The organism is Bacillus sp. ATD, assembly GCF_050585765.1.
Classification (GTDB): domain Bacteria; phylum Bacillota; class Bacilli; order Bacillales; family Bacillaceae; genus Bacillus; species Bacillus stercoris.
On the sequence record NZ_JBOBQH010000006.1, the window covers coordinates 57672 to 173014 of the forward strand.

110 protein-coding genes and 5 pseudogenes (2 of these 115 cut by a window edge) are annotated in these 115343 nt (G+C 43.5%); 40 read left to right on the top strand and 75 right to left on the bottom strand.

The features are described from left to right. From hutU to ACQXR1_RS14615, 4 genes are all read left to right on the top strand, one after another. Positions 1 to 601: the end of a urocanate hydratase gene (hutU, locus tag ACQXR1_RS14600; protein WP_069838378.1), read on the top strand. 1058 nt of this gene lie to the left of the window's left edge; 601 of the gene's 1659 nt are visible here — the last part of the coding sequence; its start codon lies off the left edge, out of view; its stop codon occupies positions 599 to 601. Between the two features lie 12 nt (positions 602 to 613). Further along, positions 614 to 1879 carry an imidazolonepropionase gene (gene hutI / locus ACQXR1_RS14605; protein WP_430772389.1) on the top strand — a complete coding sequence of 422 codons (1266 nt, stop codon included), beginning with the start codon at positions 614 to 616 and terminating at the stop codon, positions 1877 to 1879. Continuing rightward, a complete protein-coding gene (gene hutG / locus ACQXR1_RS14610) occupies positions 1872 to 2831 on the top strand; it encodes a formimidoylglutamase (protein ID WP_069838376.1) in 960 nt (319 codons plus the stop codon). Before hutI ends, hutG begins: the two co-directional genes overlap by 8 nt. A gap of 75 nt (positions 2832 to 2906) precedes the next feature. Then, positions 2907 to 4334, top strand: coding sequence for an amino acid permease (locus ACQXR1_RS14615; protein ID WP_430772390.1), 1428 nt, complete (start codon positions 2907 to 2909; stop codon positions 4332 to 4334). 44 nt (positions 4335 to 4378) lie between these two features. Here ACQXR1_RS14615 and ACQXR1_RS14620 read toward each other — a convergent pair whose 3' ends face one another. The 17 genes from ACQXR1_RS14620 to ACQXR1_RS14700 all read right to left on the bottom strand — a co-directional run bounded on the left by ACQXR1_RS14620 (position 4379) and on the right by ACQXR1_RS14700 (position 21106). Further along, on the bottom strand, positions 4379 to 5680 hold the full coding sequence (locus ACQXR1_RS14620) for a pyrimidine-nucleoside phosphorylase (protein ID WP_014665986.1): 1302 nt from the start codon (positions 5678 to 5680) through the stop codon (positions 4379 to 4381). Between the two features lie 29 nt (positions 5681 to 5709). Continuing rightward, positions 5710 to 6891, bottom strand: a complete 1182-nt coding sequence (gene nupC, locus ACQXR1_RS14625) for a nucleoside permease NupC (protein WP_003244143.1) — start codon at positions 6889 to 6891, stop codon at positions 5710 to 5712. 81 nt (positions 6892 to 6972) lie between these two features. Then, on the bottom strand, positions 6973 to 7644 hold the full coding sequence (gene deoC, locus ACQXR1_RS14630; protein WP_040081299.1) for a deoxyribose-phosphate aldolase: 672 nt from the start codon (positions 7642 to 7644) through the stop codon (positions 6973 to 6975). A 105-nt stretch (positions 7645 to 7749) separates the two neighbouring features. Continuing rightward, on the bottom strand, positions 7750 to 8691 hold the full coding sequence (gene deoR / locus ACQXR1_RS14635; RefSeq protein ID WP_227099130.1) for a DNA-binding transcriptional repressor DeoR: 942 nt from the start codon (positions 8689 to 8691) through the stop codon (positions 7750 to 7752). Positions 8692 to 8824: 133 nt separating this feature from the next. Further along, positions 8825 to 9652 carry a DUF1206 domain-containing protein gene (locus ACQXR1_RS14640; RefSeq protein WP_430772391.1) on the bottom strand — a complete coding sequence of 276 codons (828 nt, stop codon included), beginning with the start codon at positions 9650 to 9652 and terminating at the stop codon, positions 8825 to 8827. Between the two features lie 72 nt (positions 9653 to 9724). Next, positions 9725 to 10837, bottom strand: coding sequence for an ethanolamine utilization protein EutH (eutH, locus tag ACQXR1_RS14645; protein ID WP_430772392.1), 1113 nt, complete (start codon positions 10835 to 10837; stop codon positions 9725 to 9727). 70 nt (positions 10838 to 10907) lie between these two features. Further along, positions 10908 to 12245, bottom strand: coding sequence for an MmgE/PrpD family protein (locus ACQXR1_RS14650; RefSeq protein ID WP_430772393.1), 1338 nt, complete (start codon positions 12243 to 12245; stop codon positions 10908 to 10910). Next, positions 12242 to 13384, bottom strand: coding sequence for an N-acetyl-sulfur-metabolite deacetylase SndB (sndB, locus tag ACQXR1_RS14655; protein ID WP_430772394.1), 1143 nt, complete (start codon positions 13382 to 13384; stop codon positions 12242 to 12244). Before sndB ends, ACQXR1_RS14650 begins: the two co-directional genes overlap by 4 nt. A gap of 16 nt (positions 13385 to 13400) precedes the next feature. Further along, positions 13401 to 14150: an amino acid ABC transporter ATP-binding protein gene (locus ACQXR1_RS14660; protein WP_040081292.1), complete on the bottom strand. Its 750-nt coding sequence runs from the start codon at positions 14148 to 14150 to the stop codon at positions 13401 to 13403. A 12-nt stretch (positions 14151 to 14162) separates the two neighbouring features. Next, positions 14163 to 14837 (bottom strand): amino acid ABC transporter permease, encoded by a 675-nt coding sequence (locus tag ACQXR1_RS14665; RefSeq protein WP_015385098.1) that lies wholly within the window; start codon positions 14835 to 14837, stop codon positions 14163 to 14165. A gap of 22 nt (positions 14838 to 14859) precedes the next feature. After that, the gene (locus ACQXR1_RS14670; protein ID WP_003227109.1) at positions 14860 to 15654 is read right to left on the bottom strand and encodes an amino acid ABC transporter substrate-binding protein; all 795 of its coding nucleotides are present in this window, start codon (positions 15652 to 15654) and stop codon (positions 14860 to 14862) included. 24 nt (positions 15655 to 15678) lie between these two features. Continuing rightward, positions 15679 to 16176: a sulfur-containing aminoacid acetyltransferase SnaB gene (gene snaB, locus ACQXR1_RS14675; protein WP_430772395.1), complete on the bottom strand. Its 498-nt coding sequence runs from the start codon at positions 16174 to 16176 to the stop codon at positions 15679 to 15681. 13 nt (positions 16177 to 16189) lie between these two features. Further along, on the bottom strand, positions 16190 to 17515 hold the full coding sequence (locus ACQXR1_RS14680) for an LLM class flavin-dependent oxidoreductase (protein WP_430772396.1): 1326 nt from the start codon (positions 17513 to 17515) through the stop codon (positions 16190 to 16192). A gap of 421 nt (positions 17516 to 17936) precedes the next feature. Next, a complete protein-coding gene (locus tag ACQXR1_RS14685; RefSeq protein WP_134976128.1) occupies positions 17937 to 18923 on the bottom strand; it encodes a choloylglycine hydrolase family protein in 987 nt (328 codons plus the stop codon). Between the two features lie 364 nt (positions 18924 to 19287). Continuing rightward, positions 19288 to 20100, bottom strand: coding sequence for a sugar-phosphatase (yidA, locus tag ACQXR1_RS14690; RefSeq protein WP_103749163.1), 813 nt, complete (start codon positions 20098 to 20100; stop codon positions 19288 to 19290). Between the two features lie 39 nt (positions 20101 to 20139). Then, positions 20140 to 20691, bottom strand: a complete 552-nt coding sequence (locus ACQXR1_RS14695) for a hypothetical protein (protein ID WP_306289310.1) — start codon at positions 20689 to 20691, stop codon at positions 20140 to 20142. After that, positions 20681 to 21106: a DUF3255 family protein gene (locus ACQXR1_RS14700; RefSeq protein ID WP_014666004.1), complete on the bottom strand. Its 426-nt coding sequence runs from the start codon at positions 21104 to 21106 to the stop codon at positions 20681 to 20683. The genes ACQXR1_RS14695 and ACQXR1_RS14700 overlap by 11 nt, the downstream gene beginning before the upstream one ends. Before the next feature lie 90 nt (positions 21107 to 21196). Between ACQXR1_RS14700 and cotNE the strand changes: the two genes are divergently transcribed. Continuing rightward, positions 21197 to 21562 carry an inner spore coat protein CotNE gene (gene cotNE, locus ACQXR1_RS14705; RefSeq protein ID WP_014666005.1) on the top strand — a complete coding sequence of 122 codons (366 nt, stop codon included), beginning with the start codon at positions 21197 to 21199 and terminating at the stop codon, positions 21560 to 21562. 247 nt (positions 21563 to 21809) lie between these two features. Next, complete coding sequence (locus ACQXR1_RS14710) at positions 21810 to 22163, top strand: hypothetical protein (RefSeq protein WP_014666007.1); 354 nt, start codon at positions 21810 to 21812, stop codon at positions 22161 to 22163. Positions 22164 to 22205: 42 nt separating this feature from the next. Here ACQXR1_RS14710 and ACQXR1_RS14715 read toward each other — a convergent pair whose 3' ends face one another. Then, complete coding sequence (locus ACQXR1_RS14715) at positions 22206 to 22604, bottom strand: hypothetical protein (RefSeq protein WP_069150640.1); 399 nt, start codon at positions 22602 to 22604, stop codon at positions 22206 to 22208. Between the two features lie 176 nt (positions 22605 to 22780). Here ACQXR1_RS14715 and ACQXR1_RS14720 point away from each other — a divergent pair, with 176 nt between their 5' ends. Next, complete coding sequence (locus ACQXR1_RS14720) at positions 22781 to 23743, top strand: iron-hydroxamate ABC transporter substrate-binding protein (RefSeq protein WP_430772397.1); 963 nt, start codon at positions 22781 to 22783, stop codon at positions 23741 to 23743. 45 nt (positions 23744 to 23788) lie between these two features. Here ACQXR1_RS14720 and ACQXR1_RS14725 read toward each other — a convergent pair whose 3' ends face one another. From ACQXR1_RS14725 to iolA, 15 genes are all read right to left on the bottom strand, one after another. Next, entirely contained in the window at positions 23789 to 24136 is a 348-nt protein-coding gene (locus ACQXR1_RS14725; protein WP_069838362.1) for a YxeA family protein, read from the bottom strand. Between the two features lie 13 nt (positions 24137 to 24149). Then, positions 24150 to 26018, bottom strand: coding sequence for an ABC transporter permease YxdM (gene yxdM, locus ACQXR1_RS14730; RefSeq protein WP_430772398.1), 1869 nt, complete (start codon positions 26016 to 26018; stop codon positions 24150 to 24152). After that, the gene (gene yxdL / locus ACQXR1_RS14735; RefSeq protein WP_430772399.1) at positions 25993 to 26766 is read right to left on the bottom strand and encodes an ABC transporter ATP-binding protein YxdL; all 774 of its coding nucleotides are present in this window, start codon (positions 26764 to 26766) and stop codon (positions 25993 to 25995) included. The genes yxdM and yxdL overlap by 26 nt, the downstream gene beginning before the upstream one ends. A 143-nt stretch (positions 26767 to 26909) precedes the next feature. Continuing rightward, positions 26910 to 27887: a two-component system sensor histidine kinase YxdK gene (gene yxdK, locus ACQXR1_RS14740; protein WP_430772400.1), complete on the bottom strand. Its 978-nt coding sequence runs from the start codon at positions 27885 to 27887 to the stop codon at positions 26910 to 26912. Continuing rightward, positions 27884 to 28573 carry a two-component system response regulator YxdJ gene (gene yxdJ, locus ACQXR1_RS14745; RefSeq protein WP_003243527.1) on the bottom strand — a complete coding sequence of 230 codons (690 nt, stop codon included), beginning with the start codon at positions 28571 to 28573 and terminating at the stop codon, positions 27884 to 27886. Before yxdJ ends, yxdK begins: the two co-directional genes overlap by 4 nt. A gap of 107 nt (positions 28574 to 28680) precedes the next feature. Then, a complete protein-coding gene (iolJ, locus tag ACQXR1_RS14750; protein WP_129092822.1) occupies positions 28681 to 29553 on the bottom strand; it encodes a 6-phospho-5-dehydro-2-deoxy-D-gluconate aldolase in 873 nt (290 codons plus the stop codon). Between the two features lie 20 nt (positions 29554 to 29573). After that, on the bottom strand, positions 29574 to 30410 hold the full coding sequence (gene iolI, locus ACQXR1_RS14755; RefSeq protein WP_430772401.1) for a 2-keto-myo-inositol isomerase: 837 nt from the start codon (positions 30408 to 30410) through the stop codon (positions 29574 to 29576). A gap of 86 nt (positions 30411 to 30496) precedes the next feature. Beyond that, complete coding sequence (locus ACQXR1_RS14760; protein ID WP_430772402.1) at positions 30497 to 31366, bottom strand: sugar phosphate isomerase/epimerase family protein; 870 nt, start codon at positions 31364 to 31366, stop codon at positions 30497 to 30499. An 18-nt stretch (positions 31367 to 31384) separates the two neighbouring features. Next, positions 31385 to 32419, bottom strand: a complete 1035-nt coding sequence (gene iolG / locus ACQXR1_RS14765) for a bifunctional inositol 2-dehydrogenase/D-chiro-inositol 1-dehydrogenase (RefSeq protein WP_430772403.1) — start codon at positions 32417 to 32419, stop codon at positions 31385 to 31387. A 22-nt stretch (positions 32420 to 32441) separates the two neighbouring features. Beyond that, positions 32442 to 33758: a myo-inositol transporter IolF gene (gene iolF, locus ACQXR1_RS14770; protein WP_430772404.1), complete on the bottom strand. Its 1317-nt coding sequence runs from the start codon at positions 33756 to 33758 to the stop codon at positions 32442 to 32444. Positions 33759 to 33772: 14 nt separating this feature from the next. Continuing rightward, positions 33773 to 34666: a myo-inosose-2 dehydratase gene (iolE, locus tag ACQXR1_RS14775; protein WP_430772405.1), complete on the bottom strand. Its 894-nt coding sequence runs from the start codon at positions 34664 to 34666 to the stop codon at positions 33773 to 33775. A gap of 16 nt (positions 34667 to 34682) precedes the next feature. After that, positions 34683 to 36596, bottom strand: a complete 1914-nt coding sequence (gene iolD, locus ACQXR1_RS14780) for a 3D-(3,5/4)-trihydroxycyclohexane-1,2-dione acylhydrolase (decyclizing) (protein WP_069838352.1) — start codon at positions 36594 to 36596, stop codon at positions 34683 to 34685. Between the two features lie 32 nt (positions 36597 to 36628). Then, the gene (gene iolC / locus ACQXR1_RS14785) at positions 36629 to 37606 is read right to left on the bottom strand and encodes a 5-dehydro-2-deoxygluconokinase (protein WP_134976152.1); all 978 of its coding nucleotides are present in this window, start codon (positions 37604 to 37606) and stop codon (positions 36629 to 36631) included. 23 nt (positions 37607 to 37629) lie between these two features. After that, a complete protein-coding gene (gene iolB, locus ACQXR1_RS14790) occupies positions 37630 to 38445 on the bottom strand; it encodes a 5-deoxy-glucuronate isomerase (RefSeq protein WP_134976154.1) in 816 nt (271 codons plus the stop codon). 73 nt (positions 38446 to 38518) lie between these two features. After that, on the bottom strand, positions 38519 to 39982 hold the full coding sequence (gene iolA, locus ACQXR1_RS14795) for a methylmalonate-semialdehyde dehydrogenase (RefSeq protein WP_040081255.1): 1464 nt from the start codon (positions 39980 to 39982) through the stop codon (positions 38519 to 38521). Positions 39983 to 40398: 416 nt separating this feature from the next. On the opposite strand from iolA, the gene iolR reads away from it, so the two are divergent. The 3 genes from iolR to ACQXR1_RS14810 all read left to right on the top strand — a co-directional run bounded on the left by iolR (position 40399) and on the right by ACQXR1_RS14810 (position 42684). Next, a complete protein-coding gene (gene iolR / locus ACQXR1_RS14800) occupies positions 40399 to 41154 on the top strand; it encodes a myo-inositol utilization transcriptional regulator IolR (protein ID WP_003227050.1) in 756 nt (251 codons plus the stop codon). A gap of 52 nt (positions 41155 to 41206) precedes the next feature. Next, positions 41207 to 42139, top strand: a complete 933-nt coding sequence (locus ACQXR1_RS14805) for an aldo/keto reductase (RefSeq protein WP_430772406.1) — start codon at positions 41207 to 41209, stop codon at positions 42137 to 42139. A 230-nt stretch (positions 42140 to 42369) separates the two neighbouring features. Continuing rightward, positions 42370 to 42684, top strand: a complete 315-nt coding sequence (locus tag ACQXR1_RS14810) for a hypothetical protein (protein WP_014481421.1) — start codon at positions 42370 to 42372, stop codon at positions 42682 to 42684. Positions 42685 to 42787: 103 nt separating this feature from the next. Here the strand turns inward: ACQXR1_RS14810 and ACQXR1_RS14815 are convergent, their stop codons facing one another. Further along, complete coding sequence (locus ACQXR1_RS14815; RefSeq protein ID WP_014666029.1) at positions 42788 to 43258, bottom strand: hypothetical protein; 471 nt, start codon at positions 43256 to 43258, stop codon at positions 42788 to 42790. 69 nt (positions 43259 to 43327) lie between these two features. Between ACQXR1_RS14815 and ACQXR1_RS14820 the strand changes: the two genes are divergently transcribed. The 3 genes from ACQXR1_RS14820 (at position 43328) to ACQXR1_RS14830 (ending at position 46030) form a co-directional block, all read left to right on the top strand. Further along, on the top strand, positions 43328 to 43903 hold the full coding sequence (locus tag ACQXR1_RS14820) for a CGNR zinc finger domain-containing protein (protein ID WP_069150811.1): 576 nt from the start codon (positions 43328 to 43330) through the stop codon (positions 43901 to 43903). 135 nt (positions 43904 to 44038) lie between these two features. Beyond that, positions 44039 to 44527 carry an HPP family protein gene (locus ACQXR1_RS14825; protein ID WP_430772446.1) on the top strand — a complete coding sequence of 163 codons (489 nt, stop codon included), beginning with the start codon at positions 44039 to 44041 and terminating at the stop codon, positions 44525 to 44527. Positions 44528 to 44644: 117 nt separating this feature from the next. Then, positions 44645 to 46030: a sugar porter family MFS transporter gene (locus tag ACQXR1_RS14830; RefSeq protein ID WP_064671725.1), complete on the top strand. Its 1386-nt coding sequence runs from the start codon at positions 44645 to 44647 to the stop codon at positions 46028 to 46030. 41 nt (positions 46031 to 46071) lie between these two features. Here the strand turns inward: ACQXR1_RS14830 and htpG are convergent, their stop codons facing one another. Together htpG and ACQXR1_RS14840 are read right to left on the bottom strand one after the other, a co-directional pair. Then, positions 46072 to 47952, bottom strand: coding sequence for a molecular chaperone HtpG (gene htpG, locus ACQXR1_RS14835; RefSeq protein ID WP_040081245.1), 1881 nt, complete (start codon positions 47950 to 47952; stop codon positions 46072 to 46074). A gap of 183 nt (positions 47953 to 48135) precedes the next feature. Then, positions 48136 to 48372 carry a hypothetical protein gene (locus ACQXR1_RS14840; protein ID WP_430772407.1) on the bottom strand — a complete coding sequence of 79 codons (237 nt, stop codon included), beginning with the start codon at positions 48370 to 48372 and terminating at the stop codon, positions 48136 to 48138. Between the two features lie 117 nt (positions 48373 to 48489). Here ACQXR1_RS14840 and ACQXR1_RS14845 point away from each other — a divergent pair, with 117 nt between their 5' ends. Beyond that, a complete protein-coding gene (locus tag ACQXR1_RS14845) occupies positions 48490 to 49311 on the top strand; it encodes an SDR family oxidoreductase (RefSeq protein ID WP_430772408.1) in 822 nt (273 codons plus the stop codon). 29 nt (positions 49312 to 49340) lie between these two features. Here ACQXR1_RS14845 and ACQXR1_RS14850 read toward each other — a convergent pair whose 3' ends face one another. Beyond that, positions 49341 to 50483: a TetR/AcrR family transcriptional regulator gene (locus tag ACQXR1_RS14850; RefSeq protein WP_430772409.1), complete on the bottom strand. Its 1143-nt coding sequence runs from the start codon at positions 50481 to 50483 to the stop codon at positions 49341 to 49343. Positions 50484 to 50625: 142 nt separating this feature from the next. Between ACQXR1_RS14850 and ACQXR1_RS14855 the strand changes: the two genes are divergently transcribed. Both ACQXR1_RS14855 and ACQXR1_RS14860 read left to right on the top strand, forming a co-directional pair. Continuing rightward, a complete protein-coding gene (locus tag ACQXR1_RS14855; protein ID WP_430772410.1) occupies positions 50626 to 51963 on the top strand; it encodes an aldehyde dehydrogenase family protein in 1338 nt (445 codons plus the stop codon). A 197-nt stretch (positions 51964 to 52160) separates the two neighbouring features. Beyond that, positions 52161 to 52628 carry an RDD family protein gene (locus ACQXR1_RS14860; RefSeq protein ID WP_040081231.1) on the top strand — a complete coding sequence of 156 codons (468 nt, stop codon included), beginning with the start codon at positions 52161 to 52163 and terminating at the stop codon, positions 52626 to 52628. A 43-nt stretch (positions 52629 to 52671) separates the two neighbouring features. Here ACQXR1_RS14860 and ACQXR1_RS14865 read toward each other — a convergent pair whose 3' ends face one another. Continuing rightward, on the bottom strand, positions 52672 to 53904 hold the full coding sequence (locus ACQXR1_RS14865; protein ID WP_430772411.1) for a PQQ-binding-like beta-propeller repeat protein: 1233 nt from the start codon (positions 53902 to 53904) through the stop codon (positions 52672 to 52674). 100 nt (positions 53905 to 54004) lie between these two features. Next, positions 54005 to 54430, bottom strand: coding sequence for a DUF5391 family protein (locus ACQXR1_RS14870; RefSeq protein WP_227099104.1), 426 nt, complete (start codon positions 54428 to 54430; stop codon positions 54005 to 54007). A gap of 254 nt (positions 54431 to 54684) precedes the next feature. Here ACQXR1_RS14870 and ACQXR1_RS14875 point away from each other — a divergent pair, with 254 nt between their 5' ends. Beyond that, on the top strand, positions 54685 to 55140 hold the full coding sequence (locus tag ACQXR1_RS14875) for an RDD family protein (RefSeq protein ID WP_069150661.1): 456 nt from the start codon (positions 54685 to 54687) through the stop codon (positions 55138 to 55140). Positions 55141 to 55168: 28 nt separating this feature from the next. On the opposite strand, the pseudogene ACQXR1_RS14880 reads toward ACQXR1_RS14875, so the two are convergent. The 3 genes and pseudogenes from ACQXR1_RS14880 to yxaF all read right to left on the bottom strand — a co-directional run. After that, positions 55169 to 55318 (bottom strand): annotated as a pseudogene (locus ACQXR1_RS14880) (DUF418 domain-containing protein); the annotation flags it as partial. A gap of 146 nt (positions 55319 to 55464) precedes the next feature. Then, positions 55465 to 56478, bottom strand: coding sequence for a quercetin 2,3-dioxygenase (locus tag ACQXR1_RS14885; protein ID WP_430772412.1), 1014 nt, complete (start codon positions 56476 to 56478; stop codon positions 55465 to 55467). A 91-nt stretch (positions 56479 to 56569) separates the two neighbouring features. Then, positions 56570 to 57145 (bottom strand): transcriptional regulator YxaF, encoded by a 576-nt coding sequence (gene yxaF, locus ACQXR1_RS14890; protein WP_069150664.1) that lies wholly within the window; start codon positions 57143 to 57145, stop codon positions 56570 to 56572. Positions 57146 to 57274: 129 nt separating this feature from the next. Between yxaF and ACQXR1_RS14895 the strand changes: the two genes are divergently transcribed. After that, positions 57275 to 58345, top strand: coding sequence for an SDR family oxidoreductase (locus ACQXR1_RS14895; RefSeq protein WP_430772413.1), 1071 nt, complete (start codon positions 57275 to 57277; stop codon positions 58343 to 58345). A gap of 55 nt (positions 58346 to 58400) precedes the next feature. Here the strand turns inward: ACQXR1_RS14895 and ACQXR1_RS14900 are convergent, their stop codons facing one another. Beyond that, positions 58401 to 58832, bottom strand: a complete 432-nt coding sequence (locus ACQXR1_RS14900) for a MarR family winged helix-turn-helix transcriptional regulator (protein WP_430772414.1) — start codon at positions 58830 to 58832, stop codon at positions 58401 to 58403. A 227-nt stretch (positions 58833 to 59059) separates the two neighbouring features. On the opposite strand from ACQXR1_RS14900, the gene ACQXR1_RS14905 reads away from it, so the two are divergent. Next, positions 59060 to 59461, top strand: coding sequence for a CidA/LrgA family holin-like protein (locus ACQXR1_RS14905; RefSeq protein ID WP_041521462.1), 402 nt, complete (start codon positions 59060 to 59062; stop codon positions 59459 to 59461). After that, on the top strand, positions 59434 to 60126 hold the full coding sequence (locus ACQXR1_RS14910; RefSeq protein WP_040081217.1) for an LrgB family protein: 693 nt from the start codon (positions 59434 to 59436) through the stop codon (positions 60124 to 60126). Before ACQXR1_RS14905 ends, ACQXR1_RS14910 begins: the two co-directional genes overlap by 28 nt. Before the next feature lie 96 nt (positions 60127 to 60222). Here the strand turns inward: ACQXR1_RS14910 and ACQXR1_RS14915 are convergent, their stop codons facing one another. Beyond that, positions 60223 to 60741 carry a DUF1433 domain-containing protein gene (locus tag ACQXR1_RS14915; RefSeq protein WP_148343389.1) on the bottom strand — a complete coding sequence of 173 codons (519 nt, stop codon included), beginning with the start codon at positions 60739 to 60741 and terminating at the stop codon, positions 60223 to 60225. 60 nt (positions 60742 to 60801) lie between these two features. Between ACQXR1_RS14915 and ACQXR1_RS14920 the strand changes: the two genes are divergently transcribed. From ACQXR1_RS14920 to ACQXR1_RS14930, 3 genes are all read left to right on the top strand, one after another. Then, positions 60802 to 62262, top strand: a complete 1461-nt coding sequence (locus ACQXR1_RS14920) for a lipase (RefSeq protein WP_430772415.1) — start codon at positions 60802 to 60804, stop codon at positions 62260 to 62262. 14 nt (positions 62263 to 62276) lie between these two features. Then, positions 62277 to 62687 (top strand): hypothetical protein, encoded by a 411-nt coding sequence (locus ACQXR1_RS14925; protein ID WP_326246114.1) that lies wholly within the window; start codon positions 62277 to 62279, stop codon positions 62685 to 62687. Between the two features lie 142 nt (positions 62688 to 62829). Continuing rightward, a complete protein-coding gene (locus tag ACQXR1_RS14930) occupies positions 62830 to 64407 on the top strand; it encodes a Na+/H+ antiporter (RefSeq protein WP_279473467.1) in 1578 nt (525 codons plus the stop codon). Between the two features lie 39 nt (positions 64408 to 64446). Here the strand turns inward: ACQXR1_RS14930 and ACQXR1_RS14935 are convergent, their stop codons facing one another. Both ACQXR1_RS14935 and ACQXR1_RS14940 read right to left on the bottom strand, forming a co-directional pair. After that, entirely contained in the window at positions 64447 to 65478 is a 1032-nt protein-coding gene (locus ACQXR1_RS14935; protein WP_279473466.1) for a polysaccharide pyruvyl transferase family protein, read from the bottom strand. A gap of 92 nt (positions 65479 to 65570) precedes the next feature. After that, entirely contained in the window at positions 65571 to 66719 is a 1149-nt protein-coding gene (locus ACQXR1_RS14940; RefSeq protein ID WP_430772447.1) for a glycerate kinase, read from the bottom strand. Between the two features lie 194 nt (positions 66720 to 66913). Here ACQXR1_RS14940 and gntR point away from each other — a divergent pair, with 194 nt between their 5' ends. From gntR to ahpF, 6 genes are all read left to right on the top strand, one after another. Then, positions 66914 to 67645: a gluconate operon transcriptional repressor GntR gene (gene gntR / locus ACQXR1_RS14945; protein WP_069838328.1), complete on the top strand. Its 732-nt coding sequence runs from the start codon at positions 66914 to 66916 to the stop codon at positions 67643 to 67645. Beyond that, a complete protein-coding gene (gene gntK / locus ACQXR1_RS14950) occupies positions 67638 to 69179 on the top strand; it encodes a gluconokinase (RefSeq protein ID WP_306289288.1) in 1542 nt (513 codons plus the stop codon). Before gntR ends, gntK begins: the two co-directional genes overlap by 8 nt. 28 nt (positions 69180 to 69207) lie before the next feature. Next, on the top strand, positions 69208 to 70554 hold the full coding sequence (gntP, locus tag ACQXR1_RS14955) for a gluconate permease GntP (protein WP_014666059.1): 1347 nt from the start codon (positions 69208 to 69210) through the stop codon (positions 70552 to 70554). A gap of 22 nt (positions 70555 to 70576) precedes the next feature. Beyond that, on the top strand, positions 70577 to 71983 hold the full coding sequence (gene gnd / locus ACQXR1_RS14960; protein WP_418656742.1) for a decarboxylating NADP(+)-dependent phosphogluconate dehydrogenase: 1407 nt from the start codon (positions 70577 to 70579) through the stop codon (positions 71981 to 71983). A 474-nt stretch (positions 71984 to 72457) separates the two neighbouring features. Further along, positions 72458 to 73021: an alkyl hydroperoxide reductase subunit C gene (ahpC, locus tag ACQXR1_RS14965; protein ID WP_014666061.1), complete on the top strand. Its 564-nt coding sequence runs from the start codon at positions 72458 to 72460 to the stop codon at positions 73019 to 73021. A 13-nt stretch (positions 73022 to 73034) separates the two neighbouring features. Beyond that, the gene (gene ahpF, locus ACQXR1_RS14970; RefSeq protein ID WP_014666062.1) at positions 73035 to 74564 is read left to right on the top strand and encodes an alkyl hydroperoxide reductase subunit F; all 1530 of its coding nucleotides are present in this window, start codon (positions 73035 to 73037) and stop codon (positions 74562 to 74564) included. A gap of 102 nt (positions 74565 to 74666) precedes the next feature. On the opposite strand, the pseudogene bglA reads toward ahpF, so the two are convergent. Continuing rightward, positions 74667 to 75151, bottom strand: a pseudogene (bglA, locus tag ACQXR1_RS14975) (6-phospho-beta-glucosidase BglA); the annotation flags it as partial. Here bglA and ACQXR1_RS14980 point away from each other — a divergent pair. Then, positions 75148 to 75690, top strand: a pseudogene (locus tag ACQXR1_RS14980) (GntR family transcriptional regulator); the annotation flags it as partial. The pseudogenes bglA and ACQXR1_RS14980 sit on opposite strands and share 4 nt — an antisense overlap. 86 nt (positions 75691 to 75776) lie before the next feature. Here the strand turns inward: ACQXR1_RS14980 and ACQXR1_RS14985 are convergent. The 3 genes from ACQXR1_RS14985 to ACQXR1_RS14995 form a co-directional block, all read right to left on the bottom strand. After that, positions 75777 to 77693, bottom strand: a complete 1917-nt coding sequence (locus ACQXR1_RS14985) for a 3'-5' exonuclease (protein ID WP_430772416.1) — start codon at positions 77691 to 77693, stop codon at positions 75777 to 75779. 115 nt (positions 77694 to 77808) lie between these two features. Then, complete coding sequence (locus ACQXR1_RS14990) at positions 77809 to 78702, bottom strand: M48 family metalloprotease (RefSeq protein WP_251233182.1); 894 nt, start codon at positions 78700 to 78702, stop codon at positions 77809 to 77811. 256 nt (positions 78703 to 78958) lie between these two features. Beyond that, on the bottom strand, positions 78959 to 79972 hold the full coding sequence (locus ACQXR1_RS14995) for a hypothetical protein (RefSeq protein WP_430772417.1): 1014 nt from the start codon (positions 79970 to 79972) through the stop codon (positions 78959 to 78961). Positions 79973 to 80236: 264 nt separating this feature from the next. Between ACQXR1_RS14995 and ACQXR1_RS15000 the strand changes: the two genes are divergently transcribed. The 3 genes from ACQXR1_RS15000 to fbp all read left to right on the top strand — a co-directional run bounded on the left by ACQXR1_RS15000 (position 80237) and on the right by fbp (position 83107). Further along, positions 80237 to 80776, top strand: a complete 540-nt coding sequence (locus tag ACQXR1_RS15000; protein ID WP_430772418.1) for a Pathogenicity island protein — start codon at positions 80237 to 80239, stop codon at positions 80774 to 80776. Between the two features lie 40 nt (positions 80777 to 80816). Next, positions 80817 to 80975 carry a hypothetical protein gene (locus ACQXR1_RS15005; protein ID WP_282373863.1) on the top strand — a complete coding sequence of 53 codons (159 nt, stop codon included), beginning with the start codon at positions 80817 to 80819 and terminating at the stop codon, positions 80973 to 80975. 206 nt (positions 80976 to 81181) lie between these two features. After that, positions 81182 to 83107 (top strand): fructose-1,6-bisphosphatase, encoded by a 1926-nt coding sequence (gene fbp / locus ACQXR1_RS15010; RefSeq protein ID WP_430772419.1) that lies wholly within the window; start codon positions 81182 to 81184, stop codon positions 83105 to 83107. Positions 83108 to 83207: 100 nt separating this feature from the next. Here fbp and ACQXR1_RS15015 read toward each other — a convergent pair whose 3' ends face one another. Continuing rightward, complete coding sequence (locus ACQXR1_RS15015) at positions 83208 to 86231, bottom strand: AAA domain-containing protein (protein ID WP_430772420.1); 3024 nt, start codon at positions 86229 to 86231, stop codon at positions 83208 to 83210. Positions 86232 to 86506: 275 nt separating this feature from the next. Between ACQXR1_RS15015 and ACQXR1_RS15020 the strand changes: the two genes are divergently transcribed. Further along, positions 86507 to 88153: a DUF2075 domain-containing protein gene (locus tag ACQXR1_RS15020; RefSeq protein WP_430772421.1), complete on the top strand. Its 1647-nt coding sequence runs from the start codon at positions 86507 to 86509 to the stop codon at positions 88151 to 88153. Further along, positions 88150 to 88455 (top strand): nucleotide pyrophosphohydrolase, encoded by a 306-nt coding sequence (locus ACQXR1_RS15025; RefSeq protein WP_430772422.1) that lies wholly within the window; start codon positions 88150 to 88152, stop codon positions 88453 to 88455. The genes ACQXR1_RS15020 and ACQXR1_RS15025 overlap by 4 nt, the downstream gene beginning before the upstream one ends. 385 nt (positions 88456 to 88840) lie before the next feature. Here the strand turns inward: ACQXR1_RS15025 and ACQXR1_RS15030 are convergent, their stop codons facing one another. After that, positions 88841 to 91330, bottom strand: a complete 2490-nt coding sequence (locus ACQXR1_RS15030; RefSeq protein WP_430772423.1) for a DEAD/DEAH box helicase family protein — start codon at positions 91328 to 91330, stop codon at positions 88841 to 88843. Between the two features lie 408 nt (positions 91331 to 91738). Then, positions 91739 to 92056 (bottom strand): hypothetical protein, encoded by a 318-nt coding sequence (locus ACQXR1_RS15035; protein WP_286236573.1) that lies wholly within the window; start codon positions 92054 to 92056, stop codon positions 91739 to 91741. Positions 92057 to 92278: 222 nt separating this feature from the next. On the opposite strand from ACQXR1_RS15035, the gene ACQXR1_RS15040 reads away from it, so the two are divergent. Next, positions 92279 to 92464 (top strand): zinc ribbon domain-containing protein, encoded by a 186-nt coding sequence (locus ACQXR1_RS15040; RefSeq protein WP_350229845.1) that lies wholly within the window; start codon positions 92279 to 92281, stop codon positions 92462 to 92464. Positions 92465 to 93066: 602 nt separating this feature from the next. Here the strand turns inward: ACQXR1_RS15040 and ACQXR1_RS15045 are convergent. The 4 genes from ACQXR1_RS15045 to ACQXR1_RS15060 form a co-directional block, all read right to left on the bottom strand. After that, complete coding sequence (locus tag ACQXR1_RS15045; RefSeq protein WP_430772424.1) at positions 93067 to 94587, bottom strand: LA2681 family HEPN domain-containing protein; 1521 nt, start codon at positions 94585 to 94587, stop codon at positions 93067 to 93069. Between the two features lie 462 nt (positions 94588 to 95049). Continuing rightward, complete coding sequence (locus ACQXR1_RS15050; protein WP_286236571.1) at positions 95050 to 96639, bottom strand: DUF262 domain-containing protein; 1590 nt, start codon at positions 96637 to 96639, stop codon at positions 95050 to 95052. Positions 96640 to 96768: 129 nt separating this feature from the next. Continuing rightward, a complete protein-coding gene (gene rlmH, locus ACQXR1_RS15055) occupies positions 96769 to 97248 on the bottom strand; it encodes a 23S rRNA (pseudouridine(1915)-N(3))-methyltransferase RlmH (RefSeq protein WP_430772425.1) in 480 nt (159 codons plus the stop codon). A gap of 80 nt (positions 97249 to 97328) precedes the next feature. Next, a complete protein-coding gene (locus ACQXR1_RS15060) occupies positions 97329 to 97499 on the bottom strand; it encodes a CxxH/CxxC protein (RefSeq protein ID WP_003219122.1) in 171 nt (56 codons plus the stop codon). Positions 97500 to 97682: 183 nt separating this feature from the next. Here ACQXR1_RS15060 and ACQXR1_RS15065 point away from each other — a divergent pair, with 183 nt between their 5' ends. After that, complete coding sequence (locus ACQXR1_RS15065; protein WP_430772426.1) at positions 97683 to 98093, top strand: hypothetical protein; 411 nt, start codon at positions 97683 to 97685, stop codon at positions 98091 to 98093. A gap of 34 nt (positions 98094 to 98127) precedes the next feature. Here ACQXR1_RS15065 and fdhA read toward each other — a convergent pair whose 3' ends face one another. From fdhA to ACQXR1_RS15095, 6 genes are all read right to left on the bottom strand, one after another. Beyond that, a complete protein-coding gene (gene fdhA, locus ACQXR1_RS15070) occupies positions 98128 to 99354 on the bottom strand; it encodes a formaldehyde dehydrogenase, glutathione-independent (protein ID WP_430772427.1) in 1227 nt (408 codons plus the stop codon). Between the two features lie 62 nt (positions 99355 to 99416). Continuing rightward, positions 99417 to 99587, bottom strand: a complete 171-nt coding sequence (locus ACQXR1_RS15075) for a hypothetical protein (RefSeq protein WP_430772428.1) — start codon at positions 99585 to 99587, stop codon at positions 99417 to 99419. 103 nt (positions 99588 to 99690) lie between these two features. Next, positions 99691 to 99939 carry a DUF2651 family protein gene (locus tag ACQXR1_RS15080; protein ID WP_014478530.1) on the bottom strand — a complete coding sequence of 83 codons (249 nt, stop codon included), beginning with the start codon at positions 99937 to 99939 and terminating at the stop codon, positions 99691 to 99693. 15 nt (positions 99940 to 99954) lie between these two features. Continuing rightward, positions 99955 to 101118, bottom strand: coding sequence for a hypothetical protein (locus tag ACQXR1_RS15085; RefSeq protein WP_430772429.1), 1164 nt, complete (start codon positions 101116 to 101118; stop codon positions 99955 to 99957). A 10-nt stretch (positions 101119 to 101128) separates the two neighbouring features. Then, the gene (locus ACQXR1_RS15090; protein ID WP_306645835.1) at positions 101129 to 101866 is read right to left on the bottom strand and encodes a YiiX/YebB-like N1pC/P60 family cysteine hydrolase; all 738 of its coding nucleotides are present in this window, start codon (positions 101864 to 101866) and stop codon (positions 101129 to 101131) included. A 147-nt stretch (positions 101867 to 102013) separates the two neighbouring features. Further along, positions 102014 to 102484, bottom strand: a complete 471-nt coding sequence (locus tag ACQXR1_RS15095) for a GNAT family N-acetyltransferase (protein ID WP_168781450.1) — start codon at positions 102482 to 102484, stop codon at positions 102014 to 102016. Between the two features lie 110 nt (positions 102485 to 102594). Between ACQXR1_RS15095 and rapG the strand changes: the two genes are divergently transcribed. Then, positions 102595 to 103692, top strand: coding sequence for a response regulator aspartate phosphatase RapG (rapG, locus tag ACQXR1_RS15100; RefSeq protein WP_040081184.1), 1098 nt, complete (start codon positions 102595 to 102597; stop codon positions 103690 to 103692). Beyond that, on the top strand, positions 103693 to 103809 hold the full coding sequence (locus ACQXR1_RS15105) for a Phr family secreted Rap phosphatase inhibitor (protein WP_014666080.1): 117 nt from the start codon (positions 103693 to 103695) through the stop codon (positions 103807 to 103809). It abuts the gene before it with no gap. A gap of 236 nt (positions 103810 to 104045) precedes the next feature. Here the strand turns inward: ACQXR1_RS15105 and rocF are convergent, their stop codons facing one another. The 5 genes from rocF to ACQXR1_RS15130 all read right to left on the bottom strand — a co-directional run bounded on the left by rocF (position 104046) and on the right by ACQXR1_RS15130 (position 108993). Further along, entirely contained in the window at positions 104046 to 104936 is an 891-nt protein-coding gene (gene rocF, locus ACQXR1_RS15110) for an arginase (protein WP_003226959.1), read from the bottom strand. Positions 104937 to 105009: 73 nt separating this feature from the next. After that, positions 105010 to 106413, bottom strand: a complete 1404-nt coding sequence (locus ACQXR1_RS15115; RefSeq protein ID WP_014666081.1) for an amino acid permease — start codon at positions 106411 to 106413, stop codon at positions 105010 to 105012. Positions 106414 to 106635: 222 nt separating this feature from the next. Continuing rightward, positions 106636 to 107841: an ornithine aminotransferase gene (gene rocD / locus ACQXR1_RS15120; protein WP_205440442.1), complete on the bottom strand. Its 1206-nt coding sequence runs from the start codon at positions 107839 to 107841 to the stop codon at positions 106636 to 106638. A gap of 235 nt (positions 107842 to 108076) precedes the next feature. Continuing rightward, on the bottom strand, positions 108077 to 108709 hold the full coding sequence (locus tag ACQXR1_RS15125) for an SdpI family protein (RefSeq protein WP_085185985.1): 633 nt from the start codon (positions 108707 to 108709) through the stop codon (positions 108077 to 108079). After that, entirely contained in the window at positions 108709 to 108993 is a 285-nt protein-coding gene (locus tag ACQXR1_RS15130) for an autorepressor SdpR family transcription factor (RefSeq protein ID WP_015715052.1), read from the bottom strand. Before ACQXR1_RS15130 ends, ACQXR1_RS15125 begins: the two co-directional genes overlap by 1 nt. Before the next feature lie 230 nt (positions 108994 to 109223). On the opposite strand from ACQXR1_RS15130, the gene rocR reads away from it, so the two are divergent. Then, positions 109224 to 110609, top strand: a complete 1386-nt coding sequence (rocR, locus tag ACQXR1_RS15135) for an arginine utilization regulatory protein RocR (RefSeq protein ID WP_430772430.1) — start codon at positions 109224 to 109226, stop codon at positions 110607 to 110609. Here the strand turns inward: rocR and ACQXR1_RS15140 are convergent. From ACQXR1_RS15140 to walK, 7 genes and pseudogenes are all read right to left on the bottom strand, one after another. Further along, positions 110591 to 110752: pseudogene (locus ACQXR1_RS15140) on the bottom strand (ATP-binding protein); the annotation flags it as partial. The gene rocR and the pseudogene ACQXR1_RS15140 overlap by 19 nt on opposite strands. 18 nt (positions 110753 to 110770) lie before the next feature. Further along, positions 110771 to 110900 (bottom strand): annotated as a pseudogene (locus tag ACQXR1_RS15145) (hypothetical protein). Between the two features lie 19 nt (positions 110901 to 110919). After that, the gene (htrC, locus tag ACQXR1_RS15150) at positions 110920 to 112122 is read right to left on the bottom strand and encodes a serine protease HtrC (protein ID WP_430772431.1); all 1203 of its coding nucleotides are present in this window, start codon (positions 112120 to 112122) and stop codon (positions 110920 to 110922) included. A gap of 81 nt (positions 112123 to 112203) precedes the next feature. Then, the gene (locus ACQXR1_RS15155) at positions 112204 to 112998 is read right to left on the bottom strand and encodes an MBL fold metallo-hydrolase (RefSeq protein ID WP_003226939.1); all 795 of its coding nucleotides are present in this window, start codon (positions 112996 to 112998) and stop codon (positions 112204 to 112206) included. Between the two features lie 21 nt (positions 112999 to 113019). Beyond that, positions 113020 to 113862 (bottom strand): WalRK two-component regulatory system regulator WalI, encoded by an 843-nt coding sequence (walI, locus tag ACQXR1_RS15160; protein WP_014666090.1) that lies wholly within the window; start codon positions 113860 to 113862, stop codon positions 113020 to 113022. Then, complete coding sequence (walH, locus tag ACQXR1_RS15165; RefSeq protein ID WP_014666091.1) at positions 113849 to 115216, bottom strand: WalRK two-component regulatory system regulator WalH; 1368 nt, start codon at positions 115214 to 115216, stop codon at positions 113849 to 113851. Before walH ends, walI begins: the two co-directional genes overlap by 14 nt. After that, positions 115206 to 115343, bottom strand: partial view of a cell wall metabolism sensor histidine kinase WalK gene (gene walK / locus ACQXR1_RS15170; RefSeq protein WP_014666092.1) — the 3' end only. It continues 1698 nt past the right edge of the window; 138 of the gene's 1836 nt are visible here — the last part of the coding sequence; its start codon lies beyond the right edge, outside the window — the gene reads right to left on this strand; the stop codon is at positions 115206 to 115208. The genes walH and walK overlap by 11 nt, the downstream gene beginning before the upstream one ends.

The window sequence follows — 115343 nt, forward strand, 5'->3', positions numbered from 1 at the left end:
AAAAGGGCCGTTCCGTTGGGCGGCGCTTTCCGGAGATCCGGCAGATATTTACCGTACGGATGCGTTATTAAAAGAGCTGTTCCCGACAAATAAAGCCCTTCACCGCTGGATTGATATGGCACAGGAAAAAGTCACCTTCCAAGGCTTGCCGTCCCGTATCTGCTGGCTTGGATATGGAGAACGAAAAAAGATGGGCCTCGCCATTAACGAGCTGGTTAGAACCGGGGAGCTAAAAGCGCCTGTCGTTATTGGGAGAGATCATTTGGACTGCGGGTCTGTCGCCTCTCCAAACCGGGAAACAGAAGCGATGAAGGACGGAAGTGACGCTGTCGGTGATTGGGCTGTGCTAAATGCGCTTGTCAACACGGCGGCGGGTGCAAGCTGGGTTTCCTTCCACCATGGCGGCGGCGTCGGAATGGGCTATTCCCTTCATGCCGGCATGGTTGCAGTGGCCGATGGAAGTGAGCTGGCTGACGAGCGGCTCGCGCGGGTCTTAACGAGCGACCCAGGAATGGGCATTATCCGTCATGCGGATGCGGGTTATGAACGTGCCGTTGAAGTAGCGAAGGAACAGGACATTATCGTGCCGATGCAAAAATAAAGGAGTGATGACATGCCAAAGCAAATTGATACGATTCTCATCAACATCGGTCAGCTTTTGACGATGGAAAGCAGCGGTCCGCGGGCAGGCAAAAGCATGCAGGATCTTCATGTGATCGAAGACGCTGTTGTCGGCATCCATGAACAGAAAATTGTGTTCGCCGGACAAAAAGGGGCTGAAGCCGGTTACGAGGCAGACGAAATCATTGACTGTTCGGGACGCCTTGTAACGCCTGGCCTCGTTGATCCGCACACCCATCTTGTATTTGGCGGATCTCGTGAAAAGGAGATGAACCTTAAGCTTCAGGGCATTTCATATTTGGATATTCTGGCGCAGGGCGGCGGGATTCTGTCTACAGTCAAGGATACCAGGGCGGCTTCAGAAGAAGAGCTGCTGCAAAAAGCCCATTTTCATCTGCAAAGAATGCTGTCCTACGGCACAACCACAGCAGAAGTGAAAAGTGGCTACGGCTTGGAAAAAGAGACAGAGCTCAAACAGTTGCGTGTCGCAAAGAAACTGCATGAAAGCCAGCCTGTTGACCTTGTCTCCACATTTATGGGAGCCCATGCGATTCCTCCCGAATATCAAAACGATCCAGATCAATTTCTGGATCAAATGCTTTCCCTTTTGCCGGAAATCAAAGAGCTGGAACTCGCCAGCTTCGCTGATATCTTTACAGAAACAGGCGTTTTTACAGTCAGCCAATCCCGCCGTTATTTACAAAAAGCAGCTGAGGCAGGCTTCGGATTAAAAATACACGCAGATGAAATCGATCCGCTTGGAGGTGCTGAATTAGCAGGTGAGCTAAAGGCCGTCTCAGCCGACCATTTGGTAGGTGCATCGGACGAAGGCATAAAGAAATTGGCTGAGGCAGGAACGATCGCCGTCCTCTTGCCGGGCACGACATTTTATCTTGGCAAAAGCACATACGCCAGGGCAAGAGCTATGATTGATGAAGGGGTATGTATCAGCTTGGCAACGGATTTTAACCCTGGCAGCTCGCCGACTGAAAATATCCAGCTGATCATGTCGATTGCCGCGCTTCATTTGAAGATGACAGCAGAAGAAATATGGCACGCGGTCACTGTCAATGCCGCATATGCCATAGGAAAAGGAGAAGAAGCCGGTCAGCTCAAAGCTGGCCGCTCAGCTGATCTTGTCATTTGGCAAGCCTCGAACTATATGTATATTCCGTATCACTACGGAGTCAACCATGTACATCAAGTCATGAAAAACGGAACAATTGTTGTCAACAGGGAGGGAGCCATTCTTGGATAAGTACCCTTTTCTTAGAGAAGCCGGGTATTCGTTTAAGGACCGGGATGTCACAAAAATGAGTGACCTCATCGCAGCATGGGACGGCCAAGACATTAAGGGACCGGCATTGATAGGTGTCCCCCTATCAAAATCATCCATCAGTCATTCCGGCGCTTCCTTTGCACCCGGAACAATACGTCAGGCTCTGAAACATTCATCAGCCTATTCTGCTGAGCTTGGAGAGCACGTCGTATCAGATCTTCTATATGATCTGGGGGATATCGATATTCATGTCACTGATATCGTAAAGTCGCATCATCACATTTTCCAAACCATGCACGCTCTGCTTTCGGACCATCCGGATTGGGTGCCGCTCGTACTCGGGGGAGATAACTCGATCAGCTACTCCACCATAAAAGCGATAGCACAAACAAAAGGAACGACAGCTGTGATTCAATTTGATGCCCATCATGATGTCCGCAATACGGAGGACGGGGGGCCGACAAACGGCACTCCCTTCCGCCGCCTTTTGGATGAAGAGATTATTGAGGGCCAACATTTGATCCAGCTGGGTATCAGAGAATTCAGCAACAGTCAGGCCTATGAAGCTTATGCCAAAAAACATAACGTGAACATTCACACGATGGGCATGATCCGGGAAAAAGGACTACTCCCAACGATAAAAGAGATTTTGCCTGCCGTTCAAAAAAGAACAGATTTCATTTTTATATCTGTTGACATGGATGTCTTAGACCAGTCCCATGCACCCGGCTGTCCAGCGATTGGGCCGGGCGGTCTCTATACAGATGAGTTGCTTGAAGCCGTCAAGTTCATCGCACAACAGCCCAATGTCGCCGGGATTGAAATCGTTGAAGTTGATCCTACCCTTGATTTTCGAGATATGACAAGCAGAGCTGCAGCCCATGTTCTGTTACACGCATTAAAAGGAATGAAACTCTCCCCATTCAAGTGATCTTCTGGCAGGTTGTATTTTGGGTATGAGAAACTCATCTGCCTAATGAATGGCAGCTAAAAGGAGGGCGAGACAGTGAATCTTCAGGAGAACAGCGGCCAACAGCTAAAACGCACAATGAAAAGCAGGCACTTATTTATGATCTCATTGGGAGGCGTCATAGGCACAGGACTTTTTCTCAGTACAGGCTATACGCTTCATCAAGCCGGACCCGGCGGTACGATACTCGCTTATGTAATCGGCGGGTTGATGATGTACCTCGTCATGCAATGTCTCGGCGAATTGTCGGTTGCCATGCCGGTAACCGGCTCTTTTCAAAAATATGCGACAACATTCATCGGCCCATCAACCGGGTTTATGGTCGGCATTATGTACTGGATCAATTGGGTGGTGACGGTAGGTTCTGAGTTTACCGCATCCGGTATTCTCATGCAGCGCTGGTTCCCGGACAGCAGTGTGTGGATGTGGAGTGCGATTTTTGCGGCTCTTCTTTTCGTATGCAACGCATTTTCAGTTAAGTTATTTGCGGAAACTGAATTCTGGTTTTCCAGCGTAAAGATTGTCACTATTATTTTATTTATCATTTTAGGAGGAGCCGCCATGTTTGGCCTGATCTCTTTAAACGGGATGGCGGATGCTCCTATGCTGTCGAATTTCACAGACCATGGCGGGCTGTTTCCGAATGGCTTTCTCGCCGTTTTTATCGCGATGATATCTGTGAGCTTCGCCTTTTCCGGTACAGAGTTAATCGGCGTTACAGCAGGAGAATCAGCAAATCCTCAAAAGGATATTCCGCGATCCATCCGTAATGTCGCATGGAGAACAGTCATTTTTTTCATTGGCGCTGTCTTCGTCTTATCCGGGCTAATTTCGTGGCAGGACGCAGGCGTGATTGAAAGCCCGTTTGTCGCCGTATTTGCGGAGATCGGAATCCCTTACGCCGCGGACATTATGAATTTCGTGATATTAACAGCCTTGCTGTCTGTCGCCAACTCAGGCTTATATGCTTCGACCCGTATGATGTGGTCGTTAGCAAATGAAAATATGATCAGCTCCCGTTTTAAGAAAGTCACATCGAAAGGTATTCCTTTAAATGCCTTAATGATCAGTATGGCTGTATCTTGTTTATCTCTCATTTCCAGTATCGCGGCCCCCGGAACTGTCTATGTGGTGATGGTTGCAATTGCTGGATTTGCAGGAGTCGTGGTCTGGATGAGCATTGCCTTGTCCCAGCTCTTGTTTCGAAAGAGGTTTCTGAAAAAAGGGGGAAATGTAAAAGACCTGACATTTCGCACGCCGCTTTATCCTCTTATGCCTATAGCCGCTCTCTTATTATGTTCAGCTTCTTGTATCGGTCTTGCTTTTGATCCTAATCAAAGAATCGCACTTTTCTGCGGAATTCCTTGTATCATCCTTTGCTATCTCATCTACCATTTCAAAAGAAATGTTTCAAAAATGAAAAAAATCAGCCAAGAGGAATATCCGGCTGATCACATCCTATAATCAAAAAAGCACACCCCCGCTCAGCATGGGATGTGCTTTATTTTTTACTCTGTAATCAACGTATGGATCAGCTTCGGCGCCTTCGCTTCCGCGGCGAGGCGGATGTTGTCATAGACTTTTGCGATGACTTCATCGACGTTTTCGCGGTTGGCGTAAAGCGTCACGAGCGGTTCGCCTTTTTCTACTTTGTCGCCGACCTTTTTGCGGAGCATGATGCCGACGGCTAAATCAATTTCGTCTTCTTTCGTGGCGCGTCCGGCACCTAGCAGCATTGCTGCGACGCCAATTTCGTCCGCGACGATTTCGGAGACGACACCCGCTTCTTTCGCAGGTACATCAATTTGATATGCCGCTTGCGGAAGCTTAGACGGATCGTCAACAATTGAGCTGTCGCCGCCTTGGTTTTTCAGGAAATCCTTGAACTTCTCAAGCGCTTTGCCGTTTTTCATGACTTCTTCCAGCTTCGCTCTCGCTTCGTCCAATGTGTCGGCTTTTTTCGCAAGCACAACCATCTGGCTGCCGAGCGTTAAGACAAGCTCATGAAGATCCTCAGGCCCCTCACCTTTGAGCGTGTCGATCGCTTCTTTGACTTCAAGCGCGTTTCCGATCGCAAAGCCAAGCGGCTGGGACATGTCTGAAATAACAGCCATTGTTTGGCGGCCGACGTTATTTCCGATGCGTACCATGGCTTTGGCAAGTTCAGCTGCGTCTTCTTCTGTTTTCATGAAGGCCCCCGCTCCCGTTTTTACGTCAAGCACGATGGCGTCCGCCCCGGCAGCGATTTTTTTACTCATAATCGAACTTGCAATGAGCGGAATGGAATTGACCGTTCCCGTTACGTCACGAAGCGCGTACAGTTTTTTATCAGCCGGCGTTAAATTGCCGCTTTGGCCGATGACCGCAACCTTGTCGCGGTTCACAAGCTTAATAAATTCATCCTTCGTCAGCTCCACGTGGAAGCCGGCGATTGCCTCTAACTTATCAATCGTGCCGCCCGTATGGCCGAGGCCGCGGCCAGACATTTTGGCAACCGGCACATCAAGAGCCGCAACTAGCGGGGCGAGAACGAGCGTTGTCGTGTCGCCGACGCCGCCGGTGGAGTGTTTATCCACTTTAATTCCTTCAATGGCAGAAAGATCAATCGTTTCACCGGAGTTCACCATAGCCATCGTCAAGTCCGCGCGTTCACGGTCACTCATATCCTGGAAGAAAATCGCCATAGCAAGCGCGCTTGCCTGATAATCAGGAATGCTTCCGTCCGTATAGCCGTTCACGAAAAATTGAATTTCTTCAGTGGTGAGTTCTTTTCCGTTTTGTTTTTTGATGATGATATCTACCATTCTCATGTTTGGTCACCGATCCTTTTCGATTAAGTTCAGTAAATCAAGCCCACAATTGCTGCTGATAAAAAGCTGACAAGCGTAGCACCGTATAATAATTTCAAGCCGAAACGAGCGACGACATTTCCTTGCTTTTCATTCAGTCCTTTTACGGCACCGGCAATGATTCCGATTGAGGAGAAGTTCGCAAATGACACAAGGAATACCGATACGATTGCTGTTGTACGGCCACTGAAATGGAAACCATTTTGCGTAAGCGACGTCATGGCGACAAATTCATTCGACACCATTTTTGTTGCCATAATGCTTCCCGCATTAACAGCTTCATTCCATGGGATACCCACAAGAAAAGCGAATGGAGCAAACACATATCCAAGAATGCCTTGGAACGAAATACCGAATACTGCATTAAAAATGCCATTGATCAAGGCGATAATCGCGACAAATCCAATCAGCATCGCAGCGACGACAACCGCTACTTTGAAACCGTCAAGGATGTATTCTCCGAGCACTTCGAAGAAGGATTGTTTTTCTTCTTCCTCAACACGAAGCATATCCTCTTCTTTTGCAACCTCGTACGGATTGATAATAGAAGCGATAATGAAACCGCCGAATAAGTTCAAAACAAGCGCTGTTACAACATATTCCGGTTTCAGCATTGTCATATACGCGCCGACAATCGACATTGATACAGTGGACATCGCAGATGCACAAAGCGTGTACAAGCGCTGCTGATTTAAAAGACCGAGTTCTTTCTTCAAGGAGATAAATACTTCCGACTGACCTAAAATCGCAGAAGCCACTGCGTTATACGATTCCAATCTTCCCATACCGTTTACCTTGCTGAGGGCAAGGCCGATATATCTAATAATAAACGGGAGGACTTTCCACTTTTGCAGAATCCCGATCAGAGCGGAAATAAACACGATCGGCAAGAGAACATTCATAAAGAATGTCGTTTGGTCCGCATTCACCAAACCGCCAAACACAAAGTTGATTCCCTCTGCCGCGTATTCAAGCAGGTAACCGAATCCTTTTGCAAATCCTCCTACGAGGAAATTCCCTATCCCGGTATTGAGGAGAATGTAGCCAAGGATAAATTGCAAGATGAGCATAACAACAATTGGGCGGATCTTAATTCTTTTTTTGCCGCTGCTCGCGATCCACGCGAGGCCTAAAAACACGATTAAACCGATAATCCCAATCAAATACTTCATATGTGTTTCTCCTTTATTTGTATTCGCTTACAATCACTGTTTCCTCAGAAAACGGAAAGCAGTCTGCCTTCCGTCAGCTTTTTAATAGTTGTCCCCGCTTGATGCGTTTTCTCCTTTTACGATGGAAACGCCTGCGCTGGCGCCGATTCGGCTTGCTCCAGCCTCAACCATTGTGTCTACATCTTCTTTCGTTCTGATTCCGCCAGATGCTTTCACGCCGATATCAGGACCTACTGTTTTGCGCATTAAGGCGATATCTTCCTTCGTTGCGCCGCCTGTAGAGAAGCCTGTTGATGTTTTCACGAAGTCCGCTCCCGCAGACACCGCTAAACGGCACGCACGTTCTTTTTCTTCATCGGTCAGAAGGCATGTTTCGATAATGACTTTGACAAGCGCTTTTCCGGCAGCAGCTTCCACTACACCGCGGATATCCGCTTCCACCACATCGTCTTCTTTGTCTTTCAAAGCGGCAATGTTAATGACCATGTCCACTTCAGTGGCGCCTTTTGAAATCGCGTCTTTTGTTTCGAACGCTTTTGTTTCAGTTGTATTGGCACCGAGCGGGAAGCCGATGACCGTACAAACGTCGACTCCAGTTCCCTTGAGCTCTTTCGCAGCAAGCGCCACCCATGTCGGATTGACACATACTGAAGCAAACTTGTATGTTTTCGCTTCTTCAATAAGTTTTAGAATTTCCGCTTTTTGTGTATGCGGTTTCAAAGCTGTATGATCAATTATGTTAGCTAATGACATCCTTCGCACACTTCCTTTTTTGTTAAGATATTTTTTAGCATAACCGACTTTTGAACATATGTAAATTGGTAATTGAAATTTTGTTCAGCGAACGGTTTGAACGTGTCACAAATCATTAACAAGCACCCTTGCAGTATGCTGGTCAATGATTAAAACATTGGCATATTTTCCGTTTAATGCTCCGTGAATGGAAGATACTTTTCTGCTTCCGCCGGCCACTAAAATCGAGCGTTCCTTCAGTCTGAGGTCTTCAAGCTCAACACCGATGGTCCGGTCATTAATAGCACTGCTGCAAATATTCCCTTTCGCATCAAAAAAGCGTGAACAAATATCCCCAACGGCCTGTTTTTTCAGCAGGGCTTTCTCTTCTTCGTTAAAATATCCGAGCCGAAACAACAGCGCTTCGTCACGGACAGTGCCCACCGTGAAGAGAGCGATATTCGCCTGCTTGCCCATTTCAATGATCCGCTCAATATGACGGTCTTTCTCTACCATTCGCTTCACATCCGCATTATCAAATACGACGGGAAGCGGGAGATAGCGCGGCATCGTTTGAAAAGCCTCCGCAAACAGCTGAATTGTTTCAGCGGAATACGTGTTCACCCGCGAGTGGCTGATACCGCCTTTCAGCTGGACGACCTCGACGCCTTTTACCTGCTTCGGCTGCATGTTTTGCGCGATTTGATACATGGTGGTTCCCCAGCTGACGCCGACAATGTCGCCGTCTTTTACCGTTTCATGCATATATTCTGCACCATAGCGGCTTAGGTCATGTGTAATTCCTGCATAATCGGGTGTCGGGGAAAACACAACATGAGCCTCGAGGAGACCATATTTCTCTTCAAGCATGGAACCGAGCGCATCCAAATCCTCAAAAGGGTCCATGACGCGAATCTGGACATAGCCTTTTTCCTTTGCATATTGCAGCAGCCGGGAAACGGTTGGCCTTGAAATGTTGAGCTGCTCAGCAATTTGCTGCTGACTGTAGTCAGACTGATAGTAAAGCCTTGCCGCTTCTATGCTTAATTGTTGTTTTTCCCGATCCATTCCGCACCTCCTTGTGGATCAGTCCTGATGAAAACTGCTTTTATTTGCTTTTATTATACAGGCTGGCGCCAGCTTTCATCCACCTGATTTCTGAGAAACTGAAAAACGCCCTTGGCGCGGACCTGCCCAGAGCTCACTCCTCCCATGTCATGTGCTGATAAATGCCTTTCATAATGGCATACATTCCATATAAGATCAGGCCTAAAGCCAATATAGACAGAATCAATTTGCCATGCGGCTGCTGCGCGAGTTCGGCGAGCGCGCCGTCAAAGCCTCTTGTGTCGTCGGGATCAGCGGTCATGGCTGTTTTGATGAGAAAATAGCCGATAGCCGAGAAAATAATGGCCCGGGCGATATTGCCTGCGCGTCCAGTGTTTTTCGTAATGCATATCATCTGTTTGTTCATTTTTGATGTATCGAATTCTTTCATAAAAGCAGCCCGAACGCCTTTCATAAATTGAACAATCGCAAATACGATAAAACCCGCACCCGTAAGCCCTGTGAGCCATTGGCCGAATGGCTGCGCCAATACATAAGCGGACCACGTCTGTTCTGAAGTGCCGCCGTCCCCTTGGCCAAACACAAATCGCAAGGCATTCCAAGCGATGGATGTATAAACGGCGGCACTGAAAAAGTTTCCTATTCTCCGTGACAGGCCTCGCCTGCTGTTTCCGTGCCCCTCCGTGTCCTTGATCGCACTTAACACCATCCAGATTACATAGCCGATAAGGCCGATGCCTATTAAAAAAAGCAATAGTGACCCATACGGCATGCGTGATAGCGTTTGGAGAGCTCCGCTCGAATCTTTGGCGCGGCCTGCCCCGGCAGCCGTCATAAAAGCCAAAACCCCAAGCAGAATAAAAACGCCGCCGAATGCAAAATAACCAAGCCTCCCGAATCGTTTGATCCAAGGCTTGGTTTCCTGTTTTATTTTTGACATGTACCGGTCTTTCACCGCCATGTGTCCAACCCTCTTTCACAGAAATCTTTACTGTAACATTCCCGATTGGACAAAGTTGAAACAGCTTCTGCCTCAGCTATGGCTGGCTGAGATACGTTTTTGCTGTTTAGTTGATTGTGCAGGTGTCATCCAAGCAGCCGCTGCGGCAGCTGTGACTCCGCCTGCTAATTTCCCAATGATCATGGCCGCCGCCATTTCTTTTTTCATTCCGGCTACAAAACCGAGATGGCTGCCGAGTACAAAGGCGCCGCTGACCGCAAACGCAACATTGATGACCTTTCCTCTCGGCGTCATATCCTTTAATGAAGCCAGCATCAGGATATGATGCGCCAAAGAGGTCACCAAGCCTGCTGTTGCTGTCTCATCTAAATGAAGGCATTTACCCAGAGCCTGAAGCGGTTTTTTAAAGGTTTTTGTAATAAAAGCCGCCATCGGAAACGCCCCTGCCAGAGCAATGGCGATGGTCCCTGTCGTTTGTATCCCTGTCTCGACATTCTCCATTCCCGGAATCAGCACAATGCCTGTCAGCGTTTCAACGGAGACAGCCGCAAGCCCGATAATCGCAACCACACTGACCGCTTTCCCGAAGAGATGAAACAACTGAATCATACTGTCGGTATACCTCCATAACCCAAAAGCGGTCACAGCAGATAACAGACTCGGGATCAGAAGGTTTTTACCTATCATGCCGATGTCAAAGCCCGCGCATAATCCGCCGGTGAAACAACCGATCGGCACTGTGCACAGCCCGATTAATATGCCTTTCGCAAAATACGGATGGTCCTCTTTTTCGATGATGCCAAGAGCGACGGGAATCGTGAAGACGATTGCCGGTCCCATCATTGTTCCTAAAAACACCCATGAAAACAGCCCGGCCTGCGGATCTTTCGCCATTTCTCCGGCCAGCGCATATCCTCCCATATCAATCGCCAAAATGGTGTTCGCAAAGGAAGAAGGATCCGCGCCAATCGCTGTGTAAACCGGAGAAACAATGGGAATCAGGATTGCCGCCAGCACGGGCGCCAGTGACACAATACCGATCATGGACAGCGCCAGCGGCCCCATAGCCTTGAAGCCGTCCGCAAACCGCTCGCCTAGCCCCCATCTGTTTCCCAAACAATAATCCGCCGCTCCCCATAGTAAAAAGGCAGCCAAAATGAATACAACCGCGTCATTCACCGTCATGGTTTTCTCCTTTTTCAAACGTATGATTGGTTTTATCATATCATCTGAAATCATCGAATAGAGCTGAATCTTATTCAATATGAGCTAAAAATTCTTTGATATCGGCTTTTTCAACGGCTGTTATAATGCGTCGCGCTTTTTCCTGCGGAACCGTTACTCTCAATTTTTCTTTTATGTCTTCTTCCGACAGCTCATTTCCCGGAGCCCCTTTTGGACAGTCCACACGCGCTTCGCAAATCCGGCCGTCTGATAAATAGGCCCGGACAATCGTGAAACGGCCTTTCGGAACGGCATGTGGAGCCGGCTGAATAGCATTGTCATATACTCGCTGAATTCGCCCAATTGTCGTTTGAACTCCGCTTGGGATCGGCTGGCTGTTGAAATGTTCAACGGTCAGCTCGTGTCCATGTAAAGCAAGAGCAATCACATATTCAACGCTGAAACGGCCTTCCTCTCCAGTTTTCGGAGATCGTTCCGTCAATGCAGCATCTCCGCCTGGCGGAAAAACTACTTCAATCCGCTCGGTATTGGCAGCAGAAATGGATTCTTCAGAGATAAGCTTTCGTACCGCGTCTGCAGCATGGTGTGCCGCGGAACAAAATGGATAGATTTTAAACCATAGGCCCGGCTTTACGATTCTCCACGGTGCGCCCCAATCGTATAGCAAAGTGTGTTGTGCTTTTTCCAAATCACCGTACAGATTGAAAAAACCAGTTTCTCCATCAAGTGCAGTACGGGACCCGCCAAATTCTGATTGGGCCAGCTTAACGGCCATCAAGCCAGCCTGAGCCGCCAGACCGGCGTGCAGCGGTTTCATTTCTGTTCCAAATTGTACCCTCATCCCAGCAGATTGCGTAGCCGCAAAACCAATCGCTTTTTCCAACTCTTTCTGAGGCAGTCCCTCAGCATAACCTACGGCGCAGGCGGCAGCAATCGCACCAAGCGTTCCTGTATTATGCCAGCCCTTTTCATAGTGGCGGCTGCCAATTGATTCGCCCAGCCGTGCCATTACTTCAACACCAACAACATAAGCGCCAAGAAGCCGCTCGTCATGTCCGCGAGCGGCAGAAGCAATAAGAGCAGGCACGATGACCGCACTGGGATGCCCTCTTACATCGGAGTGGACATCATCAAAATCCAATGCATGAGCGATAAACCCATTGAGCATCGCGGATTGTAATGGCGCGGCCTTTTTGCCTTGTCCGATAAGAGGAACAAGGGGCAGGCCTCCTTCATCCTCTATCAGACGGAGGAGCTTTTGAATGCCTTTATCTTCTCTTCCTGCAAATGAAGCGGCAGTAAAATCAAGTAATCCTTTTTTTGCTTCGCGAATCGCGTCAACTGAATGCTCCGGCTGTGACGTTCTCACAGCCTCTGCAAGACCTGCTGTCAGCCCTTGTTTGCTCATTTGATGGTCTCCAATACAATAACTGCCAGCTCCGCAAAGTAGTGAGAGGCAACCGTAAGGGCTTCTTCATCCAGGGTAAAGGCCGGATGGTGCCACTCCTCCGTTCCGTTCGTTCCCATCCAGACAAAAAATCCCGGGATCTTCTCTTGATACAGAGCGAAGTCTTCTCCGCCCGGAGACTGCTCAGCGTGAACGGTTTGATAGCCAAGCCGTGCCGCAGCTTCGGATGCTGCATTGAAAAAGGTGCCGTCATTCTGAACGGAAGGCAAATAAGGAAACCATTTGATTTCGGCTTGTGCCCCATAGCCCGCTGCAATTCCTTCAGCCACCCGTTTCATATGCTCCGGAACAGCCTGCCTTGCTTCTTTTTGAAAGGTTCGAACCGTTCCCTCCATTTCAGCTTGATCTGGAATCACGTTCCACGACGTCCCCGCCTGTACTCTTGTGATACTGACGACTGCGTTTTGCAGTGAGCTGATGTTGCGGCTGACCACAGATTGCAACCCGCTGATGATTTGTCCTGCGGCAGCGATTGGATCAATACTGTTATTCGGGATGCCGGCGTGACCGCCTTTTCCTTTGATGACGATCTCAAACCGGTCAACACTTGCCATTAACGGACCTTCCTTTACACCAATGGTCCCAACAGGCAGATCCGGCTTATTGTGCATGCCGAAAATGGCGGAAACACCATCAAGCACGCCAGCTTCTATGACCTTTCTTGCTCCCGCGGCAATTTCTTCGGCCGGCTGAAAGATAAAGCGGACTGTACCTTTCAGCTCTGCCCTTCTTTGATTCAGCAAAATCGCTGTGCCAATAATAGAAGCAGTATGAAAATCGTGCCCGCACGCATGCATTGTGCCATCAACCTTAGATGCAAATGGGAGATTCGTCTGTTCTTGGATCGGGAGCGCGTCAATGTCCGCCCGTATCGCTATCACGGGGCCGTCTTCCCGTCCTTTGATTTCCGCAATCACACCAGTCTCCAATTGAGGAACGTCCAGTATTTCGATTTGCTCCTCCTCAAGCCAGCGGCGGATTTTTTTCGTCGTTTCAATCTCTTGAAATGACAGTTCAGGATGTTCATGAAGATCACGCCGCATATTGATTAAACGGGTATGAAACGTTTTGTCGGCCATTGTTCTTCTCCCCTTCTTATATAATCTCTGCAGGCTCTCCCACCTGCTTGATAAACCGTTTTGTCCGTTCGTTCTTTGGATGGTCAAACAGTTCTTCTGGCGTTCCCTGTTCGATAATATGGCCGTCTGCCATAAAAATCACTTGATCAGCGACCTCTTTTGCAAACGCCATTTCGTGTGTCACGATGATCATCGTTGTTTGTTTTTCCGCAATGGATTTGATGACCTGAAGCACCCCTGCGACGAGCTCAGGGTCAAGTGCTGACGTTGGTTCATCCAGCAAGATCGCATGCGGATTGACCGCAAGCGCCCGAGCGATGCCAATTCGCTGCTGCTGGCCGCCTGACATTGTGATCGGATAGCTGTCAGCCTTATGCTCCAGACCGACTTGTTTCAGAATCTCCATTCCAATACGTTTCGCTTCGTCGCGTGATTTGTGTTGAGCCACAATTAAAGCTTCTGTAATGTTTTGCAAAGCCGTTTTATTTTTAAACAGATTGTAGTTTTGAAAAACCATGGCCGTTTGCTGGCGAAGCCGGTGTGCTTCTTTGCGTGTAAATTTTTCCGCGTTCAGTTTGGCTTCTCCGATTTCAATGAGGCCTTGATCCGGACGTTCTAATAGATTCAAGCACCGGAGAAGCGTTGATTTTCCGGAACCGGACGGACCGATGATCGCCACCACTTCTCCGCGCTTCACTTCTAGATCGATTCCATCTAGCACGACGAGATCTTTAAACGCTTTGCGAATATTTTTTACTGTTATCAACTGATTTCACCTCTAAGTCCGGTATGGCTTGCTCATGGCGCGTTCAAACAAGTCCTGCAACATGCTGTAGATAATGGTAAGAACCCAATAGACGATCGCAACCGCCAAATACGTCTCAAAATATTTGAGGTTTCCTGAAGCGTACATCTTCCCTTGGGCGAACATCTCCATGACCCCTAATGTAAAGGCCAGTGACGTTTCTTTTAGCAGTCCGATAAATGTATTACCCGTTGCCGGAATCGCATTTCGGATCGCTTGCGGCAAAATAATCCGTCTGTATGCCTGAAGTTTTGTCATGCCGACAGACAGACACGCCTCCAGCTGCCCGTCATCAACAGAATTGAGGGCCGCCCGGAAGATTTCTGCCAAATAAGCGGCGTTTTTTAAGCTTAACCCGATGATGGCAGCTGTGAGAGCTGTCATTTTGCTCATCTCTGGAAATAGCTGCGGCAGCCCGTAATAGATTAAGAACAGCTGCACAAGTGTCGGCACGCCCCGGAAAAAGGATATATACAGCTTTGACAGCTGATGAAGCACTGGAATTTTGTTCTTTGTAATGAGTGCGAGAATAAGTCCTCCGATAATGGCAAAAATCATAGCCGCTATAGCCATAAACAAGGTGATCGGAAGGGCCTGAATTAAAGTCGGGAACGCTGATATCATGAATTCCCAATCAATCGTGTTCATTCTGGTGATTCACCGCCGTTTCTTAATGCTTCTGTTCTACTGTGATATCTTCATTAAAGTATTTTTCAGAGAGTTTTTTCAGTGTTCCGTCTTTACGCAATTCATCAAGCGCCTTATTGACTTTTTTGCGGAGCTTGTCGTGCGCATCGTCCTTGGCGAATGGGAATGCAACCTGTTCGTAAACAATCGGATCTCCGGCAAGCTTTAACGGCAAACCGGTTTTCTTGATTTGCGCGATCAATACAGTTCGGCTGTTAACATAAGCGTCAACACGGCCGTACGCAACATCCTTCAGCGTGCCCTCTTGTGTTTCGTACGTTTTGATATTGATTTTTTTATCAGGATCTTTGCTTTCAAGGTTTTTCGCGTGGTTTGAACCGAGAACGGCCGCGACTGTCTTCCCTTTTAAATCGTCTACTGATTTGATATCTGTATTGTCTTTTTTGACGACAATCTGTGTTCCCGCATAAGCGTATGGTTTCGTAAAGTTATACGTTTCCTTGCGTTCGTCTGTCACAGCTACCTGGTTGGAAATGGTGTCAAGCTTGCCTGTTTGAAGCTCTCCCATCAGCCCGCTGAATTCAAGCAGCTTCCAGTCCAGCTTCATGTCAATTTTCTTAGCGACCGCTTCCATCACTTCCACATCAAAACCTGTCAGCTTTCCGTTTTCTTTATATGCAAATGGGTAACTTTGTCCTGTCGCACCGACATGAAGCACATTGTCATCCTCTTTACTGCTGCTGTTTCCATTGCCGCAAGCTGAGAGCACCGCTAATAATGCAGCAACGACCAGCACAGTCCATTTTTTCATTTTCATTTGATTTTCCCGCCTTTTCTATTTTTATAGATCATGTCGCAATTGTTTTTTCATATAGACTGTGATATGCCCTTTTCCAAGGTCTTGTTCACCTGAGCGGACATACCCTTTTCGTTCGTACATCTCAATCAGCCACGGATGCTTATCCGCTGTTCCGAGTGAAACAAACGGAACCTTTAACGTATCGCGGAGGATTGTTTCCTCCAGCCATTGAAGCAGCTTTGTTCCGATTCCTTTTTTACCGGTGTCAGGGTCCACAGCGAACCACCAGATATGCGGAACGCCATACGGTCCCGGCTGCTGTCCCCATGGCATTCTTAAGGAGATGGTCGCGATGATCCGCCCGTCTTCTTCCATGACGTAGCAGGCGTTTTTCCGGATATTTTTCAGCACCAAATCCAAATCCGCATGAGCGGCGGCAAAACGAATGCCGAGCTTTCGAATCGGTTCATAAGCCCGCAATGTCAGCTCGAGAAGCTGTTCAGCATCACGTTCAACTGCAAGGCGATATTGTGCCTTCATCTAACGTTCCTCCTTACTTTGCATAACGGTTGACCGGCTTTTCCAAACCGAAGTGATCTCTTAATGTTGTGCCTTCATATTCTTTTCTGAACACGCCGCGCTCCTGTAAAATCGGAACCACTTGATCAACAAACACTTCAATTCCTTCTGGTAGAAGCGGAGGCATGATATTAAATCCGTCACACGCTTTCTTATCCACCCATTCCTGCATCTTGTCGGCGAGCTGCTCCGGCGTGCCGACGAAGATATGGTGGCCTCTGGAGCCTGCAACATATTTGTAAAGCTCGCGTATCGTCATATTGTCCCGTTCAGCCATTTCCTGAACAAGCTTGAAGCGGCTCTTCACCGCATTGGAAGCATCTGCGTCAAGCTTCGGCAGCGGCCCATCAAGCGGATACGCAGACAAATCAATTCCGCCTAAATAATTTTGGAGAATTTGCAGACCGACGGATGGAATAATCAGGTCTTGAAGCTCCTTGTATTTGGCTTTCGCTGCTTCTTCGGTATCAGCAATGATCGGGAAAATACCCGGCATGATGGCGATTTTCTCTGGATCACGTCCGAATTCCGCAGCCTGTTCTTTAATGGATTGATAAAATTCTTGAGCGGATTCCAGGTGGTTTTGCGCTGTGAAGATCACTTCTGCTGTTCTGGCAGCCAGCGCTTTTCCGTCTCCTGATGATCCTGCCTGGATAATGACTGGCTGGCCCTGCGGCGTTCTTGAAACGTTCAGTGGCCCGCGAACCGAGAAATATTCTCCTTTATGGTTCAGCTCATGCATTTTTTCCTTCTCAAAGAATTCACCTGTTTCTTTATTGCGGATAAAGGCGCCCTCTTCCCATGAATCCCAAAGCCCCTTTACAACCTCGACAAATTCCTCTGCCCGCTTGTAGCGCAAATGGTGTTCAAGGTGCTTTTCACCGCTGAAATTCAGCGCTGTTGATTCAATCGATGAAGTGACGACGTTCCATCCGGCACGGCCGTTGGACAGATGATCCAATGACGCGAATTGTCTGGCGATGTGAAACGGCTCGCTGTATGTAGTGGAGGCTGTTGCTGTCAGTCCGATTCTTGATGTGACCTGCGCCAAGGCAGAGAGCAAGGTGAATGGCTCAAACCTTGTTAATACATTTGGATGTGATTTACTGTCAATTGATAGGCTATCTGCTAAAAACAGCATATCCAGCTTGCCCCGCTCCGCTGTTTTCGCAAGTTCTTTAAAATAATCCAAATTCATGCTCGCATCTGAAGGCGCGTCGGGGTGCCGCCAAGACGCGACGTGATGGCCTGTGCCTGCTAAAAATACCCCTAATTTGATTTGTTTCTTTTTGCTTGTCATGACGATACTCCTTTTATCATGTTTTAGGCTGAATAATCCGAAAAATAAACTCCTATATTCCTAGTCGTTTAATATGAATAAATCAAAATGTACCTTTGTCTTGGACGTTTGTCAATGAGTTAAGATCAAATTTTTCTTTTTAAGCTGAAAAGAATCTCGCAGCATCATGGATCGGCATTTGTGCAACCTGTATCCTTACAAAACAGCCTGATGATGCTGAGACTCGTTTTGATTCAAAGTTTTATATAAATGCATATCTGTACTTCCGACCATACGCGTTTTGCCGCCGCTTTTGCTCTTTGCTAATAAACGCACGTGATCGCCGTCGCAGATCGGTCCATTTTGACTCATTCAGAAGCTGAGACATCGCATAAAAAAATGAGCTGATCCCGGATTCATACCGAAATCAGCTCATTGTCTCTTAATTAAGTTCTAGAATACTTTCTTCCGCTTTAGCAGAAAACACTTTAGGCTCAAGGCGGTCTAGGTCTTCATGAAATAAACTTACTTTTTGGATTTGCCGATTGTCGTAGTGGTGAAAGTAGTAGTTTCCCGTGTCGCTGCACATCACAGAAGTGTATTGCGTATAATCAATTTCGTCTTCTTCCGTTATTACAACACCCTTGGGTATCGCCATGTTTGCCAAAAGCTGAAAAGCTGCTGATACACCTTTCGTTTCATCTGCCGCAGGCTCTAGATGTTCTTTCAGAAAACAAGCTCTGACAAACCGTGAAGGCGGTGTATAATCTCCCGGCAGCCCCACTGTACCCGAGCCCTGGCCAAAAGCGGACAGCATCAATCCGCCCAACTCCTTGCTCTCGAATTGTTTCGGCCGTAATCCTATATATTGCCGAAGATTGGCCACATGCCATAAAAAGTCGGGGCTGTTCGTCATGACACCTGGTTGATTGTCATAGATTTTGATGCCGTCTGCTCTCGGTTCGATCGTCAGGCTGCGTCCCGTCCGGTCTGACAATATCCAGTGCAGCGGTAAAACGGTATCCAATAGATCTAATTTCTTCTCCACAATCGTTAAAGAGTGGATCTTTTCTTTTACGTCATCCAAAGACTTACAAACTGATAGCGCCCATGTTACAAATTCATGCGGGGCAATATGAACGCCGTCTCCCCGAAGTGTTTTTTCGTACTCCGCATATCCCATAAAATAAAGCGCCGCACAAGATAAACCGCTTTCATTAACACCGTCGGCAAATAATATATTTCCAAGTTTTCTCCCCATACCGATAAACGCGTACTGTGTTTGATGCACCCTTCCGTCAGCTTCACTCTTCCAGCTGTAACGGCGCGGATAGAGAATGACCTCCGTCCCCAGCTGAAATGCGAAATCCATTGTTCTCGCTAATAAATGATTCCGGTCAGCAGTTTCCAATGTAAGACTTGTGCACATCTGATTCAGTCCCCTTTCCATTTCAGGCTAAAATTATACATTTTGTGAACAACTTGTTTTATCAGCATAACGAAAGACAAAGAGATTCGTCAAAAGATTGACATCACCTTCCAACATAAAGACGAAGAGATTCTTGCAATGTACTATGCTGATGTTTATGGTGAAAGCTTCCTTTTTATTTTTACTAGCCCCTGCTGTATCAGAGCCAATCAGAAAAGTTGCAGTTTCATGATCAATCGCTGATATTATAAGGCAGCAGGAAAAGAAGTTGTAGCGTCCATTCCGCAAAAAGGCTTCATGGCGCTTACAGACCGGCCGGGCACAACATAACAAAAAATCCAGCCTTAAAGGCTGGATTTCATTATTATTTCGCCAAAACAAGCTCGTGAATCGCATGCGCAACACCATGTTCATTATTGGAGCGTGTTTGAAAGTTCGCGGCTTCCAATACTTCTGGGATGGCGTTTGCCATGGCAACCCCGCAGCCCGCCCATTCGATCATTGTCAGGTCGTTCCCGTTGTCGCCTATGCTCATGACTTCAGCCTGCTCGATTCCAAGCAGCTGTGCCAGCTGGCGTACAGCATTTCCTTTGCTGGCTTCCGGGTGCAGAATTTCGTAAAAGAACGGCGCGCTTCTGACCATTGTATATTTTTCTCTCACGTCTTTCGGAATCGATGTAATGACGCGGCTTAAGTTCTCCGGTTGATCAATAAACATCACTTTCGGGATGAGGATATCTTTTGGCACCTCGTCAATCTTGCGGAAATGAAGCGGCACCTGTGTCACATAGGATTCGTATACGGTAAATTCGCTAATATCCCGGTTAGGCGTATACAAATGAGATGAGTCAAAGAAATGCATCGGCGTCTTCAGCTCTAAGCTCAGGTCATATAATGAAGCCAAATCATCATAGCCGAGAGACAGCTCTGAGACCACTTCATTTGTATGCGTATTTTGAACAAGCGCTCCATTGTACGCGATAACATAGTCGCCTTCTTCAATTAAATTCAGTTCATCTAAGTATCTCCGCACACCCCCGATAGGCCGGCCGGTGCAAAGCACGATTTTGACACCTTCCGCTTTTGCCGCGTGAAGCGCGTCGCGGACCTCCTCTGTTACTTCATGATGATCATTTAAAAGTGTTCCATCCATATCAATTGCAATGAGTTTGTACATCCTGCATCTCCTTCATGTCGTTTTCAGTCTATAGTCCCATCATATCGTTTTTTCTTTTTGATATTCAACCGGAAGAGATGGTTTTCTCCGGATTAGACGCCGCCCTTGTCTTCGGATACGTTTTCGCGGTTCCCGCTTTCTTTCTGTTTTCACGACGTTTTCTGCTTTTTTCTGTTTCATCAGCATAAAGCCGGCAGCTAAAAACGGAATGCCGGTTATATTCAAGATGGCAAGCTTCACACCCGCCGCGATGAAAAAGAACCCCCATGAAGATGCAGGATTCCGTCTGATCATAACGTAAGCCGCCATTTCCAGAACGATCAGGATGGCATGAAGCACGATGCCATAAATAAGCAATACAAGGGCAAAAAACAACACATAATTCACGATTGCCCCTGAGTACACCATAGCGCGCATCATTTGGATAAACGATAAGGACTGCATGGAGCCGCTGATGACATTAGGGTTATAGATCGTATAGTCACTAAATAAATGTTTGACCTTGAGAAAAGCCCATAATATAAATATCCACTGAATGATATGTAAAACAAGTCCCGCTGCCACCAGTCTTTCAGCTTTTTTATTTCTCATCTTTTTCCTCCCTGCCGGTCTTTGATTCGATTCTTGTCATCGTTTTTGTCTGTCCATTTTGCTCCCATATCAACGTCCCGTTTTCTCCTCTTTTCAGCGTGCTTTTGAGCGGATAATAGGGGCCGAGATACTGAATCTCGATAGACCCGTCAGCGCTTTGGGAAATCACCTTGTATGCCATAAAAGGCAGCTGAACCTCTCCTCTTCCTTCCATCACTTCCGTTTCCACAACCTCGTCTTTGGTAAATGTGACCGTTGCTGATTTCACACCGTCCGTTGGCCCGGGAGCAATTCCCTCATCCCACGTTCCGTAATAAAACGGCGTCTCTTCTTTTTGCTGCTGGCAGCCGGATACCATCATGCATACAGCAATAAATAACAAAATGCCATATTTGTTTTTCAAGGAGATCCCCATCCTTTCCTCCTTTTTTTAGGCGAATGCCGTGGCACTGTGCCAATGACTACATAAGTTATAAGGAATTCACCCACAAGGAGATTGATCATAATGAACCCTTATCAATATTACAGCCCACAGCTGCCTCAGCAGGAACCTTACTATAGCCACTATGAATACAGCCCTTATCCACAGCAGGATATATACGAGCCATACCAAATGGAAAGACAGCCTGCATTGGAAAGAAGAATCGCGGCACTTGAACGGCAAAATGAACAGCAGTCGAGAGAATTAACCCGTCTGACAAACGAAGACCGCCGTCAAAATCGGGAAATTGCACGAATTGCCGAACAGGTCAATCAGCTAAGCCAGGCTGTTGAACGCCATACACGCCGCTTAAATCGGCTCAATCAGCGCCTCCGCACAGTAGAAAACAGACTGAATATCCCATTTACTGCAGGGGAAGGCGGTTTCTGAGCAAACAAAGAAAAAAAGCGGAATACGATTCTCCCAATTCAGGGTTTCGTTTTCCGCCATTCTTATATGTTAAAACGGAACATTTACATAAAAAGGGTTTGTACCCAGTATACAATCTTTACCGTTTTCATTCAAAGACAGAGGGGCCGAGGAAAATAATTGTAGTTCCTCTTTGACAGAATTTCTTTTCATGCCAGTTGCATGATAATACCGACTCACGTCAATCGATCACATGGAGGAATGATTTATGCATCATACACAACACGGCTTGCAGCAGCTGAACCAATGCCGCCAGACTGCTCAGCAGCTCATTCAGCAAACACAGCAAAGCAGCCAGCAATACCGCCAAATGCTTCACCAGGAGCAGCAAAACATCCAAATGCTGCAGCAGATTCTAAATCACGAACAACAAGCTGCACATACAATTCAACAAGCGCTGCACGGACATGACATGGCGATTCAAAAATGCCAGCAGGTTGTCAACATGTGCAACCAAATGCAGCAGGAACTTACTGGACAATCCAGCGTGATGAATACGAATGTGTCTACACTTCCATTCGGCCAAAATACGCCATTTCAACAGCAATCCTACCAGCAGTAGGATAGAAAAAGCTCAACACAATGCGAGTGTTGAGCTTTTTTCTTACTGTTCTTTTCGAATATGTATATCCTGAATAGACTGTTTCGGCGCATGAAATCTGCTTTCGGCTTCACTTCTTGCCTCGGCAAAAGCCCGTGCCTCCACATGATCCTTGTAGACATCCAGCTGAATCAAATACAGCGGGCGCACTTTAAAGCCGTGAATAATGGTCACAGCCCACAACGGGAGCACAACAAAAACGCCAGGCAGATCGGGCAAAACAAAACCAAACGCAAAAATGAAAAAATAAATGATGCCGTACATTATCCACTTTCTATTTCTAACCTTGATGCCAATAAATAAAAAGGCAAAAAAACTGGTAATGGCAAAAGGCATGAAAATAAACAGCATCCACCAGCTATGCAGCCATTCCCAAGCGGCACCTCTTTTTGTAATTCCCATATTTTTCTCCTCCTATTTACCTATAATAATCGATTAGGCATACCGCGTCACCTATAAATGAAAAAACGTTCTTCCTTGAAAATAGTGATAGACGGAGAATGGGTTTCTTGCTATATTATTAATTGATAATGATAATCATTACTAATCTATTTACATACATATTGGGAGGGTTTTTGATGAAAAAGAACACATTGCTCGTGGGCATGCTTGTGCTGCTTCTCATGTTTGTCAGCGCTTGCAGCGGCACGGCTTCTAAAGGGAGCTCAAGCGATTCTGCTTCCGAAAAGACAGAAATGAGGACATACAAATCACCTAAAGGGAACGTCAACATTCCTGCACATCCAAAACGCATCGTCACTGATTTTTATGCCGGTGAATTGCTTTCTGTCGGGGCCAATGTAGTCGGCTCAGGCTCGTGGTCATTTGATAATCCGTTTTTAAAATCAAAGCTGAAAAATGTGAAGGATGTCGGTGATCCAATCAGCGTTGAAAAAGTGATGGAGCTTCAGCCTGACCTCATTGTTGTCATGAATGAAGAGAATGTTGATAAATTAAAGAAAATCGCTCCGACTGTTGTCATACCTTATAACACAGCGAAAAACGTAGAAGACACAGTCAGCATGTTCGGAGATATCGCCGGAGCGAAAGACAAAGCAACCTCATTTATGGCTGACTTTAACAAAAAAGCGGACGCGGCTAAAAAGAGAATTGCCGGCGTCATCGACAAAGATGCGACCTTCGGCATTTATGAAAACACAGACAAGGGCGAATTCTGGGTGTTCAATGACAATGACGGACGCGGCGGCCAAGCTGTATACAATGCGCTCGGGTTAAAAGCGCCTGAAAAAATTGAACAAGATGTCATCAAAAAAGGAGAGATGAAACAGCTCTCTCAAGAGGTGATTCCTGAGTATGCCGCAGATTATATGTTCATTACGGACTACAACCCGAAAGGCGAAAGCAAAACACTCGACAAGTTGGAGAACTCCTCTATTTGGAAGAACCTTGACGCTGTTAAACATAATCGCGTGTTTATCAATGACTTCGACACGTTCTACCCGTACGATCCGATTTCTGTCAGCAAACAGGTGGATATCATCGCCGACATGCTGATCAAACGGGCAAAAGAAAATAAATAGTAAAGAAAAAGGCACAGTCATGAGGGACTGTGCCTTTTTTATGATTCATTTTAATGCTGACTGTGCGGAGTCCGGCATATCTTCAAACCTGACTTCTTCCCAAGTCTCGACATACTTTCCTTTCGCCTTCACCTTCAAATACGCGTTCTTCCGAAGCTCTTTGCCGGCGAAAAAGGTCACTTCTTCTTTTTTCCCGGATGCATTGTATCCGTCTAATGTATATTCAGTACCGCCCGGGCTAAGATGTCTGCCATCTCGATCAATCTGCACATAGACATCTTGCTGGTGAATAAACGGATTAAATCGGTCTGTAACATCATTATGAAAAAAGAGAAGACCGCATATTACGGCAGCAGCCGCCAAGACGGCCAGGATCGCCAATGCTTTTTTCATCTTTGCACTCCCCTTACTTGTTCATTTTTTTCAAATAGTTTGATCGCACCACGAGGAAGAACAAAAGCTGAAAAATGAAAAACCCTCCGATCGTGAGACTGAGCGGTCCCGCTACATCGGAATAGCCTTCGACGGCCAATGTTCTCAGGGCAAACAGCGTATGCATGACGGCAATGACAAATGGAAAGAAAAAGAGAATCGCCAATTGTATCGTCACGCTTTGTGACATTTCACGCTCACTCAGGCCGATTTTGGCCAGTGAACGGTAGCGCTCCCGATCTTCATCTAAATCGGTGAACAGCCTGAAATATAAGAAACTTGCTGCCGCAACAAAGAAGACGATCGCGATAAACAGCCCGATGAATAAACTCAAGCTCGGCAGCTGCACCGTATCATAGTAAGTACCGGCTTTTGCCATAAAATCAGAATGCACGTCGATATAGTTGCCGTAAATCTCATTTTTCAAGGATTGGCTGATCCCAAGACTGTCTTTCCAATGATCATAGCTGTAGCCGTATAATGACGCTTTATCACCTAGTGATTTAAGCTGATCAAAGGTTTGATCGTTCACCGCGATGATGGCATTCAATGAAATCAGCGGTTTTTGGACTTCTTTTACCGACAGTTTTTGATCAGACGGCTTGCCTTTTTGGTTCAGCAGCTTCAGCTGATCCGGCGCTTCGTTTTTGAAATTGCGATCATACGTGCCCGGGAAATAGACAGCCTCATCACTTTTCAGGCCGTTCAGCTTAACATGGAAGTATTTTGATACATCCGATTCGCTGATCATGTAAACAGGGGGAACAGTTTCTCCTTCCTGATAGCGAACATAGGAAACATCTATTTTGTCTTTCTTATACGTAAAGCCGTGTGTTTTCAGTTCATGGTCAATATCTTTCAAATGAGTCTGTTCTTTTGGATTGTTGCTGAAAGATATATATTCCATCTCATAAGCGGACTCTTCAGCCCCGACGGTCGATTTGTACATGGCGAGCACGCCTGTCGCCGTAAACGCAACCGCGGAAATAATGCTGACGATAAAGAACAGGCGGGCGTTGTCTTTTAAACGATAGACAAGATCAGAAACCCAAATGACATTTTTCCCGCGCAAATAAAAGGTTTTCCACTTCTTCAGCGCGCGCAGAATCCAGATGCTGCTTTGGCTGAAAAAGAAATACGTACCGATGACGGTGAGCAGTAAAATGATAAACGGTTGAGTCCCGTGGACATTGCCTTTCAGAACCATTCCGTACCCGCCGCAAAGGCAGGCGATGCCGAATAAGGACAGAAGCACGGACGGCTTCGGCTCCGGCTTAATCTTGTCTGTGCCCTTTATTAATTTGATAACGGTATTTGATCTGACAAAAAGGATTGTGAACTGCGATAAAAGGAAAAATAAGAGCAGAAATCCGCCGGCCGTAATGCCTAGCGCTTTCCAAGGCATATAAAGAGACAGCGCGTCCATTTCTAAAATATAAGCGCCGACCGTAAAGAACGTCTTTGAAAAAATGAATCCTCCGATAATTCCGGCTGCAATCGACATGACGCCAATGATCATGTTTTCCGCCGTAATGAGCTTTCTCAGCTGCACCGGCGTAATACCCTGCATAAGCAAAATGCCGAATTCTTTATTTCTCGATTTCAAAAATGCATTAACCGAATACAGAACAAATAAGAAAGAAAAAACAAAGATCATCCATTCCGCAGCGGTTAAGCCTTTTTTGGCGATGTTATTCAGGTAGCCTTCCTTTAATGCCGGATGAAACAGGAACATCGCAAATGTAAAGAAAATCAAAACCGAAAAGGCGCTGCTTAAAAAGAATGCAAGATAGGCCCTTTTGTTTCTCGTGACGTTTTTATAAGCGAACTGAAGAAAGGTCATTTGCGTTTCCTCCCAGCATAGACAGCACATCAAGAATTTGTTCATAAAAGACTTGGCGGTTTTCCCCGCGGTAAATCTCATTAAACAATTCGCCGTCTTTTATAAAGATGACGCGGCGGCAGTAGCTTGCCGCAACCGGATCGTGGGTCACCATCAAAGCCGTGACATGATCATCCTGATTCAGGCTCTGCATCGTTTCCATGACGTCTTTTGACGCTTTGGAATCAAGGTTTCCCGTCGGTTCATCGGCCAGAATGAGTGACGGCTTATGAATGACCGCTCTTGCGATGGCGGCCCGCTGGCGCTGGCCTCCGGATACTTCAAACGTCCGCTTGTTAAGCAGGTCTTCGATTCCAAGCTTTGCCGCGATGCCGTGCAGTTTTTCTTCCATGACAGACGGCGCTTCTTTTTCAAGCGTTAACGGCAGCATGATATTTTCACCGATCGTCAGCGTGTCCAGGAGGTTGAAATCCTGAAACACAAATCCGAGCTGCTTGCGGCGGAAATGAGCAAGCTTTGTCCGCTTCAGGCGATGCGGGTTTTCTCCGTGAATCAGGATATCGCCTGAATCCGGACGGTCGATCGTTGAAATGATATTCAAAAGCGTTGTTTTTCCGGAGCCGGATGGCCCCATCACCGCCGTGAACTCGCCTTCTTCTATTGAAAATGAAATTTGCTTTAAGGCTTGATAGGACACTTGTCCTTTATAGGTTTTATTTATATGTTTGACTTCAAGCATATTCGCCATGAAAATCCTCCTTATAGTTTTATTCTTGTTGGTCTGGGCTGCTTTCATGTAGTGCCGGGGCATTTAACATAAAAATCCCCTTGACGTAAATCCATGTTATCAAGGGGAAACAAAACGAGCTATGTTGTTTTCTTAACGCAGCCTTACATTTTTGTAAGAAATGAAAATCGAACCGATGTCCCTTCACCGGGAGACGAGCTGATGTCCACCGTATGATTGAGCTTGTCCGTAATTTCTTTGACGAGATGGAGGCCGATTCCCGTAGATTCTTGGTACCGCCGCCCGTTTTCGCCGGTATAATAAGGGTCAAACACCCGCTTGATGTCTTGCGAGGGAATGCCGACACCGTAATCTTTAACTTCAAGCACCGTCCTGTCTTCATCGCGGAAGACATTCAGCTCCAGTCTGTCACTCTTGCCTGCCGAGTACTTGACCGCATTTGTAACCACTTGGCCGATCGCAAATTTGAGCCATTTTGCATCAGTGTAAATCTGATGGTCATCGCGAATGTCCATTTTCGGATAAACGCGGTATTGAATAAAAAATCGTTTATAGCTTTGAATGACTGATTGGAGAAGCTCTGATAAGGAAACCGCTTCGACTTTAAAATCCCGCTCAAACAGGTCGAGCCTTGATGAATAAAGAAGCGTCTCCAGCCCGAATTCAATCTGCCGAACCTCTTTTTTGATTTGTTCAAAAAAGGGTTCATCCTCTTCCTGAATGATTAAATTAATGACCGACAGCGGCGTCTTCACTTGGTGCACCCATTGATTCATATACGTCACCCGCGCTTCCAGCTTAGCTTCGGTCTCATGGAGCTTCTGGTGCTGCAGCCGGATTAGCTCCATCTGCTTTTCATATAGCTCTGAACAAAACACTGAAGAACCGAGATACGGGATGTCCGTCCCTTCCTGCTCCGAGCTGAGCCAATGATACACGCCGCGGTCTTTGTACCAGCGATAGGCAAGATAGCCCGCCAAAATAAGAAGCTGGACGCCCAATATGTAAAACAGGTGAGAAAAAGAATGAAGACCTGCAAACCAGTAATAAAAGAAGACAAACAGCCCTTGAAGGAGAAAAAGCAGAATCAGCACTGCATGAGACCGGAGAAACAGCTTCATGACTGCGCCCTCAGCTGGTAGCCTTCGCCCCGCACCGCTTCAATAGAAACAGGCGCATTCAGCTCCCGCAGTTTTTTTCTGAGCCGCGTGATATACACGTTAAGTGTATTATCATCGATGAATATGTCGGTGTCCCACGTCTTTTCCATGAGACGGTCCCGACTCGTCACCTTTTCTCCCCGCTCCAGCAGCACTTCCAAAAGCTTGCTTTCTTTTTTAGAAAGCTCGCTTTTTTCATCCTGAAAACGCAGTTCAAACCGTTCCACAAAGAGCTGGACGCCGGCATATTCAACCACTTTCTCTCCCTGCTTTGCGGCGTACTCCCCGTACGCCCTCCGGATCTGGCTTTTGATTTTCGCCAGCACAATATCATAAGAAAACGGTTTTTCGATATAATCGTCTCCCCCGTTTTCAATCGCCATCACCTGATCCATTTCCCCGCTTCTGGCAGAAATAAAGATGATCGGGCTTGTGGAGTGCTGGCGGATCTGCCGGCACCAATAATATCCGTCATATGCCGGCAAATTGATATCAAGCAGCACCACATCGGGCTTTTCCCGCAAAAAGACATCAAGAACAGCTGTAAAATCCGCGGCGACCACTGTTTGATATCCGTATTTTTCAAGGTAATTCTGCAATAGTCCGCGAATGTCTTCACTGTCTTCCACAATCATAATTTTATTCAAACTGAACCACTCCCGTTTCTTACACTGCTGCCATCATCATAATCGTTTTGGGCGTATGGACGCAACACCGCACAAAAAAACCGCCATCTCGGCGGTTTCTGGTCTCTTTAGCCGACCTGCTGCTTAGCTGCTTTACCGGCTGATCCGAACTCTCTCATTTTGCTTCGCACTGTCTCTTCCACGGCTTCAATGCCGGGTGTCAAATAGCCGCGCGGTTCGTACAGATCGCTGTTTTCCTGAAACATGCGGCGTGTTTCGTCTGTCCACGCTACCATACATTCCGTATTGATATTGATCTTCGCGTGGCCGAGTGTGATGGCTTTTTTGATCTGATCCTGCGGAATCCCGGATGCCCCATGAAGAACGAGGGGAATATCAGTCATGCGAGAGATAGCCTCCATTTCCTTAAATCCGAGATTCGGCTCACCCTGATATTTGCCGTGTACAGAGCCGAGGGCGGCGGCCAGCGCGTCGATATTGGTTTCTTTGACGATCCGCTCACATTCCGTGATATCGGCATAGCGGACCCCGCCGACCAGGCCGTCTTCCATTCCGCCGACCGTGCCGACTTCGGCTTCTACTGACACGCCGTGTTTTGCGGCATAATCGGTGACTTCTTTTGTCATCGCGATATTCTCGTCAATCGGCTGATGGGAGCCGTCAATCATCACTGAGCTGAATCCGGCATCAATGGCCTGTCTGCAGCGTTCCGCACTGCTTCCGTGATCGAGATGAAGCACCACGGGAACGGTAATCGCCATGTCCTCCATTAACGCGCCGGCCATGGCGGCAATCGTTTTAAATCCGCCTAAATAGTCGACCAGGCGATCGGAAGCCGCGGCGATGACCGGTGATTGCTCCTTTTGCGCCGCCTGCAAAATCGCCTTCGTCCACTGCAAACCATTGATATTAAACTGGCCGATCGCATACTGCTCCCGCTTTGCATCTTCAAGAAGCTCTTTCATCGATACAAAAGCCATATTCACCCCTCCTTTATCCATTACATGTTGAAGTATTTTGATACGACGTCCACTGTTGTTTTTTTCGCTGTTTGAATGGCTTCCTCAGCAGTCAGCTTATAGTATTCAGGCCGGAAGAGCTCAACCGATACAACATCAGAGAAGCCGATTTCCTTCAGTGCTGATAAGTGGGCATCTAAGTCAATTGCCCCTTGTCCCGGCCATACACGATCCTCATCTGTTAAAAAGCCGATTGGGAAATCTTCTGTATCATCAATATGATAGATGAAGATTTTCTTTCCGTCCGCCTGCTTTAAGCTCTCAATATTTGAACCCATTGCATGGAAGTGAAAACTGTCAAGGACAAGTCCGACATTGTCACGGTTAACTGTGTTTACGATCTCATACGCCTGTTCAAACGTATTGACTGTACATTGCGGGTGGCCGACAAATTCAAGCGCGATTTTTACGCCGTACGGCTCCGCGATATCTGAAAGCTCAGTCAGCACCTCTACACTGCTCTTTTTGATCTCTTCTTTTACAATCTTCTGCTCTGTCACAAGCGGAACGGCTACCACATATTTCACACCGAGTGTTTTGCACGTTTCCATCATGCCTTTAAACTCAGTGATGATCTCATTATGGCCCTTTTCATCACGATTGTTGAAGAAAACGAGTGCGTTTAAGGCAAGCGGCTTGATGTGATGAGTTTGAAAATACTCCGCAAGGTCATCCAATGAATGGTCTTTTAAGTACTCCGGCAGCTTATCCATTGTGCGGATTTCAATATAATCATAGCCGTGCTTTTCGCATAGTTCTAAATCCTGTTTAAGGTTTGAGTTTTCCAATGTTGTTGCTTCATTAAAACAAAGTTTCATGTCAGACTCCCCCATCTTCGTGTTAGATATGAAGGGAGTTCGGCAGGAAGGCTGTTCGCCATATCCCGCCGAACTCCATGCTCAGCTTATGCCATCCCTAATTCTTCTTTCATTTTCTTAAGCATAAATCGGCTTGATTCATCCGCTCTTTCGTCGACCCAAGCAAATACGGCGTTCGTCGCAATTCCGTCGAACTTCATCTCTCTCAGCTTTCTGAAAATCGTCTCAAAATCAACCTCGCCTTGGCCAATGTCCAAATGCTGGTGAACCGTTACTTTCGCGTCAGGCGGATTGACGATGTAGCGCAGGCCATGAGCCGCTTTATGATTATAGGTGTCTGCAAATAAAACATGTGTGAGGCGGTCCCCGGCTTCGTCAAACATGGTCTCAATGTCGCCTTTTCCGTCATCATAGAAGAACGTATGCGCAGTCGAGTAGACAAGATTGATCCAATCCTTGTCAAGCGCGCGGATCATATCCATCGCACCTTTGTGCGTTTCGATAAAATCGTATGGGTGGGCTTGAAGATTGAGTTTCATGCCTTCTTTTTCAAAGACTGGGAGAAGCTCATCCATGGATTTGATAAATTTTTCTTCACTTGTTAAAGGATCATATTTTGATCCGCTGAATTCGCTGTTCATCAAATCCACTTCAAGTTCAACCGCAATTTCGATCGCCCGCTTCCAATTGCGCACCGCTGCCTGCCGGCGGTCTTCATCAGGACCCGCCCAGTGGTAAAGCGGAAGAAGCGATGAAAGCTTAACACCTGTATCCCTTAAAAGCCGCTTTAATTGTTTGATCTTTGCTGAATCGACTTTCGGATATTTATAAAACGGGCAAAAATCCTCACGCGGAGACAATTCGATATATTCATAGCCAAGCTCTGCCGTTTTATAGACCGTTTCCTCCAAAGTTAAATCATCACGATACATGGATGGATCTAATGCTAACTTCATATTTTCACTCCTCTGTTTTTAGTTTTGAACTGTTGTATAAGATTGATAGAATTCCGGTTTTTCCTTCAATTCAACCTTTTCTTTTTGTCCAGATTCTTGGGCATTTACACACGCGTCAGTCGTAACAGCAGCAATATAGCCGTCCCATGCCGTCGGTCCGCTGACCTCGCCTTTCTTTTGAATCGAATCAATAAAGTCTTGGATTTCCACATCGTACGCAGCCACAAAGCGTCTCTGCCAATCCATCAAAATATCTGTGCTGAATCTGCCTTCTTTTCTCAAGCTGATGCTTGATGGTTCAGGAAGCTTGATGACGCCGTCTTCTCCGACGATTTCGCATTGAATGTCATAGCCGTATTTACAGTTCACATAGATTTCAGCGTTGATGACGATGCCGCCTTTCGTTTCAATCACAACGATTTGCGGATCTTTTAAATGCGGAAGCGCGTTTTTCGATTTTTTAGGATAGATGACTTGAACGGACTCGTAGTCATCATTGACGAGCCAGTGGAGCACATCAATTTCATGAACAAGCGTGTCGACTACAGCCATATCCGTTGTATAGTTATCCCCTACAGTCGGGTTGCGGTGCGCGCAGTGAATCATAAGCGGCTCGCCGATCACATGGTTGTCGAGAGCTTCTTTCAGCTGTACGTAACCGCTGTCATAACGGCGCATGAAGCCGACTTGAACAAGGCGTTTGCCCACTTTGATTTCTTCTTCGACGATGCGCATGCAACCTTCAGCCGTTGTCGCGAGCGGTTTTTCACAGAATACATATTTCTGGGCTTTAATCGCTTTCAGCACGCTTGACTCATGCGCAGGCCCCCAGCTTGTCACTAAGACAGCGTCTACATTTTCGTCTGCAAGCAGGCTGTCATCATTCGGGTACACCGTCGCGTTTAATTGGTATTGCTCAACGACCTTTTGTGCAGCTTCTTGATTAACATCCGTTACAGCTACGATTTCTGCGCCGGACAGCTTATTCGTGATGCGGTTAATATGTTCTTTTCCGATTGCTCCAGTTCCAATTACGCCAATACGTAAACTCATTGACAGCCACTCCTTCTGTTGGTTACATGATTTTGCTTTCTGTTCCTTGCTTTACTTGGCTCCGAGGAGATCCGTAGAGTTCCTCTTGAATTTGTTCAAGCGACTTGCCAGACGTATTCGGCGCAAAGAGCAGCCCGATGATCATACTGGCCGTCACACATCCGAGTAGAATTGCAGCCATCGTTCCAATGCCTAAATTGGTGATAATCATTGGGACAAACAGACTCCAAATCCCTATTGAAATACGAACAAGGAAAAACATCAGTCCCTGTGCGGAAGCACGATATTGCGTAGGGAAGATTTCACTCGCCCATAACTGATAGTTCGCTTGCTGCCCGGCCCCGTTATTAATGCCGATCACGACAATAAACAGGAGCAGAATCGGCAGGCCTTCAACCGGCAGCAGAAACAGTGTCCAGCCGATCACCGCCATAAAAGCGGCGATTCCAAATACGGTTTTTCTATGTTTGTCGGCAAAGGGCATGAAGATCAAGGCGACCCCCAATCCTGTGAAAATAAACAGCCCCATTTGCAAAAGATTGGCCATGTTGGCAGATACACCGCCGACCTGCTGATAAATGTATGGCATAAAGAAGCCCATGACTCCGGCGGCTAAGTTCCAAATCAAGTACACACCCATCAAAAACAGGATGCTTTTTAGATACATAGGCTTGAGCAAATCAAAATACGATGTCTTATTCAATACAGCCGCCTTCTCTGCCTGAGCATCCTCCGGCTGATTTTTTAACTGCCAGGCATCTGACTCCGGAAGCCTGATTCTCAGGATGTACGTAATCAGCGCAATCACAAGCAGATGGGCAAATACGATTTTATTCCCCAAGAGTCCCAAGTCACCGGCCAGTACGGAGAGAAGCAGTACAACAACTGCCCCCGCGGCCCAAGCGACTTGTGCCACGCCGCAATGACGGGCCCGACTCTTCTTTGGCGCATTTTCCGCAATAATGGTCCATGATGCGGTAATATCAGCTCCTACCGATAAACCGATAATCATGTAACCGCTTAACAACATGGGGAAATTAACCCCAAATAAAACCAAACAAATCCCTAGTGCATAAACCAGCATACTATTGGTGTAAACAGCCTTCCGTCCGACTTTATCAGCCAGAAATCCGCCGAGCAGCGCGCCGACAGCGGCAGAAATCGCGTTTGCGCTCAGCGCGCCGAGCAGCCCGATCTGCGCATCGGACAGGTTAAGGTAACTGACCCATAACGATAAACCGGCAGAGCCCGCCACAATTGAACCGGCATCAATATAGTTGGCCAACGCTGCAGCGATTGTCCGTTTATTGAAGGCTGAATCTCCATTGGTATTGCCCATATGTTCAGTCCCCATTAAGCCAAATCCAACAACTGCTGATCAATATAGTTTCTCGCGATCAATGCATATTCAAGCGGGTTTGCCACATCGGGGTCCTGTTCAGCTTCAATGACAATCCATCCGGAATAACTGTGCTTTAACAGCAGCTGATATACTTCTCTAAAATCAATGCATCCGTCACCGGGAACTGTAAACATGCCCTTTAAAAATGATTGCCGGAACGATTGCCCTTCGAGCCTGCATTGTTCCATGACATTCAGGCGGGCATCCTTAAAGTGCACATGCTTAATGCGGCCGATATGCTTCTCAAGCATCCCCATGTAATCGCCGTCAGAAATATACGCATGGCCTGTATCATAGAGGAGGTGCACATGCGCAGGGTCTGTTCCTGCCATCAGGCGGTCCACTTCGTCCGCTGTTTGGACACCAGTGCCGAGATGGTGATGATAGACGAGCTTCAAGCCATGCTGGTCAGCAATGTTGCCAAGGTGATTCAGCCCTTCGCAAAGCCGCTCCCATTCATCATCTGTAAAGTGCGGCTTCTCTGTGAACACGTTTTTCTCTAAGCTTTGCACGCTGTACGTTTGTTCAGAGACAACTGCGACATCCGCGTTTACTTGCTGCAAATACTCACAATGCAGGGTAAATGCCTTTGCCGCTTCACCAAGTCCGTCACGCAAAATAAAACTGCTGAACCATTTGCCTGCAATGCGTAAATTCCGAAGCTTCAGCTCCTTGTTCAGGATGGCAGGTTCGGGGAAAAAGCCCCCGACCTCCGTGCCTTGAAAACGTGCGACAACGATATCACTTAACAAATGCTGAAGTGTATTTCCCGCTCCAATTTCAGGCATGTCATCATTCCGCCACCCAATGGGAGCGATCCCCCACAGGATTTCATTTTTGCCCATCTATGGTGCCTCCCCTCTAATACTGCTTCGCAGATTCCAGCTTTTTCTCTTTTGCTTCGTATGCCTTCTGAACGCTTTCTTGTTCAGATACCTCTGCCACCCCGACATGCCACCAGCTGTCATATCCGTCCGTCATTGTTTTTGGCAGAACCTTCATTTCTATTAATGTTGATACTTCCTGTTTCTTCGCATCCTCTAACGCCGCTTTTAATTCTTCTACTGTGTTCGCGCGGTAGGTTTTCGCGCCGTATCCCTCAGCGACTTTCGCGTAATCGACATTCAGGATTTGGTTGTCGTCTGTGCGGAACTCGCAATAGTAGCTGCCGCTGCCGTGATCCATTTGCAAGTTGTTGATGCATCCGAATCCCGAGTTGTCAAAGAGCAGCACATTGATTTTCTTGTTGTACTGAATCGCCGTAATCAGCTCGGAGTGAAGCATCAGGAAGCTGCCGTCTCCGACAATGGAATACACTTCTCTGTCAGGATGGGCCAGTTTAAGACCGAGTGTCCCGGACACTTCATAGCCCATACAAGAATATCCGTACTCCAGGTGATACGTATTCGGAACATTAGAATGCCACAGACGCTGCAAATCTCCTGGAAGTGAGCCTGCTGAACAGATGATGACGCTGTCTTCAGGAATCGTCTCATTGATTGTCAGCAATGCCGTTGTTTGCGGAAGCTCAGTATTCAAGGCGTCGGCATATTCATTCAGAACCTCTTGAGAGAAATGATGTTTGATTTCCGGATCAAACGCTTCCCGCTTAAACGTCACTTTGCTGAGGCGTTCGCGTTCAGCGAGCCATTCGTCCTTCAGCTCCCGGATCGTTGTGCCGAACTCGCTCTCATAGCCTTCAAGCAAGCCGTGCAGTTTGCCAAGCGTCACTTTCGCATCCGCTACCACTTGGAATGCATCAAGTTTATACGCCTGCATTCGGCTAACGTTAATGTTCAAAAACTTCGCTTTATCAAAATCAAAAGCGGTCTTAGAGGATGTCGCAAAATCTGTATACCTTGTGCCGATGCCGATAATCAAATCAGCTTGGCGGGCCGCTTTGTTTGCTGCAAGTGTACCTGTAATGCCCATTCCGCCAAGGTTGTTCGCAAAATCAGCCTCAACAGTAGACTTTCCTGCCTGTGTTTCAACTAACGGAATGTTATAGGCTTCAGAAATGGCAACCAATTCATCCCGCGCGCCTGAATATTTTGCGCCTCCGCCGACGAGGATCACAGGTTTCTTGCTGGATTTAATCAGCTCGGCCGCACCTTGAAGCTCGCGCTCGCTCGGCTGCATGCGATCAATATAGTGAACCCGTTTGACGAAGAAACTTTCATCAAAATCGTATGCTTCCCCTTCAACATCCTGAGAAATACAAATCGTTGCCGGTCCTGCTTTTGCCGGGTCAGTCATGACTTCAAACGCGCGCAGCAAACTGCTCATGAGCTGTTCAGGGCGCGTAATGCGGTCCCAATATCTCGAAACAGGTTTCAATGCATCGTTTGTTGTAATCGCCGCACTGTATTCTTGCTCCATTTGCTGCAGTACAGGGTCTGGCTGTCTTGTCGCAAATGTGTCTGCCGGAATCAAGAGAACTGGGATATTGTTTGCCAATGCAGTACCGGCTGCTGCCACTAAGTTAGCCGCTCCCGGTCCGACGGATGTAGACACCGCATATATTTTTCTTCTCAGCATTTGCTTGCTGTACGCCATGGCCGCATGCGCCATTCCTTGTTCATTTTTCCCTTGATAGACTTTCAAATGGCCTGCATCCTGCTCAAGCGCCTGCCCGATCCCCAATACGTTTCCATGGCCGAAAATCGTGAAAATCCCTTCGACAAAAGGCTCTTCCTTTCCATCAACATGGATGTACTGCTGGTTTAAGAATTTAATCAGCGCCTGTGCTGTTGTTAAGCGAATTTTCTTACCCACAAACGATCCCACCTTTACTCGATCTTTTTCAATTATGACTGTGCTTCAATAAGCTGTACGATTTCATCCGCAGTCGGCATCGCTTCTGACGAACTGTGCTTGCTCACCACAATGGAAGCTGAAGCACTGCCGTATTTCAATGCCGTTTCGATGTCTTTTCCGGTGACAAGGCCATAGATAAAGGCTGACGCATAGGAGTCACCGGCTCCAAAGGTTTTCAGCACTTTTGTCTTGTACGCTTGGGCGCGGAATACCTCGCCGGATTTGCTGTATGCGTAAGAGCCTTCGACGCCGTGTTTGATGACAACGAGGTCGGCTGAATGGCCAAATAAATGATTGACGGATTCTTCATTGCTTCCGCCTGTGCGGTTTTCCATCACATCAAATTCATCGCGTGTGCCGATGACGATATCAGACTGCTCGGCAACCAAAGTGTAGTAAACGGCTGTTTCATCCGCTGACTGCCACGTATATGGCCGGTAATCCAGTTCGAACACCACTTTAACCTGATGCTTCTTCGCGTATTGAACAGCTTTTAACACCGCTTCCCGTGACGGACTTTTGGCGAGCGCTGTCCCGGAGACAAGCAGCATTTTCGCATTTGCGATATAGTCCTCGCTTACCTCTGAAGGCTCAAGATAAAGATCAGCCACATCATCGCGATACATTAAGATGCTGCATTCTTCAGGGCTGAGGATTTCTGTAAATGCAAGGCCTGCTTTGTGTCCATCTTGATCAACAATCATCTGTGTAGTATCCACGCCGGTCTTTCTCATATAGGACTCTATGAATCTTCCATGCTGGTCATCTGGAATTTTGCCGATGAAGCCCGCTTTTAAGCCAAGCTTCGCGCTGCCGATCGCGATATTCGCCGGTGAACCGCCGACATATTTCGAAAATGTCATCGTTTCTTCCATTGGGCGGTTGTATTCGACTGCGTTCAGATCAATACATGCCCGGCCGATGGCAACAATATCAAAAGCCTTCTCTTCATTGAATGTATACTTCATCGTAAACAGCCACTCCTCACTTGTTAACGTTCTAAAATCCATTCATGCGCCGGGTCATTATGAAATTTCCATTTCCGCGTCGGCCCTGCCATGACATTTAAATAGTAGGATGTGTATCCGTCCGGCACACCTACCGGGTGGTATCCCGCAGGAACGATGACAACGTTTTCATTTTCTACAGTCATTGTCTCATCAATAGAACGGTCATCTGTGTATACGCGCTGAAACACAAAGCCCTGCCCCGGGTCTAACTCATGGTAGTACGTTTCTTCTAAGAAAGATTCTTCCGGCAAATTGTCTTGATCATGTTTGTGAGGCGGGTAGCTGGACCAGTTGCCGCTGTCTGTATAGACTTCAACCACTAATAGGCTGTTAGCTGAAGGGTCTGAATCCGGAAGAATGTTATGAACAGTACGTTTGTTTGAAAACTTCCCGCGATGCTCAATTCCGTTGTCTTCCGCTTTGATTAGCTTTGTCGGCAGCTGCTTTTCCGATGGAGAATAGCAAAGCGCCACTCTTGCGTCGCTGACCGCTGTAATCTCAAATGCACGGTCATTTGACATATAGACGCTGTCTGTCGGTTTTCGTTCAAATACGCTTTCACGCGTACCGATATTCTCAAAAGTCGACTCATGGTCCGTCACTGTAATTTTTCCCGTTACCGCCACAATACAGATTTCTTGTTTATTCAATTCTTCTGCATAGCTGGAACCGGAAGCTAGATCTAACACCTTAAACTCTACATAATTGAGATCAGAGTTGGATTTCGTTACTTCGTGCACCAGTTTGACTCCATTAGACACTTTATGCGACTGCGGCTTACGCAACAAATAACTCATAGTGAAGCCCTCCTCTTTCTATTGGCAGAATGAGTCCGAACAGCGCCATGGACGCCGTTCGGCTTTTCGTCGTTTAGTTGAAATCAGGTTCCGGATATCTCGCCGTAACCACTTTTTTACGCGTATAGAAGTCGACGCTGTCTTTTCCGTTCGCATGCAGCGTCCCAAAGAATGAAGACTTCCAGCCTGAGAATGGGAAGAATGCCATTGGAGCCGGCACACCAAGGTTGATGCCGAGCATTCCCGCATCAATGTTTTCACGGAAATAGCGGATTGCGTTTGCGTTGGATGTAAACAGGCAGGCGCCGTTCGCAAACTCAGACTTATTGGCAATTTCAATCGCTTCTTTCAGGTTTTTCACACGGATGATAGATAAAACCGGAGCGAAAATTTCATCTTTCCAGATCGTCATCTCTGTTGTGACATTGTCAAAAATCGTCGGGCCGACAAAGTAGCCGTCGTCAGACACATTTTCACGGCCGTCACATACGAGTCTTGCGCCTTCTTCAAGGCCTTTTTCGATATAGCTGAGCGTGCGTTTCTTGTTGTCTTCGCGAATCACCGGTCCTAAGAACACACCGTCATCAAGGCCATTGCCGATTTTAATGTCCGCCACTTTTTCCTGCAGTTTCGCCATAAATTCATCAGCGATTCCTTCTTCAACCGTCACAACCGCACAAGCCATGCAGCGTTCACCGGCAGAACCGAAGGCAGCACCGACGATGTTTGTGACCGTGTCTTCAAGATGCGCGTCGTTCAAGACAATCGTATGGTTTTTCGCGCCGGTCAGAGATTGAACGCGTTTTAAGTGTTCGCTTCCTTTTTTGTAGACGTATTCGCCGACCGGCTTGGAGCCTACGAATGAAATCGCTTTAATTTCAGGATGCTCGAGGATGCCGTTCACAACGTCATGCGCACCGTATACGACGTTGAATACCCCTTTTGGAAGGCCCGCTTTTTCAAAAAGCTCAACCAATTTCTCTGTTAACAGCGGAGTCCGCTCAGATGGTTTTAAAATAAATGTGTTGCCGAGTGCGATCGCCATTGGGAACATCCAGCAAGGGACCATCATCGGGAAGTTAAATGGCGCGATTCCGCCGACAACTCCGATTGGGTAGCGGTAGTTGGCCGCTTCAACGTCCGTTGCGATGGAAGCAAGCGAGTCACCCATCATTAGGGAAGGTGCTCCAGCGGCGAACTCTACGTTTTCAATCCCGCGTCCCACTTCACCTAAAGCTTCTTTTGTGTTTTTTCCGTTTTCAATGGTAATCAGATGAGCCAGTTCTTCTTTATGCTGGGACAGCAGCTGCTGGAAGTTAAATAGAATTCTGGCGCGGCGAGGAACCGCCACCTTTGACCATGTTTTAAATGCTTCAGCCGCTGTCTGCGCTGCGTAATCAATATCCTCTTTTGTAGAAATCGGCACTTGGCACAGTACTTCTTTCGTCGCCGGGTTGACGACATCTTCATATTGATCTGTTTTGCTTTCAACCCATTCACCGTTGATGTAGTTTTTTAATTTTCTGATTTCTGTCATTCTTATTGCCTCCTTCATTAGTAAACACATACACTTGTATGGATGGTTCAGGATAGATTCATATCAATATCCACTTTTCAGTAAGCCAAGAATTAAACGCTTTCAAAAAAACCAAAAAAATAAATGGCGGATGTATATTTACATACAAGCAACCATTTCATGCACATCAGGTTACTTTTTGGTCATTTCTTGGTTATATTCTAATCGCATAATACCCATAAGTCAATCATAAACACTACATTTTTTCATTATTTTTATGATATTAATCTTTTAATCAATGAGAAAAGTGACGAGAAGTCCATCGAATCTTGCGAAAGATATATAACGATGTTATCATTTTTTAAGCAACTATTGATTAACTTTTGGTTTTTATTATATATTTATGTTACGTAAAGATTCAAGAAGGAGTTTTTGATATGAAACTGATGCGGATTCAGGAAATGGAGGAGTACATTTTATCGCATGGCACTGTTTCCTTAGATGAACTGTGCCAAGTGTTCAATGTCTCCAAAAACACAGTCAGACGTGATATCAACAAGCTAACAGAAAAGGGTGCGATAGAAAAAGTATATGGCGGCGTAACATCTATTGAAAAAACCGCATTAGTTCCTTTTGAAAATCGCACCATTCAGCACCAGGATGAAAAAACAAAAATCGCCCATTATGCTTCCCGTTTTATTGAAGATCACGATTTGGTCTTTATTGATTCAGGAACGACGACAAAGTCTATTCTTGATACGCTTGACCCTGCCAAAAATGTCACCATCTTAACCAACAGTTTAGACATTATCAATGCGGCGTCAGCTTTGAAGAATATCAACTTAATCATTATCGGAAACAACTATAAGAGAAAAACCCGCTCCTTTGTCGGCATGGACGACCCGGCTATGCTTGATAAGTACAATATCAACAAAGCCTTTATGTCCGCTACCGGAACGACGCTGACACACGGATTGACCAATTCGGATCTGCTGGAGTATGAAATTAAAAAGAGGATTTCAGAAAAAGCAAAAGAAGTGTATCTATTGGCTGACCATTCTAAATTTGGAAAATCAACGCTTCTGACGTATGCACCGTTTGACAGGCTGCATTGCATTGTGACCTCTCAGCCATTAGACGACGAGTACACGCAATACTGCAATGAGCATCAAATCGGCATTCATCTGGCCTAACGTTTACAATAGTGTTGAGAGTTCATATCCATTTTATTCTAGGAGGCAGATCATGAAAAAAGCGAAGCTTGGAAAATCAGACTTGCAGGTATTCCCTATCGGATTAGGAACAAATGCTGTCGGAGGACATAACCTCTACCCGAACCTGAATGAAGAAACCGGAAAAGAATTGGTGCGCGAGGCGATTCGTAATGGCGTGACCATGTTAGACACCGCTTATATTTACGGGATCGGCCGTTCCGAAGAATTAATCGGTGAAGTGCTGCGTGAATTCAACCGTGAAGATGTTGTCATCGCGACAAAAGCCGCTCACAGAAAACAAGGCAATGACTTTATCTTTGATAATTCACCAGAATTTCTTAAAAAGTCAGTTGATGAAAGCCTGAAGCGTTTGAATACCGATTATATCGATTTGTTCTACATTCACTTCCCTGACGAACATACGCCGAAGGATGAAGCCGTTAACGCATTGAATGAAATGAAGAAAGCCGGAAAAATCCGCTCCATCGGTGTATCCAATTTCTCTTTAGAGCAATTGAAAGAAGCAAACAAAGACGGTTTGGTAGATGTATTGCAAGGCGAATACAACCTGTTAAACCGTGAAGCGGAAAACACATTCTTCCCGTATACGAAGGAGCATAATATTTCATTTATCCCTTACTTCCCGCTCGTATCTGGCTTATTGGCTGGAAAGTATACAGAAGATACAACGTTCCCTGAAGGCGACCTGCGCAACGAACAGGAACACTTCAAGGGCGAGCGTTTCAAAGAAAATATCAGAAAGGTCAACAAGCTTGCGCCGATTGCTGAGAAACACAACGTGGATATCCCTCACGTTGTATTGGCTTGGTATTTAGCAAGACCGGAAATTGATATTTTAATCCCTGGAGCAAAACGTGCCGATCAGCTGATTGATAACATCAAAACAGCCGACGTGACGCTTTCTCAAGAGGATATTTCGTTTATTGATAAGCTGTTCGCATAAGAAAACAAACCCGCCTTCACGTTTAAGAAGGCGGGTTTATTTGCACATTTATACTTAAATGGATTTAAATTTTCATTTTTTCATTTTTTAAAAATTGAAGTTACTTTTTTCCCTAAAATCGTAGTATGATAGGAATTGTTGAGCAGAAAATGCACATTGCAATCTTTCTTTTGTCTTATTTTTCTTTGGTTCTGCTTACGAATATCATCTTAGAGAAGAGGTTGAATACGATGAAGGTTTTGCTGAAAAATGAAGGCGGGCTGACAAAGGAAGTCAAAGTCGGATTTAGCTGGACGACTTTCTTCTTCGGTTTTTTCCCTGCGTTATTCCGCGGTGATTTAAAATGGGCTGCGATCATGTTTATTATTTCTGTCGCTCTTGGCTCATTTACGTTAGGAATTGGCGGCTGGGTCAGCGGCATTGTTTTCTCATTTATTTATAACAAGCTCTACATAAAAGAATTGATTGAAAAAGGATACCGCCCAGCAAACGAGGAATCCCAAGCGATTTTAGAAAGAAATCAAATCGTTACGCCCGCAGCATAAGAATGAAAACCTTACCCCATTTGGAGTAAGGTTTTTTCATGCCTGTTCCTCATCGAAGAACAGGCAAAACGATTTCGCATATGACAATCACAAGATCATCTCTCTATGCTGTTGTAAACCACGTATATAGATAAGCTGTTGTCCCTTCATAACCAAACACCATGAACAAATTCCAATCATCATAGATGACGACATGCCTGCTTTCATCCATAAACAGCGACTCATCAATTTGAATACCGTTATTTTCATAGGTATGGATTCGCTGTAAAGCAGATGCTCCGTCAATTTCGGAAAAAATCCCATGCTCTATTACCGGTTCCAGTATGTTCGTTAATACAGCATCTCTAGTTTTCTCTATTGCTGCTCTGTTCCATTCCCTGCTTGCTTCGGCATACTCTTCCCTCTCTAGTAATAAACAAAAGACATCTTCAATTGATTTATCTTCTGGCCTTTCAGCTGTTAAGTAAAAAACGAATGATTCTGAATCAGGCTGGCGAAATTCCTGAATGCTGATATGCGGTAAAACATCCAATTGGCTGCTGCATACTTTCTTAAGCTTTTGCTTTTCCAACATAAAAAAGCCTCCTTATATTCATATCCTTGCGTAAAAAAGGTTTTGGCGCTTACAATAATTTTGAAAGGAATGATCACAATGGCAAATGCTCAATTCCCTCTTATCACACATAACCTATCTGTCGATCTTGTGAATACTGAAATCGTAAGCTATGATAAACGGCACGAGCTCATCCCGTCAGAAAAAGACCTGATGACATGGTTTGAAATAATGGGAGAAACAGCTCCTTTTCTCAGTTCTTTGACGCTACAGGAAGTCCGGGGACAATTGCAGCGGATTCATCAATTCCGGGCTGAGCTGAGAAAACACTTTGAGTGTATCGCCGAGGGCAGTGAACCTTCCCCAGCTTTTATCTCTTTCCTGCAAAATCAAATCACCGCCGCTCCTTTTTCTTATCAAATCATAGATGACAAACTTGCCCGCATTCCGAATGGAAAACCAGATGATTCCATTTTATCGCTTATCGCTTACGATGCGTTATGGCTGATTCACACAAAAGAAATCCAACAGCTGAAACGATGTGCAAATGAAAAGTGCATTTTGCTATTTCTTGATAAAACAGGAAGACGAAAATGGTGTTCCATGAAGATATGCGGCAACAGACATAAGGTCTCACGCCATCAGAAAAAAATAAATCATGAGTAAGAATCCGTTCCCCAGCGAACGGTTTTTTATTGTTTTGAAAAACTAACCTCTAAAAATAAAATTGACAGGTTAGTATTTACCTATTATTCTAAATATACTGGAGGGATAAATTTGGAAAACAACTTCTTTTTAAAAATGAAAGGGACAGGAAAGACGCCTTTACGGGTAAACGGCAAAGACGCTGTTACAGGGCTTATAGGAGGATTTATGACCATACTGACACTCGCTTCGCTGACCGCTTACACATCAAGCCCATGGTTAATGGCGCCTTTTGGAGCAAGCTGTGTGCTCGTCTTCAGCGCTTGGAATGCTCCATTATCACAACCGAGAAATGTGATTGGCGGCCATTTTATTTCCGCGCTTACCGGGATTGTTGTCCTTCACATATTCGGCGCCCATCCATGGACCTTTGCATTGGGGACAGGGCTTGCCATTTGCTTGATGATGCTGACCAAAACCACTCATCCTCCTGCCGGCGCCGACCCGATTGTTGTCATTCAAGGGGCATATGCTTGGAGTTATTTAGTATTTCCCGTGCTCATTGGGTCTGTCATCATCGTGATTATCGCTCTCATTATTAATAACTTACGCAAAGATCGCCAATATCCCGCCTTTTGGCTTTAAAGTTTCCGTTTTTTCAAAACAAATGTTTCAAATGAGATAGGAAATGGGTACTAATCTATTAACTTTGTTACATATTTTTAGTTACTCATTGGCTCAACAACTGAGGAGGAGACATTTGTGAAGAAAGACACAAGGAAATATATGATCTACTTTTTCGGCGCTTTAGGGGGACTGCTTTACGGTTACGATACAGGCGTTATCTCCGGGGCACTCCTGTTTATCAATAACGATATTCCTTTAACGACATTGACAGAAGGATTGGTTGTCAGCATGCTGCTCCTTGGCGCGATTTTCGGTTCGGCCTTGAGCGGCACATGCTCAGACCGCTGGGGCAGGAGAAAGGTTGTATTTGTCCTTTCCATCATTTTCATTATCGGAGCGCTCGCTTGCGCATTTTCTCAAACAATCGGCATGCTGATTGCATCTAGGGTGATTCTCGGATTGGCCGTCGGCGGTTCAACGGCGCTTGTGCCCGTATATCTTTCAGAAATGGCACCGACAAAAATTCGCGGTACACTCGGCACAATGAACAACTTAATGATCGTCACAGGAATTTTGCTCGCCTATATCGTGAACTACCTGTTCACACCGTTTGAAGCGTGGCGCTGGATGGTCGGTCTGGCCGCGGTGCCTGCCGTGCTTTTATTAATCGGCATCGCATTCATGCCGGAATCGCCAAGATGGCTCGTGAAGCGCGGCCGTGAAGAAGAAGCGAGACGAATCATGAACATCACTCATGATCCCAAAGACATCGAAATGGAATTGGCAGAGATGAAGCAAGGAGAAGCAGAGAAAAAAGAAACAACACTCAGCGTCCTAAAAGCCAAATGGATTCGCCCTATGCTTCTGATTGGCGTCGGTCTTGCCATTTTTCAGCAGGCTGTCGGCATTAACACGGTCATCTACTACGCGCCGACCATTTTTACGAAGGCCGGTCTTGGCACGTCAGCTTCCGCACTCGGCACAATGGGAATCGGCGTCCTTAACGTCATCATGTGTATCACTGCCATGATTTTAATTGACCGCGTCGGACGCAAAAAACTTCTGATCTGGGGAAGTGTCGGCATTACACTGAGCCTTGCTGCTTTATCAGGCGTGCTCCTGACACTGGGGCTTTCCGCATCAACAGCGTGGATGACAGTAGTCTTTCTCGGCGTCTATATCGTCTTTTACCAGGCGACATGGGGTCCGGTAGTGTGGGTGCTCATGCCTGAGCTCTTCCCATCCAAAGCGCGCGGAGCCGCGACAGGGTTCACGACTTTGGTGTTATCGGCAGCCAACCTGATCGTGTCGCTCGTTTTCCCGCTGATGCTAAGCGCAATGGGCATCGCATGGGTCTTTATGGTTTTCTCAGTCATTTGTCTTCTCTCATTTTTCTTCGCTTTCTACATGGTGCCGGAAACCAAAGGGCGAAGCTTGGAGGAAATTGAAGCAAGCCTGAAAAACCGATTTAAAAAGAAGAAGAGCACCCAAAACCAAATGCTGAATGAGCGTACATTATAAAAAAAGGAATCGTCTCCTTATGAGACGATTCCTTTTTCTGTTTACACCATGACCTTGCAAATATTGTTCGTAAATTCAACAGGGTCCTGAATCGGCAGGCCTTCAATGAGAAGCGCCTGATTGTATAAAAGGTTTGTGTACAGGCTCAGCTTTTCTTTATCCTGTGCAAACGCGTCTTGGAGCGTTTGGAATACCTCGTGATTCGGGTTAATTTCCAGCACTTTGTCCGCCTTTACATTTTGGCTGTCAGGCATCGCGTTTAAGATTTTTTCCATCTCAATTGTCACTTCGCCGTCAGCAGCAAGGCAAACTGGATGTGATTTAAGCCGTTTTGAGATTCTGACGTTTTTCACCTTGTCTGACAGAATGTTTTTCATTTCCTCAAATAGATCCTTATACTTGCTTTCCTCTTCCTCGGACTGCTTCTGATCCTCATCCGTGTCTATGCCAAGGTCTCCGCTTGATACGGATTTGAATTCTTTTTCCTGATAAGATGCCAGCATTTTAATCGCAAACTCATCGATGTCCTCAGTAAAGTAGAGAATTTCATAGCCTTTATCCGCCACCATTTCTGTTTGCGGCAGTTTCTCAATGCGATCGTATGAATCACCAGTCGCGTAATAAATGTATTTCTGCTCCTCTGGCATTCTGGAAACGTACTCATCTAAGCTGACCAGTTTTTTCTCTTTTGAAGAATAGAATAATAGGAGATCCTTCAATTGATCCTTATTCGCGCCAAAATCATTGTACACGCCGAATTTCAGCTGTCTGCCGAACGACTTGTAGAACGTCTCGTATTTCTCGCGGTCTTTTTTCAACAGGCTTTGCAGCTCGCTTTTGATTTTCTTGCTGATGTTTTTCGCGATCAGCTTCAGCTGGCGGTCATGCTGCAGCATTTCTCTGGAAATGTTCAGCGACAGATCCTCAGAATCGACCATGCCCTTCACAAAACTGAAGTGATCCGGAAGCAGATCTGCGCACTTATTCATGATCAGCACGCCATTGGAATACAGCTCCAAGCCTTTTTCATATTCCTTGGAATAGTAGTCAAACGGCATGTTTTCAGGAATGAATAGAATCGCGTTGTAGCGAACCGCTCCATCCACACTGATATGAACGTGTGTCAGCGGTTTATCAAACCCGTAATGCTTTTCAGCATAGAATTTTTCGTAGTCCTCATCTGTCAGCTCGCTTTTGTTCTTTCTCCAGATCGGCACCATGCTGTTGACCGTCTGCTCTTCCTGCACCTCTTCAAACTCATTTTCGCTGCCTTCCTTCGGCTTATTAATGGTTGTGTCCATTTTAATTGGGTAGCGAATAAAGTCGGAGTACTTCTTGATGATCGCTTTTAAACGATATTCTTCTAAGAATTCGTCATAGCTGTCATCTTCTGTGTTCTCTTTGATTTTCAGGATAATGTCTGTACCGACAGAATCCTTTTCACACGGCTCAATCGTATAGCCGTCTGCACCCGCAGACTCCCATTTATAGGCCTCATCGCTGCCAAGCGCCTTACTGATGACCGTCACAACATCGGCAACCATAAATGCCGCGTAAAAACCGACACCGAACTGTCCGATAATGTCATGCCCGTCTTTCAGCTCGTTTTCCTTTTTAAACGCGAGGGAACCGCTTTTTGCAATCGTGCCAAGGTGCTGTTCCAGCTCATCCTTTGTCATTCCGATCCCCGTATCAGAGATGGTTAATGTTCTCGCATCTTTGTCAGCCGCGACCTTTATGTAGTAACTGTCTTTATCAAACGTAAGCGCATCGTCCGTCAGCGCTTTGTAATAGATTTTGTCAATTGCATCACTCGAATTGGAGATTAACTCGCGCAGGAAAATTTCTTTTTGGGTATAAATGGAGTTAATCATCATATCCAGCAAGCGTTTAGATTCTGCTTTAAACTCTTTTTTCGCCACTCTTGATCGCTCCTTTAACGTTATGTAAACCCTTTTCAGCATCTATTTATCACATACGGTGACAATTGTCAATTAGATTGATAGATGCATATATATGTAAATTTAACATTAGTTGGGCTTGTTTTCACTCTTTTTCACACTCTTTCTAATAAAAAAAGAGAGGCTTCATCATCCTCTCTTTTTTTATGTGTCATTCCAACGGCCAAACTCCCGCTTCATCCATATATGCACCGGGTAGAAAAACAAACCGAACGGTATCAAAAACAATAGATTATGCCATGAAGCATTCAGAAATGCGCTTGCAGTCACCGGAAACGTAATCTCTTGCAATACAAAAGAGATGACAGTCAGCACAACAAATGCAGCTGGAATGGTCACGAAGCAATAAAATGTAAGCTCCTTCTTATGCTGTACCTTCAAAACTTACAAACCTCCCAACAATTTCTAATCCATCTTAACATATGCTGGCATTTCTTTTCTCGCATGTTTATCACTGCACATAGCGGGAAGACAAATAGTAAAAGGAGGTCTCGTATCATGGGAAGACTTGAAAACAAAACAGCAGTGATCACAGGCGCCGCGACCGGCATTGGTCAAGCGACGGCAGAGGTTTTTGCCAATGAAGGCGCGCGCGTGATGATCGGAGATATCAATACAGATCAAATGGAAGAAACAGTGGACGCAATCAGAAAAAACGGAGGACAGGCAGAATCCTTTCACCTCGATGTGTCAGATGAAAACAGTGTGAAAGCATTTGCTGACCAAATCAAGGATGCATGCGGAACGATTAATATTCTGTTTAATAATGCCGGCGTTGATCAGGAAGGCGGAAAAGTCCACGAATATCCCGTTGACCTGTTTGACCGCATTATCTCCGTCGACCTGCGCGGCACGTTCCTTTGCAGCAAATATCTGATTCCGCTCATGCTCGACAATGGAGGCTCTATCATCAACACCTCCTCCATGTCAGGCCGTGCCGCGGATCTTGACCGCTCTGGCTACAACGCCGCAAAAGGCGGTATCACCAACCTGACAAAGGCGATGGCCATCGACTACGCACGAGACGGCATCCGCGTCAACTCCATTTCGCCGGGTACGATCGAAACCCCGCTGATTGACAAATTAGCAGGCACCAAAGAACAGGAAATGGGTGAAACATTCCGCGAAGCCAACAAATGGATCACGCCGCTCGGGCGCCTCGGCCAGCCGAAGGAAATGGCAACAGTAGCGCTGTTCCTCGCGTCAGACGACAGCTCATACGTTACAGGAGAAGACATCACTGCAGACGGCGGTATCATGGCGTATACATGGCCTGGGAAGATGCTGATTGATGAGAAGTGGAAGGAAGAAACGAAATAAGAGAGGGGATACCCCTCTCTTTTCGTCTTTCAAAGCAACACAACTTTATACTTCTTCACATCCAAAAACTGCAAAAACTCCCTTGCCAGCACTTCAGGCGCATGCGCCTTCCCTTCATCCAGCCGATACAAAATCAGCCCGATAATCATTGCGGATACATAATGGGCATAAAGCTTTTTCTCCGCGTGAATATCAGTTTTCTGATGCAGATAAAACGATTTTAGCGCTTTGAACATATTAGGTATCACATGAGGAACAACCCAGTCCCGATTGAGCAAATGGACAATAGGCATGCGGTCTAAAGCAGAAAGCAGGCCGGCGAGCGCCTCCTCCGCTTCTTCGAAGGAAAGCTCATTCGGACTTGAGGCAATCGTCAGGTGATCAATGATCTCCGCACATGATTGCTGAATCATGGTATGCAGCAATTCCTCTTTGCTGGCATAGTGATCATAAAAAGTTGCGCGGCGGATATTGCTTTTACGCGTAATATCCGAAATCGTGATGCCCGCGTAGTCTTGTTTCTCCGCCAATACGTCCAGAAATGCCTGCTGGAGCGCCTCTCTCGTTCGAACCACCCGCCTGTCGATTGGCTTGTCCTTCTCTCGCTCTCCTGGCATAGCTTCTCCAAACAGCCAATAAAATCTCTTTTGAGAAACAAGCTCCCATACCTTTTGGCTGATAGCTTCCGGAGTCGCGGCCGCATCCTCGTTCAGCCAATACAGGATAATCGCGTACGTGTACAAGGCCCGGTAATGTCCGTAAATGTCCCGTTCGATCGGCGTCAAATTCACATGGATCGGAGCCAGCAGCACATCATGCTGAAACACATCCTTAAAAAAACGATGGAAATGCCCTCTGTTCATCATCACAGAAAAAAAGGATTGATGCTCGTGAACAAAGGACAGCGTCGGATGCACCGTTTGCCGTTTTTTGTTCAAATGGAGGGTATCCAAATGACTGAAGGCGTCAAAAAGCGCTTTGCCCAGCTCTTCCTTCATGTCTTCGATTAAATCCTCAATGATTGAAAACTTATCCTCATAATAAAGGTAGAGCGTCCCGCGGCTCACTTTGGCCTTCTCAGCGATTTCTTTCATTGTGATATGTTGAATATCTCTTTCTTCCAATAAAGCCAGCAGCGCCTGTTTCACTTGAGCTTCGGCAGATTCCGGCACAAAAGACACCTCCAATCATTAGACAGTTGTTCAATATATGTACGGTAACGTATAGATGGTTCACCGTTGTCTTTCTTATAAAAAAGGTACCACCTTATAATAGGACCGAGAAAAGAAGAAAGCAAATGAGGGGGATCTTACAATGGAACAGAAAGTAAAGGACGACATCCAGCGTGTCTTTCAGCTTCAGAAAAAACAGCAAAAAGCCTTGCGTGCTTCAACAGCGGAACAGCGCAGAGAGAAGCTTCAGCGCTTTTTAGATTCCGTCATCGCCCATGAAGAAGAAATCATCGAAGCGATCCGCAAAGACGTCCGCAAACCATATCACGAGGTCAAAAAAGCGGAAATCGAAGGAACGAAAAAAGCGATCAGAGATAATATGAACAACCTAGAACAATGGATGGCGCCTAAGGAAGTCGGTTCATCGTTAAGCCCTGAGGCAAACGGGATTCTTATGTACGAGCCTAAAGGCGTCACACTCATCCTCGGCCCGTGGAACTATCCGTTTATGCTGACGATGGCGCCGCTTGCCGCTTCTCTCGCAGCCGGAAACAGCGCGATTGTAAAGCTGTCCGATTTCACGATGAACACAAGCAACATTGCCGCTAAAGTGATAAGAGACGCTTTTGATGAAAAAGAAGTCGCGATTTTTGAAGGAGAGGTTGAGGTGGCAACCGAGCTTCTTGACCAGCCGTTCGACCATATTTTCTTCACTGGAAGCACAAATGTCGGGAAAATCGTCATGACAGCGGCGGCCAAACACTTGGCATCTGTCACACTTGAGCTTGGCGGCAAAAGCCCAACGATTATCGACAGCGAATACGATCTCATGGACGCAGCGAAAAAAATCGCCGTCGGCAAATTCGTAAACGCCGGCCAAACCTGCATTGCACCTGATTACCTGTTCATTAAAAAAGACGTTCAGGACAGGTTCGCAAGCATTTTACAAACAATTGTCAACGCAGGATTTATGGAGGATGATCGCAACCCAGACCGCAGCAAGTTTACACAAATCGTCAATAACCGCAACTTCAACCGCGTCAAAGACCTGTTCGACGATGCCATCGAAAAAGGGGCGGAAGTCGTGTTCGGCGGCGTATTTGATGCCAGCGACCGCACGATCTCGCCAACCGTTTTGAAAAACGTCACGCCTGATATGAAAATCATGCAGGAGGAAATCTTCGCACCGATCCTGCCAATGATGAATTATGAAGACATCGACGAGGTCATCGATTACGTAAACGACCGCGATAAACCACTTGCGCTTTATGTATTCAGCCATAACCAAGACCTGATTGACAACGTCCTTCAGCACACCACATCAGGGAATGCCGCCATCAATGATGTTGTCGCCCATTTCAGCGACGTCAACCTGCCATTCGGCGGCGTCAACACAAGCGGAATCGGCTCCTATCATGGGGTATACGGATTCAAAGAGTTTTCTCATGAGAAGGGTGTATTGATTCAAGCCGCTAAATAATTGTAGTGAAGAGAATCTGCATTAACTTGCAGGTTCTCTTTTTATCATTCTATTCACCTAAAGACAAAATAAAGAAATATATAGTGATAAAATACCATTTTCACTACGAGACCAAATTCCTCTAGTATATCTCATTGAAACCGCGCAGCCTCTAACGTATAATATCCCAGAAAACTTCAAAGGAGAGAATATTATACATGGAAAAGCCAGCTGGATTTTGGATTCGGGCAGTTGCCTCTATTATTGATGATTTAATTATCTATTTTTTTGCTTTTATTATGATCCAAATTAACACCTTCATTGTCCTGCCTCTCATTGATGCAGGAAGCTCCTATATGACAGAAGATCAATATAAATTTTATATCCTGATATTCGGGACGATTCCTGTTATCGCCATCATATATATCTTCGGCATTCTTTATTATAGCTTGCTGACTTCTTCAAAAATGCAAGCAACACTAGGCAAAAAACTCATGGGTATCATCGTTGTCAATCAGTATGGCGAGCGAATTTCATTTTGGCACAGCTTTGGCCGTTTTTTCGCTTACATACCATCAGGAATTTTGTATATCGGTTACATTATGGCGGCTTTCCCCTCTAAACTGGCATTACACGATTATATTTGCGGGACAAAGGTGATCTATAAAAATAAACATCTTGATTGATACCCAAAAAAAGGCTGCCGAGATCACCTCGCCAGCCTGTTCTCTATTTCCCAAAAGCCATCAGCTTCGTATAGCTTCCAATATAAAGTGTTCCGTCCTCAGCAAGCTGCGGAGATGACACGACGTTGCTGTCTGTTTGATAGCTCCATAATTCATTGCCGTTTGCGTCCGCCGCATAAACCTTCATATCATCTGACCCAAAATAAACCGTTCCCTTCGCATCAATCAGCGGCGCCGTTCTGACAGGGCCGTCTGTGTAGAATGACCAGTTCATATCCCCGTTTTTGCTGATGGAAAACAGCTCGCCGCTTCCTGAGCCGATATAGATGTTGCCGTTATGGTCGATCGCAGGCGATGAACTTGAGAACCCGTTGAGCGGGAATGTCCATTTTAAGCTGCCTGTTGACGTATACGCATACAGCTGTCCGTCTTGGTTGCCCGCATAAACGGTGCCATCCTTATCAATCACCGGATATCCTTTAAACGCATTTGACGTCGTTCTGGACCATTTCACCTGTCCGGTTCCGGAATTGATCGCATAAAACACGTTATTGTATGTACCGACATACACGGTGCCGTTTTTGGCAAGCACCGGCACAGAGCTGACGACACCATTTGTTTTCAACTTCCAGCGCTCTGTCCAAGTAGTTTTGGACGTCGGTTTGACCGCGTGAACATAATTATCAAGTGTTGAGAAGTACAACGTGCCGTCTGAACCGATCACCGTTTCAGAGCTTGGCCCGCCGCTTAACGGAACCGTTGTTAAAATCTCACCCGTTTCCTTGTCGATAAAATAAATCTTTTTATCATAAGATGCCAGATAGATAACGCCGTTGGTTCCGAGTACAGGGGATTGTGTGAACGTTTTTCCCAAATTGCCTGTCACCCATTTGACTGAGCCGTCCGGATTAAAGGCTTTCATTTCCCCGTCTCTGGAATGAAGATATACTGTGCCGTCTCCGTCAATCACAGCCCCCGCTCCATTTTGCGGAGTCGTTCTGATGTCGTTTTGCCATTTCAGCGTCCCGTCTGTATTTCCGGCGAACCGGCTTTCGCGTGACCAGTTAAACATGGCAGGCGCCATCGCTTGTACATCATATCTTCCTGGCAAAAAGCCAGATGCTCCATTATTTTGAGAAAACACCGTTTCCGCCGCATAAGCAGCTGCCGGCTGAAGCACTTTGGCAGCGGGCACATCAGAAACAGCACCGGTCGAAACAGCCGCCGCCACCGCAGCTCCCGCAATCAAAGCTTTCATACGAAATGACTTGACCATCATTGAGACCCCCATTATATGTAACTTCTAATTTTCGACCATCATAACATATTCATCCATTTTATCATTCTGCTTCACAAAACCATCACAAACTAGAAAACTATGTAAGAGTATGCGCAGACGTTTTTTCAGCACCCGAACGAAATGCAGCCACAAACCAAATAACATTGACAGCAGCCGCAGCGAGACTAACCCCGACCACAAAAATCACTTCAGAAAGCAGGTGGTCACTAAAGAAACTAAACATCAAGCTAAAACCGGCCGAAGACAAATGGATCAGAAGCCCAAAGCCGCAAAGCACCGCCATGACATATCTCATCGCATCTACTCCGAGCATATAAATGAGAAAAGGAATGAAATACAAGACAAGGATCATCCCGACAGATGACCACATGCCAACTGAATTAAACTGATTGGCCACCGCTCCCGTTCCGGCCAGCGGCGAAAGTGAAGCCGCCACGATCACAGCGCAAAAAAGAAACCCAGAAATGGCTGTCATGATCGCCACGCTGTTTTTTCTAGACATCAAACTCCTCCTCAGATAGAAATATTAACCTTTTCATTATAAGGGAGCTGAGTAGAAAATTCATTATTTATTAATAAATTCCAGAATGCACAAGCAAATACTATGCTTCTTTCTAGTATATTTATATAGTAAAAAACAAAGGATAAAAGACTCATTTTTCTGTAATATCAGGATTTTATCACCATATCATATTGCATGTACATGTTTTTCAAAGTATACTATTCCAGATTAATTCAGAGGAGAGAGAAAAATACATGGAAAAACCAGCAGGATTTTGGATTCGTTTTTTAGCTTATTTTATTGACGGCATTATTGTATCTGTTCCTAGTTATATTATTCTATTTATTATCAATTCTGTGTTTGTAGCTGGGGCTGTGACAGCAAACCCTTACATGACCCAAGAGGAGTATATGATGACATACATGACGATAGCATTTTTGCCTACTATGCTGATCATGATCGTTATCAGTGTGTTATATTACGGACTGCTCACAGCATCTAAAATGCAAGGCACACTCGGCAAAAAAATTCTTGGCCTGAAAGTGGTCAATGAACAAGGTGAACGGGTTTCTATCGGACAGGCAATTGGCCGTTATTTTGCCTATATCTTATCTGGAATCATCTTTTATATTGGGTTTATCATGATCGCCTTTGGTGAGAAAAAAGGCCTGCATGACATCATTTGCAAAACACGTGTCGTGTATAAATAATACAAAAAAGTCTAGCGCCAATAGGCGTCTAGACTTTTGTTTTCTTTACAATAGGCTGCCACGACAGATACGTAGTGCTTCTCCACAGCCACTCAAACGGACTCATTCGAAAGACGCGAAGCCAAAGGTGGCTGAAGACCATTTGAGCAGCACAAACAGCAATCGTAATGAGCACACCGATCCGCTCATTTGCCAAAGTCGGCTGTAATGAAGACATAGCCATCACGCTCCTTTTTTCTGTACCTTAAGAGTATGAAAAAAAGGAGCACGGAACCATCGATTTAGGTGTCAGGCAGTCATGAAAACCTTACAATCCTGTCATCTTTATGGTTTCATTATCTTTAAATCCAACGCTTCAATATTCTGCATAACGCGATCAAAGCGCAAAGCCTGAGGCTCACTTGGGAAAATGTGGACTTCATAAGGGTCGCCTAACGTCCGGAAAAACGGTTCAAATAATCCTGGAACCAAGACACCCACCATCTTTGTATAATGAGAATCCAGTCGATAGGAGTGAACGGTATTTGCAGGGACATGCAGGAAATCTCCCGGGTTCAGCTGAATTTCCTGGCCATCTGCCCACATCGTCATCTGCCCTTCAAGGCAATAAAATGTTTCTGTATGATGTTCATGGTAGTGATCAACGATTCGGTCGCCTTTAGGGCCGTCCGATACTACGGCGATAAACTGGCCGTCTGTATTTTTTTGGGCAGCCACAATACGGTGAAGCTGATCTCCCGTCAATAATCGATCTCCTTCTCCAGATTCAAGAACGTATGGAACAGCTCCATCCGGAAGCTCTGTAAGTTCCGCTAATGTTGCCGAACATGCAGGCTTTTCTTCATCTAAAAATACAATGTCCGCTACAGCGGCAGCTTCTGCAAATCGCTCGTTTGGCACTTCTTCGCTTGCGAACGGCGGATGTTCAGCGTGATCATACGGATTCCCAATCACGGAATACATGTGGGCTGCGTTTCCTTTCATCGTGTAAGACACCAGTCTTGTTCTGTGGCTCTGCATCCGGTAGCTGTGCGGTATCCCCGCCGGAATGTTGGCATAATCACCTGATATCAGTAAATAGTGTTCTCCATCAAGCGTCAGCTCAAGCTTCCCGTCCAAAACGAGAATTCCTTCATGCGTATTCTTGTGGACGTGAAGCGGAAAGGCATCTCCTTTTCCCCCGGAAAGCAGCACGATCTCAAACAGGTCGCCCGTGCTCCTTCCATTCGCCATCACCGTGGCAACCTGTCTGCCGAACAGATAGCGCTCACCTTCCCCGCTCCGGAGCAAATACGGCATTTTTTCTTTAGGCAATGAATGTTTCCATAATGTTTTCATAAATCGTTTCCTCCAATTTAGACCAGTCTATATAATATAACTTTCTGACTAGACCGTTCTATATAATTGTAGGAGAAAGGATAACAAAATGCTACCCTTTTTTTCTCACCAGCACTGGTATTTGTTCGGCAATGAGAAGAAGGGGCGTTTTGTCTTTATTCGTTAACGAAAGCATGATACCGCCCTCAATCATCGAATTAATCAGCATTCCAAGCTGATTTGCCTCTTCTTCTGCAAATCCGTTTTTCATTAATTTTCTGGCAAAAACCGCTTCCCAGCTTTGAAACACCTTCATGCAAACCGTCCGCAGCGGTTCACTGATTAACGCTGTCTCACTCGCCAGCAAACCGACTGGAATACCTGTAATGCTTTCTGTGTTGTCGAATTGGCTGGCTGTTTTTGTGATAAAAAGCTGAATCGCTTCTATTGGATCAGAGCACTCTTCCATGCTTTGCTGTATCAGATGTTCAATCAATTTCCCTGTATATGTAACCGCTTCAATTGCTAATTCTTCTTTGCCATTCGGAAAAAAATGATAAAGCGATCCCTTAGGAGCACCGCTTTCTTTCACAATCTGGTTCAAACCTGTCGCGTGATATCCTTGCAGCTGGAACAGACGTGACGCCGTGTGAAGGATTTTTTCACGTGAATCTCCTCTGCTAGTCATTAAAACATTCCCTCCTAGGTATGGTAGAGCGACTTATATAATATAAAAAAGAACCCTGTGATTGTCAAAAGGGGTAAGACCCTCCCGGATGGGGTAAATGTAGAAAAACAGCCTCTAGGAGGGATCTCAATGGCAAACGATTATTCAGCCACGAATACAGAACAGATTGAACAACAGAACCCCGGCTTGAAAACGAAGATCAAACTGAAAAAACTCAAGGATCAAGTAATTGTCATTACCGGCGCTTCAAGCGGTATCGGACTTGTCACGGCGAGAATGGCAGCTGAAAAAGGTGCAAAGGTCGTGGCAGCAGCGCGAAATGAAGAGGCGTTGAAGGAGCTCACTGATGAACTAAAGGATAAAGGGCACAACGCCATATGGGTGAAGGCGGATGTCGGAAAAGAAGAAGACGTCAATCGCATCGCCGAAACCGCAATCAGCACATTTGGCCGCTTTGACACATGGGTTAACAATGCGGCCGTCTCGACTTTCGGACATGCCATGGACGTCACCGTCGAAGACATGAAGCGGATGTTTGACACAAATTTCTGGGGGCCCGTTTACGGAACAAGAGCTGCTGTCAAACACTACACCGGCAGAGGCGTGCCGGGCGCACTCATTAATGTAGGAAGCCTGTTCGGAGACAGGGGAACGGTCATTCAATCCACATATGCGTCAGCCAAATTCGCGCTTCACGGCTGGACGGAAAGCATTCGAATGGAGCTCGAAAAGGAACAGGCGCCCGTCTCGGTAACGCTCATCCACCCGGGCAGAATCGACACACCTTATAACGAGCACGCACACAGCTACCTTGACAAACAGCCGGCTCACTACCGCTCCATGATCTATCCGCCGGAAGCAGTCGCCGAAGGCATCCTGTTTGCCGCCGAACACCCTAAGCGCGACATGTATATCGGGTCACAGGCAAAAGCCATCGCCATGCTGGGCGCGCTTTTCCCTCGTCTGACCGACAGACTGATGGAAAAAATCATGTATCACAGCCAGCATGCCGAAAGACCGTCCAACCCGCGAGAAGAAAGCGCGCTTTATGAAGCGGGCTACGGCATGCATGACAGGGGCACAAATAAAGGATGGATGCGGTCAAGGAGCTATTACACGAAGGCTGCGAAGCGCCCGATTGTATCGGCGGCTGTTGTTGCCGGACTAGTGGCTTGGGCTGCCGCCAAACGATGCAAATAATCTCTGCCCATAAGAAAAACCCATGCTGTTCCATCGAACCATGGGTTTTTAGCTGTTAATCAATAAAAGCCTTGTTCATACGCTGCAGCAGCTCGCCGAATATCTCTTTTTCCTGTGTTGACCATTCTTGCAGCATCTGTTCATAACGTTCAAGGCGCTTTTGCTGATCGGCTTTTAAAATTTGTTTACCGAGCTTTGTAATGGTAAACAGGCTGACTCTCCCATCAGATGGGTCTGAAAAGCGATGGATGAGCTCCTTTGCCTCTAATGCAGCTGCTTGTCTTGAAAGAGTAGAAATATCAAGCTTGAACGATTCTGCCAATTCCTTTACACGATCAGGGCCATACTCATCCAATTGTCTCAGCAATAAGTACGAAGATCTCTCCAACTTCCCTGTTCTTTTCTCTGATTGATCCAGATAAACGGCTCTCCTGATAAAAGTCGTCAGCTCATATTCAATTAATTCAACTGGATTTTGTTTTCGCAATCGCTCTCGCTCCCCATTCCAATCTCCGTCATTGACAACATCATATATACTTGTATAATACAAATGTATATTAACTGAATGAATACAAGTCGTTATATGACCAAATCAATTATTATACTTGTATAGTACAATCATATGAATAGAAAGTAAAGCGATTCCTCAGAACCATCCTAGAAGCAAGTCACCAGAAAGGAGGAAGCTGCTCTCATTGGAGAGCAGCACTTGATGTGAAAGTCATACGAGTTATCTTGCAAGTGTTGATATTATATGTATTTTTTATGATCGGGGAAGCCCTTCAGCACCTGTTTCATTTACCTGTGTCAGGAAGCATCGTCGGATTGGTATTGCTGCTGATCTGCCTGGGCCTCCGTATTGTCCCCGTCTCCATCATTGAAGACGGAGCAGGGTTTTTATTGTCCTTTCTTCCATTATTGTTCATTCCGGCAATGACAGGAGTGATGAACTATCCGTCACTTATTTCATTCAATGGTCTGATGCTGCTGATTACAGTCGTACTCAGCACCATCGTCACCATCATTGCGGCTGGATTCGCCAGCCAGCTATTAGAGAAAAAAGCAAAAAAACGTGAGGAGAAAGAGAAATGCAGCAAGCATGTATCGCAATCATGATAATTCTTTTAACAGTGGCCGCTTATGTAGCGATGGCCAAACTTTATAAGCGATTCCCGCTTCCATTTCTGATCCCTGTTCTGACAACGACCATATTGATTGTAGCAGTTTTGATCATGTTCCATGTTTCGTATGAAGGCTATATGATCGGGGGGAAATGGATCAATTCTTTGCTTGGGCCGGCTGTTGTGGCGCTGGCCTATCCGCTTTATAAACAATGGCATATCATTGTCAAACATTGCATTCCCATTCTAGGCGGCGTCCTGGTCGGATTATGCATGGGAATGATCAGCGGGCTGGTCTTCGCAGAAGCATTCGGGATTGATCATGATCTTTTATTATCCATTCTGCCAAAGTCGATCACAACCCCTGTCGCTATTCAAATCGCCGCCGGTCTAGGAGGCGTCCCTTCCATGACAGTCGTATTTGTCATGATAGCGGGTTTTTCAGGCGTCATCCTCGGGCCGCTTTTCCTAAAATGGCTTCGCATACGCAGCTCCCTTGGACAAGGCATTGCACTAGGAAGCGCCTCCCATGCACTAGGCACCTCCAAAGCATTGGAATATGGGGAACTGGCCGTATCCATGAGTTCCGTCTCCATGACGCTTTGTGCGGTGCTCGGCTCATTCTTCGGCCCAATCGTCGTCTGGCTGTTTCATATTTAACAAGAAAGACTGCCCCGGCGGAGGGCAGTCTTTCTTCATCTATTTTACATTGTTATTAGAGATAGCATCATAAAAGTAAACTGGCATGTTTCCTGTTTATTTTAGTTCTCCGATATCTCTTAAATACTGTTCACGCTCTTTTTTATCGGGGTAAGCGGTTTTGATATATTCTTCTTTTTCTTTCTTGGTGTATTCGCTCCAATCTGTAAAACGATTACCTACATCCTCAGGGTAACTCATTCCGTCCACTTTATTGGAATCATAAATTAAATCTGCTGAGAAGTAAAACTTATCTGGATTGTCATTTATATATCCATTTACTATTATTCTTCCCATTGGGTTTATTTCAATTTTATCCTCGAAAGTAATTGTTTTAATAAAATTGTGTATATCTTCTTTTTTAAGATGTTCTTTAATTTGTGGTTTCATCTTTTCTGCATATTCTTCTGCTTTTTCTTTATCGCTTTTTTCATCTTTTTTCACTGCCTGTTTACCTCCAGTCTCTTCTGTTGTCTGATCTGATATATTCATTTTTTTTACTATCCCATAAGAAATACCCAATACAATAACCAATACGATAGAACTTATTATAAGTATTTTTTTTACAAACGACATGGTATTTCATCCTTTTTTAATTTATTATACAATATATACAAGTTTTTGGAGAGTGAAGAAATGTCTAGAAAAAAGAATTCACTTACAGACGAAGATTATAATAAAGCATCAAGTGCTGCATATAATCTTAGAAACTATCATATTGGTACTAATATTGAGATAAGTAATGGACAAAAGTTATATGTAGTTGATTATAAAAAAACGAAAAAAGGGCTTGATGCCCTTACTTTAGTATCCGAAAAAGAATACAAAATTTCCAATCATGGAAAAAACAAAGAAAAAATCCAAAACGCCATCATCGCATACCGCGGATCAGAACCCATCAGCCCCGGCCAATTCCAAGATACAATAAAACAATATCGTGATGAACGGGAACAGCTTATTAAAGAAGTAGAGAAAAAAGGAATCAACATTCCTGAAGATGAAGATGGTTCCTTTTATGACTCAGCAAAAGGGCTTCGTGAATATTCAAATGAGATTTTGCAGGATTGGCTGCACATGGACACTAGTTATTTGGTGGGCAAAAAACCATTTGATGACGGGACAGAGAACCAAGCCATTCAGGCGGATCAATATGCAAAAAAAATACATAAAGACTTTAAAAATGCTGACATTCAAGTCACCGGTCACTCATTAGGCGGTTCTAATGCAAGCTATGCAGTCGTGATGAATGACTTTATCAAACGCGGCGTTACTTTCGAGAACCCAAACATATATGAAAACCTGCCTGAGGATGTCAAAGCCCGGGCGTTAAAAGGAGATTTCCGCAGCCGCTTAACAGAATATATTAATTTAAATGATGGTTTATCATTGCTGAATCGGGATGCCGCTGAAGTGGGTCAAGTGAAAGTAATGTATGACGAGGCTTTGCCGAATGGTGTACAAAATAATGGTCTCCCTAATGAAGTGAAAATGCTTGGGCTTGCTCTTAAACATTACGGCAATCAATCTCTTGATGTCACATTATTTGTTGAAGCATTAATGGGGAGTCACGGTCTGGACCGCTATAACTTCAATTCAGACGGCTCTGTCCAAACTGTAGATGATGTGTTAAAAAACAATCCAGAGTTTGCGGTAGCGATGCTTAAGCAAATGAAATCAACGAATTTAAAAGGCAATACAGGTGTTTCAATTCTCATTAAGTCACATGTATTGATGAATACAAGCACACAGTTAAAACATATCGCTGAATCAGAATGGACTAAGATTATACGCCAAATTGAAAGAATTGATGACATCGTAAAGGATTCTATTGAGGATGTCAGGAACATGCATACACGATTGGTTGGTTTTGGCACATATGATGAATTATCAATTTCTGATGTCGATGATTTGATCAATAAGCTTAAAATGAACAAACCGCATCACCTTTTTTACTCAAAAGAAAAGTATGATCAGGCTGTAGATGCAGCACTTCATTTACAGCACTTGCTTCATATGGTGTCAGATGACCTTGGCCATATGGGACACGCTTACCATGATGCGGATCTGGCAGCGGCCAGCCGGATGGGGATTTCGTAAGGAGAGAAAGAGACATGAATTTTATGAATAAAAAACCAACAGATGCAGACCGTTTTATGCAAAGAGTGACGAGCCAGCATTCAAGCACCTCGCTTTTTTCAAATGCCCATCTAGATACATCTGAAATGACACCGGAACAATTGGCGGTGTACAAAGAGAAGAAAAGACAAGAACAAAAGTTGGCGCTGATGAATTCAATCAAGAAACAACTAAGCTATGCTCTTCAGGAAGACCGCAAACACTTGTCTTCAATCCTTGATAGCATCACAGATGCCGAGCAGGCTGTTAAGACAAAGCGGGAAATGCTCGACCATCATATGTCAGGAAAAGCGGTTGACAGTGTCACTGATAAAATGAAGGATCATTTATCATTTGATAAAGTTCGTTCTCATGTATCGAGTGCAGTAAATTCCATTGGCTTATAGAATAAAGAAACCAAAAGCCGGCAAATTGCCTGCTTTTTTGCTTTCTCCAGACTGACATAGAGCTGTCTTACATAAGATATGTTTATCATTCACAAAATGAGGGTAATTCTTTCGTTGCACGATTAACATAAAGGAGGTTCAAATGGACCACTTAGACTTGCATCATATTTTCGAACTGGGTTTTTTGCTGGTTATGATCGCGGCCGGAATCACTGCGATTGCCAAGAAGTGCAGGCAGCCTTATCCCATCGCACTGGTGATTGTCGGAACGATCATTGGACTTGTACATATTCCGCTCTTAGAACCGCTTAAAGATTTTATTACTGAAGGAGAAGTCTTTAACTTTGTCATCATAACACTATTCTTGCCGGCTTTATTAGGAGAAGCGGCGCTGAAACTTCCTTTTTCCCATTTGAGAGAAAACAAACGGCCCGTTCTGGCACTGGCTTTCGGCGGTACACTCATCTCGTTTCTGATCGTCGGCTTTTCTTCCATGTGGCTTATGCATCTGGCCATTCCTGCGGCGTTTGTATTTGCGGCGCTGATGAGCGCGACTGACCCCGTGAGTGTGCTGTCCATATTCAAAAGTGTCGGCGCGCCGAAAAAGCTTTCGATCGTCGTTGAAGGAGAAAGCCTGTTCAATGACGGGCTGGCGGTTGTGCTGTTCAACATTTCCGCTTTTTACTTGATGACTTATCTGGATCTCGGCATCCAAGGCGCCGGTTTAGGCCTGTGGGAGTTTGTCAAAGTGATTTCTCTCGGCCTGATCATCGGAGGCATACTTGGATATGTCTTCTCCCAGCTCACCAAGTACTTTGATGATTACCCTTTAGAAATTATTTTCAGTATCATTCTGTTTTACAGCTCATTTCTATTAGCGGAAATGGCAGGTGCCTCAGGGGTAATTGCCGTTGTTGTCGCCGCTCTTATTTTCGGTAATTATGGCGCCAACATCGGCATGAGCCCGACGACAAAGCTGAATATCAATAACTTTTGGGACGTCGCCGCCTTGCTTGCGAACTCCCTTGTCTTTCTAATGGTCGGACTTGAGATTACGAGAATTGACCTCACAGATAAATGGGGTTTGGCCGTTACGGCGATTGTGATTGTGCTTATCGCCCGAAGTGCCGCCGTCTATATCAGTCTGGCCTTTATCAAAAACTTTCCGGCTTCATGGCAGCATACGATTAATTGGGGCGGGCTGAAGGGTTCTCTATCCATCGCACTGGTGCTGAGCCTGCCGAGAGACTTTCCGGGGCGTGAAGACATTCTTGTGTTCGCCTTCAGTGTTGTTTTATTCTCCCTCGTTGTCCAGGGCCTCAGCATCAAACCGCTTCTTGAACGGTTAGGTGTGAATCAAAAAGATGAAGGCAATCAGGAATATGAGGAACTGCTAGCAAAAGGACATCGCTTAGAAACCGCCATCAAAGAAGTCCAGCAATCCAAACATCATTTGCTTATACACGAAGCTGTCTCCAGCGAACTGACAGACCAATACAAAGAAGAGGTCAGCCAGCTGCATCAACAAACAAATCAATTATTCGAAACGTACCCAGAACTCAAAAACAAACAACAAACCATTTTGAAGAAACATTCGTTATACGCTCAATACCAAGCGATTGAAAACCTATCAAAAGAAGATATCATCTCAAACGAAGTGGCTGAGCAAGAGCAAGCCCGGATCATTGATGAAATCGTTCGTTTGGAAGACGATCATTAATACACAAAAAAGCAGACTGTCAGCAGTCTGCTTTTTCCTTTATGATCTAAAAAAATCAATCAGCGGCTGAAAATCCTTAGACAAATCAACGTCATTCGGCTCTGCTTGAAGCAGGCGGTCAATCATGCGCTCCAGCTCCTCAACATCATTCTGATCCGTATACTCAATGAAGTTTAAGCCTTCAAGCCAATCTCGGTATGAATGTTTGGCTTTGCCATAGCTGTTCCCGAAGACAAGGCAAGGTGTTTTCGTGATAATCGAGAAAATCATCGCGTGAAGGCGGTCGGTAATCACCAATTTACTGGAGCCGATGCGGTCCAGCATCTCCATAAAATGCTTTTCACGATCGGCGTAATCGATGGTGTCGACCGTATCCAGCACCGTATCGGTACGCTCCGTGTAAGTTGTTTTTTCTGCCCATTTCTTCATCTGTGAAATAAAATCTTCGTCAGTCACTTTCTCCTTATCCGCTCTTAAAATAAAGAGAACACCGTCCCGCTCGAGCTCTCGCGGCACAATATCCAAGGATAACACCATGTCCGGTGTAAAGATCACATTGGAGTTGAAGGTCTCTTTCACCACATCGAGTGTTTGCGTCTCGCGCGCAGCAATCGTTAAGTTTGTATTTTGATGGTACGCATCCTGTGTTTTTTTCTTTTCCTTCTGCCCTTCCTCTGTATCCTCAAAATAAACGGATTGTGGCAAAGAAATCGATTTGTAGTCTTTAAACGCCGAGAAGACCTTTCTTCTGTCTTCCTCAATATCGAGATAAAGGTTTCCTAAGTTTCCTCCGCCTGTAAAGCAGACAATATCGTCTTCACGAATGATCTCCTTCACCAGTTCAATGCCCTCATCCGTCGCATAATCCATAATCTCAATGTATTCATAATACGGAAAGTGATTTTTGATAAATTTCTCTTCCGCATACGCAATCGCTTGGTCGCCAATGTTTGTGTAACTAGGGGAACCAAACAAAAATACTTTTCGTTTATCATTTAAAAGAGCTTCTGGCTCCACATTTGGCGCAATGCCTTTAACTAGTTTTTTGCCTTTGATTTCTTGTACAGTCATATCTGCGTCCTCCTTCTGGGATGAATTCCTCATTATGTGTTAACTGTCTCTACCCCAAAAGAAGGATGGCTATGCATTGGCATGTGCACCGGCTATATCAAAAACATCATTTTCGCCAATTTGATAGACGCCGCGATATCCCGCGCCGTTCTTTCCATATATTCCGCGGCATGTTCAAACGCGTCTTCTAGTGGCACGGCTCCGGGAACGATGCTGAAAAGCGCATCGATGCCGTGCTGGTAGACGGCATCACTATCCGATGATATTGATCCCGCAATGCCGATGACGGGCACATCGTATGATTTAGCCGCCTTGGCCACCCCGATCGGCGTTTTTCCGTGAACCGTTTGGCTGTCAATCCGGCCCTCCCCGGTAATTACAAGATCTGCATCTTGAACGATATTTTCAAAATCAACCGCTTCAAGAACAATATCAATGCCTCTTTTCAAGTCAGCCTGAAGAAAAGTCAGCAGGCTCCACCCAAGACCGCCCGCTGCACCGGCGCCCTCTGTATCTCGGAAGGTTGCTCCGAGCGCTTTTTCTGCGATATCAGCGAAATGGCTTACGTTCTGGTCTAGTACATCCACCATGTCGGACGTCGCGCCTTTTTGCGGCCCGAAAACAGCCGTAGCTCCTTTTGGCCCTGTCAACGGATTATCCACGTCACACGCGACTTCCAGTTTGACATTCTGCAACCTGGAATCAAGCCCGCTAATATCTATTGATGCAAGCTGTGATAGCGCGCCGCCCCCTGGGCCGATCTCGCGTCCTGAGTCATCAAGAAGCCTTCCGCCCAATGCCTGGATCATTCCGGCTCCTCCATCGTTCGTGGCGCTCCCCCCGATTCCGATGATCAAACGCTCCGCTCCCGCATCAAGAGCCGCTCCGATTAATTCTCCCGTTCCTTTTGTTGTGGTGACGAGCGGATTTCGTTTATCAACGGGCACCAGATGCAGCCCTGAAGCAGCAGCCATTTCAATCACAGCTGTTCTCCCATCACCCATCATGCCAAAAAACGCTTTTACCGGTTTCTCCAGCGGTCCTGTCACAACCTGCTCTATGACCCTTCCATTTGTGGCATCAACGAGCGACTGAACTGTTCCCTCGCCGCCGTCCGCCATCGGCACTTTTCTGTAATCAGCACCCGGGAAGACCGATTTGAAACCTCTTTCTATCGCGTCGGCGGCCTCCAAAGCTGATAAACTTTCCTTAAAAGAATCAGGTGCAATGATGATTTTCATCCAAATCGCCTCTTTCAAAACATGATTCATTAACCTATTGATCTCCAATGTACCATACTGCCGCTGGAAATAAATACTATATAATATGGTAAAAATTTAATTAAAAATTAGAAATGAAAGTGTTTGCATAAAAGAAACATTCACGTTATCATACTTGTATACAAGTATACTCCTTGAGTGAGGAAGGTGAGTGTATGCTAGACTCCAAAGACCTGTTGTATCCCGCAAAGTGGCTCTCAAAAGCGTCAACCGGGGTTCGTGTCGCTTACGAGCTGAGAATGCGGATCGTTTCAGGCCTGATTGAAAGCGGTACCATTTTATCAGAAAATACGATAGCCGCCGAGTTTTCAGTAAGCCGTTCGCCGGTTCGTGAAGCACTAAAAATACTCGCATCCGAAAAAATCATCCGCTTAGAACGAATGGGAGCGGTCGTAATTGGTTTAACTGAGAAGGAAATCGCGGAAATTTATGATGTGCGTTTACTATTAGAAACATTTGTCTTTGAACGGCTCGTCAAAATAGACATTGAGCCTTTAGTTAAGGATCTCAGCAAAATTCTTGAAATGATGAAAGTTTCAATCAAATATGAAGACGCTGACGAATTTTCATTTCAAGATGTGCTGTTCCATGAAACGATAATCAGAGCCATCGATCATTCATACATTCAAATGATCTGGAACAATCTAAAACCTGTCATGGAAAGCTTTATTCTTTTATCCATGCGGGTACGGTTAAAGGAAAAATATGATGACTTCACAAGGATTTTAGATAACCATGAGCTTTATATTCAAGCCATCAAAACAAAGGATAGGGCGCTGATGATTCAGTCGCTTCACCAAAACTTTGATGATGTGCAAGAAAAGGTAGAAGACCTGTGGCTCTCACAACAAATGCTGGCAAAAGGAGCTGAATGCAACAATGACTAGTTATATGTTAGGAATCGATATCGGCACAACAAGCACAAAAGCTGTGCTGTTCAGTGAAAACGGAGATGTGGTACAGAAAGAAAGCATCGGCTACCCGCTCTATACACCGGACATCTCAACAGCTGAACAAAATCCGGAAGAGATTTTTCAGGCCGTCATTCAAACAACAGCGAGAATTACAAAACAGCATCCCGAAAAACAGATCTCTTTCATTTCATTCAGCAGCGCCATGCACAGCGTCATTGCAATCGACGAAAATGACAAGCCGCTGACGCCATGCATCACATGGGCCGACAACCGAAGCGAAAGCTGGGCGCATAAGATCAAGGATGAATTGAACGGACATGAGGTGTACAAACGGACGGGAACACCGATTCATCCGATGTCACCGTTAAGTAAAATTGCCTGGATCACGAATGAACGGAAAGAAATCGCTTCCAAGGCAAAAAAATATATCGGCATCAAAGAGTACATGTTTAAACAGCTGTTCAATGAGTATGTCATCGATTACTCCTTGGCATCAGCGACAGGCATGATGAACCTGAAAAGCTTGGATTGGGACGAAGAGGCACTGCGCATCGCAGGCATTACGCCGGATCACTTATCCAAACTCGTACCGACAACCGAGATCTTTCAGCACTGCAGCCCGGAAATAGCGATTCAGATGGGAATCGATCCGGAAACGCCTTTTGTCATCGGGGCCAGCGACGGCGTGCTCTCCAACCTCGGCGTCAACGCCATTAAAAAAGGCGAAATCGCCGTCACCATTGGAACAAGCGGCGCCATCCGGACAATTATTGACAAGCCGCAAACCGATGAAAAAGGGAGAATTTTCTGCTACGCCTTGACGGACAAGCATTGGGTGATCGGGGGACCTGTGAACAATGGGGGCATCGTCCTTCGCTGGATCAGAGACGAGTTTGCCTCTTCCGAAATCGAAACAGCGACACGGCTGGGCATTGATCCATATGACGTGCTGACGAAAATTGCCCAACGCGTCAGACCCGGTTCTGACGGTCTGCTGTTCCACCCATATCTCGCCGGAGAACGTGCTCCGTTGTGGAATCCAGATGTACGCGGCTCCTTTTTCGGCCTGACCATGTCACATAAGAAAGAGCATATGATACGCGCGGCATTAGAAGGCGTCATTTACAACCTGTACACGGTGTTCCTGGCGTTAACAGAATGCATGGATGGCCCGGTAACCCGCATCCAAGCGACAGGGGGATTTGCAAGGTCGGAGGTTTGGCGCCAAATGATGTCGGATATCTTCGAATCAGAGGTTGTCGTTCCGGAAAGCTACGAAAGCTCATGTCTCGGCGCCTGCATTTTAGGCCTGTATGCGACAGGAAAAATCGATTCTTTTGACGCCGTGTCCGACATGATCGGCAGCACATACAGACATACGCCGATCGAAGACTCAGCCAAAGAGTACAGAACATTAATGCCGATTTTCATCAATCTATCAAGATCCTTAGAAAATCAATATACGCAAATTGCAAATTATCAGAGGGGCTTAATCACACACAAATAGTACATGACATGAAGGGGAGGGCATTACCATGCCGTTAATCATCGTTGCACTTGGGATCTTAGCATTACTATTTTTGATTATGGGCTTAAAACTAAACACATTTATTTCCCTGCTGGTCGTATCGTTCGGCGTGGCACTGGCACTCGGGATGCCGTTCGATAAAGTTGTCAGCTCCATCGAACAAGGAATAGGGGGGACTCTTGGCCACATCGCGCTCATCTTCGGACTCGGTGCGATGCTGGGCAAGCTGATCGCGGATTCAGGAGGCGCACAGCGCATTGCGATGACGCTCGTTAACAAATTCGGTGAGAAAAATATTCAATGGGCTGTTGTCATTGCCTCATTCATTATTGGGATTGCGTTATTTTTTGAAGTAGGACTCGTTCTATTAATTCCCATTGTCTTTGCGATTTCAAGAGAATTGAAGATTTCTATTTTATTTCTCGGAATCCCGATGGTCGCAGCACTATCCGTCACGCACGGTTTTCTGCCGCCGCACCCGGGACCAACGGCGATCGCTGGTGAGTATGGCGCAAACATTGGAGAAGTGCTGCTGTACGGCTTTATCGTTGCTGTTCCGACAGTGCTCATCGCAGGACCGTTATTTACAAAGTTCGCGAAAAAAATCGTTCCTGCATCATTTGAGAAAAACGGCAATATTGCATCACTCGGCACACAAAAAACGTTTAACCTTGAAGAAACACCCGGCTTTGGAATCAGTGTCTTTACTGCAATGCTCCCGATTATCATCATGTCGGTCGCGACCATTATCGACCTGCTTCAAGAAACAATCGGGTTTGCAGATAATGGCGTTTTAGCTTTTATCAGATTGATTGGAAACGCGTCGACTGCTATGATTATTTCGTTATTGGTTGCAGTCTATACAATGGGGATCAAACGCAACATTCCAGTCAAAACTGTGATGGACTCTTGTTCAACTGCCATTTCACAAATCGGCATGATGCTTTTAATCATCGGAGGCGGCGGCGCCTTCAAACAAGTGCTGATCAACGGCGGTGTTGGCGATTACGTAGCAGACTTATTCAAAGGAACGGCATTATCGCCAATCATTCTGGCATGGCTTATCGCAGCGATCCTGCGCATTTCTCTAGGTTCAGCCACTGTTGCCGCGCTAAGCACAACGGGTTTGGTCATACCGTTATTGGGGCATTCTGATGTTAACCTGGCGTTAGTCGTGCTTGCAACAGGCGCCGGAAGTGTCATCGCTTCACACGTCAATGACGCCGGCTTCTGGATGTTCAAGGAATACTTCGGATTAAGCATGAAAGAAACATTTGCCACATGGACATTGCTGGAAACCATTATTTCCGTTGCTGGACTGGGATTCATTTTATTGTTAAGTTTAGTTGTATGAAATTAAGAAGGAGCTGTAACACATGTTGAATACGATTGGTGTCATAGGCTTAGGCGTAATGGGAAGCAACATCGCCTTAAACATGGCAAATAAAGGTGAAAACGTCGCTGTCTATAATTACACCAGAGATCTAACGGACCAGCTTGTTCAAAAGCTGGATGGACAATCTCTCAGCCCGTATTACGAGTTAGAGGACTTTGTTCAATCGTTAGAGAAACCAAGAAAAATCTTTTTGATGGTCACAGCGGGTAAACCCGTAGATTCCGTCATCCAATCATTAATGCCTTTGCTTGAAGAAGGCGACGTCATCATGGATGGAGGAAACTCCCACTATGAAGACACAGAAAGAAGATATGACGAGCTGAAGGAAAAAGGGATCGGCTACCTGGGAGTCGGCATTTCCGGCGGTGAAGTCGGCGCATTAACAGGGCCTTCCATCATGCCGGGCGGAGATCGCGATGTCTATGAGAAAGCCGCTCCTATCCTGACAAAAATCGCAGCTCAAGTCGGAAACGACCCTTGCTGTGTCTATATCGGACCAAAAGGAGCAGGGCACTTTACAAAAATGGTGCACAACGGCATTGAGTATGCCGACATGCAGCTGATTGCAGAAGCGTATACGTTTCTGAGAGAAACGCTGCGTCTGCCGCTTGATGAAATTGCATCTATTTTTGAAACATGGAATCAAGGTGAGCTGAAAAGCTATTTAATAGAGATTACAGCTGAGATTTTACGCAAAAAAGACGAAAAAACAGGGCAGCCTCTGATCGATGTCATTCTTGATAAAACCGGCCAAAAAGGAACCGGAAAATGGACGAGCATGCAGGCAATTGATAACGGCATCCCCTCCACGATCATCACAGAGTCCTTGTTCGCCCGCTACTTGTCATCCTTAAAAGAAGAACGGATGGCAGCTCAAGACGTATTAGCAGGCCCGGAATCCGAAGAAAAACACTTGGATAAAGACACCTGGATTGAATACGTCAGACAGGCTCTTTACATGGGGAAAGTATGCGCCTATGCACAAGGCTTTGCCCAATATAAGATGTCATCTGAGCTTTACGGCTGGAATCTGCCGCTCAAAGACATCGCCTTGATTTTCCGAGGCGGCTGCATCATCCGCGCTGATTTCCTAAACGTGATCAGCGAAGCATTCAGTGAGCAGCCAAATCTGGCTAACCTGCTGATCGCGCCTTATTTCACAGATAAGCTCCATGCCTATCAAACAGGCCTGCGAAAAGTCGTTTGCGAGGGTATCAGCACCGGAATCTCTTTCCCATGCTTAACTACCGCGCTCTCTTATTACGACGGCTACCGCACAGGGCGTTCCAATGCGAACCTCTTGCAGGCACAGCGCGATTACTTTGGCGCTCACACGTACGAACGGACTGATATGGACGGCGTTTTCCATACGAATTGGTCTGAATAACCTGTCATCAAAAACACGGTCAGTTTCAACTGAACCGTGTTTTTTTCATCTATGATTTCTTCTCAAACAACAGAAGACATAAGTTATGTTTTAAATATCATAAACAGTGATACAATAATAGCTAGAAACAATCCCCAAGACCATCATGTGACAGCGGCTTGCTGTTTTGTTCTATTCTGCTTTTGGTCATTGTCCTTTGCTCCTTGCCTATGGTGTCATAAAATGTTCAAATGCTCAAAACGTTCTGGCATTCTCATTTACAAAAGTCCCTGAAAACCTTGTCTAATTGAGAATCAGCCTCTCATCTGTTATAAAAGAAATGCCTAAATCCTACCTATCACACCTTTAACAAGATGAAAAAAAGTAGGTTATGGCTTGACAAAAAATATATATTAATTAATAATTCATATATAATTAGAATTATTATTGAAAGCGAATATGCTTTCTAATACATTTTTAGGAGGAATATACATTATGTCTTTAATCGGTAAAGAAGTACTTCCATTCGAAGCAAAAGCATTCAAAAACGGTGAATTCATCGATGTAACAAACGAATCTTTGAAAGGCCAATGGAGCGTGTTCTGCTTCTACCCAGCAGATTTCTCTTTCGTATGCCCAACTGAGCTTGAAGATCTTCAAAACCAATACGCTGCACTTCAAGAATTAGGTGTTGAAGTATACTCTATCTCTACAGATACTCACTTCGTACACAAAGGCTGGCATGACAGCTCTGAAAAAATCGGCAAAATCACTTACGCAATGATCGGTGACCCATCTCAAACGATCTCTCGCAACTTCGATGTTCTTGACGAAGAATCTGGTCTTGCTGACCGCGGAACATTCATCATCGATCCAGATGGCGTTATCCAAACTGTAGAAATCAATGCGGGCGGTATCGGCCGTGACGCAAGCAACCTGATCAGCAAAGTAAAAGCAGCTCAATACGTTCGTCAAAACCCAGGCGAAGTTTGCCCGGCTAAATGGGAAGAAGGCGGCGAAACTCTTACACCTAGCCTTGATCTAGTAGGTAAAATCTAAGGAGTGCATTCAATTGGTACTTGATGCAAATATCAAAGCACAATTAAATCAATATATGCAGCTAATTGAGAATGACATTGTTCTCAAAGTTAGCGCAGGCGAAGATGACACTTCTAAGGACATGCTGGCTCTCGTTGATGAGCTGGCTTCCATGTCATCTAAAATTTCAGTTGAAAAAGCTGAATTAAACAGAACGCCAAGCTTCAGTGTCAATCGTGTCGGAGAAGACACTGGCGTGACTTTCGCCGGTATCCCTCTGGGCCACGAATTTACATCATTAGTATTGGCATTGCTCCAAGTGAGCGGCAGACCGCCTAAGGTAGACCAAAAAGTCATTGATCAGGTGAAGAAGATCAGCGGTGAATACCACTTTGAATCTTATATCAGCCTGACATGCCATAACTGTCCTGATGTTGTACAAGCTTTAAACATGATGAGCGTGCTGAACCCGAACATTACGCACACGATGATTGACGGTGCAGCATACAAAGCAGAAGTTGAAAGCAAAAACATTATGGCAGTGCCGACCGTTTACCTGAATGGCGAATCGTTCGGAAGCGGCCGTATGACGCTTGAAGAGATTCTTGCGAAAATGGGCAGCGGCGCAGATGCATCTGAGTTTGCTGACAAAGAGCCGTTTGACGTTCTTGTTGTCGGAGGCGGACCTGCTGGTGCAAGTGCAGCGATCTACACTGCACGTAAAGGCATCCGCACTGGTGTTGTCGCTGAGCGCTTCGGCGGACAGGTTCTCGACACCATGAGCATCGAAAACTTCATCAGCGTCAAAGCGACGGAAGGACCGAAGCTGGCGGCAAGTCTTGAAGAGCATGTGAAGGAATATGATATTGATGTCATGAACCTTCAGCGTGCGAAACGCCTTGAGAAGAAAGATCTGTTCGAGCTTGAACTCGAAAACGGCGCTGTCCTGAAAAGTAAAACAGTGATCCTTTCAACAGGTGCACGCTGGCGCAATGTCAACGTACCTGGTGAACAAGAGTTCAAAAACAAAGGTGTCGCATACTGCCCGCACTGTGATGGGCCATTGTTTGAAGGCAAGGACGTTGCGGTGATCGGCGGCGGAAACTCTGGAATCGAAGCAGCGATTGACCTTGCAGGTATTGTCAATCACGTTACCGTGCTAGAATTCGCGCCAGAACTGAAAGCAGACGAAGTCCTGCAAAAACGTCTCTACAGCCTGCCAAACGTCACTGTCGTAAAAAATGCACAAACAAAAGAAATCACAGGCGATCAAAGCGTTAACGGCATCACATACACAGACCGCGAAACAGGGGAAGAAAAACACGTTGAACTCCAAGGTGTATTCGTCCAAATCGGTCTCGTGCCAAACACAGAATGGTTAGAAGGAACGGTTGAACGCAACCGCATCGGCGAAATCATTGTCGACAAACACGGCGCAACAAGCGTACCTGGCTTATTTGCTGCCGGCGACTGCACAGACAGTGCGTACAATCAGATTATTATTTCTATGGGTTCAGGTGCAACTGCCGCTCTCGGCGCGTTTGATTACCTAATCCGTAACTAATATAAGAAATCCGCTATATTGCCAGATTGGCAGGATAGCGGATTTTTCTTTTTCTACAGAAAAAACCCGAACCAGGCACTACGGTAAATTCGGGCCAGCTTCTTATAGTTCCTCGCCGTTCGTTTGAATGACGTTTTTGTACCACTCAAAGGAATCTTTCTTATACCGCTTCATGGATCCGTTTCCTTCATTGTCACGATCAACATAGATCATGCCGTAGCGTTTTTTCATTTCGCCAGTTGTGAAGGAGACAATATCAATAATGCCCCGCGGCGTGTTGCCGATTAAATCCACACCATCGTACGTGACCACTTTTTCCAGTGCTTCAATATGTGATCTCTAATATTGAATTCGTTCCTGATCATGGATCTTGCCGTCCTCCTCCAGCGTATCCACCGCGCCAAAGCCGTTTTCAGCAATGAATAACGGAATTTGGTATCGGTCATAAAAACGATTTAACGTATATCTCAGCCCGGTTGGATCAATCGCCCATCCCCAGTCACTCGATGTGATGTACGGATTTTCGACCCATTCAGCAAGCCGCCGTTGACAATATCGCCCGTATTATCATTTTTCACATCGTTTTCAGCTCAGAGGAAGCGACATCTTCGTCAGAAAGCACAAACGAAAAGGCTACCTCAGCCTCCTGTCCAACCAGGGATTTAAAAAAGACCTCGAGGATTTCAACGTCACCTCAAAAGTCATCGAAATGGATGTGAGAAAGCCAACACCGGAAGCGGCGGAAAACCTGAACATCGGAATGGACGAGGACATCTACTATGTCAAAAGGGTCCGCTACATCAACGGCCAGACCCTTTGCTACGAAGAGTCTTACTACAACAAATCGATCGTGACGTATTTAAACAACGAAATCGTCTCCCACTCCATCTTCCATTACATCCGGGAAGGACTGGGGTTGAAGATTGGTTTTTCTGATTTGTTTCTGCACGTGGACCAGCTTAATGAGGAGGAAGCGGAATATTTGGGGTTAGAGGCTGGACTGCCGAAGCTGTATATAGAAAGTATTTTTCACCTGACAAATGGGCAGCCGTTTGATTACTCGAAGATTTCGTATAATTATAAGCAGTCGCAGTTTGTGGTGCAGGCTAATAGTTTTTTGCTGTAAAGCCAATTATTGAAAAGACCAAGAAAATTCATTCTCGGTCTTTTCTGTGTAAATTCGTTCTTTTTTACGAGTGAAAGCCTTGGTGTTTATTTATGTTCTAGTACAACTTGTACATCATCCGTTTTCATTTCATCAAAATAACTTGTAAACTCAGAAACACCTGAATAAGAAATACAAAGGTATTCTTTCGCACGAGTCATACCAATGTACATCAAAGACACGTCCCTTTCCTTATCTTTTTCAAGCTCAAACGGCATTAGATCCGCTTTCACTAAAAAAACAGCCTGAAAATCAAGTCCTTTACTGCTATCAATCGTGCAGATTTTGACTGTGTCTTCTTCTGGATTGAAATTACGCTTAGTGACCTCGTTTTCCGCAATCCAGTTATATGGAATTCCTTCTGCCTGAAGTGCTCTTTGTATCGCTTGAACAACGTTGCATGTTTTCGTCCTCTTTACTCGATAAAGAATTGCAATTTCTGAATAAGGAACTCTTTTTTCTACACGGAGGTCTACTATTTGTTTAGCAATCACCCTCATTTCTTCCCCAATCGTATCAAACTTTAATATGGCAGGCTCCGGTCCCTTACGTTTTGTACTTTTAGGAGAGATAATCTCCACACCTTCTGTCTGTCCCTGTTTAACTTTGTTTTTTAAGGCTGAATGCTTCTCATAGAAATTCCAAGCAAACGAAACAATTTGAGATGTATTTCGATAATTGATATTTAATATTTTGGATCTTCCTCTGAAATCCAGTCCTGTATCTTTTACATAGCTCCTCTTACTGCCATAAATAGATTGTGCTCTATCTTCTACCAAAAGTAATGATTTCGTTTCAGGATTCAAACATAAGCTAGCCAAATGAAGCCAATTCCCTTCAAAGTCTTGGCCCTCATCGATTAAAATGGCATCGTACTTTGGAGAGATTGCCTTGCCGTTTTCTAGTTGTTCAATGTATTGATCTATCTTATACGGATTTGTTTTAAGTTCTTTCTTGAGCCATTGATGAAAATTAAAAATCTGCACATTCTTAGGAACTTGGGGTTCCTCATATTTTCCTTCTTCGATATATATAGGGTCAATTAAGTTCTCTAAATCAGCATACTTAGACCGAACCATTTGAGTTATATTTTGCGCCAAAGAAATGTTGAAACAGAGAATTAATATCTTCCAACCTGGGTGATTCTTTGCTAGCATTTTTGCACGGCTGGCCAAAATTAAAGTTTTGCCACTGCCAGCCACACCACGAATTAACCGGTGCTTATCACCAATTTGCTTAGCCATATTTTCTTGATGCAGATCCATTGTTTTTATATCACGTAGTGATAAGAGGAGCTGATCGCGATACGGAACAGGTTCTTTAAACTCTGCCCCAAGACGAACTTCAGGGAACAGATAGTAACGAATGGTGTTTATATCTTCATATGTAAGGGGATCTTTCAGTTGGAATGGAACATGAAACATTTGAAGCAATTTTTCTATTAACACTTCTTCAGAAAACTGGTCGCTGTCGGGATCTATTTGATCACGAGCTAAAATAAATTCTGGATCAATCACTTCATACACTTGTTTTTCAAGTAGTTGAACTTCATCTAACCTCGTAAACACTACACCATAGCCATATGGAAATTTCAGTTTAAACTGATATTTACCCTCCATATATATTAAATTTTTATCTTTTTTTAGTACATCTGTTATTTTAAATGCATACTCTCTAGCTTGTTTTAATGGACTCTTTACACTATGCAGATCGCCAGACGAATTCCGAATGGTCCAGTCATCTTTAGTGAAATGATAAAACGTATTTTTCGTGTAATCCTTGACTTCAAGCACTAGCAATCCTAAGTCAGGCCCAATGATAACAAAATCAGGACGTACACCTTTAATTTCAGGTTCATAGTAAACAATATAATCATCTGGTAGATGCTCCTTTAGTGTACGAAACAATAACCTCTCTCCCGCTGTGGCCGTGCTTCGAATTGATTCAGGTACCGTTATGGCCATTTTTACCGACTCCTTTATCTGAAATATCATATATTTAAATTATCGGAAACTCTCAAGTAAAATAAAGGAAATTGTGCTAAAAATAAAACATCCTTATTATGAAGGATGCTTTCAGTTATATATCAATTTGTGCCGGCTCTCTGGAAATAAATGATTCAATATTTTCAATACGATAAGCTGTATAAGGATGAGTCGAAGCTAATAAAGCTAAAAATCCTTTTCTCGACTCAATATTTTCACGCTCTAAGTCATAAAAAAATGAAAGAAGTTCCTGGCCATAACCTGCTTTAGCTGCAACTTCATCAGCTCTATACTCAAAATCCCTGCTGCCAAAGTTAACAAAATAAAAACCAATACGAAAATATTGCACTTGAGCCAAATTAACCATTTTAAAGAATAACTTAAATAGTCCTGTTGTAACCGTAGCATTTGAACCGCCTAAAAAACCTTCAAAGAATGCGAAAATAAGAGAAAGAAAAAATCCAATAATATACATGGGTAACAATGCCGCAGTTAAAGCAGCAAAGCCTGCGTTAAATAAAGTAAAGTGAAGAGTATCTTTATTAGCTAAATGACCATATTCGTGCGCTACAACTGCTTTCAACTGTCCCTCAGTTAAGTGATTCATCGCAGCGCTCGTAATTCCTATTGTTTTAAATCCTAATGCAACAGCATTGATATCAGCATGGTTTATAACGAAAACATCCGCTTTTTTTAAGGTTGGATACTGTCTTTGAACATTACGATAAACTTCATCATTGATGTTTGAAAGATACTGCTTTTCATACAGGGTTGCCGGACGTCTTAAGCCCATTCTAATTCTGTTTTTCCAATCTCCAAAAAAACCGTAATTTAAAATAAAGAAAACCCCATAAACTAATAAAATAAAGCAAGTCGCTTGAAAAGTTTTCACAGGAAAAACAGTTTTAAATAGAAAGATAGAAATAAAAACAGTCAGACATGACCAACCAATGTACGTGTAGTTAAATTTACATTTTCTAACTTCCAAGCTAATCACCTTCTTTAATAAATGATGACACTCTATATTATCGGCATTTAGGATAAAATTGTAAAGAGGGCACATTTTATACAATCATTAAAGCCGCTCTGGCTTTATAACATGGTTCTTATAATACTCTTTTCCTCTTCAGTTTAAGAATCCCTAGCAACTTCTGAATGTATAGAGCTGAATCCTCTAGACATCTGTGCTACCTAAAAAAGGTGCAAGAGAGTATCTCTCTTGCACCTAATATAGAATACGTCATTTACTTATAATAATTATAATTATTAAATGTTGCGATCATATCTTCTTGTGTTCCTTTGTTTCCGCGGTTCGTATTAAAGTATAACGTGCCATCATCAAAATCAACAGATTCTATTTCAAAAAGTGTATAGGCACCGCTGGTAATCCGGAAAGATAAGTTGTTACGGGTGAACAATTCTTTCGAAAAGTCAGCTGTTTGAGTTGCTTTTTGTTCTTTAATCAAACTATTTATATCCAAAGGATACGTTAATATAATGCTAACATTAGAGGCATTTCCATTTGCATCTGGTTTTGAAAGCGGCACATATAAGGTTCCTTGATAGAAGGAAATCCCTTGCTGGATGTATTTAGAAACATCTTCTATCTTATTATTTACTATAGCTTTCGTATAATTGAGTTTAAAAGTAGCCTCATAGTCAAATCGTCCAGTTTTATCATTAAATGTACCAACGAAAAACCTTTTTCCTGATCTAACGATAAATTTATCTGTTCCGACAGAATATGTAATGCCACTTACAGATAAATTAGAACCCTTATAATTCAAAACATAAGTTTTGGCAACTTTGTATGTTTTCTTTGTTGTATCTACACTCAGTTTTATTATTTTATTGACATATTTAGTTCCATCTGACATTGGAGCAACATAAACGCTTATGTTTTTATCACCTGCAGATGCTTTTACAGCTAAATCATTAGCGTGACCTAAATCATAACTAGTACTATTTGTGTCTGAATTTTTAAGTAGTGTAACAGTTCTATTACTCGATGTACTGCTCATTTTAATAGAGAATAATTGAGTTTTTTGAGTTGCGCTGTTCAGTTTTGCTGCATAAATAGCATTATTGTTGCGATCCACACACATTCCCTGCATCGCAGTAAAATACCCTGATTTTGATAAAGGTGTATAAGTTGTATACGTGTTAAAGTAACCGGATTGAGCGTATACAGTTGTGGCAGCTAAACTGCTTATAGCTAAGACAACCGCCGTTATTAAGACTTTTGGTTTTCTAAACATCCATGCTATCCTCCTATATTTTATTTCCAAATTATATATTGAAGCGATTTTATCGTCAATGCATTACCCATTTATGTAAATTCGATTTCTTACCTTATATACTAAGAAATTGTTTGTTTAACCATTAAATATTGAAAACAAAAAGACCTACCAACGTCTGAAGACTTTTGGAGGATTCAATGTAATGAAATTCAGTAATTTTTATATATAAGGATTTAACAGGAAAAATATCTCTGTTAGTATGGCAACCAAAGGAGAAGGATAATGAAGCTAACCACAGTAAAATTGGCGGCCTTGGTATTCCTAGTAGGTGCCTTATCCCTCCCGGTTTTACCCATTGCAGCGGATGCTACAGAATCCCAAGCTACATACATAGTTGAAAACCTCAACGATAGTGAGCTGAAGATGACGTTCGATCATGCAGATGTTCAGCTTGCTGATGGAAATGCAATATTAAAAGATCATGTAACAGGCGAAGAACAAGTTCTCCCTAAAAGCTCAACTGACAAAAATGGTGATCCTGTTACACTTCAATACGAAAAAATTGATCATGGCGTTTTGATCAAAGTTGTAAACCAAGACTCTAGACAAACTAGCCGTACAATCAGCACTCAATCCGTTGGAAAATGTATTCTAGGTACTGGCGGCGGTGCGATAACAGGTGGAGGTACACTAGGTCTTGCAGGAGCTGCCGTAGGAACAGTCACAATCCCCGGTATTGGAACTGTAGGGGCTGGCGCTGTTGGTGCGATTACCGGCGCTGTTGGCGGTGCGATGACAGGGGCTGCTGCATCTTGCTTCTAATATAGAACTCTTCTTTCATTAACTATGGAAGGTGGTCGACATGTACAAAATCATCATTCCTGCAATACTAGCCATCTTTGCGCTCTGGATACTCTTACAGATTTCCCTGGAGATGAGCATCGTTAAGAATCCAATGAACTACTTTATCGTATTCATTATCTTTTTCCTCTTTATCAAGATGTTGAAAGAAAAACAATAATAGTTTGCTTTGAACAGGAAACCAGATTTGACATCTGGTTTTTTTGTGTTTCACTTTATCCACTCGTTTCAATTGTCTCTAAAAGCAGTTATGCGGTACTATCATATAAAGGTCCAATGAAGAAAAACAATGTCATACTTTTAAATTCACCTTATCATGCACATGATCATATATAGGGGTTTATTCTAAAAAGGGGATGGACGATTTTGGAAAGCAAGTATCTAGATCTACTCGCGCAAAAATACGATTGTGAAGAAAAAGTGGTAACAGAAATCATTAATTTGAAAGCGATATTGAACCTGCCAAAAGGCACTGAGCATTTTGTCAGTGATTTGCACGGGGAATATCAGGCATTCCAGCACGTGCTGCGCAATGGTTCAGGACGAGTCAAAGAGAAGATACGCGACATCTTCAGCGGTGTCATTTACGATAGAGAAATCGATGAATTAGCGGCATTGGTCTATTATCCGGAAGACAAATTGAAGTTAATCAAACATGACTTTGATGCGAAACCGGCATTAAACGAGTGGTATAAAGAAACGATTAATCGAATGATTAAGCTCGTTTCATATTGCTCCTCCAAGTATACCCGCTCCAAATTGCGCAAAGCACTGCCTGCCCAATTTGCTTATATTACGGAGGAACTGCTATACAAAACAGAACAAGCTGGCAACAAGGAGCAATATTACTCCGAAATCATTGAGCAGATCATTGAGCTTGGCCAAGCCGATAAGCTGATCACCGGCCTTGCTTACAGCGTTCAGCGGCTGGTGGTCGACCATCTGCATGTTGTCGGCGATATTTACGACCGCGGACCGCAGCCGGATAGAATTATGGAAGAACTGATTAACTATCATTCTGTCGATATTCAATGGGGAAATCACGATGTCCTTTGGATTGGCGCCTACTCCGGTTCCAAAGTGTGCCTGGCCAATATTATCCGCATCTGTGCCCGCTACGACAACCTGGATATTATTGAAGATGTGTACGGCATTAACCTGAGACCGCTGCTGAACCTGGCCGAAAAATATTATGACGATAATCCAGCGTTCCGTCCAAAAGCAGACGACAACAGGCCAGAGGATGAGATTAAGCAAATCACCAAAATCCATCAAGCGATTGCGATGATCCAATTCAAGCTTGAGAGCCCGATTATCAAGAGACGGCCGAACTTTAATATGGAAGAGCGGCTGTTATTAGAGAAAATAGATTACGACAAAAACGAAATCACGCTAAACGGAAAAACATATCAACTGGAAAACACCTGCTTTGCGACGATTAATCCGGAGCAGCCTGACCAGCTATTAGAAGAAGAAGCAGAAGTCATAGACAAGCTGCTATTCTCTGTCCAGCATTCCGAAAAGCTGGGCCGCCATATGAATTTTATGATGAAAAAAGGCAGCCTTTATTTAAAATATAACGGCAACCTGTTGATTCACGGCTGTATTCCTGTCGATGAAAACGGCAATATGGAAACGATGATGATTGAGGATAAACCGTATGCGGGCCGTGAGCTGCTCGATGTATTTGAACGATTCTTACGGGAAGCGTTTGCCCACCCGGAAGAAACCGATGACCTGGCGACTGATATGGCCTGGTATTTATGGACAGGCGAGTATTCCTCCCTCTTCGGAAAACGCGCCATGACGACATTTGAGCGCTATTTCATTAAAGAAAAGGAAACACATAAAGAAAAGAAAAACCCGTATTATTATTTACGAGAAGACGAGGCAACCTGCCGAAACATCCTGGCAGAATTCGGCCTCAATCCAGATCATGGCCATATCATCAACGGCCATACACCCGTAAAAGAAATCGAAGGAGAAGACCCAATCAAAGCAAACGGAAAAATGATCGTCATCGACGGCGGCTTCTCCAAAGCCTACCAATCCACAACAGGCATCGCCGGCTACACGCTGCTATACAACTCCTACGGCATGCAGCTCGTCGCCCATAAACACTTCAACTCCAAGGCAGAAGTCCTAAGCACCGGAACCGACGTCTTAACGGTGAAACGATTAGTGGACAAAGAGCTTGAGCGGAAGAAAGTGAAGGAAACGAATGTGGGTGAGGAATTGCTGCAGGAAGTTGCGATTTTGGAGAGTTTGCGGGAGTATCGGTATATGAAGTGAGGGGTGTGGGGTTCAGGGATTATATTCTTTGGGCCCATTTTTACAATCGACTATAAATCAACAAAAAGCCTCTCAAAATAGGGTTTTGAGAGGCTCACTATCAAACATGAAAAGTACTTCTATTAGTGTTAGGTCTTATGACTTGATCTACATTCTCAGCAATCGATTTATAATTTTGTTTTTTTGATAAACGATCATAATCCCCAACAATATAAAACTCTTTTTTTGCCCTTGTAACTGCAACATTAATTAAATTAGGCTTTGAGCACGACCAATTTGCCGCTCCATCACTATTTTGATCTGTCCCCACTACAAAGTAAACAGTGTCGGCTTCTTTTCCTTGAAAGGTATGGGTAGTTCCTATTGAGCTTCGAGTCCAATCATTTACTATTTTCTTTGGTACATTTAATTCTGCTAACCGCTTTTTAATTGTTTTTCTGAGACCATCTTTCACTGCTGTAAAGGGAGTAATAACATATAAATCAGGAGCATTTAATGTATTTTCCCATTTTTGATAAATCTCTTCAGCAACTAAATCTGCCTGCTCTTTTACAAACTGCTTATTAACCGCTACTCCCTTACAGTCAAACCATTCGCTTTTCCCTTGTTTTTTTATCGCTAAAACCATTTTATTATCATAAGCAATTTGATTAGCGATTGTAAACATTGGATTTAAGCATCTCCTATGAACCCATAAAGGTATCCCTATCCACTGTCCTTTATTGTTATACATTCCAAATGGATTCGCCGCATCCGCCAGTGATTGTACAGAACTCCCTATTTCAATAAACCGATCTTCAATACCATAAAATTTTTTTATATCTCCTAATATTGTTCGATCAATGGTGACAACTGGTTCAATCTGGATTGGATCACCAACAACGACAACTTTTTGAGACCTCCATAATGCGCCTGCCGCTTGTTGCGGAGTAGCTTGTCCCGCTTCATCTATAAATAAGTAACGAATAAAATCACGACCAACTCCTTTATACATTGTTCGAACACTGGCAAAGGTTGTACTTATTACGGGTGTGATTAAATGGATTACACCCCACATATGTTGTAACCACATTCTGTGCTCAGTCTGATTTAAATCTAACTTACTTCGATAATTTAACAAACGCAAACTTGATTTTATTGCTTTATAATTAAATATCAAAAACAATTTGTGGACTTTCATTCCCTTTAAAAAAAGAAGCCCTCTTTCAAAATTCAATTCATCAGTTAGCCAAGGAGTATGTAATTGCCTATATTCATATGCACTTTGAGAATTGGTCCAATAATTATCATCGGGTATTACTAACCCCTGATTTTTGCATTTATTGTTGATAGAATCCCTATATTTCTTTAACTCCATCCTTATTTGATGCGATCTCATCTGCAAAAGATCCCATTCCTTTTCTTCATTTTCTATTTTCATAGTTATTTTTTGCAGTTGATCTTCCATCTGTAATAATTTGTTTCTTTTTGTATGAAATATTCTTTGAAACAAAGTTGGTTTAGAAAGCGTGTGAAACTCTCTCTCTAACAACCGTTTCTGTTGTTTATAATGAGCTGTCTTTAATACTAACTTTTCTTGTTCTGCCTCTAGTAACAATAACTGATTATTTATATCCTTATATTTTTTAAAAATTTCGCATAACGATTGTAGTTCTGCTTTCTTTTGTTTAACTGATTTCAATGTTTGTTGGAAATCTGTTACTGCATTCTTCCAATCTGTTAAGCTTATTTTTTTATTTTCTCGTTCTAATTGCTCGATGAATGATAGTTCAAATTCGTTATTATTTCTATAATAAAGTTTTTTGTAATAGTGAGATATATTTTCCGACTTTCCTAAAGATGCTGAGAATAGTCCCCAAGCATCTGTCTCTTCACCTAGAAGAGCCTTTGCCGCAAAAGGAAACATCGATAATTCCTCTGCTTCTAATGCATATGCTTTTTCATAAGAAGAAAATACATTTTCATCTGTAACTTTACGTATAACTTCCTTCTTTTTAGGAAGATCTTTTGAGATATTTTCAACTGCTCCATTATTGCTTGAAGCCACTACCATAGAATACTGATTAATAGATTTATCAATTTCATAAATAGTATAATGATAGCCATCTAAAACTAATTTCTTTATTTTTTTCAGAGCTTTTTCTGGGTTTTCAAAACAAGCCATTTTTTCTGCTTTTTCAACCATGAGATTTGCAAAAATATCTTTTAACAGTGTCGTTTTCCCTGTTCCTGGCGGGCCATTCACAGAGCTTATCTTTTGATTGTTATTTATAATTTGATTTACAGCTACTTGCTGCATTAAGGATAATCTATGTTCAACAGGTGACGGCCACCTGCCGTTAGGTACATTTTTAGGCTGCAACACATCTTCAATTAAAACTCTATTTTCATCAATGTTCGTTCTATTATCTACCCCTTCAATAAATTGCCGTAGTGTTTCATTTTCTCCTTGTGAGATAATATCTCCTAAGTCCTCTAAGAAAAAGCTATGAAAATTATTTACCCGTCCATCTTGTCCAACCTTCAAAATTTCTTTCTCAAAATAATGAAGCGCCATATTATCTATTCGTAAAAAATACCGTTCATATACTCCAAGTACTTTCTTAAGGGCTTTTTCTGTTACTCCATTTACAAAGATGGCATCAACCTGTTCCTCAAATAATCTCAACTGATCTCGAAATGTAGTCATCAAATCATCATATGGCACTTCAAGATGTTCGTTTATTAATTTCATCGCATACATAAGTACAGGTACAAATGCAGAATCCTTTACATACTTGCCTGTATGGTCAACTAAAAAAGACATACTAAATAACATTTTCTGATCTCTATTAATCATTTCTTCATTATTTTGGAATAGATCACGTAGATAGCTAACAAGTTTATGTTGCTCAAAGCAACCTAAATAGTAACGAAATTGAATAAAATTTTTTTCAGAGTCCTTCAACTGATGCCTCTCCCAAGGCCTTTCAGAAAAAAGAACTTGTTCTGTTTTCTTTCGTTGTTGACCATCTAAAAAATGGCTTCTACTCAATTCATCTCCTATACCATTGACTCCGCTTGGTGATAAAGCCTCAACTAAGTGCCATGCCCTTAATACAGAATTTACATTTATCTTCCCCATAATTCCCTCCTATTTTTAACAACATCATTCGGTTATTGTCCTCAATTGATCCAACTGGTATCTGTAAAAAATCCCTAAACTGATTGATCAGTCTCTTTTCTTTTTTTCGACACATTTGTTTAAATATTGAATAATTAACTAGATCACACATAAAATTATTAGATTTTAGAACATTTCATTTTAGTAAAAATTCATGACTGATTCATAAACTCTGAGATCATTTGTTAAATTTATGATACGATGACAGTAAAAAAGACATAACAGGGGCTAGTCATATGAGTGAACTTGTGTTCGAAAAAAGAGATTTTAATCAAGAACAAATTTTTGCATTGAAGGCATCTAAATTAGATAATCACCCGATTGTATACATTCTTTACAACGAAAAAAAGAAGCCGACAGCATATATTGGGCAGACTGTACAGGCTACACGACGATTGAAAAATCATTTGAGAGACAAGAAGCGAAAAAGTTTAACGCAAACCATTTTCATTGGTCATGAGAGATTTCATCAGTCCGCATCCTACAATATTGAGACAAATCTAATTAATTACTTTATTGCCGAAAATCACTACCAATTGCAAAATGTCAGTCAAACTAGATCGAGAGAAATGCATCATTATTATCAAAAGAATTTTTATAACGAACAGCTTTTTGAGGAGATATGGGATCAGCTTCGGAAAGAGAACATTGTCAGCGACACTCTTGAAAACCTTAGAAATAAAGACATTTACAAACTATCTCCGTATAAAGAGCTCTCTCCTCAGCAGGTGGAGATCAAAAATGAAATTCTTGATTTTTGCAAGGCACATATTGAAAAACCAGGTAACCATGTCATTTCTATAGAAGGAGATGCCGGAACAGGGAAAAGTGTCTTACTGAGCTCTCTATTTAACACGATTCAGGATTTATCTAAAGATGAAAATTCACATTTAAAAAACAAGAACAATTACTTACTTGTGAACCATGGTGAAATGCTGAAGACTTATAAAAGCATCGCAAACAGCCTACCAAATTTAAAGAAAAAAAACTTAATGAAGCCTACCTCCTTTATAAATCAAATGTCAAAAACAGGGGAAACAGCTGATATTGTATTAGTAGATGAGGCTCATCTGCTTTTAACCAAAGAGGATAGATATAATAATTTCCACTATCAAAATCAGCTAGAGGAAATCATTAAACGCAGTAAAATCACTATTGTCATCTTCGATCCTAAACAAGTGTTAAAAATAAAAAGCTATTGGAATGAAAGGTTGCTTGAGGAGATCACCAATCAATATCATGCGAAAACAGTAAAGCTCACGGAGCAAATGAGAATGAATGCAAATCCAGACACACTAAAGTGGATTAACCATTTTGTCTCAAAACAATTGCTCCCTCTGCCGCAAGAAAATAATGATACCTTCCAACTCAAAATCTTTGAGGATCATGCCCACTTTAAAGCTGCAATTGAAAAAAAGAATAATGAAGTAGGTCTATCACGTATTGTCTCGACCTTTGACTATATCCATAAAAAAGATGGTGCTACTTATATGGTCGATGAGGAAGGCATTAACATGCCATGGAATTCTACAAATGACAAATGGACTTGGGCAGAACATGCAGATTCTATTAAAGAGGTCGGTTCAATCTATACTGTTCAAGGTTTTGACCTAAATTATGTTGGCGTCATTCTAGGACCTTCTGTCAGCTATGATAGTGAAAAGGATGAGCTTTTCATCGACACTGCAAAATATAAAGATACAGGCGCATTCACCAAACGAGATGACATGTCTGCCGAGAAAATTAAGAAAATAAAGGAAGAGATTATTCTAAACTCTATCAATGTCCTCATGAAACGAGGCATCAACGGTCTTTACATTTACGCAACGGATGTAAAATTAAGAAATAGATTGCTAGAGTTAAAAAGGAGCAGGAAAAAATGAGCGAAATCAAAGATTTAATTAACACGATTAATGAATTTAGAGACGCACGCAAGTGGAGACAATACCACAACCCAAAGGATCTTGCCATCTCCATTTCAATTGAAGCAGCCGAGCTGTTAGAAGACTTCCAATGGAAAAGCAGCGAAGAAGCACTCAAAGTAAACGAGGAAAACATTCGTGAAGAAATTGCTGATGTTCTTATCTATTCGCTGATGCTTTGTTCAGATCTTAATATGGATGTGAAAGAGATTATTGAGGAGAAGGTTGTGAAGAACGGTCGGAAGTATCCGGTTCAAGGGTAATTTAATTAAAGCAATCTTCACTCTTCAAAAAATAAAAGTGCATGACGATATATTTTTTGGAATGACTAACAAATAGACCGATTCTTCTAACAACTTACTGTTGAAGGACAGAAATTAATCATAGATACTGAGTTTAAAATGTGCTTTGGATTTACTAATGTAAATTATTAAACTTAGGATTTTATTAAAAACAGGCATATTCTAGTATGCCTGTTTACTACTTTAAGAAAGAAGCCTTATGATAAGGCTCACCGTGGTGATTTAAGAGGAAAATAAGCATTAGGAAATAATAATCCTAAATTCCTCCAAATTAAAATTTCACTATGCACTTCAATTGGAGTGTCTCAATACGGAATAAGCAAATACAGTACACTCTTTTTTGGAGTTAATCAAAATTCACTGTATATTCATCAATAAACAATTCAGCCTCTAACTTAAATACTTTTAATAATCCTGCAACAGTAGCTTGGTCATAACTGGTTATTGCTACTTGGCTTGCAAATTCTCTTAAACGTCCTCTTAATAAATCAAGTTTGGATTTATTCATTATTCTAATGCGAGCATCAGGGCTTGCAGCGTATTCAAATTTGGTATTTGGATGAATCATAATAGGTGTGAATGTATTAATGGCCGGATAATTCTCCTCAAACCAAACAATTGATCCATTTAGTTGATTGCAATAATCTTTATTAATTGTGATAGCAGTAGCTTCATTTTTACATTCAATTACAAAACAAATGTTATTTATACTTGCCCACATATTATCCGGACCCTTCCGAAAATCATTTTCAGGTCGTTGAGAAATAAAGCCTAAATGCTCTCCTAACTCTTTTATAGCTTGTTCAAAAACATTAGCTGAAAAATCTTCAAAATGAAGTTTATCAATCAACGCATTAAAACCAAGTAAATACTCATTAGTATCTTGATAATTGTGAAGGTTAAATTGACCTATTTTATTTGCTTGTGGGATATTATCAAACTGCAACTTTTGGTAAACTATACCACTAACTGGGTGGAGTAACTGACTGTTGATTTTTTTGGCGGACATCAATGTTTGTTGAGCAGTAACATGATTTACAAAGTTTTCATATCTAGCATACTTATATTTTAAGAATCCTTTAAGATTATTATTCAAAGCAGAATTAATAAGCACTTGGATCTTTTGCAACGCACCTCGATAGTCTCTATTACCAGCATCATTGAAAGCTTCCCTTTGCTTAATAATAACTTCGTCAAAGGAGTTTTTAGGATTGTACTTTAATTTTAATATAGTAGCTTTACTTAATTTAACCCATTCTGGAGTTCTAGATAAACAATTCCTAATAGCACTATCAATCTCCTTTAGAGAAGCACCTTTCAACTGTTTGTCTAAACTTTTTGATAGTTTTAGCTGCATCTGTGTTGCTTCAGTGAACATTTCTTTTGCTTCATTCGAGTATAAAGATTTTACCAATGAATTTCCCATTAAAAAGACGACACAATGATCCTCTTTGGATCTAATTCCGCGACCCATACCCTGTTCTATTCTTTGTATGTTATCCTTTAATACTTCTTTACTTCCTCTTAATGCAATTTGTTCATATTTCTCAATCTGACTTCTAACATCAGGCATTCCATCAATAACTAAAACTTCACAAGCTGATTTTGGTAAATCAATACCGTCATATTTATTAATTAATACAACTAGACCTACGTGTTGCTTTTTTAATTTCTCTACTGTACTTAACATTTCGTCTTGGCTCGATACTGTTACGTTTGCAACATCATTCCAATATCTAGAACGATAGGTGGATGGAACTAATATTACAACATTTACCTTAGTTGAAAGGTACTTATAGTACTTTTTTAGCTCATCTTCCGTAATCTTCGGATTCAATTCCTGTGGTATCAGAATCATTCTCTCTCCAATATCATTCGCGTTACCCGGAGTAATACAATTTTCTATCTGAGTACTGTCAATGTTAAAATGAGAGACTAATATTGAATCATCATCAATTGTGGCACTCATAAAAATTCTGCGAGGGCATTGATCAAAACTAGGAATAACATCTATAGGGATAAAATCTAAATTTATAATAAACTGCTGACCAGTGATAATACATTCTGCAAGTTCCAAATTATCTTTTAATAGAGGCCAGTTAAAAAACAAGCTTTTATTCCCCTCGCTATTATCATTACGTTTCTCATGTAGTATTTCTAATATTCTAGAGTAATTTTTATGCCATTCCCAAAAAGGGATTAACTGCTGAGTATTCTTGTCACCTTCTTTAATGTCAAGGTATCTACTTTCAGACTGCTGCTTTATACTATCACTAAATATATTTAGTAATTTTTCATATATATCATTTGAACGAGGAATAGTTATGGAAAACTGAGACTTAGCAACTTTCATACACGCATGTGCATCGTCGACAACAATACACCCAATGGACTTTTTTACCTCTCCTACTCCAAAAACGCTTCTTCCATTAATAATTTTATGCATGTTTGTAATTAGAATGCTTTCGCCGTTTAAAAATTCACTAGCATTATTATCTCTAGTAACACTTAAACCTAAATCATTTGCTTCTTTAATAATTTGCTCAATTAAATAGTTGTCCGGAACTATGTATATTGCTGGACCTTTTCCTTCGTTTAAATATGATTGAACCATTAGTAAACCAACAACTGTTTTTCCACTACCTGTGTTCATTTTTATTACTGTGTTTGGATTGTCTCTAAAATCATTGCACCAAGTTTCGAGTACCCTTTGTTGTGCCGGCCTAAGTAACTCTTCATACTTTTCATTTTTTTCAGGTAGTAAATCAAAAATCTCAATTGGGTTAACCACAGCAGTATCTAAAGTATCTTCTAATAACTTACTAAAATCCAACATAGTATGGCCTCCTATTTTTTATATGATAATTATACCAAATTCACATATGAAATAACTGGTATTACTACACGAAATAACCAAACTGTTATACTAAAATTCCACTCTTTCTATTGTCTTAGTCATACTTATAAGTAATTCAATTTCAATCAACCACTGGTAATTTATCACCGTTCATAAATTTATTAATTGCATCTATTAAAAAAATTATGTAACCTATTTTTTCTATAGTAGAATAACTGCCACTTAAAACACAGGATATAGCTAATAATACTGAAGAATTCTCGACTCCATTTTCTCCAATCAAAAAATGTTTCTACCTTTGTTAAAAGGTATTACCTGTTCTTTAAATCCTTTGAAATTATGTAACCTTATTCTTTCTATTAACTTATTCACTTTATAATTAGTTAATTATTCCTTTAACAAAACCCTCTCAATTTCATTTTTAATCAAAATATCTAAACTGGAATTATTCCCATCCTCCATCCAAACTCTCTTAATAGGAATCTCTTTCTTAATTTCATCGCTAAGCTTTTCATAGTTCTCGAAAATTTGTTGAATAATGATTTTGGGATCCCATAGACGAACCTTAAAGAATTGCTTAAGAATTTCTTTCATAACAGATGATTTGAAACCACTCCATGAGACTAACAGGCCAAAGTCTGCACTATAATTACTCATTGTTCCTATTAAGTGGTCTAATGTCGCTCTTTCTCCATCTTGTGTCACTTAAATCGTTGAATAATCCTCTCAGAAATTTGGTCGTAAATATTTTCTTCTAAATCAAATGTAGGATTTAAATTCCTTCATATACCGAACAGCATGAATACAGGATGGGTAACGATCATTGCTTTTGCGCTGCCACCAATGGCCTTTTGGTTACTGCTCTAAACTGTTCAATCATAACTTCGGTTATTTGCCTTAATACCCAAGGATGAAACGGTTGATAACGTGCAAAGGAATGGTTCCTTCCATTACAACTTACACATTAAAAGATGGGACGAAACGAAAACATGTTATTACGTCTGTAGCGATTTTCATAATAAAGGATCTGCTGCTTGTAAAGCTAATTCCATTAAAGCATACGAAGCAGAGGATGCTGTTATCCAAAAGATTGAACAATTTAGTTCTAAATAAGAAGATGCTATCTAAAACGCTTACAAATATTAGTTTTAGTTCTGCTCAGTCGAGAAGTCAGCTTTAATAAAGAACTAGAAGAAACTGAAAACAGTTAAAAGAAATTGAAAAATTACAGGAAAAGTATATGGAGGCCTTTGAAAAAAATATTCTTCCTATAGATATTTTGCAAAAAGATTACAAAAGGTCTCAAATGAAAAGAGAGAGTTAGAACAAGCAAAAAAATGAGATTATAATTCAATTAGGTTCTTTCGATTCAAAATAATCGAACCAAAGTTAATCGAGTAATCACCAAAAAACCCCTATTGATTCATAAAAAAACCCACAGAAAATCAAAAGCAATTGCTACAATTGTTAATTGATAATATTTCAATTAAACAAATAGATAGATCCAGAACCATTAAGGACATAGAATTGCAATTCAATTTTACTGACCTACACATATCTAAAACTTTTACATTAATTCACTTGCTATATCGGGATACGGATAATGAACATACGTTTTCAATACCCGCTTCAGATAAAGAATTACCACCTTACCTACAACAATTTTTGCCTCTATTTGTGATAAGGCTCACCGTAGTGAATATAAATGAGTTTTTTCAATTCTTCCACTCGTCATCATATACATCTAAATACAACGGGAGAAATATTTTACCTGGTGTTTCTCTATAAACTACATTCTTATATTTGACGTTAAATCCATTTACCATATAAAAGATTGCAGACCGAACCAACTTTAATGTTTCAATTGTTATGTCGTATAAGTCTTCGTAACTTATTATATACTCATATTTATTCGTATCTTTTAGCTCATCTGAGATGGAAACGTCATAATAATCTAGGATCCGTACATATCTATGTTCTATAACATTCCTAAGCCTTCGAATATCTTTGAAATACCCTGTCTTAAAATCCAAGTCCTTACTTAACCAATATAATGCATTAAAAGGACTATCTAGTGCTATTTCTATCTCTACTTCTTTATACCATTTATTAAAGTCTATTCTGCCAGGTTTGGCATTAACTTTGAAAAAGTAACTACAGAATAATCCAACCTTGTCCAGAATACCGTATGCAGCTTTTAATGATGTTTTTAATAACTCTGTCTTATAACCTACAGCAGGATAATCTAGTGTATTAATTAATACATTATGCTGCTGGGACTCATGAAACTCATAGTCTGAAGTCTCAATTAGATATAAATTGTATCTAGCCAAATTAAACTCTTGTTTTATAGTATTAAACCATGAATAATAAGTCATTTTCCCATCATCTTCACCGAAGTAACCTATACCCATGTCTGGAATATGGATGCTGTCTATATTACCTTCTGACTTTACAATGTTGATATAATTCAATGATAATTGCTTTTTAGAACACCAATTTTTATAAGGTATATCTACGTCCATAGACGCTTCCCATGATTTTACCTCTTTAAGTTCATTGTCCATTACATACACAATATGTTCCTTCCATTTTTCAAACATTGTGATGTGTTCTGGAACAATTAGATCTGAATCTCGTACATTTTCCAACATATAATTTAATTCTTCTAGAGCTAAATTTAATAGGTACTTATTGATGTTACTATCAATAGAATATGTTGCTAATGTATAGCACTTTATCCCATGATTACCTAAAGCCATAGGAAATTCATTAGTATCAGTAAACGTCTTGCTTAATACCTCAACAGACTCCACTATTCTTCCCATTTCGTGGTAGAGGTTACCTAGATTTGTTGAAATTTGTGCTACATATTCAGGGGCTACTATACTACCAGAATCATATGCTTCTAGCGCCTCTCGATATAATTTAATGCGTTCTATTTTAATTTCAAGATCTGCCTGACTATAGTTATTCCATTCACTAAGTTTATTAGAATAAGCTTTTACTTTATCAAAATTATCCCAGGCTAGTCTCATAAGAATTGCGTAGTAGTTAGATTCAGTGTATTTAAATGTAATCACTTCATCTAAGTTCAATTTCTTTTCACCTATATCTTTAACTTTTTCCTCAATTATTTTAACTAAATTCAAATTTGTCTCACTTGCTCTCTCAACTAACATGTTCGAATCAAGTTCATCAATTAGACTACCCAACTTCATAATTTCTTCTAGCATCAGATCACCTGTAAATTATAAATCAATATACATAAATACTACTCTAACATTCGACCTTTAATTTTTCTCTCTTTTATTTGAGAAGTTTTAGTTCATACTATCTCTATACGAACCTAATCTCCACTGTTTACACACACTCTTTTTTCTGATCTTCCAGTAGCTACACAATAATTATTGACCCCGAATTAACCAATAGATCAGAGTGTTTTAGTTCACTTATATATGGAGCAATTCTAAAAAATATTCATATTATTTCGGAGACTGAGGACAATATTTCTTCCTTGAATGTATTGATATAGAAAAAAATTAAATGTCTCAGCCGACTGTGGAATGAGTTAATTAATAAGACAGCACCTACCACACAAACTGAAACGGCACTGTAACTGTTTTACAGAAAAAACTTATTTACTTATGTACTTTAATCATTAACTTGTCCAAGTAAAATTACATCAGTTGTACAATTTAATAATTAAGCATTAATTTATTAGCTTTACTTACTAATATTTCCAAACGCTCTTCTAAATATATATTGAAATTATCATGAAAAATATCCTCAGGACATAAAGCATGCTTCATAATTTCTTTAAGTTTTTGAGTATCACCTGGCATTTGTGTTTTATAAAGACTCGGTTTATCCCCATTAAGTAAATTATTTGGTCCTCTCGAAATAATACAAATATTTGCTAATGAATTAATCAATTTATTATTAACACCCAAGGATTTTAAGTAACTTTGTGGATAAATATGATGGAATTCCTTTTTATTGCAGTTTCTTAATACATTTTCTAATGCAACTACACTACCATCTGTAAAATTTAATGGCTTTTCATTAGCCAACATTAAAATAAATGTTTTAGAGTTAACGTAACTTACACTGAATGTATTATTTTCAAAAAAAGTTTTATCAATATTAACTGCAAATTCTCCAAGAGTATTTGGTTTATCATTTTTGAGTTTAATTATTTCTAAAATATCTAAGTTTAATTTGTTTAAACTTTTACTATATCTTCTAGAGAAGAAAGTTTTCCAAATCCATTTTATTAATGTTTCATGTTGTTTGGCTGTAACTCTTACTCCTTGTTCTTTATCAGTGGAAAAGAACACCGCTAAAGGTATTATTATATTTTTAAACGGCAGTACTTTGGTTGAGTATACATTTAAATTGGTTTTCAAATAATCAACAGCCCCTAATATTCCATTCTTTATTAAACTAAAATTATTTCTTACTAGTGTTCCATCTAAGTTTATTATAGTCTCAGGTGTAGTACTACTCTCTAGAATAGCGCTACAACACCTTAATAATAGGTCATTATCTTCTCCAACCTCATCAAAGCCATAAGGAGCTAGCTCTTCACTTAATTCATTAAATTGTTCTTGAAGATCAAAATCCTCACTCCATGTCCATGCTGACAATAACTGAAGGGTATCTAGTTTTACCCCTAATCTATTAATTCTTTCAAATACTATTGCTACCGTTGCACGATCATCAGTTGTAAAAGTTTGTACAGGTATTTTAGCTTTTGTAAATCTGTCGTATAAACTATCAACTTGTGTTGCTACACTTTCATCCATACTTTTTAAGTATTTTCTGTATTCTGGAGGATTAAATAAAATGCGCAAAGGAAAATGTTTCTTAGTATCCACATCACCATCTTCCAAAAAAATAAAATTTGATCCTTGTACATCTACAGGTTTTTCTAAATTAAAATAAATTTTAAAAATATTCATATCAAAATCAGATGTTGCTTCTAAATTACTTTGAAACACCCCAAAAATTGAAGTTATTCTTTGTTGTCCATCTAAAACGTAATCTAAAGGATAATCTGGGTCATTTTCTGGCAATTGATATGGTCCTAATAATCGTTCAGATTTTAAAGGCGTTTTAGTTCTCCAAACTAATATACTTCCAAATGGAAAACCTTTATAAATGCTGTCCATTAGTTTTGCTACCCGTTCACCATCCCAAACAAATCCTCGTTGGAATGAAGGAATTCTAATTACTCCCTTTTCTATTTTAGAAATAATATCATCTATAAATAACGGTTCAGACATATTGCGATTCTCCTTCCATTCTTCATAATTATACCATTTTATTCAAAAGTAAAGACAGCCTAACCATTTTTCAAATTATACTGTCCTATATAATAGATTTTATAGTAATACTATTTTTAAAAATCTCATTTATTTATGATAAGGCTCCCCACGATTAATCCGAAAAGCCCGATAAATCTGCTCCACCAGAATAAGCCGCATCAACTGATGAGGAAACGTCATTTTTGAAAACGACAACTTCTCATCCGCTCTCTTCATCACTGCGTCGCTCAATCCGAGTGATCCGCCGATGACGAAGGTGACTTTGCTTTTTCCATAAGTAGCCAGCTTATCTATTGTATCGGCTAGTTCTTCGGATGTTTTCATTTTTCCTTCGATGGCGAGGGCGATGACATGGGCGTCGAGGCTGATTTTTGCTAGGATGCGGTCGCCTTCTTTGTCTTTTATGATTTTCATGTCCTGGTCGCTTAGGTTTTCCGGCGCTTTTTCGTCCGGGAGTTCGATGATGTCGATTTTTGCGTAGGCCGAAAGTCGTTTGGTGTATTCTTCAATGCCTTGCTTGAGGTATTTTTCTTTTAGTTTTCCGATTGTCACAATATTGATATTCACAGGTCATCCCCACTTTAAAAACAAGTTATTCATATATGTTGTCCACAATTGTGGATATCTTTTCTGTATTTTGTGTAAGATCATTCGTTCCCCACTATATATACTGCGGGGTCTCCACATAATTCACAGGCTGTGGATAAACTGTTAGTATGTTCGATTTTTCTGATTTCGGGCGGCAGCTCGTGGTCGTCTATGTACATATCCAGCACCGTTTCGATGTGTTCTTCACAGGAATAATACGCTTGTTTCATGTTCAAATCCTCCGATGTTTCTTCCATTTTTACAATCGTTCTCTTCTCAATATAACCTATTTATTCACATGTTAGTAGTGCTTCGGGCTGAGTTTTATCCACAATTCGACAAACAAGCTATTGATGACTCTATTTCGCTCGTGTGTTAGTTTGGATGTAACCGATGTGTTGGGAGGTTTGCATTTGCGCTTTAAATGGGTTTGGCTTTTTGTGATCATGTCGCTGCTTGCTGGGTGTCAGCCGTCTTATTGGGTGTTGGAGAAGGATCGACTTGATGAAGTAACAGATATAAAAATGTACGTAAATGATCTTCAAATGCATGATGATGTGAAAGGATATCAAGTCTTCACCATATCAGAAGGCAAAAAAATGGTCGTGGTGTCTCTCGGAAGCAGCGAGAATGATAAGAAGCTTGAGGTATCAGACGTTAAATTCTCGCCTAAAGAAACGATTGTAACTGTGAAACGAAAACCTGCTCCCGAGGCAAATGAGAAAAACCCTTATATCTTGATTGGACTGGACAAAATCGAAGGAGATTTAATTGTTCAAGACGAAACAGGGGGTCACTTTGAAGAAACGGATTATCAGCAATAAAGCCGGCGTTCAACTGAACGTCCGGCTTTTTCTTTTACTTCAATGTTCCATGTGGGTCGATGACGAATTTTTGGGCTGCGCCTTTGTCGAAGTCGCTGTAGCCTTTTGGCGCGTCGTCCAAAGAAATGACAGTGGCGTTGACGGCTTTTGCGATTTGCGCTCTGCCGCTGAGGATCGCTTTCATCAAATTGCGGTTGTATGTCATGGCGGGCGTTTGTCCGGTGACGAAAGTGTGGGCTTTGGCCCAGCCGAGTCCGAAGCGGATCTTTAATGAGCCTGTTTTGGCGTCTGCATCCTTTGCACCGGGATCTTCGGTCACGTATAAGCCTGGAATGCCAAGGCTTCCGCCGACCTGGGTGACATCCATGATCGAGTTCAGCACGGCGGCTGGTGCTTCTCCTTGATTGCCGTGTCCAGATGCTTCAAAGCCGACACAGTCCACTGCGGCATCAACGGTTGGTTCACCTAGTATTTGTTCAATTTGCTCGCCGAGGCGGTCATGTTTTTGCACGTTGACCGTTTCACAGCCGAAGCTTCTCGCCTGTTCCAGTCTGTCTTCATTCAGATCGCCGACAATCACGGCGGAGGCGCCTAGGAGCTGAGCGGAGTGTGCAGCTGCCAAGCCGACAGGCCCCGCTCCCGCGATGTAAACGGTTGAACCTGTTTGCACGCCTGCTGTATAGGCTCCATGGAAGCCGGTCGGGAAAATGTCGGACAGCATGGTCAAATCGAGAATCTTTTCTAGCGCCTGTTCTTTATCAGGGAATACCAAAAGCTGAAAATCAGCGTACGGCACCATGACGTATTCCGACTGGCCGCCGACCCAGCCGCCCATATCGACGTAGCCGTAAGCCGATCCCGGCCGGTCCGGATTGACATTCAGGCACACATGCGTTTTCTGCGTTTTGCACATCACACAGCGTCCGCAGGCAATATTGAAAGGAACGGATACAATATCTCCTTTTTTGATAAATTCAACATCACGCCCCGTTTCAATGACTTCTCCCGTAATTTCATGCCCGAGCACCAACCCTTCTGGCGCTGTTGTGCGGCCTCTGACCATATGCTGGTCGCTCCCACAAATGTTGGTTGTAATGACTTTGAGAATGACCCCATGCTCACATTTTCGGTTCACATTCGCCTTCGGAACGCCGGGCCCGTCCCTCAAGATTAACTCCGGATAACCGATATCCTCCACCGCTACAGTCCCTTTGCCTTTGTACACAACCGCTTTGTTTCCAGTCAACGCCATTCCTCCCATTCATGTGTTTGGACTCTCGGTCCTAGAACATGACTTCGGTTCGGCATGACCCTTTCCCTTTCTCAACACTGTTTTTTCTGTATTCTTATAACGATAAAGATGCCAAGAAAGCAGCCGATAATAGTTCCTGCGATGTCTAACCAGTCGACTTTACGTCCATTTAACAGGAACACAGTAATGGCCGAAACTAGGCTGATCATAACTGCCAGAAGAATAACCCGTTTGGTCCGCATGTCATTACTCCTTTAGATTCGTTTCTATACCATACCCAAAATCTCTGCGAACTTCGGTTCAACAAAAAAAGAGACTTCATACCAGTCTCTTCATAAACAGAGATCACTCAAAAAATTTCCTGAGAAATAATGTGGCTACACTGGTTACTAACGCAATTGCCGTATACATAACAACCCAAAACATGAATGAGCTATTGCCCGAAGCTAACGTAAATAACAATATCAAACTCGCGATAAGGACGATGAGCGGCGCCACCCAAAATCTCTTAAATAAAAAATGACCCGCTATACCAAATACACCTGCAATGATCGGAAAACCAAAAACGATAAATAAAACGGCGATAGCTCCCATAAAACCTCCTTGCCCTTAAAACCCCTTCATCACCTCAACGTCATACAGCTTCAAATGACTCTTCGGCGTCACGACATCCTTTACCTTCCCAATTTCTTTTTTTTTCATTTTCTTTCCGGTTTTCAGACTGTACTGTTCAATGTAGGCAGGCTTGTTATACGTGTATGTGAAGAAGTAGAGACTGCTGCCTTTTTGGGTGATTTCTTTGAAATCGGCTTTCATTTTGTCGCGGGAAAGAGTGAAGGCGATGTTTGTTTTTCCTGTCTTGGCATCGATTTTATACACTTTTCCGAAGCCGTCAATGAAGTACAGGTTCCCGTCATAAGAGAAGAAGCTTTTTTTGAAGCTAAAGGGCATGGAGCTGTATATCGTTTGTTCGTCGTTTTTGTATTCGGCGATGTCGTGCAGCTCTACTTTGCCGCTTTTTTTGTTGATCTTGACCATTTGATAGAAATTGCGCGCCTTTTGGCCACGAATCATGACATACACAGCTTGATCGTCCACGGCAAGCTGGGATTCGACTGAGGCTCCTTCCCTATACTGCCATTCCGTTATCTTGTGGTAGGTGAGCTTCTTCTGATCTGCTTGAATCTGAAGGAGCTCATAGCCTTTTTCGTCAGCTGTCGGAACGAGGGCGAAAATCGAACCGTTATGAAAACCGGAGGCCCGAATGTAGGATGGGATGACGTCTTTTTTCCACTCTCCGTTCATTTGGCGGTACAGCTCTGAGCGGTATCCGTCTCTCTTTTTGTCATAGCCGGAGTTGTATAAGGTATAAAAACCGTCCGTGTTTTGCAGAAAGCCCGCGCTGTCTCCGGTGTGCTGGTAGGTTCTTTTATGGGAGCGCAAGCCGTTTTTGATCGTGTAAATCGTGTTTTTGTCCTCCAGCATCACACTGTCGCCGTGAACCTTGGCTGAGCCCAGCTCAAGGCCCTTCATCTTAAAGGAAGACAGCGACCCGTCCTGGCTGATAAACAGGGCGTAGCTTTTCCCGCCGCCAAATGCGTCTTGATCCGCAGAGGATGAGAAATACAGCAGGATTTCTTTGTCATCCAGGAAACCGGGGTCTCTGAGATCCTGCTGACTCACGGCTTTATGGCTTTTGAGAGGGGAAACGAAGACAAATAGTGCGATTCCTGCAAGAACAAGCATGGCAATGGTGATCATCCACTTTTTCATATCCCTCTCCTTATCTGATGGTCATAATGGTTGCTGTATAGGATGAGCTGGTGATGTCACGCGGATACACCCCTAAACCTCCGTTGCTGTCTATATCAATGCCGGCTTTCAGCAAAAAGGCGGACCATAGGAGCTTTGAACAGTTTTTGGCGCCGTCATGGCCGGTACTTCTGTTATTGACGAAGTTAAATGAGTATGGGTCGCCGACTTTTGATACCGCCCAGTCGGCGGCAGCTGTTTTTTGAGATGAGGTAACACTGACGGTCTGCACAATGGAGTTGTCTTCCACGTCTCTGGCATTGTAAGCGATCTGCCTGACACCGTCGCCCGGGACAGATTCAACAATTTTGTCTGCGGCGGAATACATGCCGACGTGGCCATGATTATAGTAGGCTGTGTAGGAGTTCGTGTAATAGATATTGCCTTTCGTGCTTGTCGGGAGTTTTTTCGTGCCGGACGAGCCGCCCATGATAGACATGCCGCTTTCCTTGGCGAGCTTGTCACCTTCTGCTTTGTCAGCTGTGATTTCCTTATAGAACTGTTTTAGGATAACGTCTTGCTTTACGTGCTGCTGTTTGGCAATCTGGCTGGCCGATTTCATGATTTCCTCCGGTGTCGTGCCTGGCTGCAGTGCGGCAATTTCTTCTGCATAGTTTGTGGTCTTTACGGCTTTGGATGGAGAAACAAACAGGCCGCCGCATATTGTAAGCGCTACCATAAACATTGATACCCTTTTCTTCATTCTCATTACATCTCCTCTTTTCATTTAAATGTAGGAAAATATACTTCCCTTCTCTATTATATTAGGAATATATGGAAAGAAACTAGTCCTTTTACAGAATTTTTAGAATTTATTTACAGAAGACTAAAAAAGGCCTTTACCAGACCCTTTTCGTTAAAGCTCTTTGCTCATCACCACGTCTGTTTCTTGAAATCCGGTTCGCTCATATAGCTTTCGCGCCGTCTGATTATGGGCAAAGACGTGAAGGGACAGCTTCCGGATTCCCATGCTGCGGGCCGTGTTATCTAATGCTGCCAATGCTTGCTTTGCGTAGCCCTTGCCCCGATACGGTTCATATAACCCGAAATCGTAAATAAACGCTTCCTGCTGCGGATGCTCCGGTTCAGCATGGATCCAGAGCCAGCCAACGATTTCCTTTTCATTCAGCGTGAGGCTCCACAAATGGTGATGGGGGGTTTCCAGCCCTCTCGGAAGCAGATCAGTAAACGTCTGCCTAGACAAAAGCTGTGCGTCTTCAGGCAGCCATGCTCCCGCTTTTACCTTTTCTTCCGCGTAATGCTTTGTTGTGTACGTGAGATAGGACCGAAATTCTTCTGTCTGCATCGGGGTTAGTATCATTGTCATATCATCTCTCCTTCATATATTGACTAGAGGATTTTACATAAAATAGAAAGAGGTGTTACTATCAGAATAAGCAACTGAGATTGATAAGTCACTAGAGAAAGGAGTTTCACATGAATAAGATTGCACCTGCAGAAATCGCTAGCATGCTCAACGATTGGTACCTTGCTATCAAGAAACATGAAGTGGAAGAGTCCTCCCGTTTATTTGAAGAAGTGAAGCCTTTATTGGATGACATGGAAGAGGATCAGGAGGTGCTTGCCTACTTCTCCTTATTGGAACTGCGCCACAAGGTTCTGCTTCACGAGGCGAGAGGACAGGGCTTTCAGCATGAGGAGCCTTCTCATATGAATGCTACGTCTGACATGCTGAAATATTACTTTTTTCTGTTTGAAGGCATGTATGAGGCCTATAAAAATAATTATGATATTGCCATTGGGCTGTATAAAGATGCAGAGCAGTATCTCAACAACATTCCCGATCCGATTGAGAAAGCCGAATTTCACCTGAAGGTCGGAAAGCTCTATTATAAGCTGGGACAAAATATTGTGTCCCTCAATCATACACGGCAAGCGGTCAAAACGTTCAGAGAAGAGACTGATTATAAAAAGAAGCTGGCTTCAGCCCTGATTACCATGTCAGGCAATTTTACCGAAATTGGGCAGTTTGAAGAAGCTAAAACATATTTGGACGAAGCAATTCGGATCACAAGAGAATTGGAGGATCATTTTTTTGAAGCCCAGCTTTTGCATAACTTCGGACTTCTCCATGCGCAAAGCGGCCAATCAGAACAAGCAGTCTCCAAATTAGAAGAGGCCTTGCAGAACGAAGAGTATGCCCGCTCCGCCTATTATTATCATTCTGCCTACCTGCTGATACGAGAGCTGTTTAAGGTCAAAAAGAAAGAACAGGCCTTATCTTATTACCAAGAAGTGAAGGAAAAATTGGCTGCTGAGCCGAATAGAATATGTGAGGCAAAAATAGACATTTTATATGCCATTTATGCAGAAGGGGGTCATGCGGAAACGTTTTACTTATGCAAACAACATATGGATGACTTGTTGTCCGAGAAAGAGTATGACAGTGTAAGAGAACTTTCCATTTTGGCTGGCGAACGGTATAGGGAACTTGAGCTTTACAAAGAAGCTGCCCACTTTTTTTATGAAGCATTACAAATTGAAGAACTGATTAAACGAACGGAGGTTATATAAATGAAAAAATTTTTGATTGGCGCAGGCGTCGCAGCGGTGATGTTATCAGGTTGGTTTATTGCGGACCATCAAACCCATTCACAAGAGATGAAAGTCGCTGAGAAAATGATTGGATAAATGAAAAACCCCCGCGGGTGCGGGGGTTCAATTTAACGAAAGAATCCTAAAACGGTTTGTAGTTTTAGGATTCTTTCATCTTTTCAGCGTGATTGAAAACCCTTGAAGTCTAGGAAGAACGAGCATTGGAGCGCAGCGAATGTTTGGAATTCGTGAGCACCGAAGCGCAGGCCTGACAACGAATGCGAGGGTTTGTCGACACGCTGAAACCCCCGCGGGATACGGGGGTTTTCTTATTACAGGAGCTTCTTCCCTAGCAGAGATTCTACGAGCTCTACTGCTGTTTTGCCCGTTTTGTTTTTGTGATCAAGGATCGGGTTAACCTCAACGAATTCGGCTGAGGTAATAATGCCTGCGTCATACAGCATTTCCATAGCCAGATGGCTCTCCCGGTAGCTGATGCCGCCGACGACAGGGGTTCCGACACCCGGTGCGTCGTTCGGATCAAGTCCGTCCAGATCTAGGCTCAGATGGACGCCATCACATGCTGATAAATAATCAAGGGTTTCTTCAATGACCTTTGTCATACCAAGACGGTCGATTTCGTGCATCGTATACACCTTCATGCCGCTTTCCTTAATGTACTTGCGCTCCCCTTCATCAAGTGACCGGGCGCCAATGATAACGACGTTTTCCGGTTTGATTTTAGGCGCATAGCCTTCAAGGTTAACCAGTGACTCGTGGCCAATGCCGAGGCTGACCGCGAGCGGCATGCCGTGAATATTGCCGGATGGTGAAGTTTCAAGTGTATTCAAGTCGCCGTGCGCGTCATACCAGATGACGCCGAGATTATCGTAATGCTTTGCTGTGCCTGCCAGCGTGCCGATCGCAATACTGTGGTCACCGCCCAGGACAAGCGGGAATTTTTTCTCTTCGATGACTTTGTTGACCTTTTGTGCGAGTTTTTCATTTCCCGCCAAAACAGAATTCAGGTTTTTCAATTCCTCGTCATTTTTGATCTTTTCGCGGTTGATCGGAATGTCACCGAGATCTTCAACCGTATACCCCATGTCTGACAGCCGCTCAATCAGATGAGCGTAGCGGATGGCACTCGGGCCCATATCCACTCCGCGTCGTGCTTGTCCTAAATCCATTGGCATTCCAATAACCGAAATCGTTTTATCCATCTGTGATTCCACCTCAACATTTAAGATAATGTCCTATGCGGGTTCTAACAAAGATGACTTGCGGACAACGTTTTTAAAGCTCTAGCTGACGATTTGCCTGCTGGCGTTTTTTAATGACGACATGATAAATGATGTAGCAAATGATCATAAACGGTACGCCGCAATACAGCGCGATACGCTGCTCCGGATCAAATGCGAGGCTGATAAGCACGACTGTATTTAACGTCAGACCGATCAGCGGAAGCACCGGATACAGCGGTGTTTTGAATTTCAGATCTTCTGTCTTGCCGCCTTCGCGGATATATTTGCGTCTGAACATGATTTGAGAAAGCGAAATCGTAATCCAGCCGACCTGCGCGCTCATGCCCGCCAATGATAACAGCACCATATATACGGTTTCAGCCTGCGCAAACTTTGTCAGAAGTGATAGGCAAGCCACAGCCATCGTTACGATTAACGCATACATCGGTACACCGCGCTGATTTGTTTTGCCGAGCGCTTTAAAGGCCTGTCCTTCATTCGCCATCGCGTACAGGATACGTGTTGATGCGTATAAACCTGAATTCGCAACAGATAACAGTGCGATTAAAATAACAAAGTTCATGATATCAGCAGCATATGGGATTCCAATTTGCTCAAATACGGCAACAAACGGACTTTCCACGACTCCCGCCTGTTTCCACGGAATCATGCCGGCAATGACAACGATGGAAAGAACAAAAAATACAAGCGTTCTCCAAACTGTCTGTTTGATCGACCTCGGAATCGTTTTTTCAGGGTCTTCACTTTCTCCGGCCGCAACCCCGATCAGCTCAGTTCCCTGGAACGCAAAGTTCACGGTAATCATCGTAATCAGCATTGCCTTTATGCCGTTCGGAAATAACCCGTCTTCATAAAAATGCGTCAAAAACGGCGCATGCTCTCCGCCCTTCAGATCAATCAGGCCAAACATGGCGGCTCCGCCGAGAATAATAAATAAAAGGATAATCAAAATTTTAATGCCTGAGAACCAGAATTCAGATTCCGCAAAGGCTTTTGTGGTGATCGCATTTAGAATAAACATCAGAGCTGCAAAGACCAGACACCAGATCCACACGTCTATATGCGGAAACCAGCGTTGCATCAGCTGCCCCGCTGATAAGAATTCAATGGCGCATGTAACCGCCCAGCCGAGCCAGTACAGCCAGCCGAACGCAAATCCGAAGGCCGGGCTGATAAATTTTGTCGCATAGGTCTGGAAGGACCCCGATACAGGAAAGGCGACTGCCAGCTCTCCTAAGCAGAGCATGGTCAAAAACATGATAAAGCCGCCCACTAAATAGGACAGAACCGCGCCGAGCGGTCCCGCTTGGTTAATGGTAAACCCGGTTCCAAGGAAGAAACCGGTTCCGATCACTCCGCCCAATGAAATCATGAACAAATGGCGTGATTTCATTGTCCGCTGGAGCTGATTTCCGTTATCTTGGTTTGTATTCACATTCTGCACCCCTTCAGCAACTTGTATTGGATCTAAGCTGGAACATCTGCATGGTGCTATCCCAGTTTGCTGTCCAAAGAGCCTCTATCTATTTAATATAAAATTCACTTCTTCTCATAAAGATACATTATACTAAAATACTGTAGCTGAGCAAATAGGGAGTGCTGATTTTTCTGTTGTAAATTTATACAAACGAAGTGAATATCCCTTCATGGTGCGGGTTTATGCGTTTTGCAACACGTGCTTGATTTTCTCTATCGCCCAATCCAAATCCTTTTTGGAAATGATTAATGGCGGTGCAAAACGAATAACAGTATCATGCGTTTCCTTGCATAAAAGCCCTTCTTCCTTCAAACGCTCACAATACGGACGTGCCGCTTCTGTCAATTCCACACCGATAAACAGCCCTCTGCCACGGACTTCTTTAATGATAGGGCTGTCAATGCTCTCAAGTTCGCTTTTAAAGTATTCGCCAAGCTCAAGAGAACGATCCGCCAGCTTTTCATCCTCCAGCACTTCTAATGAAGCGATAGACACTGCACATGCAAGCGGGTTTCCGCCAAATGTGGAGCCGTGTGATCCCGGGTTAAACACGCCTAAGATCTCGCGGTCCGCCGCAATGCATGAGATCGGGAACACACCGCCGCCAAGCGCTTTGCCCAAGATATACATATCCGGAACAATGCCGTCCCAGTCACAGGCAAACGTCTTGCCTGTACGTCCGAGACCCGTTTGAATTTCATCCGCAATAAACAAGACATTCTCTTCCTTACAAATCGCCGCCGCTTCCTGTAAAAATCCTTCAGGCGGAATGACAATGCCCGCTTCGCCTTGAATCGGTTCAAACAAGAATGCCGCTGTATTCGGCGTAATGGCCTGTCGAAGCGCTTCCACATCGCCGTAAGGAATGAGTTTGATCCCCGGAAGCATCGGGCCGAATCCTCGTTTATATTCCTCTTCAGAAGAAAGAGATACCGCCAGCATCGTGCGGCCGTGGAAGTTCCCAACACACGCGATAATTTCCGCTTGATTGTCTGCTACGCCTTTCACTTCATACGCCCAGCGTCTCGCCGCTTTCACCGCAGATTCAACCGCTTCGGCTCCTGTATTCATCGGCAGAATCATCTCTTTGCCTGTCAGCTTAGCTGTTTTTTCGTAAAACGGCCCAAGCTGATCGTTGTGAAACGCGCGTGACGTGAGAGTAATTTTATCAGCCTGATCCTTCAATGCCTGAATGATTTTCGGGTGTCTGTGACCCTGGTTTACCGCAGAGTAAGCACTCAGCATATCCATATATTCATTGCCTTCCGGGTCCTTTACCCAAGCACCCAGCGCTTCAGAAATGACAATCGGGAGCGGATGATAATTGTTGGCTCCATAATGAGACGTCTGATCAATAATTTCTTTGGATTTAGATAAAGCTGGCATATTTGAATTCCCCCTTGTTTTCTGTTTCAACATGTTATCCTGCTTTCCCTTTATATAAATGCAAGTTCTGTGCCAAATCAAGAATTCGTGTGTTTTCTACAATTTTCGAGGACAAGGTGCAAAAACATTCTGATATTTCGAGCAAAAATTTCAGTAAGAGGGCAAAATTCTTTTGCGGTTCAAAAGCATAAAAATAAAAAGGCATAATCTGAATGGCGATTACGCCTTTTAGTCCTTAGTGCAGCTCTTTTTGATATATGAAATAAGATGCGAATACGGATAAGAGTATACTACCTATTGCCGCTATAAAAATAATCGGCTCGGTAAAAGACTCAGGAATAAATGCAGTTAAAACAATAATGATTCCGGCTAGAACAAATATTCTTGAACTCAATCTATGTGTAAGCCTCCATACATTTTCACTGCTTAATGTCCAAGGAGTTCTAATTCCCAAGAAAAAATTCGGTCTAACCTGCTGAATAAAATTACCAAAAACCATAAATATAGCTCCAAGAATAAATGAACCTAAATATGGAATAGGAAGTTTAATACCCAGCCCCGTCAATATTGTAATCAAATTAATGAGAAATAAGACGAGAAACATGGTATTAAAAATAGATAAGTATGCACGAGTAAAGGTCGGATAGTTTCGTCGGGGATCAATTTTAGGAATAAGCACCATAAGAATATATTGTACTATCATTATACCTACCAACGTTGCTATGGCCGTAGGTTTCTTTGAAAAGTCATCTGCTTCACCACTTATACCCCAGTGTGTTGCCAATTCATTAGGTAAGTGTGAATATGTTATAACCCAAGCTAAAATTGTTAAGGCTATCATAATTAGTGCAAAGAAATATTTTTTCATCATTCTCCACCTTCCTTCTTGTCATGGTCTGTATCTGTAAGGGAAAAAAACCAGCCAATAAGATCTTGAAGTACAGTAGTATTTAAAGAATAAATAATAAATTGTCCCTTTTTTTGGTCTCGTACTAAATCAGTGTTCTTTAAAATATTTAAGTGATGAGAAATACTAGGTTTTGACATATCAAATTGGTCAGCAATTTGCCCGGCTGTTAAATCTTGTTGTTTTAACAAATCCAAAATCCTTCTCCTTGTAGGATCGGCCAGAGCTTTAAAAGCCTTATTCAAATAATTCTCCCCCCCTTTGGTAAACATTAGGATTTAGATATTTACCTAAATAATAAAACATTTTATTTTTCCAGTCAATATATAACACCAGTATTTCCTTCCTTTACGATAAAACGATATTAGGATTAACTGTAATACAAATCCTAAGTGCAAAATTCTTTTGCATATCCTCTCCGTTTTTTTATAAAATAGAAGCAATATTAAGAAAATAATTGAGGGAGGTTCATACAGTGGTCAAGGACAGCGAATTTCTCACATTGGTTTTTCAGAGCATTTTAGATGAAATCGATGTTGGCCTGCACGTAGTGGACGAGCATGGTAACACGATCGTTTATAACAATAAAATGATGCAGATTGAAGATATGGAGAAGCATGACGTCCTGAATAAAAACCTGATGGATGTGTTTATGTTTTCAAAACAGCAGGACAGTACGCTGGTACAGGCTCTCCAGGAAGGCAAGACGATTAAAAATGTGAAGCAGAGCTACTTCAATAATAAGGGCCAGGAAATCACGACGATCAATCATACCTATCCCATCGTCCAGGACAGCAAAATCAAGGGCGCCGTTGAAATTGCCAAGGATGTGACAAAGCTGGAACGGCTGATTAGGGAGAATATGAACAAAAAGGGCAGCACCACCTATACGTTTGACAGCATCCTCGGCACCAGCGCGGCCATTCAAGACGTCATCGAAAACGCCAAGCGGGCAACCCGCACGTCATCATCTGTCCTTCTCGCAGGTGAAACCGGCACGGGAAAAGAGCTGTTCGCGCAAAGTATTCATAATGGCAGCGATCGTTCAGGCGGCCCGTTTATTTCGCAAAACTGCGCGGCACTGCCAGACAGCCTTGTGGAAAGCATTTTGTTTGGGACGAAAAAAGGCGCGTTTACCGGCGCTGTCGACCAGCCCGGCCTGTTTGAACAAGCCCATGGCGGCACGCTGCTGTTAGATGAAATCAATTCGCTGAATCTCAGCCTTCAGGCAAAGCTGCTGCGCGCCCTTCAAGAACGGAAAATCAGGCGTATCGGTTCAACAAAGGATACTCCGATTGATGTACGTATTATTGCTACGATGAATGAAGACCCAATTGACGCGATTGCCGGCGAACGGATGAGGAAGGACTTGTATTACAGGCTGAGTGTCGTGACGCTGATCATCCCGCCGCTTCGGGAACGAAAAGAAGACATTTTGCTTCTCGCGTCGGAGTTCATTCAGAAAAACAACCATCTGTTCCAAATGAATGTTGAACACATCAGCGAAGACGTGAAGCAATTTTTTCTTTCTTATGACTGGCCGGGAAATATTCGTGAGCTTGAGCATATGATCGAAGGCGCCATGAATTTCATGACGGACGAGCAAACGATTACAGCCTCCCATCTGCCCTATCAATACCGCATGAAAATCAAGCCGGCTGACATCCCAGAGCCGGAAACACCAAGACACCAGCCAGCCGCGGACTTAAAAGAAAAAATGGAAAGCTTCGAAAAATATGTGATAGAGAACGTGTTAAGAAAACACGGCCATAACATCTCGAAAGCTGCTCAGGATCTTGGCATCAGCAGACAAAGCCTCCAATATCGGCTGAAGAAATTTTCTCACTCGTCTAACGAATAATCCGGGGCAGGAAGCCTGATCAGAACAACAGTGCCTCTGCCGATTTCACTTTTCACGTCAATCGTCCCATTGTGGCTGTCGATAATCGATTTCGTTATGGCAAGGCCTAATCCCGAACCTCCATATTTTCGGGAGAATGCTGAAAATGAAGGTATTTGCAGCTAACAGTCATTTACTGCTGTTTCACGTGTAACATCCATCTTGTATTTTTCTTCATATTCGATATATCCTTTTCAACTGAACGGGCGTGACCCCCGTTCAGTTTTTTTGCATATCAAAACAGCCTGGCAAACGATGCCAGACTGTTTGATTAACTTCCTAATTGGTCTGCGGACGACAGCTTGATGTCAACAGATTTTTCTTTTCCGCTGCGGTAAAACCTCACCTTCACCCGATCACCGACTTTTTTCTGATAAAGCCGTTTTCGCAGATCAACAATATCATTTACTTTGTATCCGTCAAATTCCGTGATGACATCGAGTTCCTTCAGTCCTGCTTTTCCGGCAGGTGAAAAGGCGTCTACGCCCATCACAACCGCTCCATTGGTGACGTTCTTAGGAAGCTTTAATGTTTCATCCCAATGATAGCTTGCGATATCGCTTAAGGATTTCATCTCAATGCCAAGGAACGGGCGTTTGACCTTTCCGTATCTCTCTAAATCCTCTATCACAGGGATCACGAGCTTAGACGGAATGGACAGGCCAATCCCTTCAACTGCTGACTCGGCAATTTTCATTGAATTGATGCCAATGACCTTCCCATCCATATTTAACAAAGCGCCGCCGCTGTTCCCAGGGTTAATGGCCGCATCTGTTTGCAGGACTTCTGCGTTCCAATCAGGCTGTCCGTCACCGTTTGAATCCACTGGGATCGCCCTCTCCGTACCCGAGATGACGCCTTGTGTGACAGAGCCAGCAAACTCAAGGCCTAACGGGTTCCCGATCGCAATAACCGGCTCCCCAGACTTCACTTTATCTGAATTTCCGAAATCGGCGACTGCTTTAATCTTATCGCTTTTCACCCGTAAAACGGCAAGGTCCATCAGCTGGTCGCTGCCGACAAGATCAGCTGATACACGTGAGCCGTCTTTCAAGCTGATTTCAATTTGGGAAGCGCCTTCGATGACATGATGGTTGGTCACGACATAAGCGGTATGGTCATTTTTCTTATAGATGACGCCAGAGCCGCTCCCAGCCTCGCCGCTCTCTCCCCGTATATCTGATTTTTGGATGTTGACAACACCGACAACGGCGGGCGACACATTGCTGACAATCTTGGTGACCGTATTATTGACACTGACATTCACCGTCCTGATTGATTCCCGGCCGTTGTTGTTCTGCTGCTGATCTAAAGCGCCTGTATCTAGCCCTTCATTTGAAAGGTACGGCATGATAAACGCCATTAATACGGCACCGACAATCACGCCGATCAGACTTGAAAGAAAATATCCTTTTTTGCTTCTCTTTGGCTGTTCAGGAGTAGTATGTTCTTCCTCACGTTCGTAATCCACCATATTCCATCCTTTCCAAGAACGTTAATATGGTTATATTGTGGGTTAGAAACTCCTAGAATAGTCATGATTTACATAGAAAAATTATACAGCGCAAAGCGGAGTGGCCTTCTTCGGATCGGTGTCGTATAAGTCAAATGTCTCACCCGTCACAAATCCTTTAGAAGCCAATGTCTGCTGTACAGACATCCTTGCCAGCTCCTTCATGTTGTTGTCCTGGCTTAAGTGCGCCAGGTAAATACGAGACGTCTCATCGCCAATGACATCCGTCATCGCCAAGGCAGCATCTTCATTTGAAACGTGCCCGACGTCACTTAAAATCCGCCGCTTAATGCTCCACGGGTATCTTCCCATTTGCAGCATGCCGACATCATGATTGCTTTCAAACACAAACACATTCGCTGAACGGATAATGCCTTTCATCCGGTCGCTGACATATCCCGTATCTGTCATTAACGCGAGCTTTCGGCCGTTATAATGGAATACATAAAACATCGGCTCGGCCGCATCGTGGGAAACGCCAAATGATTCAACATCAAGTCCGCCGAACGACTTCACTGTTTCCATCGGAAATACAAACTTTTGATCGGTGTCAATTTTCCCGATTTGATTCTCCATCGCTTTCCAAGTCTTCTCATTCGCATAGATCGGAAGCTTGTACTTTCTGGCGACCACACCAAGGCCCTTAATATGGTCACTATGCTCATGCGTCACAAAAATGCCGTCTACATCATCCAGCTTACGCCCGATCTGCGCCATCAGCCCGTCCATCGCTTTCCCGCTCAAACCGGCATCCACTAAAAATGCGTGATCCTCTGTTTCAAGGTAAAACGCATTTCCCGTACTCCCGCTCGCAAGTACGCTAAATTGCAAGCTCATGTCTGTCTCACTCCATTATTTTCATTGATCTGTATCTAAAATCGTACTCTCCAAAGCATTCACAGTAAAATACTCTTGTACTGTCTTTTTCTCGCCGTTCACTTTTTTATCGTACTCGACTGTAATTCTCCATACCGGCGCCAGCACCTGCGTACTTGTCAGCGGATATTGTGCTACATAGCCGAATTTACAGCTCTTCACAGTGCTGTATTCTTTTAATTGATTTTGATAGTACAACAGCTCAACCGCATCCATTTCAGTAATTAAGCTTTCTTTCTGGATTTGCTTGAAGGTCTCAAGCGTTGTCTGGTCGTACGACACAACCTCGTTTTTACCGTTTAAGTGCAATACCACTTGCCCGATCATATTAGAGGGATTATCGGTCTTTTGGTAAATATAATGGCCTTCGTACGTTTGGAAGAAAATAATTTCTTTCTTCGATTTATCAACCTTCCAAAGCTTATATTTTTCGCCATCTTGAATCTTCGAAGAAACAAGTGCCTGCGCATCGTCTTCGATATTCTTCTTTGACAGGGCGATTGGATTTGCAAACTTCATTTTCAGGCTCGTTACTTTATGATCATCACTAGGCATGTCCATCAAAGGCTTTTGATCCTTCAGCGCCTCAATTTCCTCCTTGGTGAAGGCTTTTTGATTTGCTGTGATCCGATAGCCTTCTGTCGCTTCCTTATTCAAGCCTTCATACGTGATATGATCGGCCCTCATGTCGTGCTCGACATCATTTTTAATGACTTCATATTCCTTGCCGGTAGCCTGCCATTTTTGAAAAAACTGATAGCCTAAGAAAATATCTAAAATGAGGAAGGCAACGATGAAGATTGATTTTGTCTTATTCCACTCCACTGTTAGCCTCCTCCTTTTTCAATAAGTCCTTTGTAATCGGCACAATTTTTCCATTTACTTTCATCGCCCAAACCGGTTCCAGTTCAACGAGAGGATCATCGTTGGTTGATGTGGATACCAATTGATAAGCAAGGAAGATCTGATCAATTTTGTCCGTATCATAAGCGGTTTGTCTCGAAAGCAGCATCTTCACTTCACTGCCGCTCATCAGCTCTGTTTCACTTGTTTTAATCGGATTCGTTCCGAGACTGTAATTCGGCCGCTTATAGCTGAGAATGTCATCATTCGCCCATTGCACCGTAATCGCCGATGTTGCTCCGAAAGGTTTGGTGGTGCTGTTAATGACCGGGAGCTGATCCATAAAGATATAGAAGCTCAGCTGCTGGCTGTCATTGATACTGAAAAATTGATAGTGATCCGTCCAGCTTCCGGTATCCTCAAGGTATTTTTGGCTCTTTTTGATTAATTCTCCCGTTTGATAGGATGTGCTCTGCACCAAATTGCGCTGCTGGAATTGCACCTGGCGCTGGCTAAGATTCACATCTAAACGGCTGATCCCATCTGTCAGTACATTTCTGTTGTTGTAATTCGAATCTTCCCTTACAATGCTCGGATCGCTAAACAAAGCCTGTTTAAAGGTATTTGTTTTAATCGATTCAGTGACAAATTCTTTTTTGTCCATCGTAAGCGGTTTGTTTGGCAGCAAGAACTCTTTCTTTGAGCCAATGGAGAACAAACTGAACGCCGGCATATTTGATTGCCTGTTTTTCAAGTCGTTCATAATGTTCCGGTAGTTTGCCGACTCAACCGTCACTTCAAGAATGAGCTGTTTGCTGTAAGACACCAAATAGATTTTCTTGTTCGCTTTTGTTTCATTGAACGGGATCAGAATATGATCAAACGAACTGTATTCAAACGACTGATTAGACCATTTAAACAGCGTTTGGAAAATATCAATCGGGATCGTATCGCTGAATTGCAAATCAAGCTTGGCCTCAGAACCGCCTATACCATAAAACCAGCTCTTGAATCCAGACTTGTCATACTGATCCGAAATATCTTTAATTCCTTTTACATCCCAATGCGGCAAGTCAGACCAGATTTCTTCATAGAGGGCATTGTCATCCACTTTGTAATGAGCGCCGTCATCATGGATAAACATGTCTCTCGGCCTTACCGTTTCAGACAGCTTTTGGGTCGTTTTTTCGATTTTATGTTTCTCACGCACGGTAGACTCTGTTGAGGATGAGCCTTCAGAAAAGTTTGGCTGGAACGTCCATATCCCCCATGTAAAAACAAGACTGATGACGACGAGTACGGTAAGTAATATCGTTTTTATATTTTCACGCTTCATCCCAATCATCCTCTTGCTCCTCTTTATATGGAAGAGTAAATGTAATCGTCGTGCCTTTTCCTTCTATGCTGTCCGCCCAAATATCTCCGCCGTGCGCCTGTACCATTTCCTTGGCAATCGCCAACCC

Excerpts from the sequence above, each read along its gene's own strand:
- ACQXR1_RS15075 (WP_430772428.1), bottom strand. The coding sequence starts at position 99,587 with ATGCGGACCAAACGGGTTATTCTTCTGGCAGTTATGATCAGCCTAGTT.
- iolA (WP_040081255.1), bottom strand. The coding sequence starts at position 39,982 with ATGACAGAAATCAGAAAATTAAAAAACTACATCAACGGTGAATGGGTT.
- nupC (WP_003244143.1), bottom strand. The coding sequence starts at position 6,891 with ATGAAGTATTTGATTGGGATTATCGGTTTAATCGTGTTTTTAGGCCTC.
- ACQXR1_RS15000 (WP_430772418.1), top strand. The coding sequence starts at position 80,237 with ATGAAGCTAACCACAGTAAAATTGGCGGCCTTGGTATTCCTAGTAGGT.
- ACQXR1_RS14825 (WP_430772446.1), top strand. The coding sequence starts at position 44,039 with ATGAAAGGGACAGGAAAGACGCCTTTACGGGTAAACGGCAAAGACGCT.
- ACQXR1_RS15095 (WP_168781450.1), bottom strand. The coding sequence starts at position 102,484 with ATGACAATGATACTAACCCCGATGCAGACAGAAGAATTTCGGTCCTAT.
- ACQXR1_RS15060 (WP_003219122.1), bottom strand. The coding sequence starts at position 97,499 with ATGAAACAAGCGTATTATTCCTGTGAAGAACACATCGAAACGGTGCTG.
- ACQXR1_RS14925 (WP_326246114.1), top strand. The coding sequence starts at position 62,277 with ATGAATTTTATGAATAAAAAACCAACAGATGCAGACCGTTTTATGCAA.
- gntR (WP_069838328.1), top strand. The coding sequence starts at position 66,914 with ATGCTAGACTCCAAAGACCTGTTGTATCCCGCAAAGTGGCTCTCAAAA.
- rocD (WP_205440442.1), bottom strand. The coding sequence starts at position 107,841 with ATGCCAGCTTTATCTAAATCCAAAGAAATTATTGATCAGACGTCTCAT.
- iolE (WP_430772405.1), bottom strand. The coding sequence starts at position 34,666 with ATGGGCAAAAATGAAATCCTGTGGGGGATCGCTCCCATTGGGTGGCGG.
- iolR (WP_003227050.1), top strand. The coding sequence starts at position 40,399 with ATGAAACTGATGCGGATTCAGGAAATGGAGGAGTACATTTTATCGCAT.
- ACQXR1_RS14685 (WP_134976128.1), bottom strand. The coding sequence starts at position 18,923 with ATGTGCACAAGTCTTACATTGGAAACTGCTGACCGGAATCATTTATTA.
- iolF (WP_430772404.1), bottom strand. The coding sequence starts at position 33,758 with ATGGGCAATACCAATGGAGATTCAGCCTTCAATAAACGGACAATCGCT.
- yxdL (WP_430772399.1), bottom strand. The coding sequence starts at position 26,766 with ATGGCGAATATGCTTGAAGTCAAACATATAAATAAAACCTATAAAGGA.
- ACQXR1_RS14805 (WP_430772406.1), top strand. The coding sequence starts at position 41,207 with ATGAAAAAAGCGAAGCTTGGAAAATCAGACTTGCAGGTATTCCCTATC.
- htrC (WP_430772431.1), bottom strand. The coding sequence starts at position 112,122 with ATGGTGGATTACGAACGTGAGGAAGAACATACTACTCCTGAACAGCCA.
- fdhA (WP_430772427.1), bottom strand. The coding sequence starts at position 99,354 with ATGGGAGGAATGGCGTTGACTGGAAACAAAGCGGTTGTGTACAAAGGC.
- yxdM (WP_430772398.1), bottom strand. The coding sequence starts at position 26,018 with ATGACCTTTCTTCAGTTCGCTTATAAAAACGTCACGAGAAACAAAAGG.
- ACQXR1_RS14820 (WP_069150811.1), top strand. The coding sequence starts at position 43,328 with ATGATCACAATGGCAAATGCTCAATTCCCTCTTATCACACATAACCTA.
- ACQXR1_RS14855 (WP_430772410.1), top strand. The coding sequence starts at position 50,626 with ATGGAACAGAAAGTAAAGGACGACATCCAGCGTGTCTTTCAGCTTCAG.
- ACQXR1_RS15030 (WP_430772423.1), bottom strand. The coding sequence starts at position 91,330 with ATGTTGGATTTTAGTAAGTTATTAGAAGATACTTTAGATACTGCTGTG.
- ACQXR1_RS15005 (WP_282373863.1), top strand. The coding sequence starts at position 80,817 with ATGTACAAAATCATCATTCCTGCAATACTAGCCATCTTTGCGCTCTGG.
- ACQXR1_RS14875 (WP_069150661.1), top strand. The coding sequence starts at position 54,685 with ATGGAAAAACCAGCAGGATTTTGGATTCGTTTTTTAGCTTATTTTATT.
- ACQXR1_RS15085 (WP_430772429.1), bottom strand. The coding sequence starts at position 101,118 with ATGAAAAAGTGGATGATCACCATTGCCATGCTTGTTCTTGCAGGAATC.
- deoR (WP_227099130.1), bottom strand. The coding sequence starts at position 8,691 with ATGGATCGGGAAAAACAACAATTAAGCATAGAAGCGGCAAGGCTTTAC.
- ACQXR1_RS15155 (WP_003226939.1), bottom strand. The coding sequence starts at position 112,998 with ATGAGCTTGCAATTTAGCGTACTTGCGAGCGGGAGTACGGGAAATGCG.
- ACQXR1_RS14810 (WP_014481421.1), top strand. The coding sequence starts at position 42,370 with ATGAAGGTTTTGCTGAAAAATGAAGGCGGGCTGACAAAGGAAGTCAAA.
- gntK (WP_306289288.1), top strand. The coding sequence starts at position 67,638 with ATGACTAGTTATATGTTAGGAATCGATATCGGCACAACAAGCACAAAA.
- ACQXR1_RS14760 (WP_430772402.1), bottom strand. The coding sequence starts at position 31,366 with ATGAAGTTAGCATTAGATCCATCCATGTATCGTGATGATTTAACTTTG.
- sndB (WP_430772394.1), bottom strand. The coding sequence starts at position 13,384 with ATGGCCGACAAAACGTTTCATACCCGTTTAATCAATATGCGGCGTGAT.
- ACQXR1_RS15015 (WP_430772420.1), bottom strand. The coding sequence starts at position 86,231 with ATGGGGAAGATAAATGTAAATTCTGTATTAAGGGCATGGCACTTAGTT.
- rapG (WP_040081184.1), top strand. The coding sequence starts at position 102,595 with ATGAATAAGATTGCACCTGCAGAAATCGCTAGCATGCTCAACGATTGG.
- ACQXR1_RS14710 (WP_014666007.1), top strand. The coding sequence starts at position 21,810 with ATGCATCATACACAACACGGCTTGCAGCAGCTGAACCAATGCCGCCAG.
- ACQXR1_RS14985 (WP_430772416.1), bottom strand. The coding sequence starts at position 77,693 with ATGGCCATAACGGTACCTGAATCAATTCGAAGCACGGCCACAGCGGGA.
- yxaF (WP_069150664.1), bottom strand. The coding sequence starts at position 57,145 with ATGACTAGCAGAGGAGATTCACGTGAAAAAATCCTTCACACGGCGTCA.
- iolC (WP_134976152.1), bottom strand. The coding sequence starts at position 37,606 with ATGAAGTATACATTCAATGAAGAGAAGGCTTTTGATATTGTTGCCATC.
- ACQXR1_RS15020 (WP_430772421.1), top strand. The coding sequence starts at position 86,507 with ATGAGTGAACTTGTGTTCGAAAAAAGAGATTTTAATCAAGAACAAATT.
- snaB (WP_430772395.1), bottom strand. The coding sequence starts at position 16,176 with ATGAAGGCACAATATCGCCTTGCAGTTGAACGTGATGCTGAACAGCTT.
- ACQXR1_RS15025 (WP_430772422.1), top strand. The coding sequence starts at position 88,150 with ATGAGCGAAATCAAAGATTTAATTAACACGATTAATGAATTTAGAGAC.
- cotNE (WP_014666005.1), top strand. The coding sequence starts at position 21,197 with ATGAACCCTTATCAATATTACAGCCCACAGCTGCCTCAGCAGGAACCT.
- ACQXR1_RS14670 (WP_003227109.1), bottom strand. The coding sequence starts at position 15,654 with ATGAAAATGAAAAAATGGACTGTGCTGGTCGTTGCTGCATTATTAGCG.
- walH (WP_014666091.1), bottom strand. The coding sequence starts at position 115,216 with ATGAAGCGTGAAAATATAAAAACGATATTACTTACCGTACTCGTCGTC.
- ACQXR1_RS14865 (WP_430772411.1), bottom strand. The coding sequence starts at position 53,904 with ATGGTCAAGTCATTTCGTATGAAAGCTTTGATTGCGGGAGCTGCGGTG.
- ACQXR1_RS14940 (WP_430772447.1), bottom strand. The coding sequence starts at position 66,719 with ATGAAAATCATCATTGCACCTGATTCTTTTAAGGAAAGTTTATCAGCT.
- ACQXR1_RS14910 (WP_040081217.1), top strand. The coding sequence starts at position 59,434 with ATGCAGCAAGCATGTATCGCAATCATGATAATTCTTTTAACAGTGGCC.
- ACQXR1_RS14725 (WP_069838362.1), bottom strand. The coding sequence starts at position 24,136 with ATGAAAAAAGCATTGGCGATCCTGGCCGTCTTGGCGGCTGCTGCCGTA.
- ACQXR1_RS14665 (WP_015385098.1), bottom strand. The coding sequence starts at position 14,837 with ATGAACACGATTGATTGGGAATTCATGATATCAGCGTTCCCGACTTTA.
- ACQXR1_RS14860 (WP_040081231.1), top strand. The coding sequence starts at position 52,161 with ATGGAAAAGCCAGCTGGATTTTGGATTCGGGCAGTTGCCTCTATTATT.
- iolJ (WP_129092822.1), bottom strand. The coding sequence starts at position 29,553 with ATGGCTTTTGTATCGATGAAAGAGCTTCTTGAAGATGCAAAGCGGGAG.
- ACQXR1_RS14870 (WP_227099104.1), bottom strand. The coding sequence starts at position 54,430 with ATGTCTAGAAAAAACAGCGTGGCGATCATGACAGCCATTTCTGGGTTT.
- ACQXR1_RS14815 (WP_014666029.1), bottom strand. The coding sequence starts at position 43,258 with ATGTTGGAAAAGCAAAAGCTTAAGAAAGTATGCAGCAGCCAATTGGAT.
- rocF (WP_003226959.1), bottom strand. The coding sequence starts at position 104,936 with ATGGATAAAACGATTTCGGTTATTGGAATGCCAATGGATTTAGGACAA.
- ACQXR1_RS15050 (WP_286236571.1), bottom strand. The coding sequence starts at position 96,639 with ATGTCTGAACCGTTATTTATAGATGATATTATTTCTAAAATAGAAAAG.
- eutH (WP_430772392.1), bottom strand. The coding sequence starts at position 10,837 with ATGACGGTGAATGACGCGGTTGTATTCATTTTGGCTGCCTTTTTACTA.
- ahpC (WP_014666061.1), top strand. The coding sequence starts at position 72,458 with ATGTCTTTAATCGGTAAAGAAGTACTTCCATTCGAAGCAAAAGCATTC.
- ACQXR1_RS14885 (WP_430772412.1), bottom strand. The coding sequence starts at position 56,478 with ATGAAAACATTATGGAAACATTCATTGCCTAAAGAAAAAATGCCGTAT.
- ACQXR1_RS14715 (WP_069150640.1), bottom strand. The coding sequence starts at position 22,604 with ATGGGAATTACAAAAAGAGGTGCCGCTTGGGAATGGCTGCATAGCTGG.
- ACQXR1_RS14700 (WP_014666004.1), bottom strand. The coding sequence starts at position 21,106 with ATGGGGATCTCCTTGAAAAACAAATATGGCATTTTGTTATTTATTGCT.
- ACQXR1_RS14620 (WP_014665986.1), bottom strand. The coding sequence starts at position 5,680 with ATGAGAATGGTAGATATCATCATCAAAAAACAAAACGGAAAAGAACTC.
- iolB (WP_134976154.1), bottom strand. The coding sequence starts at position 38,445 with ATGAGTTATTTGTTGCGTAAGCCGCAGTCGCATAAAGTGTCTAATGGA.
- ACQXR1_RS14650 (WP_430772393.1), bottom strand. The coding sequence starts at position 12,245 with ATGAGCAAACAAGGGCTGACAGCAGGTCTTGCAGAGGCTGTGAGAACG.
- ACQXR1_RS14995 (WP_430772417.1), bottom strand. The coding sequence starts at position 79,972 with ATGTTTAGAAAACCAAAAGTCTTAATAACGGCGGTTGTCTTAGCTATA.
- iolG (WP_430772403.1), bottom strand. The coding sequence starts at position 32,419 with ATGAGTTTACGTATTGGCGTAATTGGAACTGGAGCAATCGGAAAAGAA.
- yxdK (WP_430772400.1), bottom strand. The coding sequence starts at position 27,887 with ATGAAGCTGTTTCTCCGGTCTCATGCAGTGCTGATTCTGCTTTTTCTC.
- gntP (WP_014666059.1), top strand. The coding sequence starts at position 69,208 with ATGCCGTTAATCATCGTTGCACTTGGGATCTTAGCATTACTATTTTTG.
- ACQXR1_RS14935 (WP_279473466.1), bottom strand. The coding sequence starts at position 65,478 with ATGACTGTACAAGAAATCAAAGGCAAAAAACTAGTTAAAGGCATTGCG.
- ACQXR1_RS14845 (WP_430772408.1), top strand. The coding sequence starts at position 48,490 with ATGGGAAGACTTGAAAACAAAACAGCAGTGATCACAGGCGCCGCGACC.
- hutI (WP_430772389.1), top strand. The coding sequence starts at position 614 with ATGCCAAAGCAAATTGATACGATTCTCATCAACATCGGTCAGCTTTTG.
- yidA (WP_103749163.1), bottom strand. The coding sequence starts at position 20,100 with ATGTACAAACTCATTGCAATTGATATGGATGGAACACTTTTAAATGAT.
- ACQXR1_RS15125 (WP_085185985.1), bottom strand. The coding sequence starts at position 108,709 with ATGAAAAAATATTTCTTTGCACTAATTATGATAGCCTTAACAATTTTA.
- ACQXR1_RS14895 (WP_430772413.1), top strand. The coding sequence starts at position 57,275 with ATGGCAAACGATTATTCAGCCACGAATACAGAACAGATTGAACAACAG.
- ACQXR1_RS15080 (WP_014478530.1), bottom strand. The coding sequence starts at position 99,939 with ATGGGAGCTATCGCCGTTTTATTTATCGTTTTTGGTTTTCCGATCATT.
- ACQXR1_RS15090 (WP_306645835.1), bottom strand. The coding sequence starts at position 101,866 with ATGAGAATGAAGAAAAGGGTATCAATGTTTATGGTAGCGCTTACAATA.
- ACQXR1_RS15105 (WP_014666080.1), top strand. The coding sequence starts at position 103,693 with ATGAAAAAATTTTTGATTGGCGCAGGCGTCGCAGCGGTGATGTTATCA.
- ACQXR1_RS14680 (WP_430772396.1), bottom strand. The coding sequence starts at position 17,515 with ATGACAAGCAAAAAGAAACAAATCAAATTAGGGGTATTTTTAGCAGGC.
- ACQXR1_RS14920 (WP_430772415.1), top strand. The coding sequence starts at position 60,802 with ATGTCTAGAAAAAAGAATTCACTTACAGACGAAGATTATAATAAAGCA.
- gnd (WP_418656742.1), top strand. The coding sequence starts at position 70,577 with ATGTTGAATACGATTGGTGTCATAGGCTTAGGCGTAATGGGAAGCAAC.
- deoC (WP_040081299.1), bottom strand. The coding sequence starts at position 7,644 with ATGTCATTAGCTAACATAATTGATCATACAGCTTTGAAACCGCATACA.
- iolI (WP_430772401.1), bottom strand. The coding sequence starts at position 30,410 with ATGAAACTTTGTTTTAATGAAGCAACAACATTGGAAAACTCAAACCTT.
- ACQXR1_RS14915 (WP_148343389.1), bottom strand. The coding sequence starts at position 60,741 with ATGTCGTTTGTAAAAAAAATACTTATAATAAGTTCTATCGTATTGGTT.
- ACQXR1_RS14640 (WP_430772391.1), bottom strand. The coding sequence starts at position 9,652 with ATGGCGGTGAAAGACCGGTACATGTCAAAAATAAAACAGGAAACCAAG.
- ACQXR1_RS14720 (WP_430772397.1), top strand. The coding sequence starts at position 22,781 with ATGAAAAAGAACACATTGCTCGTGGGCATGCTTGTGCTGCTTCTCATG.
- ACQXR1_RS15045 (WP_430772424.1), bottom strand. The coding sequence starts at position 94,587 with ATGCTAGAAGAAATTATGAAGTTGGGTAGTCTAATTGATGAACTTGAT.
- ACQXR1_RS14930 (WP_279473467.1), top strand. The coding sequence starts at position 62,830 with ATGGACCACTTAGACTTGCATCATATTTTCGAACTGGGTTTTTTGCTG.
- ACQXR1_RS14695 (WP_306289310.1), bottom strand. The coding sequence starts at position 20,691 with ATGAGAAATAAAAAAGCTGAAAGACTGGTGGCAGCGGGACTTGTTTTA.